Origin of the sequence: Bradyrhizobium sp. HKCCYLS20291, from assembly GCF_051167715.1 — a bacterium.
Classification (GTDB): Bacteria; Pseudomonadota; Alphaproteobacteria; order Rhizobiales; family Xanthobacteraceae; genus Bradyrhizobium.
In genome coordinates this window covers 169,768-258,478 of sequence record NZ_JBNPTO010000010.1, presented here as the reverse complement: position 1 = coordinate 258,478, position 88,711 = coordinate 169,768, and the positions used below count along the sequence as shown (strand labels likewise).

Here is an 88,711-nt window from a genome sequence, read left to right as displayed (position 1 = left end):
GATTCACACATCTCGAAAACCGACTCTTCCTCAACGGGTTAGCCGAACACTTGCTTTGGGCCGTCCGACATTGTCACAATCAAAGCAAGCGTCTCTGATGACTCACATTTTTCGTCAAACCGACTGGGAAGCTCGAATCGAATGTGTGAATCCGATAGCCCTCTTGCGGGGAGGGGAGCGCACTGCGCGCGGGGTAAGAGGCGGCGTCTCTCTCGGTAGAGCAAGAGCTAGTCACGCCGTCTCAGAACGACGTGCCGCCGCCGAACCTGAATTCCTGCACGACGTCGTATTTGCCCTTGGACAGCGGCACGGCGTAGTCGAAGCGCAGCGGGCCGAAGGGGGAGGCCCAGATCAGGCCGACGCCGACCGAGGACCGCACCACCTTGCTGTCGTCGTATTGCAGGGCGCATTTGCAGGCGGCGGAGTTGACCTCGCCGGTGGCGGCCCAGGAGGTCGGGCCCTGGTAGCCCCACAGCGAGCCGGCGTCGGCATAGACCGAACCTTTCAGCCCGACCTCCTTGGGCAGGAACCAGAACGGCATCTGCAGCTCGGCCGAGGCGCCCCAGTATTTCGTGCCGCCGAGCGCATCGCCGGTCGCGCCGAAGCTGCGATAGGTGATGTCGCGCGGACCGATGCCGTTGGAGGCGAAGCCGCGCACAAGGTTCGAACCCATCTGATAGTGGTCGAGCATGCGCAGATCCTTGTCGCCGATCTTGTTGAGGACGCCGCCCTGCAAATGGATGACGCCGACGATCTCGGAGACGAGCGGGGTGAAGTATTTCGCATCCACCGCCGACTTCAGGTAGCTGACATTGCCGCCGACGCCAGCGAAATCCTGGCGCCAGTCGACCAGCAGGCCGTCGGTCGGGTTCTTGGTGTTGTCGAGCGTGTTGTAGTTCAGCGTATAGCCGAGCGCCGAGGTCAGCGCGGCGCCGTCGTTGAGCTCCTTGCGGACCGGCAGCGACGCTTCGCCGTCGCCATAGCAGCCATAGCCGTAGACGCCCGAGGTGGTCGCATTGGTCGGGTCGACGCCGCCGAGCACGCTGGCGACATAGGCCGGGGTCGGATTGAAGGCGAGCAGGCCGTTGGCGGCGTTGTTGTTGCAGTTCGCCAGGTAGGACGGCAGCGTGATCTCCTGCCGGTAAAGCGAATAGCGCAATTGCAGCGAGAGGTCCTCGCGCAGCTGGAAGCCGAGCCGCGGGCTGAAGCCGACCGTGCGGGTGCCATAGCTGGTGGTGCTGTTGGCGAGCTGCTGGCGATAGGAGACGTCGAGGCCGAGCGCGACGCGGTAGTCGAGCAGATACGGCTCGACGAAGGACAGCGACACGCCGCGCGTATACTGGCCATAGGTCACCGCGGCCTTCGCGAACAGGCCTCGCCCTAGGAAATTGCGCTCGGAGATCGAGACTTCGGCAAGCGCACCGTCGGTGGTCGAATAGCCGCCGGAGATCGAGAAATCACCGGTCGACTTCTCCTCGAGGCTGACGATCAGGATCACGCGATCGCTCGACGAGCCGGGCTCGGCGGTGATCTTCACGTCCTTGAAGAAGTCGAGGTTCTTGAGCCTGCGCTCGGCGCGGTCGACCAGCGCGCGGTTGTAGGCATCGCCCTCGGAGAGGTCGAACTCGCGGCGAATCACGTAGTCGCGCGTCCGCGTGTTGCCGCGCAGCGTGATGCGCTCGATATAGGTGCGCGGACCCTCGTCGACGGTGAACACGATGGCGACCGTATGCGCCTCCATGTTGCGATCGCCGCGCGGACGCACGATCGCGAAGGAGAAGCCGCGGCGCGAGGCCTCGATCTGCATCTCCTCGACCGACTTTTCGAGCTGCTCGACGTTGTAGAGCGCGCCGGCATTGACGCGTGAATAGCCGCGCAAGGCGTTGCCGTCGAAGCCGGCGACGCTCGACTGGAACTGCACCGAGCTGACACGGTATTGCTGGCCTTCGTCGATCTGGAACGTGACCAGGAAGCCCTTCTGATCCGGATCATACTCGGTCAGCGCCGCGACCACCTGGACGTCGGCATAGCCGTTCTTCAGGTAGAAGCGGCGGATCAGGTCGCGGTCAGCCTCGACACGGTCGGGATCGTAGATGTCGTTGCTGGCGAGGAAGCTCAGCCAATTCGTCTGGTGCGTCTTGATGACGTCGCGCAGGCGCGCGGCGGAATAGGAATTGTTGCCGACGAAGCTGATCGACTTCACACTGGTCTTGACGCCCTCGACGACGGTGAACACGAGATCGACCCGGTTGTTGGGCTGCTCGATGATCTCGGGCGTGACGCGCACGTCATAGCGTCCCGAGCGGCGGTAGATCTCGGCGATGCGCTGCGCGTCGGACTGCACCATCGGCCGCGACAGCGTGCCGCGCGGCTTCGACTGCACCTCGGCCTGCAGCTGCTCGTCCTTGACCTTCTTGTTACCCTCGAAGGCGACACGGCCGATGACGGGATTCTCGACCACGCGCACGATCAGCCGGCCGCCCTGGCGCTCGATCTTCACGTCGGCGAACAGGCCGGTCGCGATCAGGGCCTTGAGGCCGTCGTCGATCTGGCCGGCATCGAGCGCGCCGGACGGCCCCGTCTTGAAGTAGGAGCGGACGGTATCGGCTTCGATGCGCCGGTTGCCCTCGACGGTGATCGAGGTCGCGGCCACGGCAGGTGCCGCCAGTGCCGTGCGGGGCAGCGTTGTCACCGGCAGGGCCAACAGCATCAGGGCGAGCATGCCCGGCAGTCTCAGACGCATCATCGACGCTCTTCCGATCATCAGAGTCCTCGGCGCGCCAATGATGGTCGGCACGCCCCATGGAATCGCTGATGCCCGTCAAAGATGGTCGCGATGCGCCAATCTCGTTTCGCGAATTGTCGATTGATACGCAGCGTGGCTGGATGTTTCCGAATGGAAATGTTGCGCAAGTGATGCCGCCGCGAGGCACCGGTGACGACTAATAAGTGTACCGTCCGCACTGGGATCGGAAAGCCACGCGGTCCCCGGACATCTCCGTTAAGAAATCAGCCGGCGGCAGCGGCGTTCGGCGTGTTCCGACATCAAATTCTACAAAATAGCTGATACCGGCAATACGCCGGAAAAACGACCGTGCTACATGCTGGGCGTCCGAGCTAAGCCCCAAGTAGTTCGGCCAAGGCCCGGTGCGCGCAGATTCCCATTCTTATTCCAGCGCACCGGGCCACCCGATTTTTGACTCTTCGACCGTGCCAGTAACTGCGCCCTCTCCCCTTGTGGGAGAGGGCATGTAGGACAGTGCAGTAGACTCGGTTGGGTGAGGGGTATGCTTCCGCGAGTACGACTCGCCGAGAGAGACCCCTCACCCAACCGCATACGCTGATGGGCCGTACATGCCCTCTCCCACAAGGGGCGAGGGCGCTGTATTTCGCAGCGTACCGGCGGCTTCTTTCGCCTATCTTGCGTTGACGGTTCCCTCCCCCCCGCCCCGAATCACCACAATCTCCGTCGCTGTTGCGAAATTGCCTCTGGATCGGGCTTTGAAAAACGATCAAAACGGACGCCAGCGCCGATGGTTAATCGCGTCTTAACCTCGCCCCCTCTATGGTGACCGCAAAGGCACCGGTTCATGGGCGATCGGCGGCTTCAACTGGTTTGGCGCGCGTTTTACGTATGGCAATGACCGCTTCATCCCCCGCGCCCGCTGGCGCCAGCCATTCGGAGAGCGAACGCTCGCCGTTTGCGCGGCTGAACGAGCTGCTCGCGCCCCATTCTCCCGGCAAGCCGATGATCACGCTCGCCGTCGGCGAGCCGCAGCATCCCGTTCCGGGCTTCGTCGGCCCGGTGCTGGCGCAGCACATCGCCGATTTCGGCCGCTACCCGGCGGCGAAGGGCATCGAGCCATTCCGCAAGGCCGCGAGCGCCTGGCTGTCTCGCCGATTCGCGCTGCCGCGCGCTGTTGATCCCGAGCATGAGATCCTGGTGCTGAACGGCAGCCGCGAAGGCCTGTTCTTCGCCGCGCATGCCGCGCTCCGCCATGTCGGCCCGCGCCGCGGCAGGCCTGCGATCCTGATGCCGAACCCGTTCTATCCGGTGTATGGCGTCGGCGCCCGCACCGCCGGCTGCGATTCAATTTATCTGCCGACCACGCGCGACAACGGCTTCCTGCCCGACCTCGAGAGAATCGACGAGGCGACCTTGGCGCGCACGATCGCGTTCTACATCGCCACGCCGGCCAATCCGCAGGGATCGGTGGCCTCGGCGGACTACATGCGCAAGCTGGTTGGCCTCGCGAACCGCTTCGGCTTCCTGATCTTCAGCGACGAATGCTATTCGGAGATCTACACGCGGAAAGCGCCGGGCAGCATGCTGGAGCATGCCGGGCCCGACTACACCAACGTCGTCGCGTTCCAGTCGCTGTCGAAGCGCTCCAACGTGCCGGGCATGCGCATCGGCTTCGCCGCCGGTGACCGCAAATTTCTCGCCGCCTTCCACGAGTTGCGCAACGTCGCGGCGCCGCAGGTGCCGGTGCCGCTGCAGCACGTTGCGGTGGCCGCCTATGCCGACGAGGCGCATGTCGAGGAGAACCGGCGGCTGTACCGCGCCAAGTTCGATCTCGCCGACCAGATCATCGGCAACCGCTATGGCTACCAGCGGCCCGACGGCGGCTTCTGCGTCTGGCTCGACGTCGCCGATCGCGGCGGCGACGAGGCGGTGACGACCAGGCTGTTCCGCGACGCCGGCGTGCGCGTCGTGCCCGGCAGCTATCTGGCGCGGCCGCAGGCCGACGGTTTCAATCCGGGCCTGGGCTACATCCGGCTGGCGCTGGTGGCCGACGCGGACCAGACCGGCGAGGCGCTGCACCGGCTGGTCGAGACGCTCGGGTAATCGCGGGGCGGATGCGGATGCCGGCGATCGAGCGAGTCATTCCCCTGGTCAACCACCTGCCGACGTCGCTGCGCGACGCGCTGGTGAAGCGGCTGCGCGAGCTCGCCGGCCTCTGCCTGATCGCGCTGTGCGGCGTCGCCGCCGCGGCGCTGATGACGTGGTCGGTGCAGGACCCGAGCCTGAGCCACGCGACCTCGCGCGCGATCCGCAACATCGTCGGCTATCCCGGCGCGATCAGCGCCGACCTCTTGATGCAGATTCTCGGCCTTGGCTCGATCATGGCGATCCTGCCGCTCGCCATCCGTGGCTGGCGGATGATGACGCACCGGCCGTTCGACCGCGAGGCGCTGCGGTTCGGCGCCTGGGTGCTCGGCGCCGCCATCGCCGCCGGCTTCGCCAGCTGCTGGCCGCGCTCGCATGCCTGGCCGCTGCCGACCGGCCTCGGCGGTGTCGTCGGCGACGCACTGGTGCGCGCGCCGGCCGTGGTGTTCGGTCCGCCCGGGGCGATCTATCGGCTGGTGCTCGGCAGCCTGCTCCTCATTGCCATGATCGGCTGCCTGCTGGTCGCCGGCGGCATGGGCGCCAAGGAAGCCGATCCGAGCCTGCTTGCGGACGACGAGGACGATACGCCGCTCGCCGATCCCGAGGACGACGACGACCGCAAGGCGATCCGGCTCGGCTGGGTGTTCCACGCCATCATGAGCGCCAAGGCGCAGGTCGCCTGGTTCCTCTCGACCGCCTATCGCGCGCTGGTCTCCTCCGGCCCGCAGCCGCGAACGGCCTCCGGCCGCCAGGAGCCGAGCCTGAGCGGCGCCCGCTCCAAGCCGACGCTCGCTCCCGAGATGGAGGATGACGGCGACGAGGAGGAAGCCGGCGAGGACGAGGAGGAAGAGGAGGAGGAGCCCGCTCCGCGCGCCCGCAAGAAGCCGGCCGCGAAGGCGCCGCCCAAGAGGTCCAACGACAAATACGACCTGCCGTCAGTGTCGATGCTGGCCGCGCCGAAAGCCGCCGACCGCCAGCCGCTGTCGAAGAGCGAGCTGGAGGCCAATTCGCGCGCGCTCGAAGGCGTGCTGCAGGATTTCGGCGTGCGCGGCGAGATCGTCAAAGCCAATCCGGGCCCGGTCGTCACTCTGTACGAGCTGGAGCCCGCGCCCGGCATCAAGTCGTCGCGCGTGATCGGCCTGGCCGACGACATCGCCCGCTCGATGAGCGCGCTGTCGGCGCGCGTCGCCGTCGTGCCCGGCCGCAACGCCATCGGCATCGAGCTGCCGAATGCGCATCGCGAGAAGGTCTATCTGCGCGAGCTGCTGGTCGCCAAGGAGGCGACCGAGAGCGTCGCCAAGCTGCCGCTTTGCCTCGGCAAGAACATCGGCGGCGAGTCGATCATCATCGATCTCGCCCGCACCCCGCACATGCTGATCGCCGGCACCACCGGCTCGGGCAAGTCGGTCGCGATCAACACCATGATCCTCAGCCTGGTCTACCGCCTCCGGCCCGACCAGTGCCGCCTGATCATGGTCGACCCGAAGATGCTCGAACTCTCCGTCTATGACGGCATCCCGCATCTCCTCACGCCCGTCGTGACCGACCCGAAGAAGGCCGTCGTCGCGCTGAAATGGGCGGTGCGCGAGATGGAGGAGCGCTACAAGAAGATGGCCAAGCTCGGTGTGCGCAACATCGACGGCTACAACGCCCGCGTCGCGGAAGCCCGCAACAAGGGCGAGGAGCTGACGCGCACCGTCCATACCGGCTTCGACAAGGAGAGCGGCAAGGCGATCTACGAGGAGGAGAAGCTCGACCTCGATCCCCTGCCCTACATCGTCATCATCGTCGACGAGATGGCCGACCTGATGATGGTCGCCGGCAAGGACATCGAAGGCACCGTGCAGCGCCTCGCCCAGATGGCGCGCGCCGCCGGCCTGCACGTCATCCTGGCGACGCAGCGTCCGTCGGTCGACGTCATCACCGGCACCATCAAAGCCAACTTCCCGACCCGCATCTCCTTCCAGGTGACGTCGAAGATCGACAGCCGCACCATCCTCGGCGAGATGGGCGCCGAGCAGCTGCTCGGCCAGGGCGACATGCTGTACATGGCCGGCGGCGGCCGCATCAGCCGCGTGCACGGCCCGTTCTGCTCCGACGAGGAAGTCGAGAAGGTGGTACGCCACCTCAAGACGCAAGGCTCGCCGGAATATCTCGAGGCGGTCACCGCCGAGGAGCCGAGCGAGGAGGACGGCGCCGTGTTCGACGCCACCGGCATGGGTGGTGGCGGCGGCGGCGACGACCTGTTCTCCCAGGCGGTCGCCGTGGTCAAACGCGACCGCAAGGCCTCCACCAGCTACATTCAACGGCGGCTGCAGATCGGCTATAACAAGGCCGCCTCGTTGATGGAGCGGATGGAACAGGAAGGCATCGTCGGCCAAGCCAACCATGCCGGCAAGCGCGAGATCCTGGTGCCCGAGGAGGAAGGCGGGTTCTGATCCCCGCCCGCTTTGGTCCCAGATCCGCCGTTTCCAGGTCGTAACTTCACGCAATTACGATCACGCTGACCGACAGAACCAGGATAGAAACGCGTAAGACATCAGGACGCCGTTTTGCAAAGCCCCTTCTCGACCAGCTCATTTTCAGTCCCCGAACCGCCGCGCGGACGTCGCATGTCCGCCTGGATGGTAGCCTTCGCCGTGACCGCATGTGCCATCGCCGGCTCGGCCGGCCATGCCACCGCCCAGGGCACAACGGCTCCCAAGCCGGGCGCGAAGCCGGGCTCCCAGCTCTCCGCCTCCGAGCAGCAGCGCGGCGGCCAGGCAGCCATCCAGACCACGCCGCCCAACCCGATCATTCCCGATCCCCGGCGCAACGTTCCGGCGAGCATCTTCACCTCATTCGACGCCAACCAGAAGGCACAGGCGGCCAAGGTCAGTGCCTATCTGTCGTCGCTGCAGACGCTGGTCGGAAACTTCGTCCAGGTCGGCCCCGACGGCAGCAAGACCAAGGGCGATTTCTACATTCAGAAGCCCGGGCGATTGCGGTTCGAATACGAGCCGCCGAGCCCGATCGACCTCATTGCCGACGGCTCGGCCGTCGTGGTGCGCGACCGTAAGCTGGCGACGCAGGACGTCTATCCGCTGTCGCAGACGCCGCTGCGCTACCTGTTGTCCGATCGCATCGACCTGCTCAAGGACACCAACGTCATCGCGATTGCGGCCGACGATCTCTACGTCACGATCACGATCGAGGAGAAGCAGGCGCTGGTCGGCACCAGCCGGCTGATGCTGATGCTCGGCGCCAAGGACGGCCAGCTCAAGCAGTGGACCGTGACCGATCCGCAGGGCTACGACACGACGATCGCCGTCTACAATCTCGACACCACCAAGAAGCTCGATCCGGCGATGTTCAAGATCGACTTCACCAACTACGCGACGCCGCCCGGCTGACGGCCGGGCGCCTCACGGGCGCCCCTTGGCGATCAGCGGGTTTCGAGCCCGCGGACCTTCCACTGCGCCTCGGACAGCACCAGCTTCTCGAAACGCTTGCGCGCCTCCTCGACATCGTCGGCCGGCATCTCGCTGCCGCCGGGGCGGGCGCGCAGGATCATCGAGGTCGTGGCCCAGCTCAGCCGCGCCGCCTTGCACGCCAGCAGCAGATCGGTGAGACGGTCGTCCTCCAGCAGCGATTCGATCGTCTCGATGGAGACGACGCAGAGCAGCGCCAGCGACGCGATGACCGCCGGAATGTCGCTGGTGACGCAGAACCGGTTGACGGCGGAATCGCCGAGCTTGCCGGTGCGGTTGAGCGCCGACACCTCGGCCTTGACCTGGTCATAGTCCCACATCGCGCGCATCGCCGCTCCGGCGGACCGGGTCGGGGCAGCCTGCAGGGTCGCGCGGGTGGCCGGCGGCGCCGCCTTGATGAAACGGGCGCGGGCGCCCTCGCTGGCGGCGGCGACGAAGGCCCGCGACAGCTTGGCCGGCAGGTCGGTGCGCAGCGCCAGCTTCTCGGCAAGGTCCTCGTCGCGCTCGGCGATCTTGAACAGGCTGCGATAGCCGTCCTCGGACAGCCGCGCCGCGAGATTCTGCGCCAGCGCCATGCGCACCGGCGGGAAGCCGCGCGCGATCAGCTGGCTGGTGATGGTGTCGCCGATGCCGCGGCGGCTGGCCAGCGCGACCAGATGCGCCGGGCTCAGGGTCCTGATGAACTCGGCGAGGTCGCGCTCGGTCAGCACCGGCGCCTTCGCCAGCATCGGCCCGGCGACGCGCAGGTCGGGATGCACGGCGAGCAGCCGCGCAGTCGCATAAGGCGCGCGCTCGACGCCGGCCAGCGCCATGCTCAGTTCGGCGAGCACGTCGATTGCGACCTGCGGCATCAGCCGCGCGAACATCTGGTCGTAGAGATCGAGCTGCTCGGTGGGCGCCGGTCGCGGTCCGGCGAGAAACAGGCCGGTGGTCCGGCGCAGCATGTCGGTGGCGAGCTCGGGGACCGTCCTCACCTCACCGGCTTGCGGTTTGACGGAGGCAGCTGCTGCCGGAGGCGCTGGGGGCATCGCAGGTCGCTTTCTGGTGGCGCCCGTCCGGCTGTGCCGAGGGCGCGCATCGCTCATCAATTTGCAACAGAATGCGAACGCCCAACTAAAGGGGCGTTAAGCCCGATGCCGGGAATAGGGTGGTCGCCGTCCCGTCGTTAATGGATTGCACCACACCGGCTCATCCATGTTCCTGTATTGTTCTTGCGCAGGGGTCCGGCTTCCGTTAGCCTCCGAAATGGGAGGGGCACCATGGTCCAGCGCGTTTCAACGGTTGCGTTCGAGGGGATCGAGGCCCGCGCGGTCGACGTCCAGGTCCAGGTCGCGCCGGGACTTAGGGTGAAAGATTCTTACAATTAAGGCTAGGGTAACTGCGGCGCGGAATCCAACGCTCCGTCATAGATGGATCCGCCTCCTTTCGCATCAAAGCGCAACTCCCTCATAGACAGGTGGAGTCGGTTTGATCGAAACTCAAACAGGCAGTAGGCGTTGCGCTCGTTTCCGGGTAGCCGTTTCCCGCCAGCACTTCCATTTGAAACTACATAGATTCCTTGCGCTACTTTTCCATCCCTAAGAGGAATAGTTTGATATTTTGCTATACGCGGCAGGTGCTCGTGCCCATGAAGCGCGACGTGCGCACCGGCGTTCTGCGCTTCATCTAGTAGATCAGAAGCGTCTAGAGATAGCGTCACGCCTTTGGAATTTGGCGCTTCTACGCCCGCAACCGGCAGTAAATGATGATGAAGCGCGATAAATTTGTAAGTTGGTCGAACTATTGATTCGTTGCCAAGGGCCTTAATGGCATCGATACCGCTCGTTCCGACGAAACCATATTCAGTCCACTCAGTTGCGGTTATGGTGCAGGAATTGAGTAAACAGAGTATTAGGTCTGCCTCCTTGAGATGCATCCGGTGCACGTAGTTCAATGATTTTTGCCAATTTCGGTTTATCAGCTCATCGACAAACGTTCGAAATTCACGCTCGTGTTGGTAAGTTGTTTGGTTGTTTAAAATCATCGCCGCGATATCGATTGGCTTATCCTTCGGATATCGAACGATGTCGTGATTCCCGGGCACGACGACAATTTGCTCCGGCTGCAGGCCTAGGGCGCCCCGCATAGCCTTAAACTCTTGAAGTACGGCATCTCGCGTCTCGTCTCTCCAATCTCCCCCTGTTGTGAAATCACCCGTGACCAGAACGGCGGCAATATCGTCGAGTTTTCCAATGCGCTTAAGATCCGCGGACAGACACTCAGTTAGCGTCTTTCGATAGTCTCCAATCGAAAGCTTTTCTCTCTGAGTAGCAAATGCGTAATCGCCGCCAAAGTGCAGGTCTGAAAGATGTAGTATGCAGGATTTTCCAGTGGCGATCGTATCTGGCGCGACTTTTTCGGATCGATTATCTTCCGTGAACTCCAGAGAGATAAGGGTGTGGTCCCCGAATCTCGCTGCAAGCTCGCCATCAAATGTAACGTCTTCTATCGAAGATAGCTGGAACCACGCAAACACCTTCTTCTCAAACTCAAGATAATAACTCGGCACAATCTGCAACTCGTCTTTTTTCAGTGAACCGACACGCAGAGCCAATACGCCGGCTCGGAACATCCTCTTTGTTGAGCGATCAACGATATAGGCAACAAACGGGCCAACCGATTGCAGGTTTCGTAGCAAGCTCTCGTGATCAGACTCAAAATCTTTCTTCCACCAGCCCCACCATACGCAACCATCTTTGGCCAGAACCGCACGGTGTGCGGCAATACTATCTATATTTGAGACCGTATCTCGGAAGCGAAGCGCTATTGCTGGTGTTGCCATTCAAGTAGTCTCTGATACGGGGGTCGGGGAATACCGAAATTTTTAAGCTGGCGAAATGGTCCGAGTTTCTCACAAAACGAAGCAGAATCTGACGAGTGGAACGCGAGACGAAGCTGCTGTAGGGCTTTAAAAGGGTCTTTGATAAGAGCAACCTCATTTCGCGAAGTCCAAAGACTGATCAGGTCTCGTTTAGGCGCACGCCTACTAACATACGGCCACGTCCAGTCTTTTCCGAGTGGGTGCCTGTTCATTTCATCAGGTAGCGAATGATCCCCTCGGAGACGCAATGCTAGTTGATAGTCGTTCAAAACAAATCTAACCCAAGTTTCTCGGTCTGCTGGGTAGCCGAGAAGACTAGGCAGCCGCTTTAAGCGAAGGCTCACCAATCGACCGAATCTAGGACTTGGAAGCGCTAGGTTCTCGCTCGCTTCGACTGCCGCAAATTCGAAGGGGGGCATAACGTATCTAGGAACTATGTTCAGTACTTCGAACTCAGCCCACTCGCTTGCCCACGCCCTTAACTCATCAAATTCTCTTGCCGCAGTCGGACGGGTAATATCTGGCCACAGTGAGACTAAGATTTCACCGTTCGGCACTAGGCCGTGAGCCGACCAAGCTATCCAGATCCTTGCTTCCTCCGGATACCAAGGTGGATCAAGTATCGCGATCGTCCTTTTCTCAAAGTCCGGCTTAATGATTCCCGGTTCGATCTGCACATGGTTTCTAACCGCGTGAAAGGGTTGACGGTCGACAAGCAAAACATCGCGACCCAGAGACTCCAAATATCTTGCGAGAGATGGCGCGCCGATTGCGAGTACCGAATCGGACGGACGGACGAGCCTCAGAAGAGACCGCACCGTCTCATCCGTATATCGCCAGTCAAAGTCTAGGACATGAGGCTCAGGCAACTCATGTGGAGCTTCTTTCATTAGATGGAACGTTTCTCGCTGCGGATTTTGTTATCATGTTCTCATAGCCCTCCAATTTCGCAATAGGTCATGATCACCTATGTCGGCCCTTAGGCGGTGCGAAAACATTCAAAGCATCGGACGCATCTGCGTTCCCTGAGCCAAGAAAGACTGGCCTTACCTGCTAATCTCGTGAGACCACCCTCTAAGCGCCTTCTCCCAATGGCACGGGTCGAGCCGTCGTACTCTTGCTAAATGCCGGCCACATCTGGCAGCAGTGCGATGTTCATGTATTGTTCTTGCGGCCACGCGCGGTTTCCGTTAGCCTCCTGCATGGGAGGGGCACCATGGTCCAGCGGGTTTCCACCGTCGCCTTCGAGGGGATCGAGGCCCGCGCGGTCGACGTGCAGGTCCAGGTCGCGCCGGGTCTGCCGGCGTTCGCGATCGTCGGCCTGCCGGACAAGGCGGTGTCGGAGGCGCGCGAGCGGGTGCGCTCGGCGCTGATCGCCTCGGGGCTGGCGCTGCCGGCGCGGCGCATCACCGTCAACCTCGCGCCGGCCGACGTGCCCAAGGAAGGCAGCCATTATGACCTGCCGATCGCGCTCGGCCTGATGGCGGCGATCGGTGCGATTCCGCCGGATGCGCTCAGTGGATTCACCGTGCTGGGCGAGCTCGGGCTCGACGGCTCGATTGCCCCGGTGGCCGGCGTGCTGCCGGCCGCGATCGGCGCCAATGCGCGCGAGGAGGGCCTGATCTGCCCGGCGGCCTGCGGCGCGGAAGCGGCGTGGGCCAGCCCGGACCTCGAGATCATCGCGGCGACGTCGCTGATCCAGATCGCCAACCATTTCAAGGGCACGCAGGTGCTGTCGCGGCCGCAGCCGAAGATCCAGGAGGCTCCGGCGAGCCTGCTCGACCTGCGCGATATCAAGGGCCAGGAGAGCGGCAAGCGCGCGCTCGAGATCGCCGCCGCCGGCGGACATCATCTGTTGATGATCGGCTCGCCCGGCGCCGGCAAGTCGATGTTGGCGGCGCGGCTGCCGTCGATCCTGCCGCCGCTGTCGCCGGCCGAGCTGCTGGAGGTGTCGATGATCGCCTCCGTCGCCGGCGAGATCGAAGGCGGCGCGCTGACCAACCGGCGGCCGTTCCGCAGCCCGCATCATTCCGCCAGCATGGCGGCGCTGACCGGCGGCGGCCTGCGCGCCCGTCCCGGCGAGATCTCGCTGGCACATCAGGGCGTGCTGTTTCTCGACGAGCTGCCGGAGTTCGATCCGCGCGTGCTGGATTCGCTGCGCCAGCCGCTGGAGAATGGCGAGGTCTCGATCTCGCGCGCCAACCACCGCGTCACCTACCCGGCCCGCTTCATGCTGGTCGCGGCGATGAATCCGTGCCGCTGCGGCAAGGCGTTCGAGCCCGGCTATGCCTGCAAGCGCGGCCGCATCGACCGCTGCACGTCCGACTACCAGATGCGCATCTCCGGCCCGCTGATGGACCGCATCGATCTGCGCATCGAGGTGCCCGCCGTCACCGCCGCCGACCTGATCCTGCCGCCGGCCAAGGAAGGCTCCGCGGAGGTCGCCGCTCGCGTCGCCGCCGCGCGCGAGCTGCAGCGCGCCCGCTACGCCAAGGCCGGCCTGCCGCACATCCGGACCAACGCCGAGGCCCCGGCCGCCGTGCTCGACGACATCGCCAAGCTCGATGCCCCGGGCCAGAAGCTGCTGCGCGAAGCCGCCGAAACGATGCGGCTCTCGGCGCGCGGCTATCACCGCGTGCTGCGCGTCGCGCGGACCTTGGCCGATCTCGACCATGTCGAGACCATAGGCCGGCTGCACCTCGCCGAGGCACTGTCGTATCGCGCGCTGGCGGAAGACAATCGTCACGCGGCGTGACGACGCCCTCTCCTCAACACTCTGGTAACGACTTCTCTTTACGCTCCGACAACCATAAGGCCCGCGTTTGCGTCATCAGGCCTGTTGTGTCGGTGCGTGTCATGTTGCGTTTCAAGGTGCTCGTTTCGGCCGTGCCGCTGATCGCGGCTGCGGTCGCCGCCAGGCTCGAGCTGGCGCCCTCCCCGCGGCCGTGCATTGCCGCCGGTTCAGACATCGTCTCACTCGGCTCCGCCGCGTCCCACGCCGCCTTCAACGTCGACTTCACCGATGATCCCGCGCTCGCCACGGTGCGCGTGGCGCTGGTCGATGATCCCGAAATAGCCGATTTCGTCGTGATCGACGATGCGCCCGTCCGCGAGGATCAGGGCTGCGGTCTGGGCGGGCCGTCCCGGGTCGTCGCGATCGCCGCCGATCCCGCTGCGCCGCGGATCTATCTCAGCAGTGATCGCGCCGGGGATGACCTTGCCGACTACCGCATCTACGTCCGCTCCAGCCGCACGTCGGTCAGAGAGGCCGCCGCGCTGATCGTCGCCGCCCGCGGCCGCGCCTCATCACTACTTCATCCGGTGCTGTGAGCCGGGCTAACGCCCGGTTCACCATCTCTGCACCGCAGGCGCGCGCGGGCAGACGCTTCAAAGTCTCAGCAATACCGGCCGGCGCATGGTGCGGGCCGGCGATGACACGGGATCGACGACATCAGGGGTGACGGAATGGGACCGATTTTTCGCATCAGGCTGCGCCTGCGCCGGTTCACGCGCCGTCATCAGCTGATCTTCACGATCCTGCGCGCGATGATGATCTTCTCCGCCGGCTTCGGCGGCGCCTATGGCTTCATCAAGGCCAGCCTCTCCGAGAACTCCGGCTACAATCCGCATGCCTTCGCGATCGGCGCCAGCTTCCTGTTCGCACTCGCCTGCGTCGGCCTGGCGACGCTCAGCATGCGGCTGCGCTTCGTCAAGAAGAAGCTGCACAAGATCGCGCTTCACAACGAGGTGCTGGCGGACCGGAACTGGGAGCTGCAGGAGGCCGAGCAGCGCGCGCGCAGCCTGTTCGAGCAGCAGGGCGACCTCATCGTCATGCGCGAGCAGGACGGCACGATCGTGTTCGTCAACGACGCCTATTGCCAGATGGCCGGGCTCGATCGCGAGAACCTCGTCGGCAGCCAATTCGCCTTCGACCTGATCGAACAGGGCGACAGCGCGCTGGAGCCGAGCGGCACGCGCGTCCATGACCAGTGCATCGGCAGCGCCATCGGGCCGCGCTGGATCGCCTGGCGCGAGGCGCTGGTGCGCTCCGATGCGGGACAGCCGGCCGTGCTGCAATGTGTCGGCCGCGACGTCACCGACCGCACCGAGACCGAGCGCGCGCTGGCGGATGCGCGCGACCAGGCCAATGCCGCCAACCGCGCCAAGTCGCGCTTCCTGGCGATGGCCAGCCACGAGATCCGCACGCCGCTGAACGGCATTCTCGGCATGAGCGGTCTGCTGCTGGAGACGCAGCTGACGCCGGAGCAGACGACCTACGCCAAGGCGGTGCGCACGTCCGGTGACGCGCTGATGTCGCTGATCAACGAGCTGCTCGACTATTCCAAGATCGAGGCCGGCAAGCTGGCGCTGGAGGCGCAGCCGTTCTCGCTGACGGCGCTGATCGAGGAGATCACCGAATTGCTGGCGCCTCGCGCCCAAGCCAAGCAGCTGGAGATGGCCGCCTACATGGACGAGCGGTTGCCGACATGGGTGACGGGCGACGCCGCGCGGCTGCGCCAGGTGCTGCTCAACCTTGCCGGCAATGCGATCAAGTTCACCGCGTCCGGCGGCGTGGCGCTGATCGCCGAGCCCGGCATCTGGCCGAACGAGATCAGCTTCCAGGTGCGCGACACCGGGATCGGCATCGCCGCCGATGCCCAGGAGCGCATCTTCCGCGAATTCGAGCAGGCCGACGACAGCGTCGCGCGCAGTTTTGGCGGCACCGGCCTGGGGCTCGCGATCTCCGACCGGATCGTCAAGCGGATGGGCGGACGGATCAATCTGCAGAGCGCGCCCGGTGCCGGCTCGACGTTCGAAGTTTCCGTGCCGCTGCCGGCCGCGCTGGAGCGCGGCGAGCAGAACAGCTTCCGCGGACCGGACCTGACCGGACAGTCAGTGATGCTGATAGCGCCGCCCGGGCTGCAGGCCGAGTTGATCGAGCGCCGGCTGCAGAACTGGGGCGCGCAGACCTGCCTGGTCGCCGATGCCGAGGTCGCCGCGGCGCTGCTGCCGGAGCGCGCGTGGCATGCCGTGCTGATCGATGATGCTGTTGGCAGCGACGTGGCGCTCGGCCTGGGCGCAACGGCGCAGCGACATACGACGCGGCTGATCGTGCTGGTGACGCCGGTGAGCCGCCACGAGCAGATGCCGGCGGCGCCGTTCAACGGCTACCTCGTCAAGCCGCTGCGCGCCGCCTCACTCGCCGCCCGCGTCGGCTTCGACGTCGATGGCACCGCGTCGACCGACATCGACGAGCCCGTCCCGATGGTCGCTCCGCCGATCGCGGCCCGCGCGGGCAGCGGACTGTCGATCCTGGTGGCCGAGGACAACGACATCAACGCGCTGCTGATGCGCTCGCTGCTGACCAAGCTCGGCCATCACGCCGATATCGCCGTGCATGGCGAGGCCGCGCTCGATTCCTGGCTCGCCGCCCGCGCGGCCGGCGCGCCCTACGACCTGATCCTGATGGACGTGCAGATGCCCCGGCTCGACGGCATCGCCGCCGCCAAGCGCATCCGCGCAATGGAGGCCAGCGAGCCCGGCCGCCGCACGCCGATCCTCGCCTTGACGGCCAACGCCCTGGTCGAGGACCGCTACGCCTGCTTCGAAGCCGGCATGGACGGCTTTCTCGTCAAGCCGCTCGACCGCGACAAGCTCGACGAAGCGCTGGCCAATCTGGCAGCGGCCCGGCAGGTGGCCGCTTAGTTGTTCATTAGTTAGGTACGAACGGTCTCACTGCCCCCTCTCCCCGTTCTTCACGGGGAGAGGGTTGGGGTGAGGGGCAGCCACACGGAAAGTGCTGCTTTGTCGGGACGATAATCTTTGTCGACCTATTAGCATGCGCTCGGAGCCGCCGTGCTCGTCCGATAGACTGCTATCCCGGCAGCTTATGTGCCATGCCCCTCACCCGGATTGCTACGCAATCCGACCTCTCCCCGCAAGGGCGGGGAGAGGTTTCAGCGACAGCGCGCAAGATGCGCCGGGCGGCAGAGTGGAGCTGATGAGTAGCGGCACGGGCGGTGCGCCCCCTCTCCCCGTTCTTCACGGGGAGAGGGTCGGGGTGAGGGGCAGCCACACGGGAAGTGCTGCTTTGTCGGGACGGTGATCTTGTCGACCTGTTAGCATGCGCTTGGAGACGCAGTGCCCGTCTGCCCGTCCAATAGACTGCGATCGGGGCCCCTTATGTGCCATGCCCCTCACCCGGATTGCTGCGCAATCCGACCTCTCCCCGCAAAGGGCGGGGAGAGGTTAGAGCTGCGCGAGCAGCGATAGCCGGACAACTCACTACATATGAGAGGCTGCCTCTCTCGCCCCGCGTCATTCCGGGGCATTCGCGCGCAAAATGGCGAAGCCATTTTGAAGCCGCGCGAATGAGCCCGGAATCCATAGCCACCGGCCGTTGCTAGTTGAAGAGGAGCGCTACTGACGTCTCGATCCACATCCGCTGTCGTGGCTATGGATTCCGGGCTCGCGCTTCGCGCGCCCCGGAATGACGGAGAGACCATTCATCCAGCAAAACGGGACGAGAATTCTCTCAGCTCAACGGCCGAGCTCACAACCGTCGCAGCGCCACCGTTTCGATCTCGTGGTCGGCGCCCTTCTTCAGGATCAGGGTTGCGCGCGGGCGGGTCGGCAGGATGTTGTCCTCGAGATTGGCGAGGTTGGTGCGCTCCCAGATCGCGATCGCGGTGGCGACGGCTTCGTCGTCGGAGAGCAGCGCGTAGCGGTTGAAGTAGGACCGCGGATCCTGGAAGGCGGTATCGCGCAGCGACAGGAAGCGCTTCACGTACCATTTGCGCAGCACCGCCTCCTCGGCGTCGATGTAGACCGAGAAGTCGAAGAAGTCGGAGACAACGGGAACAGCCTTGCCGTCACGCGGCAGCGGTCCGGTCTGCAGCACGTTGACGCCCTCGACGATCAGGATGTCCGGCTGATCGACCACGGCCCACTGGTTGGGGACGATGTCGTAGCTGAGATGCGAGTACACGGGCGCACGCACCTGATGGCGGCCGGCCTTGATGTCGGAGAGAAAGCCGAGCAGGCGTGCCTTGTCGTAGCTCTCCGGAAAGCCCTTCTTCTGCATCAGGCCTTGACGTTCGAGCACGGCGTTCGGAAACAGAAAACCGTCGGTGGTGATGAGATCGACCTTCGGCCGTGGCGACCAGCGCGTCAGCAGCGCCTGCAGCACGCGCGCGGTGGTCGACTTGCCGACCGACACCGAGCCGGCGACGCCGATGATGTAGGGCATCTTGCGGTCGCGGATGCCGAGGAATTGGCGCTGCGCGTAGTACAGCCGCTGCGCCGCATCGACATACATCGACAGCAACCGCGACAGCGGCAGATAGATGTCCTCGACCTCCTGCAAGTCGAGACGGTCGTGCATCGAGCGCAGCTTGGAGAACTCGCCGGGCTCGAGCGTCATCGGCGTGTCGTTGCGCAGCTCGGACCATTGCTGGCGGGTGAAGACGCGGTACGGATTATATTGCTGTTCGCTGGTGCGCATATCCATGACGCTGCCCTTCGTTTCCCCCGCCGACGCGCCCTACTCCGTCTTGCGCGACGCCTTTTCTTCCAGACCCGATTGACCGGTCCGCTTGCCGAGCGCCGCCTCGACCTCGTCGAGCCGGATGTCCCGGGACTTCAACAGCACCAACAGATGAAACAGCAGATCGGCACTTTCCGAGATCAGATGCGCGCGGTCGGTGCCGACGGCGGCGATGACGGTTTCGACCGCCTCCTCGCCCATTTTCTTGGCGCATTGCGCCGGACCCTTGTCGAGCAGCTTGCGCGTATACGACGCCTCGCCGCCCGCCGCGGCACGCGCGTCGATGATGGCAGCGAGATCGTGGATCGTGAAGCGGGACATCAGCCAGTTCTCGGAACGCAGGTCCGCCCCGGGGAGGCCGGACCAGCGTTCATCTAACATTTTTGCGGCGCAATGTCGTCAGGGATCGAGCCGCATCGGCAGCCCCTGGCGCACCATGTACTCCTTGGCCTCCCGGATGGTAAATTCCCCGAAATGGAAGATCGAGGCCGCCAGGACCGCGGTCGCCCGGCCCTGCCGGATGCCCTCGACCAGGTGGTCCAAATTACCGACGCCGCCGGAGGCGATCACCGGGACCGGCACGCTGTCGGCCACGGCACGGGTCAGCGGCAGGTCGAAACCCTGGCGTGTGCCGTCGCGGTCCATCGAGGTCAGCAGGATCTCGCCGGCGCCGAGCGCGACGACCTCCTGGGCGTATTCCAGGGCATCGATGCCGGTCGACTTGCGGCCGCCATGGGTGAAGATCTCCCAGCGCGAGCCGCCGCCGGGACGGGCGACCGACTTGGCGTCGATCGCCACCACGATGCACTGCTCGCCGAACTTCTCGGCCGCTTCCTTGACGAACTCGCGTCGGCTCACTGCGGCCGAATTGATCGAGACCTTATCGGCGCCCGAGCGCAGCAGCGTCTTGATGTCATCGATGGTGCGCACGCCGCCGCCGACCGTGACCGGCATAAAGCAGGCCTCCGCCGTGCGCCGGACGACATCGAGCATGATGCCGCGGTTCTCATGGGTCGCGGTGATGTCGAGGAAGCAGAGCTCGTCGGCGCCTGCGGCGTCGTAGGCGATCGCGGCTTCGACGGGATCACCGGCGTCGCGCAAATTGACGAAGTTGACGCCCTTGACGACCCGTCCGTCCTTGACGTCGAGGCAGGGAATGACGCGGACCTTGAACATCGTGTTCTCTCCCCTACCCGCGCGCCGCGCGGATCAGCGCCAAGGCTTCGACCGGATCGAGCCGCCCGTCATAGAGCGCGCGGCCGGCGATGGCGCCTTCGAGCTTCTTCGCCCGCGGAGTCAGCATCGCCTTCACGTCATCGATCGAAGCGAGCCCGCCGGAGGCGATGACGGGAATCGAGATCGCATCGCCGAGCGCGATCGTGGCATCGAGATTGAGGCCCTTGAGCAGGCCGTCGCGGGCGATGTCCGTGAAGATGATCGCGGCGACGCCGGCGTCCTCGAACCGCTTGGCGATGTCGAGCGCGGTGACTTCCGACGTTTCCGCCCAGCCTTCGACGGCGACCTTGCCGTCGCGGGCATCGAGGCCGACGGCGACGCGGCCGGGAAACGCTTTCGCGGCAGTCTTCACCAGCCCGGGATCACGCACCGCGGCGGTGCCGATGATGACACGGGTGATGCCCTTGTTGAGCCAGGCCTCGACCGTCGCGAGATCGCGGATGCCGCCACCGAGCTGCACCGGCATCTTGACGACTTTCAGCATCGCTTCGACGGCGTCAGCATTCATCGGCTTGCCGGCGAAGGCGCCATCGAGATCGACGACGTGGAGATACTCAAAGCCCTGGTCGGCGAAGCTCTTGGCCTGGGCGGCGGGATCCAGGTTGAACACGGTGGCGCGGGCCATGTCGCCCTGCTCCAGACGTACGCATTGGCCGTTCTTCAGATCGATGGCGGGAAACAGGATCATATCAGTTGTCTTTCAAGAGCGCGCCCTGCCCGCCTCTGCCGGCGAACAGGACGATGGCGCTCACGGCTTCCACTTCAGGAAGTTGGAGATCAAGGCGAGACCGAACCGCTGGCTCTTCTCGGGATGGAATTGCGTGCCGATGGCGGTGTCCTTGCCGACGATGGCGGTGATCGGCCCGCCGTAGTCGGCGCGCGCCAGCACCTCGTTCTCGTTGACCGCGTTCAAGTGATAGGAGTGCACGAAATAGGCGTGCAGACCCTTCGGCCCGAGCGGCAGCTTCTCCAGCACCGGATGCTCCTGGAGAACATCGAGCGTGTTCCAGCCCATGTGCGGGATCTTCAGGCTGTCGTCGCGGGGCGTGATCTTCTCGACATCACCGGAGACCCAGTCGAAGCCGTCGGTCGTGACATGCTCCTTGCCGCGCGTTGCCATCAGCTGCATGCCGACGCAGATGCCGAAGAACGGCCGCGCCTTGTGGCGCACGGCTTCGGTCATTGCTTCCAGCATGCCGTCGACGGCATCGAGCCCCCGGCGGCAATCGGCGAAGGCGCCGACACCCGGCAGCACGATGCGGTCGGCGCGATACACCGTGTCGGGATCGCGCGTGACCAATACCTTCTGCGGATCCTCCATGCCGCGCGCGGCACGCTCGAAGGCTTTCGCGGCGGAATGCAGATTGCCGGAGCCGTAATCGATGATGGCAACGCTCATCGTCCACCTCCGGGTTCAGGGAACAAGCCAATGATGCTGGCGTGGGGCAAAGGCGGCGGCCGCTGGCCATCGCCATTGTCACGGGTCGGCGGCGCGGCGCCGCGATCGACGGTGTTGTTGTCGTAGCCGAGATCGCTGCGCCTCGCCGCCCAGCGCTCGAAGAAGCGGCGCTCGGCGGCGTCGAGATCGTCGGCGACGACGACGTCGAGCTGGCGCCAATTGCCGCGCGAATAGCTCCAGCGCTTGAGGCTGGAGGCTTCCAATCCGAGCAGGATCGCAAGCAGCAGATCGACGCCGGTGATCGCGCCGCCGCTGACGCCGACGCGCACCAGAATCACGTCGAGCGCGATCATCAGAACGATCCAGCCGAGCATCGCCAGCCACAGCCGGTGCCAGGCCAGCCAGACCGCGCCGAGAATGGCTGCCCAGAGATGGAAGCCGTCGCGGATGAACACGAAGCGATCCGTCGAACGCAGATCGGCCCCGGCGGCGAGGGGAGCGTGAACGGTATAGACGGGCATGTCGAATATCCCTTGAACTAGGGAGTTTGGAGGAGAGAGGTCAGCCGCCGAGCTGCCCCTTGGTGGATGGCACCTCGCCCTTGTTGCGCGGATCGATCGCGAGCGCAGCGCGCAACGCCCGCGCCAGACCCTTGAAGCAGGATTCAGCGATATGATGGGCGTTCTCGCCGTACAGCGTCTCGACGTGCAGGGTGATGCCGGCGTTCATGGCGAACGCATTGAACCATTCGCGCACCAGCTCGGTGTCGAACTCGCCGATCTTGTCGCGGGCAAACGTCGTGCGGAACACCAGCATCGGCCGGCCGGACACGTCGATGACCACGCGCGTCAGCGTCTCGTCCATCGGCATGTGGATCGAGGCGTAGCGGGTGATGCCGGCCATGTCGCCGAGCGCCTGGCGCACGGCCTGGCCGAGCGCGATGCCGACGTCCTCGGTGGTGTGGTGGAAGTCGATATGCAGGTCGCCGACCGCCTTGACGGTCATGTCGATGCGGGAATGCCGGGCGAGCAGATCCAGCATGTGATCGAAGAAGCCGATACCGGTCGCGATGTTGACGACGCCGGTGCCGTCGAGGTTGACGGACACCTCGATGTCGGTCTCTTTGGTCTTGCGCTTGATGGTCGCGCTACGCATGGGGTCAGCTTCCCTTGAAAACGCGGCCCTTTTATCAGGCGGATGACACCTTAGCTACTGCGGGATGACGCCCTCGGGGCCTGATCTCGGGCCATGGTGAGCAGATTTCAAGGCCCGGAGGGGCAGGGCAGGGACCTGGTAATTGTTTCCCCCGGCCCGAGCGCCTAAATGAGGCCGACAACCAGGGACCACCCATGCACGCATCCTCGCACGAGCCCACCGTCTGGCACGGCACCACGATCCTGACCGTCCGCAAGGGGGGCAGGGTGGTCGTGGGCGGCGACGGCCAGGTCTCGATCGGCCAGACCGTGATCAAGTCGAACGCCCGCAAGGTGCGCAAGCTCGGCAAGGGCGACGTGATCGGCGGCTTCGCCGGCGCCACGGCGGATGCCTTCACCCTGTTCGAGCGGCTGGAGAGCAAGCTGGAGCAGTATCCGGGGCAGCTGACCCGGGCGGCCGTCGAGCTCGCCAAGGACTGGCGCACCGACCGCTATCTGCGCCGGCTCGAGGCGATGATGATCGTCGCCGACAAGGAGGTCTCGCTGGTGCTGACCGGCACCGGTGACGTGCTGGAGCCGGAGGCGGGCGTGATGGCGATCGGCTCGGGCGGCAATTATGCGCTGGCCGCGGCGCGCGCCCTGATCGACACCGACAAGGACGCCGAGAGCATCGTGCGCAAGTCGCTCGATATCGCCGCCGACATCTGCGTCTACACCAACCGCAACATCACCATCGAAGCGCTGTCGGCCGAGTAGACGATGGCGGCGAGCGAGATCGGCGTCCCGTCCCGACGATCGTCCGGGCTTTGGCTCGGGCTGGCGCTCGCGCTGCTGGCGTCGCAGGCTGCGATCCTGTTCGGCATGGGCCGGCTGCCGATCTGCGCCTGCGGCACCGTCAAGCTGTGGCATGGCGTGGTGCAGAGTTCGGAGAACTCGCAGCATCTCACCGACTGGTACACGTTCTCGCACATCATCCACGGCTTCCTGTTCTATGCGCTGACGGCGCTGCTGGTGCCGCGGCTGCCGTGGCAGGGGCGGCTGATCATCGCGATGCTGATCGAGGGCGCCTGGGAGCTGGTCGAGAATTCCAGCTTCATCATCGAGCGCTACCGCGCCGCGACGATCTCGCTCGACTATTTCGGCGACAGCATCGTCAACTCGGTCGGCGACACCGCGGCGATGATGACCGGCTTCCTGCTGGCGCGGGTGCTGCCGGTGTGGCTGACCGTGCTGATCGCGGTCGTGTTCGAGATCGGGGTGGGCCTGCACATCCGCGACAACCTGACCCTCAACATCCTGATGCTGGTCTATCCGACCGAGGCGATCCGGCACTGGCAGGCCGGGCCGCCGCTGCTGTGAGGGCAGGGGCCGGATGATCATCGGCTTTCGTCTCATGACCGAAGGCGACCTGCCCGCGATCCGCGACTGGCTGAGCCAGCCCCATGTTCGCGAATGGTGGGGCGATCCGAACGAGCAATATGCGCTGATCGACGGCGACCGCGACGAGCCGGCGATGGACCAGTATATCATTCTGATCGACAACGAGCCGTCCGGCTATCTGCAGTGCTACGCCCTGACCGCATGGAACGAGGGTTTTGGTCCGCAGCCGGAGGGCACCCGCGGGATCGACTTGCTCGTCGCGGGAGAGGACCACGTGGGACGCGACTATGGCCCGCGCGCGATCACTGCGTTTTGTGATCTGATGTTTCAGCGCGGCGTCCCGCGCATGGTTACCGATCCGTCGCCGGCCAATGTCCGCGCCATCGGCGCCTACGAAAAGGCGGGATTCAGGCGGGAGCGGCCGATCGAGACACCGGACGGCCGTGCGCTCCTGATGTCCTGTGCGCCCGGCGACTTGCCTCGCCGCCCATCCGAGCCTAGCTAGAGCCCATGACCGACTTTTCCCCCCGCGAAATCGTCTCCGAACTCGACCGCTTCATCGTCGGCCAGGCTGACGCCAAGCGCGCCGTCTCCATCGCGCTCCGCAATCGCTGGCGCCGGCTGCAACTCGACGCCGGCCTGCGTGAGGAGGTGCTGCCGAAGAACATCCTGATGATCGGTCCGACCGGCGTCGGTAAGACCGAGATCGCGCGGCGGCTGGCCAAGCTCGCGGGCGCGCCGTTCCTCAAAGTGGAGGCGACCAAGTTCACCGAGGTCGGCTATGTCGGCCGCGACGTCGAGCAGATCATCCGCGACCTCGTCGAGGTCGCGATTCACCAGGTGCGCGAGCGCAAGCGCAAGGACGTCGCCGCGCGCGCCCAGCTCGCCGCCGAGGAGCGCGTGCTCGATGCGCTGGTCGGCGCCAACTCCAGCGCCGCGACCCGCGACTCGTTCCGCCGCAAGCTGCGCGCCGGCGAGCTGAACGACAAGGAAATCGAGATCGAGACGCAGTCGTCCGGTGGCGGCATGCCGATGTTCGAGATCCCGGGCATGCCGGGCGCGCAGATGGGCGCGATCTCGATTGGCGACATCTTTGGCAAGCTGGGCGGCCGCACCAAGACGCGACGCGTCACGGTGGAAGCCTCGCACGACCTCTTGATTGCCGAGGAATCCGACAAGCTGCTCGATAGCGACCAGCTGGTGCTTGAGGCGATCAGCGTCGTCGAGAACAACGGCATCGTGTTCCTCGACGAGATCGACAAGATCTGCGTGCGCGAGAACCGCGCTGGCGGCGACGTGTCGCGCGAGGGCGTGCAGCGCGACCTCTTGCCATTGATCGAAGGCACGACGGTCTCGACCAAGCACGGCGCCGTCAAGACCGACCACATTCTCTTCATCGCGTCCGGCGCGTTCCACATCGCCAAGCCATCGGACCTCCTGCCGGAGCTGCAGGGACGTCTGCCGATCCGCGTCGAGCTGCAGGCGCTGACGCGCGACGACATGCGCCGCATCCTGACCGAGCCGGAGGCGTCGCTGATCAAGCAATATGTCGCGCTGATGCAGACCGAGGGCGTGACGCTCGACATCACCGACGACGCGATCGATGCGCTCGCCGACATCGCCGTGGCGGTGAACTCCACGGTCGAAAACATCGGCGCGCGCCGGCTGCAGACGGTGATGGAGCGCGTGCTCGACGACATCTCTTTCAACGCCTCCGACCGCTCCGGCGAAACCATGCGCGTCGACGCCGCCTACGTGCAACAGCACATCGGCGACCTTGCCAAGAACGCGGATCTGAGCCGGTTCATTTTGTAGCTGCTCGACGTATCGACAAGCGCTCGGGTTAACCACCGCTCAAGCGACTTATTCCGCTGTCGTCCCCGCGAACGCGGGGACCCATAACCACCAACGCTGATTGTAGTTGAAGATGGCGGCTCCAGCCTTGCCTCACCACGAACGGCGGTGGCTATGGGTCCCGGCTCAAGGCCGGGACGACACTGGTGGGTTTGGCGAGGACCTCGTATCTCCCTGCCACTGCTCGGCTTTAGCATGACCGGCGTGTCCAGCAGGCACTGGCGCCTGATGCTCGCCGTCAACGCCGCCGTGATGCTCGGCGTGTTCGCGTACAAGCTCACTCTGCCGCCTTACATCCCCTACATCCACCTGCTGGTCGATTATCATTTCGGCTTCATCAAGCGGGCGCTGATCGGGGCGATGGTCGGGCTGTTCGCGGCGAAGGTGCCGGTGTGGCTGGTGTTCGCGCTCGCCGGCAGCGTCTGGCTGATCACCTTCGTCCTGTTCCTACAGCTGTTCCGCCGAACCTTCGGCCTCGACCGTACGCAGCTGCCGCTGCTCGTCTTCACCGCCGGCTCGCCGTTCGTGTTCAAGAACTTCCTGTTCACGCTTGGCCATTTCGACATCTATGGCTGCCTCGGCGCGATCATCCTGCTGCTGGTGCCGGCCGGCTCAATCGCCTACGTCCTGCTCGCGGCGCTCATCTCGGCCGTGCTGGTGCTGATCCACCACATCCATCTCTTGATGTACGTGCCGACCATCGCCGCCATCGTCGTGCTGCGCTACTACTTGCCACGCTCGACCACGCGCCTGGATATCACGGTCGGCGCCAGCGCGCTGCTCGGCCTCGGCGTGCTGTTCCTCGCCGCGCAGTTCCTCGGCACCATGCCGTTGCCGGAGGCTGACTTCGTGTCCTACTTGCGCACGCGCATGGTCGATCCGGCCCGCACCGAGCTGCTGCAGTTCGCCTATGTCTGGTACCAGCCGCTGGCGAAGGAGGTGCAGGACACCTGGGCTCGATTGCCGTCGAACCTGCTCGGCGTCCCGGTCTATGCCTTGCTGCTCTGGCTGCATGCGCCGCTGTGGCGCACGTTCCGGGATCTCATCGCCGCGCTCGAGCCGCGTCATCGTCACATCTTCATCGCCGCGCTGCTCGTGATCAGCCTCGCCTATCTCATCATGTTCGCGATGGTGTTCGACTATTCCCGGTGGATGTCGAGCTGGGTGGTCTGCATGGTGCTGATGCTGCACGCGGTGAAGACGCTGCCGGCAACGAAGGTCACGGCCGCGATCGATGGCGACGATCGCAAGACCACGATCCTGGCCTGGATCGTCACGGTCATTCCGCGCGTCGGCATCATCCGCCCGTTCTGATGCTCAGCCGCGTGGCCGCCGGATCCGGACATAGAGCGCGCCGGCGCCGCCATGGCCGACATTGGCCTCCTCGAAGCCTACGATCAGCGCGCGGAATTCCGGCAGGCTCAGCCAATGCGGCACCTGCCGCCGGAGCACGCCGCGTTCGGGATCGGCGCCGACGGTGCCCTTGCCGGTGATGACCAGCACGAAGGTCAGGCCGTCATGCTGGGCGCGATGCAGGAAGTGATGCAGCGCCTGATGCGCCCGGCTCTGGGTCATGCCGTGCAGATCGAGCCGGGCGTCGATCTCGCTGCGGCCGCGCGACAATCTCGAGCGCTCCTTACGGCCGAGCGAGACCAACGGTGGGATCGCCGGCTTGGGAACGACGAGTGGCGCGACCGGACGCGGCGTCGTCATCGGCTTGTCCGGCTGCGGCTCCGCGGTCACCATCGGCGGATGCGGCCGAACCGGGCGCGGCATCTTGCGCAACGGCTTGATCTGGCGCGCGACCGTCTCCCACAGCGTACGCTCGTCCTCGGACAGGCCGCGCTTGCGACGGCCGCGCGGCGGTTCAGGATCTTCAGACATGATCTTCAGGCATGGAGACGGCTTGTCATCAGCGGTGACGGGTGCGTCTGCCATAACGCAATCGGCGCAGATTGCGATCACTTTCGAGCCGCGGCCGCGCTTCGGGCAGTGGCACGGGGGGCGCCACCACGTTCTGCGCCACCGTGGTCGCGGCGCTCGTACCGGTGGTCGGGGCAGGGGCCTTCGTGTCCTTGGCAGCAACGGCCGCAGCGGTGCTGGCCTGGTCCTGAGCTTTGGGTAGATCCTTGACGGCGTCCTTCGCAGCGTCCGTCGGCGGCAGCTGCGGAAACAGCTTTGCGATCTTTTCTGACGGACGCGCGTCCGGCAGCGGCATCTTGCGGCCGCGTGCGACCGGGTCGAGGCTGCGCGGCACCAGCATCACGAACTGGATGCTGTGCTTGAGCCGGCCGGACACCTTGCCCGCCTCGTGGCCTGCACCGAAATAGAGATCGGCGCGGGCAGGGCCGACGATGGCCGATCCCGTGTCCTGGGCGATCATCAGCCGGTGAAACGGATTCTTGGTCTTTTCCGAGTCGATCGGCAACTCGCCGGTGATGAAGAACGGCGTGCCGTAGACGTGCAGCGACTTGTCGACCGCGATCGAGCGGCCAGGAGTCAGCGGAATGCCCTGGGCGCCGACCGCCTCGTCCTTCTCCGACAGCTGCACCTCGCGGAAGAAGATGTAGGAGCGGTTCATCCGGCGCAGGTCGTCGGCGCCATTCGGATTCTGCTCCATCCACTCGCGGATGCGCTGCATCGACATCTGCTCGCGCGGGATGATGCCGCGCTCGATCAGGATGCGGCCGACCGGCGTATAGGGATGGCCGTTGTAGGCATCGTAGTTGATCCGCACCGTGGAGCCGTCGTCGAGGCTGATGCGCGCCGAGCCCTGGATCTGCGCAAACAGCAAGTCGGTCTGATTTCTCAGCCACGCGATCTCCAGCCCGCGGCCCTCAATGGCACCATCCTCGATCTCGGCGCGGTCGTAGTAGGGCACCAGCTTGCGCCGGCCGATCTTGCGATACACCGGACCCTTGTTGGGCAGGCTCGTCGCGTCCTGCTTGAAGCCGCGGACGAACAGGTTCGAGGGACGGCGGTAGACCGGAACGTTGTAGACCTCGTTCTGCGTCCGCGACCCTTCGATGATAGGCTCGTAGTAGCCGGTGACGAAGCCGTCGGCATCGCCGAGCTTGGAGATCTTGAGCGGCTCGAAATGCCGTTCGAAGAACGTGCGCGCCGCCGCATTGTCGGCGAGATCGGCAGCGCGCGCATCGCGGCAGGGATCGCGCAGAGAATCGCCGAGCGCCTTGTCCTCGGCGGCGCCGTCGGGCTTCGCCGCGATCGGCTTGCAGCTCGCGCGGAACGTCCTGTAGGCCGCAAGCTGATCGTCATCGTTCCAGCCGGGCACCTCGCTCCACTGCAGCGGCGCATATTGGCTGTTGGCGATTTCGAGCGGCCAGTCGAGCTGAGGGTAGGGCAGGTGGCGCACCGGCGCGGCTGATGTGGGCGAGCGATGGCGGGCCCGCACGGCCTCGGCCGCATAAGGCGCGAGCGCCACGGCCGCGACGCTCAGGGCGAGCGCCGGCGTCCAGTATCTGAGGCTACGGGCGGTGAATCCCCGCTTCCAGATTTCGCGAACCATGCCTGCGCACCATCAAAGGACCAATCAACGCGAAGCTCGGAAAAAACAGGACTAAACAATCGCCGCCGCGTCGGTCTCCCCTCAGTCAGGTCCGTTGACGTGCCGATCGCAATTGTTGCGATCATTCGACACCGACATCGCCGGTGTCATTCCAGCTCAGTGGCTGCCGGTTCCCACAAGCTTCCAGTTCGGATCGCGCGAACCGGTCTCGCGCGCGAAGGTCCAGATGTCGGTGATATCGGCGACCTTGTCCGGATTGCCGTCGACGATGTTGCCCATCTTGTCGCGGGTCACGGAGATCATCTGCGAGACGAACCGCACCGTCAGTTGCGCCGTGCGATCGCGCACATCGGCGCCGACCAGCTCGGCGGTATCGATCGAGACGAACCGCGTCTCGGTCTTCTGCTCGTTCTTCTCGCGATCCTTGATGACGGACTCGAAGCTGTCATAGACCTCGGACGAGAGCAGGTCGCGCAAGGCGCGGCGATCGCCATTGGCGAAGGCCAGCACGATCATCTCATAGGCGCTGCGGGCGCCGGTCAGGAAATGGCGCGGGTCGAACGAGGAATCCTGCCCCACGACCGCGTCGAGTCCACGCGCCAGCGGCGTGCCCGGCTCGGCCAGGCCCCGCCAGCGATCACTCGTAACGCCGATGTCGGTGCCCCCGCCGGGCCCTCCTGCATCCACCGACGCTCCGGGAACCGGCATCACGCGGTTGTCGGGAGCCCCTTGCACCGTGTTGCGGGCGGCCCGATCGAACGGGGTCCTCTCGTCGCCCGTCCGTTGCCCGAGCACGGCGCGCAGGCGCACGAAGATGAAGACCGCCAATGCCAGGAAGATGATGGTATAAATATCAAACACGTCGTTTCGCTTTCTGACTTCGTCGGGCCGGCTGGCGGCTGGACCCGTCCTGCGGACGCCCGTGTTACAGGATCCTGGTTAAGACCCGTGAACGCTGGCTTTGACCGGATGTAGTCATCGAATTGGGCCCGGCCAATGGCACATTGTGGCACAGCGATCCTAACCCGTTTCCCTGCCAAGGGGAAATCGGATCGCCGGTGTTTCGATCCCTGCCAACGCCAGACCGAGCTGCCGAACGCTTCATGCGACAAATGGTGGCACAGCAGGCCGGGACAAGCTTGATTGGCGGCCAATAAGGCCCGCTGGCGGCTCGTCCTTGTGGAACAAGCCGGCCCTATGGTAGCCACGCGCCGCAACGACCCGCTTTTTGTGCCAGGAGAACACTTCGATGACCAACGGTAACGGCGCCAATCCCGAGGCGGCCCCTCCTCCCCAGCTGAACGTACTGGCGCAATACATCAAGGATCTCTCGTTTGAGAATCCGAATGCTCCGCAGTCTCTCGCGCCGCAAGGTCAGCCGCCGCAGATCAACATACAGATCAATGTCGGCGCCAACGCCCTGGCGGAGACTGAATATGAGGTGACGCTGACGATCGAGGGCAAGGCTGAGAGCGGCAGCCAGGTCATGTTCAGCTTCGATCTGGTCTATGGCGGCGTGTTCCGGCTGGTCAACGTTCCCCAGGAGCACCTGTCGCCGATGCTGCTGATCGAGTGCCCGCGGCTGTTGTTCCCGTTTGCCCGCGAGATCGTTGCCAATTCGGTCCGCGATGGCGGCTTCCCGCCCCTGATGCTCGACCCGGTCGACTTCGTCAGCCTGTACCGCCAGAACATGGAGCGTCAGGCCGCGCAAGCCGGTCAGATCCGGCCGAGCTGATTCCGTTCAGTTTTCATTAGCCATGATTGACGGTCGTGGTCCGCAGCCTCGAAGCGCGGATCACGTGCCGGCCAGGAATTCCATCCAGATCGGCTTGTCGCCCAAGGTGGCGATGAAGGCGCGATGCGCCTCCCGTTCCGCCTCGGTGACGCGCGGGGCCAAGGGAACATCGCGCTGGCGGCGCGGCGTGTCGCCAGCCCCGCCAATGCGGATCTCCTGCGTGTCCTGGGTCAGGATCAGCTGCGACTGGCGGGCACCGACCAGGTCGACATAGACCTCGGCCAGGAGTTCGGCGTCGAGCAGCGCGCCGTGCTTGGTCCGGCGCGAATTGTCGATCGCATAGCGCGAGCAGAGATCGTCGAGCCTGTTCGACACACCCGGATGTTTCCGGCGCGCCAGCAGCAGCGTATCAACCAGACGATCGCGCGGGATAGCCGCCCGCTTGACGCGGTCGAGCTCGGCATTGATGAAGCCGATGTCGAACGAGGCGTTGTGGATCACCAGCGGCGCATCGCCGATGAACGCCATGAAGTCCTCGACCACCTCGTGGAACAGCGGCTTGTCGGCGAGGAATTCTGACGACAGGCCGTGGACCGCGAATGCCTCGGCGGGCATGTCGCGTTCTGGATTGATGTAGCGGTGAAAGACTTGGCCGGTCGGCATGCGGTTGATGATCTCGACGCAACCGATCTCGACCAGGCGATCGCCCCGGAGGGCGTCGAGGCCGGTGGTTTCGGTGTCGAGCACGATCTCACGCATGGGTCCGTCCGCAGGTCCTGCCGCGCCGTCGAATCAGGCGCGACGCCGCGGCATCTTAACGACCTCGTCCAGAATGTCGCGGATGCGGGCGCGCACCGGGTCAAGCCCGTGCGAGGTATCCACGATGAAATCCGCTCGCGCGCGTTTTTCGGCGTCGGGCATCTGCCGCGCCAGCAGCGCATCCAGCGCCTCTTCCGTCATCGTGCCGCGCGCCAGGATGCGCTGACGCTGGATCTCGGGCGAGGTCGAGACGACAACGACCGCATCGACGCGCTTGTCACCACCGGTCTCGAACAGCAGCGGGACGTCGACGACGGCGACCGGCACGCCGGACTGCTCGGCATCGTCGAGAAACTTCTGATGATAGGAGCGCAGCATCGGATGGACGATCGCTTCGAGACGACGGATCGCCGCGGGATCCCCGACCACCTTCGCCGACAGTTTGGGGCGGTCGACCTTGCCGTCGACAGTGGTTCCTGGGAACGCGGCTTCGATGGCCGGAGCCGCCTCACCACTATAGACGTGATGGACCGTGGCGTCGGCATCGTAGACGGGGACGCCAGCTTCGGCGAACAGCTTCGCCGTCGTCGACTTTCCCATTCCCATCGAGCCGGTCAGCCCCAGCACTCTCATCCGCGTTCGCTCCCCAGTGATCCCGACGCGGTCCTAGAACCTGAGCAGCCGTGCTTCACGCAAATAGGCCAGCAGCGGAAGCAAGGGCAGGCCGAGTATTGTGAAATGATCGCCATCGATGCGGTCGAACAGATGCACGCCGAGGCCTTCGAGCTGATAGGCACCGACGCTCGACATCACCGCCGGGCCGGCCGTGTCGAGATAGCAGGCAACGTCGCTCTCGGTGAGCGTCCGCATCGTCATCCAGGCCACGGCGACATGCGAAAACAGCACCTCGCCGTTGCGCACCACTGCAATCGCCGAATGCAGCGCATGGGTCCGCCCGGCCAGGGCCAACAGCTGGTGCATGGCCTGCTGACGCCCCGCCGGCTTGTTGAACATGCGTTCGCCGAGCGCCAGCGTCTGGTCCGCGCCGATCACGTAGGAGCCAGGCTTGACCGCCGAGACCGCCTGCGCCTTGGCCGTGGCCAGATGCAGCGCAATCTCATAGGGAGCAACCAGTCCTGCCTCGGCTTGAATCGCCCGCTCGTCGATATCGGCCGCGAGGGCCTCGCAAGCGAGGCCGGCATTCTCGAGCAGCATGCGCCGGGCTCGACTCTGCGAGGCCAGAACCAGCGGCTCGTCACCACACCATAAGGTCATCGTCGTCAACTCATTCCGGCAGGCGCTGCCGCTGCCGGTCGGTATAAAGTTTCAGGATCGCGGCCGCGGTCTCTTCGATCGAGCGGCGCGTCACGTCGAGCATCACCCAGTTGAACCTGGCGCTGAGCTTGCGCGCATACGCCACTTCGTCGGTGACCGACTGCTTGTCGATATAGTTCTCGTTGCCGCTTTCGGCACCCATGCTCAGCAGGCGATTCTGCCGCACCTGGATCAAACGTTCCGGCGTCGCGTGCAGGCTGACCACGAGCGGCTTCTTCAGCGTCTCCAGCTGATGCGGAATCGGAATGCCCGGCACCAGCGGCACGTTGGCGGTGCGGACGCCGCGGTTGGCGAGATAGATCGAGGTCGGCGTCTTCGAGGTCCTGGAGACGCCGACCAGCACGACGTCCGCTTCCTCGAGACCGTCGACCATCTGGCCGTCGTCGTGCAACATCGTGTAGTTCAGCGCGTCGATGCGCGCGAAATATTCGGCATTCAGCACGTGCTGCGCGCCGACGCGCCCCGCGGTTGCCGCGCCGAGATACGCCTCGAACAATTGCATCACCGGGCCGATGATCGACAGGCTCGGGATGTTGATCTGCTGGCACTTGGCCTCGAGCCGGCTCACCAGATCCTTCTCGAGCAGGGTGAACAGCACGATGCCCGGCGCCTCCTCGATCTCGTCGAGCACGCGATCGAGCTGCTTCTGGCTGCGGACCAGCGGATAGACATGCTCCACCGGCGTCACATTGGCGTATTGCGCGGCGACAGCTCGCGCGACCGTGATCAGGGTTTCGCCGGTTGAGTCGGAAACCAGATGCAGGTGAAAGTAATTGCCGGTGGTGGGCATCAAATCCTTAACGATCTGTGAATCCCTGTGAAGGATGGGGCCAAAAAGCAGCGCTGATGGGCCCCCTTTGTATAACCCCGATTCTTCTGCACATGGTCGCCGTCCGGGAAAACGCCAGGCAACGTTGCGATGATATCGGGGCGAGGCTGCTTTGTCTCTGGATAAGCTGTCGAAGCTTTTCGGCAAGCATTTGAATCACTTCGGACTCGCATGACAGCCGGTGCTCGATCGGTGCCTGTTGAGGGATGTGAACAAGCTGCGGGAAATTTGCTGACAGGATTGCATGAGTCCAATCCACCGCTACCTAGACTCAAACCCTAAGATTCTAAAATTATTTGGTTTGGAAGGGATCGAGCGAGCGGATATGTCTCGCCTCCCAACGTGATGGCCAGCCGGCCAAGAGGATCGCCCAGCCGATGTACGAGTGGATCAAGGCGCTGCACGTCATTGCGGTCATCGCGTGGATGGCCGGCATGCTGTATCTGCCGCGCCTGTTCGTCTATCACTGCGACGCTGAGATCGGCTCGAAGCAGTCCGAGACGTTCAAGATCATGGAGCGTCGCCTGCTCAAGGCGATCATCAATCCGGCGATCACGGTGACCTGGCTTGCCGGGCTTTACTTGGCGTGGGCCGATCACTGGTATACCAGCGGCTGGTTTCATGCGAAATTCCTGCTGGTTCTGATCATGTCGGGCGTCCATGGCCTGTTCACCCGCTGGGTGCGGGAATTCGGCAACGATCAGAATACGCGTAGCCAGAAATTCTACCGCATTATCAACGAGGTACCAACGGTATTGATGATCGGTATCGTGATTCTCGTGATCGTCAAGCCGTTCTGATCTGTTTCACGAGAATACCGCTCCGCCGCAGATGCCTTGCGAACGGCGGCGCAATTTTCTATATTGGGGATATCCCACCCCACGCAGGCGGATGTGGTTGCGTTCCGGTTTGACCGGCCGCCGCATCAGGTCTGGTGCCTCATAGGCGCCAACCTTGCTCAGACCTGCGGACCTCATTTTCGTCCGCCTTCCCACAGCCACCTCGCATCCCTCCCAAGTCGCTTCCACAGGACCACCCCCAATGCGGGAAATGAAACTACAGGACCTCAAGTCAAAGACGCCGGCCGAGCTCGTCTCCTTCGCGGAGGAAAGCGGGGTCGAGAACGCCAGCACGATGCGCAAGCAGGAGCTGATGTTCGCCATCCTCAAGCAACTCGCCATCCAGGAGACGGACATCATCGGCGAAGGCGTCGTCGAGGTTCTCTCCGACGGCTTCGGCTTCCTCCGTTCGCCCGACGCCAACTACCTGCCCGGCCCCGACGACATCTACGTCTCGCCGTCGCAGATCCGCCGCTTCGGCCTGCGCACCGGTGACACCATCGAGGGTCACATCCGCAGCCCGAAAGAGGGCGAGCGTTACTTCGCGCTGCTCAAGGTCAACACGCTGAACTTCGAGGATCCCGAGAAGTCCAAGCACAAGGTCAATTTCGACAACCTGACGCCGCTGTTCCCGGACGAGCGCTTCCGGCTCGAGATCGAGGACGCAACGCGCAAGGATCTGTCATCGCGGGTCATCGACATCGTGGCCCCGATCGGCAAGGGCCAGCGCGCCCTGATCGTCGCGCCGCCGCGCACCGGCAAGACAGTGTTGATGCAGAACATCGCGCACTCGATCACCGCCAATCATCCCGAGTGCTACCTCATCGTTCTCCTCATCGACGAGCGTCCGGAAGAAGTCACGGACATGCAGCGTTCGGTGAAGGGCGAGGTCGTGTCGTCGACCTTCGACGAGCCGGCGGTGCGCCACGTGCAGGTCGCAGAAATGGTGATCGAGAAGGCCAAGCGCCTGGTCGAGCACGGCCGCGATGTCGTCATCCTGCTGGACTCGATCACCCGCCTCGGCCGCGCCTACAACACCGTGGTGCCATCCTCGGGCAAGGTGCTGACCGGCGGTGTCGACGCCAACGCGCTGCAGCGGCCGAAGCGCTTCTTCGGTGCCGCCCGCAACATCGAAGAGGGCGGCTCGCTGACGATCATCGCCACTGCGCTGGTCGACACCGGCAGCCGCATGGACGAGGTCATCTTCGAAGAGTTCAAGGGCACCGGCAACTCCGAGCTCATCCTCGACCGCAAGGTCGCCGACAAGCGGACCTTCCCGGCGATCGACATCGCCCGCTCCGGCACCCGCAAAGAGGAGCTCATCACCGAGTCGCAGAACCTCAAGAAGATGTACGTGCTCCGCCGCATCCTCAATCCGATGGGCACGATGGACGCGATCGACTTCCTGCTCGATAAGCTCCGCAGCACCAAGAGCAATTCGGAGTTCTTCGAGTCGATGAACACCTGATCGGGATCCGATCGCAGAGTTTGGAAAGGGCGCTCTTCGGAGCGCCCTTTTTGTTTGGGCATCACGCTGCCGCTGTTGGCCATGCCAAGGCTTGATCCGGCGAGCAACGCCAGCACGTCTGCAGCAATGAGTCGGTCATTTCCGGCTCGAGGGTCACGGGCCGCATCCTTCGAGACGCTGCTGCGCAGCTCCTCAGGACGAGGGGGCAGGTTCGTCTGGAAGACATTGGCAATCGGCGTAAAGCATGCCGCTCTAAACTGATTGTCTTTCCGCACGGCGAAGCCCAACTGAGCACCATGCATCCGCACGACCAGACCATCTACGCGCTGTCCTCCGGACGTTTGCCGAGCGCAATCGCGATCGTCAGACTGTCTGGGTCGCAGGCGGGGGCCGCGCTCCGGATGCTTGCGGGCAAGCTGCCCGCTCCACGGCTGGCGACACGGGTACTGCTTCGAGATGCTAGCCACGAGCCGATCGACGATGCCGTCGTGCTGTGGTTTCCTGCTCCGGCCAGTGCGACCGGCGAAGACGTTGCCGAGCTGCACGTTCACGGCAGCCGCGCGGTCATCGCGATGCTGTTCGCGGTGCTGTCGGGCATGCCGCAGATGCGCGCCGCCGAGCCCGGGGAGTTCACCCGGCGCGCGTTCGAGAACGGCAAGATCGATCTGACCGAGGCCGAAGGCCTCGACGATCTGATCCATGCCGATACGGATCGCCAGCGACGCCAGGCGCTACGGCAGCTGAAAGGTTTGCTGGGGGACAAGGCACGCAGCTGGCGCGACCAGATCATCCAGGCGTCGGCGCTGATCGAGGCCGGGATCGACTTCGCGGACGAGGGCGATGTGCCGGCCGAGCTGATGGCGCCGGCGCTGACCCGGATCACCCAGCTTCTCACCGAGATCGACAGCGTCCTCTCGGCGCAGGGCCGGGCAGAGCAGTTGCGCGATGGGCTGACCGTGGTCATTGCCGGACCGCCAAATGCCGGCAAGTCGACCCTGATGAACCAGCTGGCGCGTCGCGAGGTCGCGATCGTCTCGCCGCATGCCGGCACGACCCGCGACCTGATCGAGGTGCAGCTCGACCTCGATGGCTATCCGGTGACGGTGATCGACACCGCCGGCATCCGGGAGACCGACGATCCGGTGGAGCAGGAGGGTGTCCGTCGCGCCCGGGACCGCGCCGCGCAGGCAGATCTCGTATTGTGGCTCGCCGAGGACGACCTCGCAGAAGCCGAGCAGCAAGGAGAGGTGCCGGTCTGGCGGATCCGCAACAAGGTCGATCTGGAGTCGTCTGAGCGGGTGACGAAAATTGCTTCCGAAGGCGACGGCCGGTCGTTCCGCATCTCGGCACAAAGCGGGCAGGGGCTGTCCGGCCTGCTGGAGGCGCTGGTCGGATTTGCGCGCGACTATTTTGGCTCGATCGAGAGCGGTCTGATCACGCGGGAGCGGCAACGGACACTGCTGAACGACACCGCTGCCGCGCTCCGCCGGAGCATCGCAGCAGTTGATCTCGGCGAAGAGCTGGCCGCGGAGGAGCTGCGGATCGCGGCGCTTGCCCTGGGACGCCTTCTCGGCCGGGTAGATGTCGAGGATCTGCTCGATGTCATCTTCCGCGAGTTCTGCATCGGGAAATAGGCCACTCCGCTACGAGCGGAATATGCCTAACGAAGTCTTGCTTGGTTAATCGAACGTCAACGTGTTTCACGTGAAACAGAGAGTCGGGCACAGCGGGTGTCTCACGTGAAACATCCGCATGAAGGCCGTCAGAATGTTTCACGTGAAACACTCAGCCGTTCCGCGTCAATGTTTCACGTGAAACGACTTCCAGGCCCGATCTGCGAGCGCTAGATATCCGCCATGAATGAGCATCTGACCTCATACGACGTCATCGTGATCGGCGGCGGCCACGCCGGTTGTGAGTCGGCCGCGGCTTCGGCGCGCATGGGCGCCCGCACCGCCTTGGTCACCCACCGGTTCGCGACCATCGGGGCCATGTCGTGCAATCCCGCCATCGGCGGGCTGGGCAAGGGCCATCTCGTGCGGGAGGTAGATGCCCTGGATGGCCTCATGGGCCGCGTCGCCGATGCCGGCGGGATCCAGTTTCGCGTTCTGAACCGCCGCAAGGGACCCGCCGTTCGCGGTCCACGTGCCCAGGCCGACCGCAAGCTCTATGCTGCAGCGATGCAGGCGGCGATCTCGGCGATCCCCAATCTGGCTGTGATCGAAGGCGAAGCCGACGAACTGCTCATCGCCGATGGACGTATCACCGGTCTTACACTGGCCGACGGTCGAACCTTCACCAGCGGCGCGGTGGTGATCACCACCGGCACCTTTCTCCGCGGCCTCATCCATCTGGGCGAGAGGACCTGGCCGGCCGGTCGGGTCGACGAAGCGTCGGCCCTGGGGTTGTCGGGATCGCTGGAGGCGATCGGTTTCAAGCTCGGCCGCCTCAAGACCGGGACGCCGCCGCGCCTCGACGGCACGACCATCGACTGGGCCGCCATCGAGATGCAGCCGGGCGATGATCCGGCCGAGCCGTTCTCTGTCCTGACCAAAGAGATCACCACACCTCAGATCCAGTGCGGCATCACCCGGACGACAACCGCGACCCACGATGTGATCCGCGCCAACGTGCATCGCTCGCCGATGTACTCCGGCCAGATCAAGTCGACCGGTCCGCGCTACTGCCCCTCGGTCGAGGACAAGATCGTTCGCTTCGGCGATCGCGACGGCCACCAGATCTTTCTGGAGCCGGAAGGGCTCGACGATACGACCGTCTATCCCAACGGCATCTCGACCTCGCTGCCGGAGGAGGTTCAGCTCGCGCTGCTGCCGACCATCCCGGGCCTGGAGCGGGTCCGGATGATCCGGCCGGGCTATGCGATCGAATATGACCACGTCGATCCGCGCGAGCTCGAGCCGACGCTGCAGACCAAGCGGACGAAGGGACTGTTCCTCGCGGGCCAGATCAACGGCACGACCGGATATGAGGAGGCGGCCGCGCAGGGCCTCGTCGCCGGGCTCAACGCCGCGCTGGCGGCGGGAGGCGGGGAGCCGATCGTGTTCGACCGGGCTGATGGTTATCTCGGCGTGATGATCGACGATCTCGTGACCCGCGGGATCACCGAGCCGTATCGGATGTTCACCTCGCGCGCCGAGTATCGTCTGACGCTCCGAGCGGACAACGCCGATCAGCGGCTGACCGGCAAGGGCATTGCCCTGGGCTGCGTCGGGGGCGAGCGCTCGCGGTTTCACCGAGCCAAGATGGAAGCGCTTGACTCCGCCCGCGCCGTGGCGAAGTCACTGACGATCACGCCCAACGAGGCGGCCAAGCATGGGCTGACGCTCAACCGCGACGGCCAGCGGCGCTCGGCGTTCGAGCTGATGGCCTATCCGGAGATCGGCTTCGCCGAGGTGCGGGCGATCTGGCCCGAGCTCGGCGCGATCGACCTGGGCATCGCCACCCATCTTGAGATCGATGCGAAATATGATGTCTATGTCCGCCGCCAGAGCGAGGACGTCGAGGCCTTCCGCCGCGACGAGGGCTTGGTGCTCGGCGAGATCGATTACGCTGATGTCCCGGGCCTCTCGAACGAGGCGCGCGCCAAGCTCACGGCGGCGAAGCCGTGGACGATCGGGCAGGCGGGTCGGATCGACGGGATGACGCCGGCCGCGCTTGGAATTCTGGCGGCTTATCTCCGCCGTGAAGCGCGCAACAGGATCGCGGGCTGAGGGCGTTTCACGTGAAACGAACATCGTCAGCATTGGCGGCCAATGACCTCAGCGCCGACAGGGCCGAGGCACTCGCGCTTGTTCCTGTTTCACGTGAAACGGAGCAGCGCCTCGACCGCTATGTCGCGCTCCTGCTCGAGTGGCAGGCTAAGACCAACCTCGTCGCGCCATCGACTCTTCCGCATCTCTGGACGCGCCACATCGCGGACTCACTGCAGCTCCTCGACCTCGCACCCGACGCAAAAATCTGGGTCGACCTTGGCAGTGGCGGTGGCTTCCCTGGCGTAGTGCTGGCCTGCGCCTTGGCCGAGCGACCCGGCGCCCAGGTCCACCTCGTCGAGCGCATCGGCAAGAAGGCGGCGTTCTTGCGCGAAGCAATTCGCGTTACCGGCGCTCCGGGGATCGTGCATTTATCTGAGATCGGGGATATCGTGGAGAAGTGGAGCGGGCGAGTCGATTGCGTCACTGCGCGCGCGCTGGCTCCGCTACATCAACTCATCGGCTTTGCGGAGCCCCTGGTGAAAAAAGGCGCGAAAGCGCTGTTTCTCAAGGGTCAAGATGTAGAAGCGGAATTGACCGAATCTACTAAGTATTGGAAAATTGAGCCGAAACTTCACTCCAGCCGGACGGGCGGGCAGGGCTGGATCGTCGCAATCGATTGCATCGAGCGACAGAGCTGAATACCGCTGATACAACCAATGGCGATCGCGCATGGCCGTAATTGATGAAGTTTATCAAGAAGATAGAGCCCCTCATCCGGAAGGGCATCCGCGCATCCTGGCGCTCGCCAACCAGAAGGGCGGGGTCGGCAAGACCACGACCGCGATCAACCTGGGCACTGCGCTGGCCGCAATCGGCGAGCGCGTGCTGATCGTCGATCTCGATCCGCAGGGCAACGCCTCGACCGGTCTCGGCATCGACCGCGGCAGCCGCAACTGCTCGACCTACGACGTGCTGATCGGCGAGGCATCGCTGCGCGACGCTGTCGTGGCGACCGCCGTACCCCGGCTGCACATCGCCTCCTCGACGATGGACCTCTCGGGTCTCGAGCTCGAGCTCGGCGCCAGCGCCAACCGCGCTTTCCGCCTGCGCGATGCGATCGCCGGCCTCAACAACAACGTCTCGCCGGAGGGCGACTACACCTACGTGCTGGTCGACTGCCCGCCGTCGCTGAACCTGCTGACGGTCAATGCGATGGCCGCCTCCGACGCGATCCTGGTGCCGCTGCAATGTGAGTTCTTCGCGCTCGAAGGTCTGTCGCAGCTGCTGCAGACCGTCGAGCAGGTGCGCTCGACGTTGAACCCGAACCTGTCGATCCACGGCATCGTGCTGACGATGTTCGACTCGCGCAACAACCTGTCCAACCAGGTCGTCGCCGACGTCCGCCAGTTCATGGGATCGAAGGTCTACAACACCATGATCCCGCGCAACGTGCGCATCTCCGAGGCACCGTCCTACGGCAAGCCGGTGCTGGTCTATGACCTGAAGTGCGTCGGCAGCGAGGCCTATCTGAAGCTCGCGACCGAGGTCATCCAGCGCGAGCGCGATCTGCGCGCGAACTAATCGTTTCCACGTCGCCGGCGGACCTCGTGTCAGCCGGGCCTCGACCGAGGATGACGGCGGATTCCGGCAGCGGAATTCGCAACCCCTTTTCATTGCGCCGACGCCGCGGTTCGGCAGCAGACGCAAGCGGAGCGTGACGTGAATCCAAAGGAGAAGGCGATGGCGGACGAGTCGCGATCGCGATTGGGCCGGGGCCTTGCAAGTCTGATCGGTGACGTGAACCGCGAGGCGGGTGCTCCTGCGGAGCGGCCGCGCAATCAGCGCAAGGTGCCGATCGAGTTTCTCAAACCGAACCCGCGCAACCCGCGCAAGACGTTTTCCGACGCCGAGCTCGCCGAGCTCTCGGCCTCGATCAAGCAGCACGGCGTGATCCAGCCGATCGTGGTGCGCCCGATCAAGGGCCAGCAGGACCGCTTCGAAATCATCGCCGGCGAGCGCCGCTGGCGCGCCTCGCAGGCCGCCGGCCTGCACGAGGTTCCGATCGTCCCCGTCGATGTCAGCGACAGCGATGCGCTGGAGCTCGCGATCATCGAGAACGTGCAGCGCGAGGATCTCAATCCGATGGAGGAGGCGCAGGGCTATCATGCGCTGGCCAACGAATTCAAACGCAACCAGGAAGACATCGCCAAGATCGTCGGCAAGAGCCGCAGCCACGTCGCCAACATGATGCGGCTCACCAAGCTGCCGGCCGAGGTGCAGGGCTTCATCGCGACTAGCCAGATCTCGGCCGGCCACGCCCGTGCGCTGATCAACCTGCCGGACCCGCTGACGGCGGCGAAGAAGATCATCGCCGAAGGCCTCAACGTCCGCCAGACCGAGGCGCTCGCGCATGACGAGGGCGTGCCCGAGCGCAAGCCGCAAAAGCCGCGCAGCTCCGGCGGCAGCGCCGCGCCCGAGAAGAAGGATGCGGATACGCTCGCGCTGGAGAAGCGCGTCGGCGACGCGCTGGGTCTCACTCTGTCGATCAGCCACCGCGATCCCGGCGGCACCGTGCAGATCACCTATCGCAGCCTTGAGCAGCTCGACGAGGTGATGCGCCGGTTGGAGCAGGGTTAGGTGTCAGCCGGCGGCGCTGACTGCGCCATCGCACGATGAGCTCGCTCTTACTTCCTTGAATTGGTTTAGACACTCTCTCCATCGTCATGGCCGGGCTTGACCCGGCCATCCATCTTTTGGACGACTTGGCTCGAAGAGGATGGACGCCCGGAGTCAAGCCCGAGCATGACGAGCTACTAACGAGGTACCAACGAACGACGCGAGAGTGGTGTGCATGCGTCCTCGTTGCTTCTGCTGATCTCGGCTCTCTCCCCTGTCATTCCGGGGCGCGCGTAGCGCGAGCCCGAAATCCATTTCACCGCGGATGATGCGGCCCGATGGATTCCGGGCTCGCGCTACGGGCGCCCCGGAATGACGGTGGAGAGTGGGGCGCGGTCTCGGGTCAAGTTGGGCTGAGTTGTTCGTCATGATCCCTGATGCCACCGACGTCTCGCCGGCGCATCAACCCTTCCGTCGCGCGTTCAGCGCGATCGACAGCAAGGTGCGTTGCGCGATCGCTGCGGCGAGGCCGGGCTGCTTGCGCATGTCGAGCGCGGCGGTGGCGAGCTGGTCGATGATCGGCAGCAGCCGGGCCGGGGAGAAGTTGCGCAGCGCTGTTTCCGCGCTCGGCTTGCGCGAGAAGTGCAGCCGCGGAAAGCCGCCTTCGAGAATGCTCGACACCGGCGTGCCCGAGGCGACGGCGAGCGCCGATTTGTGCAGCCACGCGGCATGCCGCTGCGCCGCCGAGATGATCACGCCGGGATAGGTGCCGGCGATCATCGCCTTGCCGAACTCGGTCTCGACCACGTCAGGCTTGCCGCCGAAGGCGCCGTCGACGATCGGGTCGAGCTTCATCTCGGAGGCGTCGGCGACCACCGCCATCACGTGATCGAGCGTCACCTCGCCCTCGCCATGCGCGAACAGGGTCAGCTTGCGGACCTCGTTGCGCGAGGCCTGGCGGTCGCCGCCGAGCAGCGCCATCAGCGAGGCGCGGGCGTCCGGCGCAATCCGCAGGTTGGCGATGCGCAGCTCGTCGTCGATCAGCTTGGCGAGATCGCGCTCGGTGTCGGGATAGCAGGCGATCGCCACTGCGGTCGCGGCCTTTTCGCAGATCTTGCGGAGCGGCGAGTCGGGCCGGATATCGCCGGCCTCGATCACGATGCGGCAATCGCGCACGGTCATCTGGCTGAGCGTCTCGACACCGCTGGCGAACGTGCGCGAGCCCGCGCGCACGCGGATCGCGCGGCGGCCGCCGAACAGCGGCACGGTCATCGCTTCGTCGACCAGCCGCGACGGTTCGGCGGCGAGATCGTCGCCATCGAGCCGCACCACGGAAAACGGATCGTCGGGATTGTCGACCGCGGACGCGATCAGCGCCTCGGCGCGTTCGCGGACGAGGCCGGCATCCGGGCCATACAGCAGGATGAGCGGACGGGCCGCGTCCGGTCTGGCCAGGAAGGCGTCGATGTCTCGTCCGCGTAGCGCGACCACGGCCGTGTCAGCCGCGCGTCAGGTGCCCGCGGTGAAGAACGCCGCGAGCCGGGTCTTGATCTTCTCGGCGACCTCTTCGGCGGCGCGATCCTCGGCTTCGTTGAACGCGCGCTGACGGGCGAAGCGCTGATACGATCCCGGAATGTCGTAGGAGGTCCGCGCGAAGGTCGTTCCGGTCATGACCGATTTGTTGGTGGCCAAGTCGACCAGATTGTACTGCGCGTCGATGCTGACATTCTCGGTGGTCGGCAGGCCCGTGGCCTGCGAGATGATCAGCGACGACCGACCTGCCTGGAACCTCAGCACCAGCTTGTGCGTGGGCGCCGAGCCGGTCGCGGTGCCGTAGAGCTTGAAGGCGAGCGCATTGCGGATGCCGACGCCGATGCGCGCCTCCGGGGAGGCGTTTGGCTTGTCGACCGGCGGCAGCTCGATACCCGCCAGCTTGTCGCGCAGCGCCGGGGTGCCGTCGGAATGCTCGGCATACATCGGCTGGAAGCAGCCAGCCGTCAGCCCGGCCAGAGCGGCCACGGCGACCAGGCGTGCAGCGATCCGAAACCTAACCGACGACATTCACGATCCTCTTGGGAACGATGATCACCTTGCGGACGGGCTTGCCGTCGAGTGCCAGTTTTACTGCATCGAGCGCCAAAACGGCAGACTCAATTTCCGGATTCTGCGCGTTGCTGGCGACTGTGACTTCCCCGCGCTTCTTGCCGTTGACCTGGACGACCAAGGTCATGGTGTCCTCAACCAGCAAATCTCGTTCGATTTGCGGCCAGGGCGCCTCCGAGATCAGCCCCGAATGGCCCAGCACCTGCCAGCATTCCTCGGCCAGATGCGGCATCATCGGCGAGAACAGCTGCACCAGCATGCCGGCCGCCTCGCGAATGGCCCAGGCCAGGTCCGGTGCCGGCTTGGCCGGCTTCGCCAGCACGTCGGTCAGCGCATTGGCGAATTCACGGATATGCGCCAGGCAGACGTTGAAGTGCAGCCGCTCGATGCCGCCGGTGACCTTGTCCAGCGCGCCGTGCGCGGCCTTGCGCAGCGCCAGCGCGTCGGCGCCGAAGGTGGCGGGACGGGAGGAGGGGGCCTCGGCTGACGCCGCGACCGATTCGTTGACCAGCCGCCACAGGCGCTGGACGAAGCGCGCCGCGCCCTGCACCCGCTCGTCGCTCCAGATCACGTCGCGATCCGGCGGCGAGTCCGACAGCATGAACCAGCGGGCGACGTCGGCGCCGTAGCTCTCGATGATGTCGTCGGGGTCGACGGTGTTCTTCTTCGACTTCGACATCTTCTCGATCGGGCCGATATTGATGTCCTCGCCGGTCGCGGTCAGCACCGCGCGGCGGCCGTTGCCGCCGATCTCGATCTTGACCTCGGCCGGATTGACGTAGGTGCCGTCGGCCTTCTGGTAGGTCTCGTGGACCACCATGCCCTGCGTGAACATGCCGGCGAACGGCTCGTCCATGGCGACGTGGCCGGTCGCCTTCATCGCCCGGGTGAAGAAACGGCTGTACAGCAGATGCAGGATCGCGTGCTCGACGCCGCCGATATACTGGTCGACCGGCATCATCCGGTTGGCGACATCAGGCGTCGTCGGCGCGGTCTCATTCCACGGATCGGTGAAGCGCGCGAAGTACCAGGACGAATCGACGAAGGTGTCCATGGTGTCGGTTTCACGCGTCGCCTTGGCCCCGCACTTCGGACAGGTGACGTGCTTCCAGCTCGGATGGTGATCGAGCGCGTTGCCCGGCTTGTCGAAGCTGACGTCATCCGGCAGCACCACCGGCAGGTCCTTGGCCGGCACCGGCACCACGTCGCAATTGGCGCAGTGGATGACCGGGATCGGGCAGCCCCAATAGCGCTGGCGCGAGATGCCCCAGTCGCGCAGGCGGAAATTGACCTGGCGCTCGCCGACGGCAGCGCCGCCGCGCTGCTCGGTCTCGAGACGCTTCGCGACCTCCTCCTTGGCCTGCGCGATCGTCGTGCCGTCGAGGAAGCGCGAATTGATCATCCGCCCGTCGCCGTCGAACGCAGTGTCGGTGATGACGAAGCTCGCCGGGTCCTGTCCCTCGGGGCAGACCACGGGCGTGTTGCCGAGGCCGTATTTGTTGACGAAGTCGAGGTCGCGCTGGTCATGCGCCGGGCAGCCGAAGATGGCGCCGGTGCCGTACTCCATCAGCACGAAGTTCGCGACATAGACCGGCAAGCTCCAGCTCGGGTCGAACGGATGCACGGCGCGGATGCCGGTGTCGAAGCCCTGCTTCTCGGCGGTGTCGATCGCCTCCTGCGCGGTTCCGATGCGCTTGATCTCGGCGATGAACGCGGCGAGCTCGGGGTTCTTGGCAGCCGCAGCCTGCGCCAGCGGATGGTCGGCGGAGATCGCCATGAACTTGGCGCCGAACAGCGTGTCCGGCCGCGTGGTGAAGATCTTCAGCTCGGTCTCAGCGGCGGGCGTGGTCTTGGGATCCAGCGCGAAGCGGATCAGCAGGCCTTCGGAGCGGCCGATCCAGTTGCGCTGCATCAGCCGCACCTTGTCCGGCCAGCGGTCCAGGCCGTCGAGCGCGTCCAGCAATTCCTGCGAGTACTTCGTGATCTTGAACACCCACTGGTTCATCTCACGTTGTTCGACCACCGCACCGGAGCGCCAGCCGCGGCCGTCGATGACCTGCTCGTTGGCGAGCACGGTCATGTCGACCGGATCCCAGTTCACCTTGCGCTTCTCGCGCTCCACCAGCCCCGACTGCATGAAGTCGAGAAACATCTTCTGCTGGTGCTTGTAGTAGGACGGGTCGCAGGTGGCGAACTCGCGGGCCCAATCGAGCGACAGGCCGATCGAGCGCAGCTGCTTCTTCATCGCCGCGATGTTGTCGTAGGTCCACGCCTTCGGCGCCACCTTGCGCTCGATCGCGGCGTTCTCTGCCGGCAGGCCGAACGCATCCCAGCCCATCGGGTGCAGCACGTTGAAGCCCTTGGCGCGCATGAACCGCGCCAATACGTCGCCGAGCGTATAATTACGGACATGGCCGATATGGATGCGTCCCGACGGATAGGGAAACATCTCGAGTACGTAGTATTTCGGACGCGGATCGTCGTTCTTGGTGGCGAAGATCGCCTTGTCGTCCCACTGGCGCTGCCAGCGCGGCTCGGCTTCACGGGCGTTGTAGCGTTCGGATGTCATGGAATCGCTTATAATTTTCGAGGATTCGCGTCGTTTTTCGACGGCGGACTAGGCCACAAAAGCAGCACGTCGGTCAATGGGGCGGCAGATGATGATACCATTTCGTGCACCTGCTAAGCGCTGGTAATCGCGAGTATTTTTTGCACGATGCGGCCGGGGTGTCGGAGGTCGGGTTGAGGCACGGTTAAGACTTGAATGGGAGACTGAGTGCATACATCGAGGCATCAGCCCGCATCTGGGATCGCTCCACATCGTGTCCGGCGCTACGTTCGACGAGCTTGACTTCGAGTACGCGACGACTGTCGCGGAACAGGCCATGAAATCCATGGCTCAGCAGCGCGTTCCACCGACGCCGAACAACTTCCATCTGTGGTTCAAGTACTCGCTGGGCTCGGCGTCGGACCTGAAGCGCGCCGTCGACATCCTCGTCAGCAACAAGCGCAAGTTCGACAAGACCACGAACCAGGCGCTGTTCGACACCTATATCGGCCAGCAGGGAACGGAAGCAGCCGTCGTCCATAAAGTCTCGCAACAGTTGCATGGCGTGATGGACTCGGCCAAAAGTTATCTGACGGCCGCGATTGCCGACAACCGCACGCACATGGCCGCGATCGACGACGTCGCCGAGCGCAGCGAGCAGGGCGTCGATCCGAAGATCCTGATCGAGAACCTCGTCAGCGAGCTCGCCCAGGCGACCGCGCGCGCGGCGAAGCTCGAAGCAAGCTTTGCCGAGAAGTCGCGCGAGCTCGACACCATCCGCGATTCCCTCAACAAGTCGGAGCAGCGCGCGCGCACCGATACGCTGACGGGACTGCCGAACCGCCGCGCGCTCGAAGAGTTCTTCCGTCACGCCCAGGTCGAGGCGATGGAGCGTGACGAGCCGTTCAGCATCCTCCTGATCGACGTCGATCACTTCAAGAAGTTCAACGACAATTACGGTCATGGCGTCGGCGATCAGGTGCTGCGCCTGGTGGCCAAGGCGCTGCGCGAGCGGGTGCGCGAGAAGGATCTGCCGGCGCGCTATGGCGGCGAGGAGCTGATCGCGGTGCTGCCACAGACCGACCTCGAGGGCTGCACCGTCATCGCCGAGCGCATCCGCCGCACCATTGCCGACTGTCAGTTCACGCGGCGCTCGACCGGCGAGGTGCTGCCGCAGATCACGGTGTCGATCGGCGTCGGCCAGTTTCAGTTCGGCGAGGCTATGGCCGACCTGATCGATCGCTGCGACCAGGCGCTGTATCTGGCCAAGAAGCTCGGCCGCAACCGCGTCGTCACCGAGCTCGAGCTCGACCGCAAGCTCGCAGTCGGTTGATCATCGGCAGGCGCCGCGTCTCAGCCCACGCGCGCCACGCCGCTCCAATCGTCGGCACCATCTCCGAAGCCATGCGCGACCACCGTATTGCGGCCTTGCCGCTTGGCGGCATAGAGCGCCGCGTCGGCGGCCTCGATCAGATCGGCCGGCGACAGCGCCTCCTGCGGCCGCGCCGAGGCGACGCCCACGCTCACGGTGACGCAGCGATGCGCCGAGGTCGTATGCGGCAGCCCCATGTCGAGCACGGCATAACGCACCTGCTCGCCGATGACGAACGCCTGCTGCGCGCTGATGCCGGGCACCAGCAGACAGAATTCCTCGCCGCCATAGCGCCCGGCAAAGGCGTCGGTCACGGCTGCGATCTGCGACAGCGTCTCGCCGAGCCGGGACAGGCAGGCGTCGCCTTCCGGATGACCATAGGTGTCGTTGTAGAGCTTGAAATGATCGACATCGATCATCAGCAGAGACAGCTCGCTGCCGGCCTGCTCGGCGCGCGTCCACTCCACGTCGATGTGATTCTGGAAGCCGCGGCGGTTGGCGAGGCCCGAGAGCATGTCGATCGACGCCATCACCGTGAGGCGGTCATTGGCGGCGATCAGCTCGCGCTCGCGCTGTCCGAGCTTGGCGGCCATCGCATTGAACGATTTCGCCAGCGGCACGAATTCCGACGGCAGGTTCTTGGTGACGACGCGCGCCGACCACTGGCCATGCCCGAAGCGCTTGGCGGTGGCCGCCAGCATGCTGACGGGCCGCACGATCAGCTTCTCGGCCGCGATGAGCGCGCCGAGCAGCACGATCAGGCAGACCAGCCCGGCCTGCAGATAGGCGGTTCGGATGTCGCGGTCGATCGCGGCCGTCACCCGCGTCTCGTCGATGCTGACGATCAGGCGTGATCCCGTGTCGGCGATGCGCGTGAAGGTGATCGCACGCTTCGACCCGTCGGCAGCCCTGAACGAGACCGTATCGGTCGGCTTGTCCGAGCTCATCGCGGTCTCGGCGACGGCCGAGAGCAGCGGCACGCTGTCGAGCGGCCGGCCGATCAGCTCGGTGCTGCCCGCCGGCGCCGCCAGCACGGTTCCCTCGCTGTCGATCAGCACCGCCGTGATGCCCGGGCGGCCGCCAAGATTGCTCATGATCTTGGACATCCATTCCAGGTTCACGCTCGCCAGCATCACCGCGTCCGGCTCGCCGGTGATGGCACCGACCGGATACGCCGCCATCACGATCGGCATCTGTGCCGGCTTGGACAGCAGGTAGTCGCTGAACACGAAGTCGCGCGCTTCCTGCGCGCCGCGGAAATACGGCCGCTCGCTGAAATCGAGGCCGACATATTGATTGTTGGTGGAACACTGGATGCGGCCGTCGCGGCCGGCGATCATCAAAGTGCGAATCCAGGGCAGCGTGGCCGGCAAGCTGGCGCGCAGCATGTCGCAGCTGCGGCTGACGCCGGTCGCGGAGGCCCGGACATAGGCGGTGGATTTCAGCACCGTCTCGACCGACATGATGACCTCGCGCTGCATGTCGGCGCTCTGTCGGGCGATGTTGAAGAATTCCTCGGAGGCCAGCGCAATCTGCCGCGTCCTGGCACTTTCGAGCGACCTGGCGCGTTCCAGCATCAGCGGCGCCACCAGGATCACAGCCAGCAATGCCAGACGCGCACGGATCCCCAACAGCCGGTTCAGCTTCACTCTATTGCGGTTGAAGCGGATGCTTGGCATTTCTTCCCCCTACCCCGTCGCGCAAGGTAGGGAGAAGGGTTCAAGAACCCTTTCTCGAACTCCGTAAAATTGCAGCCAACCCCGTAAATCTACCGCCGGATATCCTCGTGACCGATGCCCCCGCCGTAACCCCGCCTTCACCATCCGCGCTTGCCGCCGTCGAGCAGGAGATCTTGCGCGCCTGCCACGATGCCGAGCGGGAACGCTCGTCCGTGACGCTGATCGCGGTGTCGAAGACCTTTGCGGCCGAGGCGATCGAACCGGTCATCACGGCGGGACAGCGCGTGTTCGGCGAGAACCGGGTGCAGGAGGCCAAGGGCAAATGGCCGGCGCTGATGGCCGCGCATCCGGGGCTGTCGCTGCACCTGATCGGGCCGCTGCAGTCCAACAAGGCCAAGGAGGCGGTGGCGCTGTTCGACGCCATCCATTCGGTGGATCGTGCCAGCCTGTGCGCGGCGCTGGCGAAGGAGATCGCCGCCCAGGGCCGGCATCCGCAGCTATTCGTCCAGATCAACACCGGCGAGGAACCGCAGAAGGCCGGGATCGCGCCCGGCGAAGCCGACGCCTTCCTTGCGGCCTGCCGCAAGGATCATGGGCTCGAGATCTCGGGCCTGATGTGCATTCCGCCGGTCGACGAGGCGCCGGGGCCGCATTTTGCGCTGACCGCGAAGATCGCGGCCCGTAACGGGCTTGCCAACCTGTCGATGGGCATGAGCGCCGATTTCGCTACCGCGATCCAGTTCGGCGCCACCCATGTCCGCGTGGGATCGGCGATCTTCGGCCACCGCTGACGGCGCTCTTACTCTCCGAAGCGCACCGAGACCCGTCCGAGGTCGCCGAAATCGGCGAGCATGTCATCGCCCGCGTCGATCGGCAGCGGCGGATGACATGTGCCTGTCGTCACCACCTGCCCCGCCCGCACCGGTACGCCGAGTGCGCTGACCTCGTTGACCAGCCAGGCGAGCGCGACGCGGGGATCGCCCAGCACGTTGCGGCCATGGCCGATGAAGTCGCGGCCGCTGACGGTGATGCGCGGCCGCTCCTCGACCAGGTCGCGGCTGCGCCAGTCCGCGGTCGTCGGCGCGCCCAGCACGAACAGATGCGCGCAGGCATTGTCGGCGATCAGCTGCGCCTCGCCGGCGCTGACGAAATCGGCGAACCGCGAGTCCGGGATCTCGATCGCCGGATGCAGCGTCGCGACCGCGGCGAGCACCTCGGCGACATCATAAGGTGCCGCGCGCGGCGGCAGGTCCGCGCCGAACCGGAAGGCGAATTCCGGCTCGGCGACGCGCATCGCATTGCCGGCCATCGACGCGATGCCACCGTCCGGCAGCACGGTTTCGGCGAGGATGCGACCGGCGAGCGGTCCGGCGACATTGATGTGCCGCTGTCCGGCTTCGCTGGTCGCGGCGATCTTCCAGCCGTACAACGGCGCCTTGGAATGCTGCTCGAGCACGGCTTGCACCGCGTAGCCTTCGGCGCGGTCGCGCGGCCTGAGATCGGCGGGCAGTTCGGCGAGCTTGCGGCCATCGCGCCAGTGCCCGCGCAGGATCTCCGAAGCCGCCGCGGTCTGATCCGGCGTGCGCATGCTGTCCTCCCCTCGATCTCTTTATTCGATGATGATCCTGGTGCGCGGGCCGATCCTTTGCAACAGCCGCAGCATCGCCGGGCGGGTCATCGCGACGCAGCCGGCCGTCGGACCGAAATTCGGCCGCGCCAGATGCAGGAACACGGCGCTGCCGCGACCGGCGATGCGCGGCCGGGTGTTGTGGTCGATCTCGATGATGAAGTCGTAGAGATGGTCGCCGCGCGCCAGCCGGTCGCCGGGCTGGTCGCCACGCAGCCGGAACGGCCGGTTGTAGCGGCGGTCGGCCGGGTCCTCGCACCAGGCGTCTTCGGGCCCGATCGGCCGGATAGCGAGGCGCGTTGTCGGGCGTGGGTGACGGTCGGCCCGCCACCACAACTGGCGCGGGTGGAAGGTGCCGCGCGGCGTGCCGCCATCGCCTTCGCGCTTGTTTGCGAGGATGCCGCCGCGGCCGAGGGCGACCGGGATGATTCGCCCCGAGACATCGAGCCAGCCACGCTGCCGATTCCCGGCGGCGGTGCGGATCCGAATGACCGTCGCGGCCCTGTCGGTTGGACCACCACCATAACGATTTGAAATAACGTGCCTTTTCATTGCCATGCATTGCCCGTCAATTGCCTTAATGTCGGCAAATGGTCCGTGGCGGGAGCGGGAGGAGACATTCATCTCAATCCCTCCCGAAATGTGGAGTAGAGTGTCAGGCGCTTGTGAATCGGTAACAGCCCCCTACTTCAAGACGAAACAAGGCTTATTGAGCCTGTTTTGCCCACCGTCGAAGGCGCCATCATCCGATCCCGCCGGCGCCAGCAAGAGGATTTGTACCAATGGCCAATGCCCGCAAGATCCTGATCGTTGATGACGACACCGATCTGCGCGACACACTGATGGAGCAGCTGTCGTTGCACGACGAGTTCGAGGCTCAGGCGGTGGACACCGGCGCCAAGGGCGCCAGCGCGGCAAAGGCGAACTCTCCCGACCTGGTGCTGATGGATGTCGGCCTCCCCGACACCGACGGCCGCGAGGTGGTGCGGTCGTTGCGCAAGGGCGGCTTCAAGGCGCCGATCATCATGCTGACCGGACACGACACCGATTCCGATACGATTCTCGGCCTCGAATCCGGCGCCAATGACTACGTCGCCAAGCCGTTCCGCTTTGCCGTGCTGCTGGCGCGCATCCGCGCCCAGCTGCGTCAGCACGAGGCCAGCGAGGACGCGGTGTTCTCGGTGGGTCCCTACAGCTTCCGTCCGGGTTCGAAGATGCTGACCGGCGCCAATGCGCGCAAGGTCAGGCTCACGGAAAAGGAAACGGCGATCCTGCGTTTCCTGTACCGGGCCGGCCAGCAGCCGGTGTCGCGCGAGACCTTGCTGCAGGAGGTGTGGGGCTACAATTCCGGCGTCACCACCCATACGTTGGAGACGCATATTTACCGTCTGCGGCAGAAAATCGAGAAAGATGCCGCTAATCCAGAGATTCTGGTGACGGAGGCCGGTGGCTACAAGCTGGTGCCGTGATACGTTCGGGGATTGGCGGTTTGCCGTCTATAATATTGGTTCCATTCCGCCTTCCCCGGGCTCTCGATGTCGATCGAAGACGATATTGCGCTGTTGGAGCGCGTCCCGACCCTGCGCCTGTTGGGAAGCGATTCGCTGCGCATGATCGCGATCGGGTCCGAGCAACGCAACATCCAGAGCGGCGAAGCGCTGTTCCGCGAGGGTGACACCGCCGATTGCGGCTATGTCGTCCAGCGCGGCTCGCTGCGGATCAGCGACGAGGTCGGCGCCGAGGTCGTCGCCAAGCCGGGCATGCTGATCGGCGAGCTCGCGCTGCTGGTCGAGATGCGCCGGCCGGCGACCGCGACGGCGCTGGAATATTCCACCGTGGTGCGGGTCTCTCGCAGCCTGTTCCAGCGTGTGCTGGAGAGCGACGCCCTTGCCGCGCGGCGGCTGCGCGACGAGTTCGCCAATCGGGCGACGCGGCTGGCCGGCGACATTCTGAAGGCCGGCGCCAAGCTGACGTCGTGATGGCGGGCCTCGGCTAGACGTCGAGCGTCACCGTGACCGGCACGTGATCGGACGGGCGCTCCCAGCTTCGCGCGTCGCGCAGGATCCGGAAGTCGGAAATCCCGTCCTTCAGTGCGCGCGACACCCAGATGTGGTCGAGCCGGCGGCCGCGATCGCCCACCGTCCAGTCCGCGGCGCGATAGCTCCACCAGGTGTAGACCTTCTCGGACATCGGAATACGTTCGCGCGCGACGTCGATCCATTCGCCGTGATTCTGCGCCGCGAGCAGCTTCTCGGTCTCGATCGGCGTGTGCGACACCACCTTCAACAGCTGCTTGTGCGACCAGACGTCGTGCTCATGCGGCGCGACGTTGAGGTCGCCGACCAGGATGTGGCGGTCGTCGCCGCGCGGATGCAGCGGCTCGCAGGCCTTCATCTCGTCGAGGAATTGCAGCTTGTGCTCGAACTTCGGATTGAGCGCGGGATCGGCAATGTCGCCGCCCGCCGGCACGTAGAAATTATGCAGCACCAGTGGCCGCGCCAGCTGCGCCTTCTCGCCGAACGCGACGGTGATGTGGCGCGAATCCACCTTGTCGCAGAAGGTGCGGACATTGGTGCTCTCGAACGGCCAGCGCGAGATCACGGCGACGCCGTGATAGCCCTTCTGCCCATTCAGCGCGACGTGCTCATAACCGAGCCGCTTGAAGCGCTTCAGCGGGAAGGCATCGTCGATGCACTTGGTTTCCTGCAGGCACAGCACATCCGGCCGCACCTGCTTGATGAACTTGGCGACGAGGTCGATGCGCAGGCGCACCGAATTGATGTTCCAGGTGGTGAGGACGAGACGCATGAGGACGGCGTCATAACATGGAATGCGCTGGCGTCAGCCGTGACGCCCCGCCACCGCCGCTTCGCAACGATCGCATCTATCGGGTTTATCCCCAGTTATGTCGCGGCCCGCTCAGCGCCGCTTGGCTTCGATCACATCCCACACGCGCGCGGCGATGTCCGGGCCGCCGAGGCGGGAGATCGCGCGGATGCCGGTCGGCGAGGTCACGTTGATTTCGGTGAGATTGCCGTCGATCACGTCGATGCCGACCAGCAGCAGGCCGCGCGCGCGCAATTCCGGGCCGAGCGTGTCGCAGATCTCGCGCTCGCGGGCACTGAGGTCGGTCGCCTGGGCCGCGCCGCCGCGCACCATGTTGGAGCGCAGGTCGTCGGCGGCCGGCACGCGATTGACGGCGCCGGCGAACTCGCCGTCGACCAGAATGATGCGCTTGTCGCCATGCTTCACTTCGGGAAGGAAGCGCTGGATCACCCAGGGCTCCTTGAATGTCACCGAGAACATGTCGAACAGCGAGCCGAAATTCATGTCCTGCGGCATGACGCGGAACACCGCCGCGCCGCCGTGGCCGTGCAGCGGCTTCATCACGACCGCGCCATGCTGATCGCGGAACGCGTTGATCTCGTCGAGATCGCGCGAGATCAAGGTCGGCGGCATCAGCTGCGGGAAGTTCATCACGAACAGCTTTTCCGGCGCATTGCGCACGCTGGCGGGATCGTTGACCACCAGCGTCTTCGGATGAATGCGTTCGAGGAAATGCGTCGAGGTAATGTAGGCGAGGTCGAACGGCGGATCCTGCCGCAGCAGCACGACATCGAACGAGGTCAACGCCGTCGGCTTCGGCTCGCCCAGCGTGAAATGGTCGCCGACCTGGTCGCGCACGGTCAGGGCCTGCACCGGCGCGTACAGCTCCTCGCCACGCAATGAGAGCTTGTCCGGCGTGTAGTAGCTGAGGCCGTGACCGCGCCGCTGCGCCTCGAGCAGCATCGCAAACGTCGAGTCGCCGCGGATGTTGATGCGCGCGATGGGGTCCATCTGGACGGCGACGTTGAGTTTCATGGGCGGGTCCCGGTCTGTCTGCAGTGGATCGTGTCAGGGGCTGGCATCGAAGGCAGCCATGAGATGGCGTGGCAGGCTGCGCGGCGCAACCAGAATCGCGTCGAAGCGAAGCTCGAATTCGGCATGGTCGGGATGCGCCATCAGCCAGGCTTGCGCGGCATCGATGATGCGCTGCTGCTGGCGTGGCGTCACCGCATAGGCCGCGTCGTCGAGCGAGGCGCGTGCCTTGACCTCGACAAAGGCGACGAGGCCGCGCTTGCGCGCGATGATGTCGATCTCGCCGTGCGGCGTGCGGAAACGCTTGGCGAGGATGCGGTAGCCCTTGGCGATCAGCAGCGCGGCCGCACGCGCCTCTGCCGACAGCCCGGTCCGGAAGGCGGCGATACGCTCGGGCGAAGCGGTTTTCGTTTCCTTGTTGGGCTTCGCAGCCTTGGCGGGCTTGTCAGTGGCGTGCTCAGTCTTCGCCATCGCCCTCTCCCGCGCGCAATTCCTTGGCGAGCACCAGTGCACGCGCATAGACCTCGCGCCGCGGCCGGCGCGACAGCTCGACGGCATGCATCACGGCGTCCTTGACGCTCGATCGCCGCAGCAGATCGGTGAGCAGCGCGTCGAGCGCGCCATCGGTCATGATCTTAGCGTCGCGCGGCGGCGGTCCGATCACCAGCACGAACTCGCCGCGCGTCTCCAGCCCGCTCGCCTCCGCCGCGAGCTCGGTGATCGGTCCGCGCAGGACCTCCTCGTGCAGCTTGGTGAGCTCGCGGCAGATCGCGGCTTGTCGTCCCGCCATCGCGTCGGCGAGATCCGCCAGCGTCTCCTGCACGCGGCTGCCGGCTTCGAACAGCACGAGCGTCGCTTCGACACGCGCCAGCTCGCCGAGCCGCGTGCGCCGCGCCTGTTGCTTGGCCGGCAGGAAACCCTCGAAGAAGAAGCGATCCGTCGGCAGCGCGGCGACGCTCAGCGCGGCCAGCACGGCCGATGGCCCCGGCAGCGCGGTGACGGCGAGACCGGCCTCGCAGGCGGCGCGCACCAGCTTGTAGCCGGGATCGGAGATCAGCGGCGTGCCGGCGTCGGATACCAGCGCGATTGCGGCGCCCTCCGCCAGGCGCTGCAGGATCTTCGGCCGGACGGCCTCGGCATTGTGCTCGTGATAGGCGGCGAGTTCCGCACCCAGGCCGTAGCGTTCGGTCAGCCGGCGCGTGATCCGGGTGTCCTCGCAGAAGATGATGTCGGCACCTGCCAGCGTTTCCAGCGCGCGCAAGGTGATGTCACCGAGATTACCGATCGGCGTGGCCACGAGATACAGGCCCGGCCGCGTCCTCGGCGCCGCGACGCGTTGTCCCGCCACCAGATAGGTCGAATTGGTGGAAGATTTGCCGTCGTCCGGCGGTATGTTCGGGATTGCCTTGGCGCCCATCGCGGTAATTTAAAGGGGCGGACGCGGGAATGCCACCAATGAACGATCGTGCGCCGAAATTGAAGTTTCGGGCGGGTCCGGGGTTTCACCGTTCATCGGGGATTCAAGGACGAAGCGGCACTCATTAGGGTGGTCGTGAGCAGGGGATAGAGCGTGCAAAACGTCGATTTGATCGCGGGTGTGGCCCAGACAGCCTTTTGTTTTGCTTAACTATTCGTCGACAATATGAATCATTCGCACGGCCCTCGGGGGGTGTGCGATCGGGGAACTTCTGGCCGGTCTCGGCCGAGCGAAGAGATGCCATGACTGGCCCGCGTCATCCCAACTCTCATGCCAAGCCGGGAGCCCCTGTGGTTGCCCGGCGGACGGCGCTTGGGCTGATCGTCGGCGCGCCGCTGCTGTCGGCCTGCTCCAACGTGCAGCAGAGCATGGGTCAGTTTCCCAACCCGTTCGAGCAGCCCACGGCCCCCGCCGGACCGCCGCAGCAGCCGGCCGTCGCCGGTAACGGTCAGGTCAGGGTCGGGCTGATTTTGCCGCTGTCGGCCTCGGGCAATGCCGGCATCGCCGCGCAATCGATGAAGAACGCCGCCGAGATGGCGCTCGCCGAATTCCAGAACCCGAATATCCAGCTGCTGATCAAGGACGACGCCGGCAGCCCGCAAGGCGCGCAGCAAGGCGCACAGCAGGCTTCCGACGAAGGCGCAGAGATCATCCTCGGGCCGCTGTTCGCGGGATCAGTACCGGCGGTGGCGCAGGTGGCGCGCACCCGCAACATCTCCGTGATCGCCTTCTCGACCGATTCGAGCGTGGCCGGGCGCGGCGTCTATCTGCTGAGCTTCCTGCCGGAGTCCGATGCCACGCGCATCGTCGACTACTCCGCAAGTGTCGGCAAACGCTCGTTCGCGGCGCTGCTGCCGGACAATGCCTATGGCACGGTGGTCGAAGGCGCGTTCAAGACCGCGGTCAGCCGGCGCGGCGGACGGATCGTGGCCTTCGAGAAATACTCGGGCGATCGCACCATGCAGGCGCGCGCGGTCGCGCAGGCGCTCGGTGGCGCCGATGCGCTGCTGCTGGCGGATGATGGCGAGTCCGTCGTCGCCACGGCGGATGCGTTGACGACAGCGGGCGCAAACTTGCGCAACATCCAGATGCTCGGCACCGGGCTGTGGGACAATCCGCGGGTCTATGGCAGCGCCAGCCTGCAAGGCGGCCTGTATGCCGCGCCGGATCCCGCCGGCTTCCGCGCCTTCGCCGGCCGCTACCGCACGCGATTCGGCGGCGATCCCGTGCGCACGGCCACGCTCGCTTATGACGCGGTGGCGCTGGTTGCCGCGCTGGCGCGCACCCAGGGCACGCAGCGCTTTGCGCCGGACGTGCTCACCAACGCCTCCGGCTTCGCCGGCATCGATGGCCTGTTCCGGTTTCGCAGCGACGGCACCAACGAGCGCGGACTCGCAGTGATGCGAGTCGGCTCCGGCGGCGGCCAAGCCGTCGCGGGCGCGCCGAAGAGCTTCAGCGCGACCTGACGCGATCGATCACGCGGCGAGATCGGCGACCACGGCGTCGAGGATCGGAAAGCCCTCCTGCGTCACGCGTAGCCGGCCATCGGCATCGACGATGATGGCGCCCTCCTCGCGCAGCAGCGCGATGCGGCGCGGATCGAGCGCACGTCCGGAGATCGCGGCGTAGCGCTTGGGATCGATGCCCTCCCGCAGACGCAGCCCCATCAGCAGGAATTCGTCGCCGCGCTCCTCGGTGTTGAGGAGGTCGTCGGTCATGACGCCGTGGCCGTTGGATTCGACCCGCATCAGCCAGGCTTCCGGCCGCTTGTCGGTGGCGGTGGCGTGCCGGATGCCGTCGATGTCGAGCCGGCCATGGGCGCCGGGGCCGATGCCGGCATATTCCTGGCCGCGCCAGTAGACAAGGTTGTGCCGGCACTCGGCGCCGGGACGGGCATGATTGGAGATCTCGTAGGCCAGCAATCCGTGACGGCCGCAGACCTCCTGCGTGACGTCGTAGAGCGTGCGCGCCAGGCCCTCATCGGGCGTCTTCAGCTTGCCGGCGGCGTGCAGCCCGAAGAACGGCGTGCCCTCCTCGATCGTCAGCTGATACAGCGACAGATGCTCGGCCGCCTCGCCGATCGCGCGCGTTAGCTCTTCCGTCCACATCGCCGGTGTCTGGTCGGGCCGCGCATAGATCAGGTCGAACGAATAGCGATCGAACGCACCCCGCGCGATCGCGACCGCTTTCATCGCCTCCTCAGCCGTGTGCAGGCGCCCCAGCATCTTCAGCGAGGCGTCATCCATCGCCTGGACGCCGAGCGAGACGCGGTTGACGCCGGCCGCGCGATAGCCCGCAAACCGCGTCGCCTCGACGCTGGTCGGATTGGCCTCCAGCGACACCTCGACATCACGAGCGACGTGCCAGTGCTTGCCAATCGCATCGAGGATCGCGCCGACCGTCTGCGGCTGCATCAGCGACGGCGTGCCGCCGCCCAGAAAGATCGAGCTGACGGTGCGCGGCCCGGTGCGTGCGGCGGTGCTCGCGATCTCCTGGGCGAACGCGCGCGCGAAGCGGTCCTGGTCGATGGCTGTGTGCCGGACGTGGCTGTTGAAGTCGCAATACGGACATTTCGACAGGCAGAACGGCCAGTGCACATAGACGCCGAACGCTTCGCTGTCAGCGCTGCTCAAGACAGATCTCCGCGAGCTTCACGAAGGCACGGGCGCGATGCGACAGGCCGAGGCCGAGCGGCGGCAGGCCATGCTTCTCGATGCTCGTCATCTCGCCGAAGGTGCGGTCATGTCCGTCGGGGAGGAACATGGGATCGTAGCCGAACCCGGCGTTGCCGCGCGGCGGCCAGACCAGCGTCCCGTCGACGCGCGCCTCGACCTCCTCGACATGACCATCCGGCCAGGCCACGCACAGTGCCGAGACGAAATGCGCAGTGCGCTTGTCGGCGCTGACAGCCCCGCGCTCCTGCAGCAGGCGCTCGATCTGGGCCATCGCCGCGCCGAAATCCTTGGACGGACCGGCCCAACGCGCCGAATAGATTCCCGGCGCGCCATCGAGCGCGTGGACGACGATCCCGGAATCATCGGCAAAGGCCGGCAGCTGCGCCGCTTCCGCGGCCGCTACTGCCTTGATGCGCGCATTGGCCTGGAACGTGTCGCCGGTCTCGTCCGGCTCGCCGAGCCCGAGCTCGCCCGCCGAGACCGCCTCGACGCCATGCGGCGCCAGCAGCTCGCGCATCTCGGCGAGCTTGCCGGCATTGTGGGTCGCGATCACGATGCGACCGGTGAGCTTGCGGTGGGTCCGGCTCACGCGATCGCCATCTTCTGCAGATCGACCAGCCGCGCCACGCCCTTGCGGGCCAGCGCCATCAGCGCCAGGAACTCGGCCTCGGTGAACGGCGTCTTCTCGGCCGTGCCCTGCACCTCGATGATGCGGCCGTCGCCGGTCATGACGAAATTGGCGTCGGTCTCGGCCTCGGAATCCTCGGCGTAGTCCAGGTCCAGCACCGGCGTGCCGTTGTAGATGCCGCAGGAGATCGCGGCGACATTGGCGCGCAGCACCTCTGTCTTGATCATGTTGCGCGTCTTCATCCACCGGATGCAGTCGGCCAGCGCCACCCAGGCGCCGGTGATTGAGGCCGTGCGGGTGCCGCCGTCGGCCTGCAGCACGTCGCAGTCGACCGTGATCTGGCGCTCGCCGAGCGCCTCCAGGTCGATCGCGGTCCGCAGCGAGCGGCCGATCAGGCGCTGGATCTCGACCGTGCGACCGGTCTGCTTGCCGGCGGAGGCCTCGCGCCGGGTCCGCTCCAGGGTGGCGCGCGGCAGCATGCCGTATTCGGCGGTGATCCAGCCGCGGCCCTGCCCCTTGAGCCAGGGCGGCAGCCGGTCTTCCAGCGTGGCGGTCACCAGCACGTGGGTGTCGCCGAATTTCACCAGGCAGGAGCCCTCGGCGTATTTGACGACGCCGCGTTCCAGGCTCACGGGGCGCAATTCATCCGGTGCACGGCGGCTCGGCCGCATGATTCTCTCCGTGAATGGGCAAAAAGACGGGTTTGACGGCCTTTTAGGAGCCGGGACCGGCAGCGGCAAGGGGCTTATCAGGGGCTTGTCACGCGGGAACGCGGCTCAAGACCGACTTGCCACCGAGCCGCCGCATGGCCAAATTATACGCAACTGGGGAGGAGAGTCTCTGGTGGCCCACCACGATCCGATCAACCTGATGACACCACCTGCCGGCCTGGCGCAGCTCAACGAGCGGTCGCGCGAGATCTTCCGCCAGATCGTCGAGAGCTATCTCGCGACCGGCGAGCCGGTCGGCTCGCGCAACATCGCGCGCCTGATCGCGGTTCCCTTGTCGCCGGCCTCGGTGCGCAACGTGATGGCCGATCTGGAGCAGCTCGGGCTGATCTATGCACCCCACACCTCGGCCGGCCGGTTGCCGACCGAAGCGGGGTTGCGGTTCTTCGTCGACGCCCTGATGCAGGTCGGCGACATGACCGAAGCCGAGCGGCAGTCGATCCAGAGCCAGCTCGCCTCCGTCGGCCGGGCGCAGTCGGTCGAGGCCGCGCTGGACGAGGCGCTGACGCGGCTGTCCGGACTGACCCGCGCGGCGGCCGTGGTGCTGACCGCGAAATCCAATACAAGGCTGAAGCACATCGAGTTCGTGCGTCTCGAGCCCGAGCGCGCGCTGGTCGTGCTGGTCGGTGAGGATGGACAGGTCGAGAACCGGGTTCTGACCTTGCCGCCGGGCGTGCCGTCCTCGGCGCTCACCGAGGCATCGAATTTTCTCAATGCGCGGATCCGCGGGCGAACGCTGGCCGAGGCGCGGCTCGAGCTCGAAACCGCACTCGCGAGCGATCGCGCCGAACTCGATCAGCTGACGCAGAAGGTGATCGCGGCGGGTGTCGCGAGCTGGTCCGGCGGTGACAGTGACGAGCGTCAGCTGATCGTGCGCGGCCATGCCAATCTGCTCGAGGATCTGCACGCGCTCGATGATCTCGAACGCGTCCGTCGGCTGTTCGACGATCTCGAAACCAAGCGCGGTGTCGTCGATCTGCTCGGACGTGCCGAGAATGCCGAGGGCGTCCGCATCTTCATCGGCTCCGAGAACAAGCTGTTCTCGCTGTCGGGATCGTCCACCATCGTGTCGCCGTATTCCGACGCCACCGGCCGCATCGTCGGCGTGCTCGGCGTCATCGGTCCGACCCGGCTCAACTATGCCCGGGTGATTCCGACCGTCGACTATGCCGCGCGCCTGCTCAGCCGCCTGATGGGTGGCTGATACGAACCATGGTTAATTCGAAGGAAGCGCCCCTGCGAGGCTGCGCTTGATTTTCGCTGCTCAAAGCACGATATCCCGCCCGACATCCCCAGAACCGCCGAACTTGCGAGAAGTCTGTCCATGACCGATCCCGACCTGCATGAGAACGATCCGGAAAACCCGGCGCAGGCCAGCGACCCCGTCGTCTCAAAGCCGTACATCATGCCTGACGACCCCGAGCCCGGCTCAGTTGAGGTTTTGGCCAAGGAAGCCGCGGATGCGCGCGACAAGATGCTGCGCACGCTGGCGGAGATGGAGAACCTGCGCAAGCGCACCGCGCGCGAAGTTGCCGATGCGCGCATGTACGCGATCACCGGCTTTGCCCGCGACGTGCTCGACATCGCCGACAATCTGCAGCGTGCGCTCGACGCCGTGCCGGCGGAAACGCGTGACAATGCCGATGCCGGCCTCAAATCGCTGATCGAGGGCGTCGAGCTCACCGAGCGCTCGCTGCTCAACACGCTCGAAAAGAACGGCGTCAAGAAGTTCGATCCGACGGGCCAGAAGTTCGACCCCAATTTCCAGCAGGCGATGTACGAGGTCCCCGATCCCTCGGTGCCGTCGGGCACGGTGGTGCAGGTCGTGCAGGCCGGCTTCATGATCGGCGAGCGCGTGCTGCGTCCGGCCCTGGTCGGTGTCTCCAAGGGTGGCGCGAAAGCCGCTCCGGCCGCCGGTAATGACGCGGCCTGATCGGCTCAACCGCAGAATCAAAAACAGCCACGGGTCCCGCCCGTGGCTGTTTTATTTTCGGCGCGAGAACGTCTGCTGGACTATGCCGCGATGTCGGCGGAGCTGATCCGTTTGACGCCGGCGGCCGCCATGTCGGTCCACGCCTTGGCCAGCGAGCCCTGGGTGTCGATGCCGCGGCAGGCATCTTCGACCACGAACGTGTCGAGGCCGGCCTTGCGCGCATCGAGCGCGGTCCAGGCGACGCAGAAATCGGTCGCCAATCCGGCGACGTACACCGTACTGATGTCGCGCGCCTTCAGATAGGCGGCAAGCCCGGTCGTGGTCTTGCCGTCGGCCTCGGTGAAGGCCGAGTAGCTGTCGACGTCCTTGTGGAAGCCCTTGCGGATGATGAGCTCGGCTTGCGGGATCGAAAGATCCTTGGACAGCCCGGCGCCGTCGGTGCCCTGTACGCAATGATCCGGCCAAAGCACCTGCTTGCCGTAGGAGAGGTCGACCAGCTCGAACGGCTTCTTGCCGGCATGGCTCGACGCGAACGAGACGTGCTCCGGCGTGTGCCAGTCCTGCGTGAGCACGACATTGCTGAAGGCCTTTGCGATCTTGTTGATCACCGGCACGACCTGCTCGCCCTCCTTCACGGCGAGGCTGCCGCCGGGCAGAAAGCAGTTCTGGACGTCGATCACCAGCAGCGCCGACTTGTCGTCCGGCTTGATCGGCGCGGCCAGCGCGCGGGTCGTATCGGCCACCACGGCCGCAAAGGCGGAGCTGCCGAGCAGCCGCAGGATTCGACGTCGGTTCATGTCAATTTTCCCCCGATCGAGACATCTCAGTACCAAGACACCTCAGTACGGTGACCAAATGGCCCGGCTCTCCCAGGTTACCGCCTGACGCCCGGGATCATAGACCCAGGATCGACGTGAGCGGAAGCAGCAATCCATTAACGGTGCCCGAATATGGTCCGTAATCCTACGGAGCCGGACCATGAGCTTGAATGTCGATGCGGATGGCGGCCTCACGCTACCGTCGCTGAAGGTGGCTGGCCGATGGTCCGGCCTTTCGGCGGCGACGCTGCTCCTGATCCTGTTCGCAACCGCCATCCTGATGCGTCATCTGGTGGCCGCGAACACCGATGTCAGCTGGCTCCTGATCGCCGCGGAGCGCTGGCTCGACGGGCAGCGGCTGTACTCCGAGATCCTCGAGACCAACCCGCCGATGGCCGTGCTGGTCTATGTCCCGGCCATCGTGATCGCGCGCGGCGTCGACTTTCCCGCTGAGGTCGTCCTGGACGGCCTGTTGTTCATGGCCATCGCGCCGTCGGTCGCGGTGAGCATGCTCATCCTCCGCGATTCAGCTGCGCTGGGACAGCGCCAGAAATGGCCGCTGGCGATCGCCGCAGTCGTCGTGCTCGGCGTGCTGCCGGCGCAGTGCTTCGGGCAGCGCGAGCATATCGCCGTCATCGAGCTGATGCCGGTGTTCGCCGTGCTGGCGCTGCGCATCAATCGCGAGGCGCCGCCGCTGTGGGCGAGCGCTGTTGCCGGCGCAGGGCTAGGGCTCGCGCTGTGCTTCAAGCCGCATTTCGCGCTGGCGATGCTCTGCGTCCTCGGCATCGTCGCGGCGCAATTGAGATCGGCGCGCGTGCTGCTCGCGCCAGAGAATGTCATCGCAGCGCTGCTGCTGTCGGCCTACAGCCTTGGCACGGTGCTGCTGTTCCCCGAGTTCTTCAGCGCGATGTGGCCGCTGATCCGCGACGTCTACGCCTTCGGCTTGCCATTCCCGATGATGGTGATGAAGCCGGGCGTGGTGCTGTGCGTGCTCACCCTGATCGCCGCGCTGGTGCTGAGGCGCAGCAGCACCGTGACGCCGACGCTATTGCTGCTGCTGAGCGCGTCGGCGGCGTTCCTGATGATCTATCTTCTGCAGCGCAAGGGCTGGCCGTATCATTCCTATCCGATGCTGGCCTTTGCCGGGCTCGGCTTCGTCACCGCCGTGACGGCGTCCGCGCCGAAGCCAGACGGCGCGGCGGCGAGGTCGAGTGTTGCAATCGCGGCGGTAGGAGCTGGCCTGCTCGTCACGGCGCTGTGGTGGTTCAACGCCGCCCTCGACGGGCGTTTCCTGCAGCCGGCGATCCAGCGCACCGGGATCGTTTATCCGAGCATCCTGGTGATCTCCGGCAATGCCGGCCTTGCCCATCCGCTGACGCGCGCCGTCGGTGGCGTATGGACCTCGCGCGAGCAGAGCCTGCTGGTCGCGACCTATCAGGAGTTTGCCCGCGAGATGGGTGCCGACGATCAGGCGCTGGCCCGGATCGAGCCCTATGCGCAGCGCGAGCGCGGTTGGCTGGCCGACGACATCAGGCGGTTCGCGCCGTCGATCCTGCTGGTCGACAACATGACCAGCGAATGGGGCCAATGGCTGCACGCCACGCCGGAGCTCGACCGCCTGATGGGCGACTATCGCCTCGCCGAGACGGTGCAGAACGTCGACGTCTATGTCCGGCGCGCGAACTGAGCCGCCGCGGCGCTAGCCTTTCGGCTGGATGCCGTCCCTGACCGCGCGGAAACGCGGAAAGGCGGTCGACCATTGGTCGCGCGGCGCGCTGCCGATGATCCGCAGCGTGTTCGGGCCGCCAAAGCGCAGCCATTGCACCACCGTCACAGGCGTATTGTCCTTGCCGCTGATCGCCTCGATCCGGCTCTCATAGGCGGGCTGGCCCTCGATCCGGATCGGCTCGGACATGGTGATGCGGGCGTCGCGAACGCCGGGAATGGTGGTGACCGCCTGCTGCGCGACCCGCGCCCGGTCGGCGGCCTCCGGCGCCACCCCGGCGACCAGTCCGATCACCACGAACGGCGCCGCCTCGAATCCCTTCTCCTCGTCGTTGTCGGCGAGAATCAGCGCGCCGGGTCCGAGCGTGCGAATGGTCTTGAAGCCGGAGAGATCGGTGACATTGAACGGCATGATGGACAATTGCTCGTCCACCGGGACCTCCTTGCGGACCACGGCGGTGGCGAACATCTGGCGCACGGCATCGTCGGTGTAGATCTTGCTCGCACTTTCCGGAATCTGCACCGCCACGTAACCGGAGAAGCCGGCGCCGGGCACGATCATCGAGTAGCGCCGCACCGGCGCGGCGCCGTCACGGCCGTTCTCGACGGTGTAGTAGGCCGTTCCCGCCGGCGTTTCGATGCTTTCCGGCTTGACGTTCCCCATGCCGCCGGGGTTGGCGGTGAAGGCGGTCTTGACCTCGCCATAGGCCTTGGCCGGCAGCTCCGTCAGCAGCACCTTGACGCTGTGATCCTCGGTTTCGAAGCCGGTGAAGGTCTTGGCCTGGCTCAGGCCGACCAGTGGGGCGAGCCCGATCCGGACGCCGGTCGGGAAGATCGCATCGGCCGCCAATGCCGGGCTCAGCAGGGACATCGACACGATCGCCGTGGCGAGAAGTCGGGATAACGTCATGACGGAGCAGCCTCGTTCGCTAACCTGTGCATCCGGCCGGCCGTCGTCCCCACGCAGCCGATCGAAGCCACGCCTTTTAACGGGTTTGCCGCGCCGGCAACAGACCGATCGGGTGCGGCGAGAGGTTCCGGCGGCGGAGCCGGCACGGATCGATTATGGCTTCGCTAAGCATGATTCGTTTTGGCGGCTGCGCGGTGCGATGGCGGCGACAATACGGCCTCGGCGCGGACCAGATGGGCACATGAACGAGGCCAGCCGATGTCTTGGCGGTACCGTCGTCAAGCCGTTGCGCGGTCCGGGCCTGCTGTTTCACGATGTCAGGAAAAATCCGCGGCTTTTCCGCGTGCCCGGGTCTGGTCCGGTCCTTGCGGGTCACTCCCCCCCTCCTATATGACGCTCATCGTCGCAATATCGCGAGCATTTGATCTGAGGGGGTTTTGGATGGGGGCGCCGTCAGGGCCCCACCCAACCTGCCGCAAAAAGAAGGATATGAGACCATGGGAAAGGTCATCGGGATCGATCTCGGCACCACGAATTCGTGCGTGGCCGTCATGGACGGCAAGACGTCGAAAGTCATCGAGAATGCCGAGGGCATGCGCACCACGCCGTCGATCGTCGCGTTCAGTGACGATGGCGAACGTCTGGTCGGCCAGCCCGCCAAGCGCCAGGCCGTCACGAACCCCGAGCGCACTTTCTTCGCAGTGAAGCGCCTGATCGGCCGCCGCTACGACGACCCGATGGTCGAGAAGGACAAGAAGCTCGTCCCCTACAAGATCGTCAAGGGCGGCAATGGTGACGCCTGGGTCGAGGCCGACGGCAAGTCCTATTCGCCCTCGCAGGTCTCCGCCTTCATCCTGCAGAAGATGAAGGAGACCGCGGAAGCCCATCTCGGCCAGAAGGTCGACCAGGCCGTCATCACGGTCCCTGCCTATTTCAACGACGCCCAGCGCCAGGCCACCAAGGACGCCGGCAAGATCGCCGGCCTCGAGGTGCTGCGCATCATCAACGAGCCGACCGCGGCTGCGCTTGCCTACGGCCTCGACAAGACCAAGGCCGGCACGATCGCCGTCTACGACCTCGGCGGCGGCACCTTCGACGTCTCGATCCTGGAGATCGGCGACGGCGTGTTTGAGGTGAAGTCGACCAACGGCGACACCTTCCTCGGCGGTGAAGACTTCGACATGCGTCTGGTCAGCTACCTCGCCGACGAATTCCAGAAGGAGCAGGGCATCAACCTGCGCAACGACAAGCTCGCTCTGCAGCGCCTCAAGGAAGCTGCCGAGAAGGCCAAGATCGAGCTGTCGTCGACCACCCAGACCGAAATCAACCTGCCCTTCATCACCGCGGACCAGTCCGGTCCGAAGCATCTGACGATGAAGCTGACCCGCGCCAAGTTCGAGGCGCTGGTGGCCGATCTGGTCGAGAAGACCATCGAGCCGTGCCGCAAGGCGCTGAAGGATGCCGGCCTGACCGCCGGCGAGATCGGCGAAGTGGTGCTCGTCGGCGGCATGACTCGCATGCCGAAGATCCAGGAGATGGTGAAGCAGTTCTTCGGCAAGGAGCCGCACAAGGGCGTCAACCCGGACGAGGTGGTGGCGATCGGTGCGGCGATTCAGGCCGGCGTGCTGCAGGGCGACGTCAAGGACGTGCTGCTGCTCGACGTGACCCCGCTGTCGCTGGGCATCGAGACGCTGGGCGGCGTGTTCACCCGCATCATCGACCGCAACACCACGATCCCGACCAAGAAGAGCCAGGTGTTCTCGACCGCCGAGGACAATCAGAACGCGGTCACCATCCGGGTCTTCCAGGGTGAGCGCGAGATGGCGGCCGACAACAAGATGCTCGGCCAGTTCGACCTGATGGGCATTCCGCCGTCGCCGCGCGGCATGCCGCAGATCGAGGTGACGTTCGACATCGACGCCAACGGCATCGTGAACGTGTCCGCCAAGGACAAGGCGACCGGCAAGGAGCAGCAGATCCGCATCCAGGCCTCGGGTGGCCTGTCGGAGGCCGACATCGACAAGATGGTCAAGGACGCCGAGGCCAACGCCGCGGCGGACAAGAAGCGCCGCGAGGCGGTCGATGCCAAGAACCATGGCGATGCGCTGATCCACTCGACCGAGAAGGCGCTGACCGAGCATGGCTCGAAGGTCGCCGAGACCGAGCGCCGCGCCATCGAGGACGCGCTCAGCGACCTCAAGGAAGCTCTGAAGGGCGACGACGCCGAGGCGATCAAGACCAAGACGAACACCTTGGCGCAGGCGTCGATGAAGCTCGGCGAGGCCATGTACAAGCAGCAGGCCGAGAGCGACGCGGCCCGCGACGCTGCCAAGGATGACGTCGTCGACGCGGAGTTCACCGAGGTCGACGACGACAAGAAGAAATCTGCTTAAGCGACGGTAGAGGCTGATAGCCATGACCCCCATGCCAAAGAGCGCTGCCAGCGTCTCGTTGGATGGGGGTCATTTTCATTGAACTGGCGCGCGGGATGCGCGCGAGCCGTTCAGGTCTGACGATGTTCGGGCGGGTTTGATTGATGTCCACCAAGCGCTGCTATTACGAGACCCTGGAAGTCGAGCGCGACGCCGACGAGGGCAAGCTGAAGACGGCGTTCCGCAAGCTCGCCATGAAATGGCACCCGGACAAGAATCCGGGCGATGCCTCCAGCGAAGTGAAGTTCAAGGAAATCAACGAAGCCTATGAGGTGCTGCGCGACGCCGACAAGCGCGCCGCCTATGACCGCTATGGCCATGCCGCGTTCGAGCAGGGCGCTGGCGGCGGTCCGCATGGCTTCGGCGCCGGCTTCGCCTCGTCGTTCTCCGACATCTTCGAAGACCTGTTCGGCATGGCCGGACAGCGGCGCGGCGGCACGGGGCGCGAGCGCGGCGCCGACCTGCGCTACAACATGGAGATCACGCTGGAGGAAGCCTTCCAGGGCAAGACCGCGCAGATCGAGATCCCGGTCTCGGTGACCTGCGAGCCCTGCTCCGGCACCGGCGCCAAGGCCGGCACCAAGCCGAAGACCTGCGCGATGTGCGGCGGCGCCGGCCGGGTGCGCCAGGCCCAGGGCTTCTTCACCCTGGAGCGGACCTGCCCGGGCTGTCACGGCCGCGGCCAGATGATCGAGGATCCGTGCCCGTCCTGCTCCGGCTCCGGCCGTGTCACGCGCGACCGCACGCTGTCGGTCAACATCCCCCAGGGCGTCGAGGACGGCACCCGCATCCGTCTTGCGGGCGAAGGCGAGGCTGGCCTGCGTGGCGGCCCGCCGGGCGATCTCTACATCTTCCTGTCGTTGACCGCGCACGAGTTCTTCCAGCGCGACGGCGCCGACCTGCATTGCCGCGTACCGATCTCGATGGTCACGGCCGCACTCGGCGGCGAGTTCGAGGTGCCGACGATCGACAAGGCCAAGACCAAGGTCAAGATTCCCGCTGGTGCGCAGTCGGGCCGGCGGTTCAGGATCGCTGCCAAGGGCATGCCGGTGCTGCGTTCGCGCCAGACCGGCGACATGTATGTCCAGGTCGTGGTCGAAACGCCGCAGAACCTGACCAAGAAGCAGCAGGAGCTGCTGGCCGAGTTCGAGAAGCTGTCGTCCGGCGCCACCCAGCCCGAAGCGGCCGGCTTCTTCACCAAGGTCAAGGACTTCTTCGGCAAGGCGGCAAGCTGAGCGGTGCCGCGCCCTCCGAAGGAGTCTGTCATTGCGACCAGAAGTTGTACCGCAGCGCGCGCTTTGCTGCTCTGCACATGCAAAAAATTATCAAGTTCAACTGTAAGGACGCGGACCCGGCAGCCTTAATCGTGAGTTACGGTTCGGCTTGACCGTCCCGCCCGCGACCTATACGTCTTTGTGACTCTTTTCTGACATCGCCGTGAAAACGGTCCCGTCTGGTACTGAGATGCCCCTGCAAACGTCCGTGCGTGCGTCGAAAAAGCCTCTTCGTCTTGACGACGAGGTGCGCTTCCTCCGCTCATGGATCGAGAAGCCGCTGCATATGGGCGCCGTCATGCCGTCGGGACGGCTGCTGGCGCGCACCATGGCACAGTATGTCGATCCGCACGGCACCGGCCCGGTGATCGAGCTCGGGCCCGGCACCGGTGCGATCACGGCCGCGCTCGTCGAGCACGGCATCGACCAGAAGCGGCTGGTGCTGGTCGAGTACAATCCGAGCTTCTGCGCCCTGCTGCGCGACCGCTATCCGCAGGCCAAGGTCGTCCAGGGCGACGCCTATCGCCTCCGCGACACGCTGTGGAACGTGCTGGGCGCCCCGGCCTCCGCCGTCGTCTCCGGCCTGCCGCTGGTCACCAAGCCGATGCTGACCCGCATGAAGCTGGTGCGCGATGCGTTCGCCGCCATGGCGCCCAACGCGCCGTTCGTGCAGTTCACCTATTCGGTCGTCCCGCCGATTCCGAAATCGCTACCCGGTGTCAAGACCGAAGCCTCCGAGCGGATCTGGATGAACCTTCCGCCGGCGCGCGTCTGGGTGTATCGCAAGCCCTGACCGGCAGCCGCGGCTCGTCGTGGCGGGTCGTTTCCCGGCCGCACGATGTCCGTCCTGAAGATCCTCATCATCCCCGGCTCGACGCGGGCCGGCTCGCACAACACCAAGCTCGCCGCCGCCGCCGCCTATCAGTTCGTGCAGGCCGGTGTCGACATCACGCGCATCTCGCTCGCCGACTTTCCGCTGCCGATCTATGACGCCGACCTCGAGGCCCGCTCCGGCGTGCCGCGCGACGCGGTCAACCTGAAGCGGATGATGTCAGCGCATCACGGCGTCCTGCTGGTCACGCCCGAATACAACGCCGCGGTGCCGCCGTTGCTCGGCAACGCGCTGGCCTGGTTGTCGCGCGTGGATGAGCCGCCGGAAGGGCGCGGCCATGTGTTTCGCAGCCGTCCCTTTGCGATCGCCGCAGCCTCCGAGAACCGCTTCGGCGGCGTCCGCGCGCTCGCCGCGCTGCGGCTGATGCTGACGGCGTGCAACGCCACTGTGATCCCGAGCCAGCTGGCGCTGGCCTTCGCCGACAAGGCGTATAACGACATGGATCGGCTCAGGCTGCCGGCCGATACAGCCGCGCTCGATGCTCTGGTGCGGCAGCTGATCGATTTTGCGCAACCCACAGTGTGAGGTGACATGCCGACCGAGATTGCTCCGCGCGACCGACTGATCGTGGCGCTCGACCTGCCCGGCGTGGCCGAGGCCGAGGCGATGATCGCACGGCTCGGCGATGCCGTGACGTTCTACAAGATCGGCATGGAGCTGACCTATGCCGGCGGCCTCGGCCTCGCCGAGCGTCTCGCGGCCGAGGGCAAGCACGTCTTCATGGACCTCAAGCTGCACGACATCCCGACCACCGTCGAGCGCGCCACCCGCCAGATCGCCAGGCTCGGCGCCCGCTTCCTCACCGTGCACGGCTTCTCGCAGAGCATGAAGGCCGCGCTGGCAGGGGCCGCGGGCTCCAGCCTCGAGCTGCTCGCCGTCACCGTGATGACCTCCTATGACGATTCCGATCTCGCCGCCGCCGGCTACGCCATGGGCGTCAAGGATCTCGTGGCGAAGCGCGCCGTGCAGGCCAAGGAGATCGGCATCCACGGCCTGATCCTGTCGCCCGAGGAGACCCAGCTGGTCCGCCCGCTGGTCGGCCCTGACATGCAGCTCGTCACCCCCGGGATCCGCCCAGTGGGATCGGACGTTGCCGATCAGAAGCGCATCATGACCCCGCGGCTTGCGATCGCCGGCGGCGCCGACCGCCTCGTCGTCGGCCGTCCGGTCACCGGCGCCGCGGACCCCGCCGCCGCCGCCGAGAGCATCGTCGCGGACATCGCCGGCGCCGTCGCGCTGGTCGGCAAGACCAACCGAGCTTAAGCAAGAGCCAGAACAAGGAGACGACAGGGATGCCCAAGGCCTATTGGATCGCCCGCATCGACGTGCACAACATGGACGGCTACAAGGAGTACGTCGCGCAGAACGGCGCCGTGTTCCATCAGTACGGCGCCAGGTTCCTGGTGCGCGGCGGCCAGTACCAGACCAAGGAAGGCTCATCGCGCTCGCGCAACGTCGTGATCGAGTTCAAGGACTACGAGACCGCGCTCGCCTGCTACAATTCCGCCGAATACCAGCGCCTGGTCGCGATGCGCTCGCCGCACTCGGAAGGCGACCTGGTCATCATCGAGGGCTATGACGGCCCGCAGCCCTGAGCTGGGCGGCGCCTTGCGTCGCAGCGGCCTTGGTTGCCGCCGCCGCCTGCCCCGGCTATAGCCCTTGACGGGGCGGAGGAACGCGACATGTCCAGGATGCGCTTGATCGTTGCAGGAGCCGGCGGCCGCATGGGCCGCGCCTTGGTGCGGGCCATCGCCGAAAGCGAGGGCGCGGTGCTGGCCGGGGCGCTGGAAGCGCCAACCTCGGAGCTGATCGGCAAGGATTCCGGCGTGCTCGCCGGGCTGCCAGCCAACGGCATCAAGCTGTCGGCGGACCTCTGGGCGATGTCGGCCGAGGCCGACGGCATTCTCGATTTCACCGTGCCGGCCGCGACCATCGCCAACGTCGCCATCGCCGCCGAGCGCGGCATCGTCCACGTCGTCGGCACCACTGGCCTGTCGTCGTCCGACGACGCCGTCATCAAGAGCGTCACCAAGCGCGCCATCGTCGTGCAGTCCGGCAATATGAGCCTCGGCGTCAATTTGCTGGCGGCGCTGGTCAGGCAGGTGGCGAAGTCGCTCGATGCGAATTTCGACATCGAGATCCTCGAGCTGCACCACAAGCACAAGGTCGACGCGCCCTCGGGCACGGCCCTGATGCTGGGACGCGCGGCGGCCGACGGCCGCGGCATCTCGCTCGATCAGCATTCCGCGCGCGGCCGCGACGGCATCACCGGCGCGCGCCGCAGCGGCGACATCGGCTTCGCCTCGCTGCGCGGCGGCACCGCGGCCGGCGATCACAGCGTCATCTTCGCCGGTCCGTCGGAGCGCCTCGTGCTGTCGCACCAGGCCGAGGACCGCATGATCTTCGCGCATGGCGCGCTCAAGGCGGCGCTGTGGGCGCATGGCAAGCCGCCGGGCCATTACACGATGGACGATGTGCTCGGCCTCAAGGACCTGTTCTAATCAAACCAAGTGGATCAGTTAGCAATGAGCGAACGTCTCCTGGTGCTGGTGCGCCACGGCCAGAGCGAGTGGAACCTGAAGAACCTGTTCACCGGCTGGAAGGATCCTGACCTCACCGAGCAGGGCGTCAGCGAAGCCAAGGACGCCGGCCGCAAGCTGAAGGCGCAGGGCCTGACCTTCGACGTCGCCTTCACCTCGGATCTGACGCGCGCCCAGCACACGCTGAAGCTGATCCTCGACGAGCTCGGCCAGCCCGGCCTGCCGACCTCGAAGAATCTCGCGCTCAACGAGCGCGACTATGGCGACCTCTCTGGCCTCAACAAGGACGACGCCCGCGCCAGATGGGGCGAGGAGCAGGTCCACGTCTGGCGCCGCTCCTACGACGTCCCGCCGCCCGGCGGCGAAAGCCTCAAGGACACCCTCGCCCGCGCGCTGCCCTACTACGTGCAAGAGATTTTGCCCGGCGTCCTCCGCGGCCAACGCACACTCGTCGCCGCCCACGGCAACTCGCTGCGCGCCCTGATCATGGTGCTGGAGAAGCTGACCCCCGAAGGCATTTTGAAGCGCGAACTGGCGACCGGCGTGCCGATCATCTACCGCCTGAACGCGGACTCGACCGTGGAGTCGAAGCTGGACCTGGCTGGTTGATCGAGCGCGCCGGCAAGCGAGTTTCATCAGCTCGTCATGCCCGGGCTTGACCCGGGCATCCATCCCCTCGATGGACGTCTTTCAAGAAGCTGGATGGCCGGGTCAAGCCCGGCCATGACGGTCTGAGTGACCTAACGACGACTGCGCAGTGAGATCGCGCAGTTCACGGACACGCCTGTACGCGCCGCGCGCGGACCGCCTGTTCTCCCGATTCACATCTCAAACAGCTCCGGACACGCCTCCGCGATCTCGCGGCCTACCTCGCCCGAGTCCTGCAGCGACCATGTCCCTCCGAAACATGAGAGGGCGCAGGGAATGCCGGGTGAACGCCTCACCCATGGCCCGCCTGCGTAAAAAATGCAGGCGGCAGGTACCACAGGTGCTGCCGATCATCCGGCATTCCCTGCGCGACGGTCTTAACGCTTATACGCAGTCTCCCTGGTGCGCCGGGCTTGTTGGCCACCATACCGCGACAATGCGCTGACGCGCATTGCGCGGGTGACACCAGCGTCGGGGTGTCAGGACCCTGCGACTTCACGTCCACGCCCCACCGTTCGTCGGCGCGCCCGAAGACACGCTGCGGCAGACCGCGGCCATCGCCTCCCCACCTCGCGTGTCGTGACGATCGCGCGCAACGCCCCTCTCGTTGAGGCGGGATGCGGGGATACAATCATGATTTCCGAAAATACGCAAGAGAATAATATTTATCCGAAGTCGCTCGAAGGTGTGTGAGGTAGACGATTCGCCTGCCGACCGCGCTCGACCGACGAAACGCCCTCCGCGTTCTGTATCTATCGGCATACTCGCTTCTCTCCTCGTCATTCCGGGGCGCCCACCGGGCGATCAGCGAAGCTGATGGCCCGGTGAGCGAGCCCGGAATCCATCCCTGCCCCGGGGGCTGAATTCCAACCACGGGCCAAGCGCGAGCCATCAGGGGTTGTGCTGCCTACGCCGGAGCGACTAGTTTGCCTCCCATGGGGGAATCGACAACCACCGACGCCATAGACAAGTTCATCGCACGCTGGCTCGGCCGCGAGGGCGGGCAGGAGCGGGCGAACTATGCCTCGTTCCTCAACGAGCTGATCACGCTGCTCGGCCTGCCGCTGCCGGATCCGGCCGACGCCACCCACGAGCACAACGATTATGTGTTCGAGCGCGCCGTGATGCGGCACAAGGATGATGGTGATTCCTATGGCCGCATCGATCTCTACAAGCGCAACAGCTTCGTGCTGGAAGCCAAGCAGAGCCGGCTGAAGGGCGCCAAGAAGGTTGCCGGTCAGAACGACCTGTTCACGACCGAGCTGCCGGCCGACGCGCGCGGCCGCCGCAGCGCCAACCGGGCTTGGGACGTGCTGATGCTGAACGCCAAGCGCCAGGCCGAGGAATATGCCCGCGCGCTGCCGACCGCCCATGGCTGGCCGCCCTTCATTCTCGTCTGTGACGTCGGCCACTGCATCGAGGTCTATGCAGACTTCTCCGGCCAGGGCAAGAACTACACACAGTTTCCGGACCGCCAGGGCTTCCGCATCTATCTCGAAGACCTGCGCAAGCCAGAGGTCCGCGATCTCTTGCGCAAGATCTGGCTCGAGCCGAAGTCGCTCGATCCGTCGCAGAAATCGGCAAAGGTTACGCGCGACATCGCCAAGCGGCTGGCGCAGGTGTCGCTGGCGCTTGAGAAGCAGAACTACGCGGCGGAAAACGTCGCCATGTTCCTGATGCGCTGCCTGTTCACGATGTTCGCCGAGGACGTCGGGCTGTTGCCGGAGAAATCCTTCAAGGAGGTGCTGGAGGCGTGTGAGAAGACGCCGGAAGCCTTCAGGCACGATGTCGGCCAGCTCTGGGAGGCGATGGACCTTGGCACGTGGGCGCACGTCCTCAAGACCAAGGTCAAAAGGTTCAACGGAGAGTTCTTCCGCAGCCGCGCCGCTCTGCCGCTAGGACGCGAGGAGATCGGTGAGCTGCGGCAGGCCGCAAGCTATTCGTGGAAGGAGGTCGATCCGTCGATCTTCGGCACCTTGTTGGAGCAGGCGCTGGACCCGACCGAGCGCAAGCGCCTCGGCGCGCACTATACGCCCCGCGCCTATGTCGAGCGTCTGGTGGTGGCGACCGTGATCGAACCCTTGCGCGAGGACTGGCGCAACGTCCAGGCCACCGCCGAGACAAAGCGCTCGCTGGGCGACCTCAAGGGTGCGGCGGCGGAAGTGCAGGCGTTTCATGACAGGCTATGCGAGACGCGCGTGCTCGATCCGGCCTGCGGCACGGGCAACTTCCTCTACGTGTCGCTGGAGCTGATGAAGCGTCTGGAAGGCGAGGTGCTGGAGGCACTGCTCGACCTCGGCGGCCAGGAATCGCTGCGCGGCCTCGGCTCGCACAGCGTCGATCCGCATCAGTTCTTAGGACTCGAGATCAATCCGCGCGCCGCCGCGATCGCGGAGCTTGTGCTGTGGATTGGCTATCTGCAATGGCATTTCCGCACTAAGGGCGGCCCGCCGGAAGAGCCGATCCTGCGCGCGTTCAAGAACATCCAGGTCAAGAACGCTGTCTTGACCTGGGACGGCGATCCGATCCCGAAGATCGTCGACGGCAAGGAGACCTATCCGCAGCCGCGGCGCCCGGAATGGCCCGCGGCTGAATTCATCGTCGGCAATCCGCCGTTCATCGGCGGCAAGGACATCCGGTCGCGGCTAGATTACGCGGAGGCGCTGTGGCGCGCTCATCCGCACGTCAACGAGTCGGCGGACTTCGTGATGTACTGGTGGGACCGCTCCGCCGAGTTGCTGACGCACAAGGGCACCGTGCTGCGTCGGTTCGGTTTCGTGACGACCAATTCGATCTCGCAAGTCTTTCAGCGCCGGGTGATGGAGCGCTATCTCAAGGCCAAGAAGCCGGTGTCGCTGGTGATGGCCATCCCTGACCATCCGTGGACGAAAGTCACTCCTGATGCCGCGGCAGTCAGGATTGCGATGACCGTGGCAGAATTGGGAAAGCGCGATGGAGTTTTACGCGACATCAAGAGTGAGGCGGAGCTCAATACCGATACACCTCGCATCGAATTCGACGAGTTCTTTGGACCGATCAATTCTGATCTGACGATTGGAGTCGACGTTACTGCTGCAAAGATGCTCCGGGCCAATGAGGGCATCTGTTCACCTGGAGTCAAGCTCCACGGAAAGGGCTTCATAGTAACTCCTCAACAGGCGAAACACCTTGGATTAGGTAAGCGCAATGGCGCCGAGACTTACATTCGAGAGTACCGAAATGGACGCGACCTTACCGGTAAGTCAAGGGACGCAATGGTTATCGACCTATTTGGACTATTGGAGGAAGAAGTCCGCCTTAGATTCCCTGAGATATATCAGCATATCGCTTCCACAGTTCGGCCGGTACGCGTGGAAGAAGCGGCGCGATCCGGTAGTAAAGACTCGCAAGATTACGCAAATGAGTGGTGGCTGTTTGGGAAGCCGCGGCCAGAAATTCGTCCAGCATTGGTTGATCTCCGAAGATTCGTTGTCACTGTAGAAACGATGAAGCATCGTATCTTTCAGTTCCTCGATGGCTCGGTTGTTCCAGACAACAAACTAATCGTCATTGCCATCGAAGATGCCGCGTATTTGGGTATTCTATCATCACAAATTCACATCGTTTGGGCTTTACGAGCGGGAGGCGCGCTAGGCGTAGGGAACGATCCAGTATACGTCAAATCACGCTGCTTCGATCCCTTTCCGTTCCCAAACGCCAGCGACATCACCAAAAGCCAGATCAGGACGACGGCGCAGGAGCTCGACGCGCATCGTAAAACGGTATTGGCTGAGCATCCCCACCTAACTCTGACCGGCCTCTACAACGTGCTCGAAAAGTTGCGGGCCGGGACGTCTCCGGCCGCGCTCGATGAGGATGATCGCAAGACCTTCGACGATGGTCTCGTGCTGATCCTCAAGGAGCTGCACGACAGGCTCGATCTCGCCGTCTCCGAGGCCTATGGCTGGCCGGCCGATCTCTCCGATGAGGACATCCTGGCCCGGCTGGTCGCGCTCAACAAACAGCGGGCTGCGGAGGAGAAGCGCGGCCAGGTGCGCTGGCTCCGGCCCGACTACCAGATCCCGCGCTTTGCCAAGGGCGTCGACAAGCAGGCGGCCGCGGAAGAGGGCGCGCAGGCGGCAGTCGAGCTCATTCCCGCCGTCGAGCAGAAGCCGAGCTTTCCGAGCGGCGCCGTGGAGCAGACCGCAGCAGTGTTCGCCGCACTCACCGCCGCCAGCGGTCCGCTCGACGCGACGACGCTCGCGGCGCAGTTCAAGCGTACGAGGACCACCGAGAAGAAGGTCGGCGAGGTCCTGGCCTCACTGGCGCGGCTTGGCTACGTAACGACGGCGGATGGCAAGACGTTCGCTTTGCGCAAGGCGGCGTGAGTGAGGGGATATTGATCTATAGCGGGGAGGAGAACAGGTGAATATTGAAATTGAATGGCAGCAACCAATTGAAATCACGCGCCAGAGAAAGTTGTTGTTCGATGCCAACAGCATTCCTGCAGAGATTGAAGCGAGGCCGGGCGTTTATTTCTTCTCACGCGTTTTTGGCAACATTGTTGAACCGTTCTATATCGGCCAATCAACCAATATTCGAAAGCGTCTCAAGGAAAATCTTCAGTCTGCAAAAATACGGGAAGCCATTCGCGAAACAGAAGTAGTTCAATCAGTTAGGAAAGGCGTTCGCTGGTTTAGCTATGGCTATCTGCTTCCATCCAAGGGGCCTCGCAATACTGAGGCCGTATTGCTCCTTGTAGAGCGCTATCTGATCCGTCAAGCGTTGGCTGATGGACACGGACTGATCAATCATAGAGGCACAAAGTTCAAGACCCACAACATCACTTTCATCGGTTCAAGCGAAGAACGGCGCGTGTTTGGAAAGTCGGCAGAGATACCGGTTGAATAGTCTCAGACATTCTGGAGTAGAAATGTCTGAATATGGTCGCGTGCGACCGGAACGGGGTGTTTCGCTTTGCAAAAGCCCGCTGTGATGCTCGCGACAGCGGGGCCGTATTCCGAGACGGGTGTGAGGTTCGCGAGGTCGTTGATTACTGGATCGTCCGCTTTCGCGTACGATGATATCGGGGGCGGTGGTGGCACCGTGTTCGTCGAAGGCGTGTCGATGTTTCGGCGTCCTACCCCATCCCCACCTGCCCAGCCTCCCACCCGATCATCGCCTGCTTGCGGGTCAGTCCCCAATGATACCCCGTCAGCGCCCCCGTCTTGCCCAGCGCGCGATGGCACGGGACGACGAACGAGATCGGGTTCTTGCCCACCGCCGCGCCCACCGCGCGCGAGGCCTTCGGCGACTCCAGCCTCGTCGCGATGTCGGAGTAGCAAACCGCCCGCCCCATGGGGATCTTGAGCAGGGTTTCCCAGACGCGGACTTCGAAGTCGGTGCCGATCAGGACGACGCGCAAGGGCTGGTCGGGGCGCCACAGGGTCTTGTCGAAGATGCGCTGGGCGAGGCCGGCGGTGCCGGGGACGTCCTCGACGTAGGATGCGCGCGGCCAGCGGCTCTTCATGTCTGATAGTGCGGAGGCCTCTTCGCCGGGGTCGGCGAAGGCGAGGCCGGCGAGGCCGCGCGGGGTGGCCATGACCAGTGCGAGGCCGAACGGGCAGGGGTGGAAGCCGTAGCGGAGCGTGGTGCCGGCGCCGCCGGTCTTCCATTCGCCGGGGGACATCGCCTCGTGGGTGACGAACAGGTCGTGCAGGCGCCCGGGGCCCGATAGCCCCGAGTCGAGCGCGGCGTCGAGCACGCTGGCCGAGCCTTTCAAGAGGCCCTTGGCGTGGTCGAGCGTCAGCGCCTGCATGAAGGCTTTGGGTGTCAGGCCGGCCCAGCGGCGGAACAGGTGGTGCAGTTCGTCCGGGGTGAGGCTCGCGGCATCGGCCATGTCCTCGATGGCCGGCTGGCGGCGCCAGTGCTCCGAGATGAACGCGATCGCGCGGCGCACGGCGTCGTAGTCGCGCAAATCGGCGGATTGTTGCGGGCCCGGCTTGGCCAGGGCGGAATCGTGAATGGCGAGGGTCATCATGAGTCCGGATGTAGGGCGGCCGGGGAGGGGACTCCACCCGATTTCTGATTGGGGGGCTAGGGGTCGTGCGATCGGTTTGGCCTGAACCGGGACTTTCCCGGCTTGCTCCGTCATTCCGGGGCATCGCGCAGCGATGAGCCCGGAATCCATAACCACAGACAGACGTGTGAGGCGAGATGCCCACGCCTCGCGTGCCGCACACCACGTCCTGTGGGTATGGGTTCCGGGCTCGCGCTGCGCGCGCCCCGGAACGACGCTGGAGGTGATGGCGGGGGCTTCCGCCTGGATAACAGCTCGCCGAGCAGTCCAGCCGGCCCGCTGGACCGCTACAGCGGATTATACACCGGCCCGCGCTTCGCGGCCTGCAGCCCTGCCGTCAGCGCCCTGGCAAAGCTCGCCTTCTCCTCCGGGCCCAAAAAACTCGCGATGGCCACGCGGTGGCCGCGGGCGACGAGGTAGAGGTTTTCGATGCCGAATTCCTCGTGGCTGACCATGTCGAGCTTCACCCAGAGCGGGTTGAAGCGCCATTCCATGACGTGGCCCTTGTGGCTGACGCGGCGCAGGCGCAGCTCGGTCAGGGTGACCGAGACGTCCTCATAGGCGTTGGCGCGGCGGAAGTTGACCTTGAAGGCCCAGTAGATCGCGAGCGCGTCGAGGCCGAAGAAGCCGAGCACCGGCCAGGCGCCCATCAGCAGCGAGGCGAGGCCGCCGATGAAGCTGATGGCGCAGACCACGGCCATCAGCACCAGGAAGCCGGTCCGGCCGAGCGAGCGGTGCGGCGTCAGCCGGGCTGCGAACAGCTCGGGATCAGCGGCGGCGGTGCCGGTCTCCTGATACGCAAAAGCATTGCCTGGCGTCATGGGGCCTCAGTATACCCGGATCATGGCCAAAATCACCCGCCCCCAACGCGCCAAGCCAACCCCGGTTCGCACGCCCGCCAAAAAGGCTGCCAAGGCTGCTCCCAAAGCGGCGTCCAAGATGGCGTCAAAGACCGCTGCGAAAACGGCCGTCAAGGCGCTGAAAAAGCCGTCCAGCAAGGCGGCGAAGGCCGCTCCGGCCGCGCCGGCCAAGACAGCGTTGAAGGCCACAAAACCCTGGACCCCGGCCGAGATCCGCGAGGCCTTCAGCCGATTCGCCGCGTCGAATCCGGAGCCCAGAGGCGAGCTCGAACATCTCAACCCGTACACGCTGCTGGTCGCCGTGGTGCTGTCGGCGCAGGCGACCGACGCCGGCGTCAACAAGGCAACGCGGCCGCTGTTTGCAATTGCCGACACGCCGCAGAAGATGATCGCGCTCGGCGAGGATCAGCTGCGCGAGTACATCAAGACCATCGGCCTCTATCGCACCAAGGCCAAGAACGTCATCGCGCTCTCGGAGAAGCTGATCGCCGAGTTCGGCGGCGAGGTGCCGCGCACGCGCGCGGAGCTGGAATCGCTGCCGGGCGCGGGACGCAAGACCGCGAATGTCGTGCTCAACATGGCGTTCGGCGAGCACACCATGGCGGTCGACACCCACGTGTTCCGCGTCGGCAACCGCACGGGATTGGCGCCGGGCAAGACGCCGCTTGAGGTCGAGCTCGGGCTCGAGAAGGTGATCCCGGCCGAGTTCATGCTGCACGCCCATCACTGGTTGATCCTGCACGGCCGCTACACCTGTCTCGCGCGCAAGCCACGCTGCGAGCTGTGCCTGATCAAGGATCTCTGCCGCTGGCCCCAGAAGACCGCCTGAGGCGGAGAAGGCCGCCTGAGTACGTTGAGCGCGACGTAAGGTTGCAAATTGAGAACGCGTTTGACAGTCACTTAAGCGTCACGCCGCGACGCCGTCTCACCATCGCCGGGCCACACCGCCGCCCGCTTTGGCCATAAGATGAAACAGGTAATCCGGGCGATGTGAGTGGCGCGTGACAATTTCCGCGTTCTCGGACTGTTTGCGCCGGGACGTGGAAGGATCGATCGCATGGACCATACCGCCGCCCTCGTGTCGCTCGCGACCGCTGTGCCCCCGCATCAGTTTCGCCAGAACGAGGTGATGGAAGCCGCGCGCGTGGTGTTGTCGCCGCGCTTTCCGCAGTTCGACACGATGGCCAGCCTGTTCGCCAACACCGGCATCCGCCAGCGCTACGGCGTCAAGCCGATCGAATGGTACATGGAGCGGCGCGGCTGGCCGGAGCGCACCGAGGCCTATCTCGAAGGCGCCGAGGCGCTGTTCATCGACGCTGCCAACAAGGTGCTGGCGCAGGCCGATCTCACCGCTGCCGAGATCGACACCATCGTCACCGTGAGCTCGACCGGCATCGCGACGCCGACGCTCGAAGCGCGCGTTGCCGGCCGCATGGGCTTTCGCTCCGACGTTTCGCGCGTGCCGGTGTTCGGCCTCGGCTGCGCCGGCGGCGTCTCCGGGCTGTCGATCGCCGCGCGGCTGGCGCAGGCGCGGCCCGGCACCCACGTGCTGATGGTGACGTTCGAGCTGTGCACGCTCGCCGTTCGCCATGACGAGTTGAGCAAAGCCAACATCGTCGCGCTCAGCCTGTTCGGCGACGGTGCCGCGGCCGCGATCCTGCGCGCCGGTGATGGTGGGACTACGCGCGTCGAGGCGACCGGCGAGAAGCTGTGGCCGGATACGCTGGATATCATGGGCTGGAGCGTCGATCCCGAAGGCTTCGGCGTGATCTTCCAGCGCACCATTCCCGATTTCGTCACCGAGAACATGGGCCCCGCGGTCCACGAGATCCTCGGCAACATGAAGCTGCAGGCCACTGACGTCGACCGCTTCGTCTGCCATCCCGGCGGCGCCAAGGTGATCACGGCGCTGGAGCGCGCGCTGTCGCTCGGGCAGGGCACGCTCGATCATGAGCGCGAGATCATCGCCGATTACGGCAACATGTCCGCACCGACGGTGCTGTTCGTGCTGGAGCGCGCCCGCGCGCGCGGTCTGCCGCCGCGCTCGGTGCTGACGGCGCTCGGTCCCGGTTTCACCGCAAGCTGCGTTTCATTGAGGCACGCCGCATGACCTTCGCCGCCTTCGTCCTCGCCCTCGTCACCATGCAGCGGCTCGGCGAGCTCGTGCTCGCCCGCCACAACACCAAGCGCCTGCGCGCCATGGGCGCGGTCGAGATCGGTGCGGATCACTATCCCCTGATGATCTCGATGCATGCGGCCTGGCTGGTGTCGCTGTGGCTGCTCGGCACCGACCAGGAGGTCGATCCCTGGCTGCTCTCGGGCTTCGTGCTGCTGCAGGGTCTGCGCTGGTGGGTGCTGCAGACGCTCGGGCCGCGCTGGACCACGCGCATCATCATCCTGCCGGGTGCGCCGCTGGTGACCGATGGTCCTTATCGCTACATCTCGCATCCGAACTACCTGGTGGTGACGGCGGAGATCGCGCTGCTGCCGCTGGCGCTGCATCTGCCGCTGATCGCGCTGATCTTCTCCGGCCTCAATGCCGCCGTGCTGTTCATCCGCATCCGCGCGGAATCCGAGGCGCTCTCCGGCATTGCTGGCGGCGGCGTCGGTGGCGGCCAGACGGCATGAGCGCACCCGTCGCGCGGGAGGACCGTCCGAGCATCGCGACCTGGCTCGGATTCATCCTGATGTGCGTCGGCATGTTCATGGCCATCCTGGACATCCAGGTGGTGGCGACGTCGCTGCCGACCATCCAGGAGGCGCTCGGCATCACGCCGGACGCGATGAGCTGGATCCAGACGGCGTATCTGATCGCCGAGATCATCGCGATTCCGCTGACCGGCCTGCTCACCCGCGTATTCACCCTGCGCTGGCTGTTTGTCGGCGCGGTGAGCGTATTTACGGCAGCCTCGCTCGGCTGCGCGCTGAGCGGCAGCTTTCACATGCTGCTGGCGTTCCGCGTGCTGCAGGGCTTCTTCGGCGGCCTGCTGATCCCCGTGGTGTTCTCGGCCGTGTTCCTGCTGTTTCCGGCGCGGCTGCATGCTGTGGCGACGACGATCGGCGGCGTCGTCGCGGTGCTCGCGCCGACGATCGGTCCCGTGGTCGGCGGCTTCATCACCAACACCTGGTCGTGGCCGTGGCTGTTCCTGATCAACATCGCGCCCGGCATTCTCGCCGCGACGGTGACGCCGGCGCTGCTGCCGGACGAGCGCCCGCAGCTCGGCGAGCTCGACAAGCTCGATCTTCTGGCGCTGCTGCTGCTCGCGGTGTCGCTGGCGAGCCTCGAGCTTGGATTGAAGGAAGCGCCGAAAGGCGGCTGGCTGTCGTCGAACTGCATCGCGCTGCTGGTGCTCAGCGCATCGTGTCTCACGCTGCTGATCCAGCGCCTGCTGGCCGCGGCACATCCGATCCTCAGGCTCGGCAGCTTCCAGCGCCGCTCGTTCACGCTCGGCTGCATCTCCAGCTTCTGCCTCGGCATCGGCCTGTTCGGCTCGGTCTATCTGATGCCGGTGTTCCTCGCCTTCGTGCGCGGCCACGACGCGTTCGAGATCGGCAAGATCATGCTGGTGACCGGCGTGGCGCAGCTGATCGCGGCCCCCGTCGTGACCGCGCTCGACGGCAAGGTCGATGCGCGGCTGCTGACCGCGTTCGGCTTCCTGCTGTTCAGCGCCGGCCTTGCCGCCAGCGCCTTCCAGCCGGGAACGGCTGATTACGACGAGATGTTCTGGCCGCAGGTGGTGCGCGGCGTCGGCATCATGTTCTGCCTGCTGCCGCCGACGCGGATCGCGCTCGGTGACCTGCCGCAGGCCGAGGTCGCCGATGCCAGCGGGCTGTTCAACCTGATGCGCAATCTCGGCGGCGCCATCGGCATCGCCCTGATCGACACCATCATCTACGGCCGCGTCACCCTGCATGCCCAGGCGTTCCGCGACCGGCTGATGGCCGGCGACAGCGCGGCGGCCAAGGCGATCGGCCTCGCGCCTGAGCTGCTGCGCAACCGGCCGCGCGGCGTCTCGGAGGAGCAGGCCATCGCCTACGTCCGGCCGCTGGTCGAGAAGGCCTCGCTGGCGCTGTGCGTCAACGAGGCCTGGGCGCTGCTCGCCGCGGTCGCGCTGCTCGGCTTCGTGCTGATTCCGTTCGCGGGCAAGGCGGCGAACGCGTCGCCGCGCGCGATGGCGCTAGAGGCTGCGCAGCCGGCGCTCCGGCGACGGCTCGATCAGCTCGGGCCGCGGTCCGGATAGCCGCTTGTGCAGGTGGACCATGAAGGCCATGCCGAACAGCGGCGTCGCCAGGTTCACGATCGGAATGGTGACGAAGGCGGCGATGAACAGCCCCGCGGTGAACACCGTCACTGCATTGTCGCGCCGCATCGCCTTGGCCTCCGCAGGCGAGCGGAAGCGCATCGCGGCGAGCTCGAAATATTCGCGGCCGAGCAGCCAGGCGGTGGCAATGAAGAAGATCACGAGGCCGGCGCCGGCGAGGAACACGAACGGCAGGGCGACCAGATAGACCAGGATGGTGAGCCCCGCCGCCTTCAGGCCTTCGACCATGGCGATGCCGACCGGCAGCGCAGACCCAGGGCGCTCGGCCGGATAGTGCTCGCGCTCGACCAGATCGGCGACGTCGTCGACGAACAGGCTCGCGATCAGCGAGGTGATCGCCGGCATCAGCATGATGCCGCCGAACACGACGCCGAAGCCGGCCGCGATCGAGATGATCCAGGTCAGCACCTCCAAGGTGCCGTGCGAGTTCGGCCCGAGCATCGCCTCGGCCCAGCCTTCGCCAGCGGTGGCGAGCCAGCTCAGCAGCCGCTGCAGCCCGATCGCCAGCACCGTGATCAGCACCAGCGACAGCCCGATCGAGCGCCACAGGATCGAGCGCATCGGCGGCGACAACATCTGCGAAAGCGCCTTGATGGCGGCGTCGATCATGGGTGTGGAACCTCTCTGCTGGACACGCGAAAGCAGGTAGACATGCGGGCGGGGTTCGGCAAGCCCGTCCTCCCCACCGCACGCAAATGCGCCCAGACTGCTTCCTCCGTCATTGCGAGCGCAGCGAAGCAATCCAGGGTGGTGTGCGGGACTCTGGATTGCTTCGTCGCTTCGCTCCTCGCAATGACGGAGGATAGGCCTTCCGTCACCTCACAGACTCGTCGCCCGCAGCCGCAGCGCATTCCCGACCACGCTCACCGACGACAGCGACATCGCCGCCGCCGCGATGATCGGCGACAGCAGGATGCCGAACACCGGATAGAGAATGCCCGCCGCGATCGGGATGCCGGCCGCGTTGTAGATGAACGCGAAGAACAGGTTCTGGCGGATGTTGCGCATCACGGCCGCCGACAGCCTGCGCGCCCTCGCGATGCCGCCGAGATCGCCCTGCAAGAGCGTGACGCCGGCGCTCTCCATCGCCACATCCGTGCCGGTGCCCATGGCGATGCCGACATCGGCGGCCGCCAGCGCCGGCGCGTCGTTGACGCCGTCGCCGGCCATCGCGACCACCTTGCCGCTGGCGCGTAGACGCGCGACGACGGCGCTCTTCTGCTCCGGCAGCACCTCGGCCTCGACCTCGGTGATGCCGATTTTTCGAGCGACCGCGGTGGCTGTGGTGCGGTTGTCGCCGGTCAGCATGATCACCTTGATGCCGTCGGCCGCGAGCGCCTTCAGCGCGTCCTGTGTCGACGCCTTCACCGGATCGGCAATCGCGAACAACGCGGCGGGCTTGCCATCGACAGCCATCGTGATCACGGTCGCGCCCTCGCTGCGCAACCGTTTGCTCTCGACGCCGAGCGTATCGGTGATGATGCCGAGCGAGGCCAGATAGGTGGCATTGCCGAGCACGATCGTCTTGCCGTCGACCTCGCCGCGCGCGCCCTTGCCGGTCGGCGCGTCGAAGTTCTTCACGTCGGCCAGCTTGAGCTTGCGCTCGCTGGCGTGACGCACGATCGCCTCGGCCAGCGGATGCTCGCTGGCGCGCTCGACGCTGGCGGCGAGCCTGAGCGCCTCGGCCTCGTCGAAACCCTGAGCGGTGACGATGCTTGTTACTTTCGGCTTGCCTTCGGTCAGCGTGCCGGTCTTGTCGACCACCAGCGTATCGACCTTCTCCATCCGCTCCAGCGCCTCGGCGCTCTTGATCAGCACGCCGGCCTGGGCACCGCGGCCGACGCCGACCATGATCGACATCGGCGTCGCCAGCCCCAGCGCGCAGGGGCAGGCGATGATCAGCACGCTCACCGCGGCCACGAGGCCGAAGGCGAAGCGTGGCTCTGGGCCGAACGCGTACCACGCGACGAACGCGGTGATGGCGGCGGCGATCACCGTCGGCACGAACCAGCCGGCGACCTGGTCGGCGAGCCGCTGGATCGGCGCGCGCGAGCGCTGCGCGTCGGCGACCATCTGCACGATCTGCGACAGCAAGGTTTCGCGCCCGACCTTGTCGGCGCGCATCACGAAGCTGCCGGTCTGGTTCAAGGTGCCGGCGATGACGCGCTCGCCTTCGTCCTTGGTCACCGGCATCGATTCGCCAGTGACGAGCGATTCGTCGAGCGAGGAGCGGCCTTCGAGGATGGTGCCGTCGACCGGCACCTTCTCGCCGGGCCGCACGCGCAACTGGTCGCCGACGGCGAGATCGGCGATCTCCACCTCGTGGTCATTGCCGTCGGCATCGAGCCGGCGCGCGGTCTTCGGCGCGAGCTGCAACAGCGCCTTGATCGCGCCCGAGGTCGCCTCGCGCGCGCGCAGCTCCAGCACTTGGCCGAGCAGCACGAGGATGGTGATGACCGAGGCCGCCTCGAAATACACCGACACTGCGCCGCCATGGCCGCGGAACGCCGGCGGAAACGCCTGCGGCGCCAGCGTCGCGATCACGCTGTAGACATAGGCCACGCCCGTGCCCATCGCGATCAAGGTGAACATGTTGAGATTACGGGTCTGGATCGATTGCCAGCCGCGCACGAAGAACGGCCAGCCGGCCCACAGCACCACCGGCGTCGCCAGCGCGAACTGGATCCAGTTCGACAGCACCGGATCGATCAGGCCGTGGCCGCCGACGATGTGCCCGCCCATCTCCAGCACCACCACGGGTGCTGCGAGCACCGCACCGATCCAGAACCGCCGCGTCATGTCGGCGAGCTCGGGATTGGGCGCATCGTCGAGGCTGATGACATCGGGCTCCAGCGCCATGCCGCAGATCGGGCAGGTGCCCGGGCCTTCCTGCCGGATCTCCGGATGCATAGGGCAGGTGTAGATCGTGCCCGCCGGCATCTCCGGCGGCGGCTCGCGCTCGCCGAGATATTTGTCGGGATCGGCCGCGAACTT

77 protein-coding genes (1 of these 77 cut by a window edge) are annotated in these 88,711 nt (G+C 65.4%); 41 read left to right on the top strand and 36 right to left on the bottom strand.

The features are described from left to right. Nucleotides 1-241: 241 nt before the first annotated feature. On the bottom strand, nt 242-2,746 hold the full coding sequence (gene bamA, locus ACQR07_RS22830) for an outer membrane protein assembly factor BamA (protein ID WP_434904386.1): 2,505 nt from the start codon (nt 2,744-2,746) through the stop codon (nt 242-244). Nucleotides 2,747-3,634: 888 nt separating this feature from the next. Between bamA and ACQR07_RS22825 the strand changes: the two genes are divergently transcribed. From ACQR07_RS22825 to ACQR07_RS22815, 3 genes are all read left to right on the top strand, one after another. Continuing rightward, nucleotides 3,635-4,849 carry an aminotransferase class I/II-fold pyridoxal phosphate-dependent enzyme gene (locus tag ACQR07_RS22825; RefSeq protein WP_434904385.1) on the top strand — a complete coding sequence of 405 codons (1,215 nt, stop codon included), beginning with the start codon at nt 3,635-3,637 and terminating at the stop codon, nt 4,847-4,849. Between the two features lie 11 nt (nt 4,850-4,860). Next, complete coding sequence (locus ACQR07_RS22820) at nt 4,861-7,329, top strand: DNA translocase FtsK (RefSeq protein ID WP_434904384.1); 2,469 nt, start codon at nt 4,861-4,863, stop codon at nt 7,327-7,329. A gap of 174 nt (nt 7,330-7,503) precedes the next feature. Continuing rightward, nucleotides 7,504-8,283 (top strand): outer membrane lipoprotein carrier protein LolA, encoded by a 780-nt coding sequence (locus tag ACQR07_RS22815; protein ID WP_434866599.1) that lies wholly within the window; start codon nt 7,504-7,506, stop codon nt 8,281-8,283. Between the two features lie 32 nt (nt 8,284-8,315). Here the strand turns inward: ACQR07_RS22815 and ACQR07_RS22810 are convergent, their stop codons facing one another. Together ACQR07_RS22810 and ACQR07_RS22805 are read right to left on the bottom strand one after the other, a co-directional pair. Beyond that, the gene (locus ACQR07_RS22810; protein WP_434904383.1) at nt 8,316-9,389 is read right to left on the bottom strand and encodes a DUF2336 domain-containing protein; all 1,074 of its coding nucleotides are present in this window, start codon (nt 9,387-9,389) and stop codon (nt 8,316-8,318) included. Between the two features lie 341 nt (nt 9,390-9,730). Further along, nucleotides 9,731-11,182, bottom strand: a complete 1,452-nt coding sequence (locus tag ACQR07_RS22805; RefSeq protein ID WP_434904382.1) for a metallophosphoesterase family protein — start codon at nt 11,180-11,182, stop codon at nt 9,731-9,733. Nucleotides 11,183-12,437: 1,255 nt separating this feature from the next. Between ACQR07_RS22805 and ACQR07_RS22800 the strand changes: the two genes are divergently transcribed. From ACQR07_RS22800 to ACQR07_RS22790, 3 genes are all read left to right on the top strand, one after another. After that, complete coding sequence (locus ACQR07_RS22800) at nt 12,438-13,976, top strand: YifB family Mg chelatase-like AAA ATPase (protein WP_434904381.1); 1,539 nt, start codon at nt 12,438-12,440, stop codon at nt 13,974-13,976. 101 nt (nt 13,977-14,077) lie between these two features. Further along, the gene (locus ACQR07_RS22795; protein WP_434904380.1) at nt 14,078-14,551 is read left to right on the top strand and encodes a hypothetical protein; all 474 of its coding nucleotides are present in this window, start codon (nt 14,078-14,080) and stop codon (nt 14,549-14,551) included. 135 nt (nt 14,552-14,686) lie between these two features. After that, nucleotides 14,687-16,927, top strand: coding sequence for an ATP-binding protein (locus tag ACQR07_RS22790; protein ID WP_434904379.1), 2,241 nt, complete (start codon nt 14,687-14,689; stop codon nt 16,925-16,927). An 847-nt stretch (nt 16,928-17,774) separates the two neighbouring features. Here ACQR07_RS22790 and coaA read toward each other — a convergent pair. The 7 genes from coaA to hisB form a co-directional block, all read right to left on the bottom strand. After that, a complete protein-coding gene (gene coaA, locus ACQR07_RS22785) occupies nt 17,775-18,731 on the bottom strand; it encodes a type I pantothenate kinase (protein ID WP_434904378.1) in 957 nt (318 codons plus the stop codon). 33 nt (nt 18,732-18,764) lie between these two features. Next, nucleotides 18,765-19,088, bottom strand: a complete 324-nt coding sequence (locus ACQR07_RS22780) for a phosphoribosyl-ATP diphosphatase (RefSeq protein WP_434904377.1) — start codon at nt 19,086-19,088, stop codon at nt 18,765-18,767. 78 nt (nt 19,089-19,166) lie between these two features. Next, on the bottom strand, nt 19,167-19,943 hold the full coding sequence (gene hisF / locus ACQR07_RS22775) for an imidazole glycerol phosphate synthase subunit HisF (protein ID WP_434904376.1): 777 nt from the start codon (nt 19,941-19,943) through the stop codon (nt 19,167-19,169). 13 nt (nt 19,944-19,956) lie between these two features. Beyond that, a complete protein-coding gene (gene hisA / locus ACQR07_RS22770) occupies nt 19,957-20,691 on the bottom strand; it encodes a 1-(5-phosphoribosyl)-5-[(5-phosphoribosylamino)methylideneamino]imidazole-4-carboxamide isomerase (protein ID WP_434904375.1) in 735 nt (244 codons plus the stop codon). 60 nt (nt 20,692-20,751) lie between these two features. After that, nucleotides 20,752-21,402: an imidazole glycerol phosphate synthase subunit HisH gene (gene hisH, locus ACQR07_RS22765; RefSeq protein WP_434904374.1), complete on the bottom strand. Its 651-nt coding sequence runs from the start codon at nt 21,400-21,402 to the stop codon at nt 20,752-20,754. Next, nucleotides 21,399-21,923 carry a DUF2628 domain-containing protein gene (locus ACQR07_RS22760; RefSeq protein WP_434904373.1) on the bottom strand — a complete coding sequence of 175 codons (525 nt, stop codon included), beginning with the start codon at nt 21,921-21,923 and terminating at the stop codon, nt 21,399-21,401. The genes hisH and ACQR07_RS22760 overlap by 4 nt, the downstream gene beginning before the upstream one ends. A 40-nt stretch (nt 21,924-21,963) precedes the next feature. Then, nucleotides 21,964-22,557, bottom strand: a complete 594-nt coding sequence (gene hisB / locus ACQR07_RS22755; protein ID WP_434904372.1) for an imidazoleglycerol-phosphate dehydratase HisB — start codon at nt 22,555-22,557, stop codon at nt 21,964-21,966. A gap of 194 nt (nt 22,558-22,751) precedes the next feature. Here hisB and hslV point away from each other — a divergent pair, with 194 nt between their 5' ends. The 5 genes from hslV (at nt 22,752) to ACQR07_RS22730 (ending at nt 27,104) form a co-directional block, all read left to right on the top strand. Further along, complete coding sequence (hslV, locus tag ACQR07_RS22750; RefSeq protein ID WP_006612664.1) at nt 22,752-23,312, top strand: ATP-dependent protease subunit HslV; 561 nt, start codon at nt 22,752-22,754, stop codon at nt 23,310-23,312. Between the two features lie 3 nt (nt 23,313-23,315). Then, nucleotides 23,316-23,915: a DUF2585 domain-containing protein gene (locus ACQR07_RS22745; RefSeq protein WP_434904371.1), complete on the top strand. Its 600-nt coding sequence runs from the start codon at nt 23,316-23,318 to the stop codon at nt 23,913-23,915. A 13-nt stretch (nt 23,916-23,928) separates the two neighbouring features. Next, nucleotides 23,929-24,441, top strand: a complete 513-nt coding sequence (locus ACQR07_RS22740; protein WP_434904370.1) for a GNAT family N-acetyltransferase — start codon at nt 23,929-23,931, stop codon at nt 24,439-24,441. A gap of 5 nt (nt 24,442-24,446) precedes the next feature. Next, nucleotides 24,447-25,751, top strand: coding sequence for an ATP-dependent protease ATPase subunit HslU (gene hslU, locus ACQR07_RS22735; RefSeq protein WP_434904369.1), 1,305 nt, complete (start codon nt 24,447-24,449; stop codon nt 25,749-25,751). A gap of 234 nt (nt 25,752-25,985) precedes the next feature. Continuing rightward, nucleotides 25,986-27,104 carry a hypothetical protein gene (locus tag ACQR07_RS22730; RefSeq protein ID WP_434904368.1) on the top strand — a complete coding sequence of 373 codons (1,119 nt, stop codon included), beginning with the start codon at nt 25,986-25,988 and terminating at the stop codon, nt 27,102-27,104. A 3-nt stretch (nt 27,105-27,107) separates the two neighbouring features. Here the strand turns inward: ACQR07_RS22730 and ACQR07_RS22725 are convergent, their stop codons facing one another. From ACQR07_RS22725 to ACQR07_RS22715, 3 genes are all read right to left on the bottom strand, one after another. Continuing rightward, nucleotides 27,108-27,674 (bottom strand): Smr/MutS family protein, encoded by a 567-nt coding sequence (locus ACQR07_RS22725; RefSeq protein WP_434904367.1) that lies wholly within the window; start codon nt 27,672-27,674, stop codon nt 27,108-27,110. Between the two features lie 28 nt (nt 27,675-27,702). Next, a complete protein-coding gene (mltA, locus tag ACQR07_RS22720) occupies nt 27,703-29,316 on the bottom strand; it encodes a murein transglycosylase A (protein WP_434904366.1) in 1,614 nt (537 codons plus the stop codon). A gap of 156 nt (nt 29,317-29,472) precedes the next feature. Continuing rightward, on the bottom strand, nt 29,473-30,177 hold the full coding sequence (locus ACQR07_RS22715; protein WP_434904365.1) for a Tim44/TimA family putative adaptor protein: 705 nt from the start codon (nt 30,175-30,177) through the stop codon (nt 29,473-29,475). Nucleotides 30,178-30,565: 388 nt separating this feature from the next. Here ACQR07_RS22715 and secB point away from each other — a divergent pair, with 388 nt between their 5' ends. Continuing rightward, nucleotides 30,566-31,051, top strand: coding sequence for a protein-export chaperone SecB (secB, locus tag ACQR07_RS22710; RefSeq protein WP_434904364.1), 486 nt, complete (start codon nt 30,566-30,568; stop codon nt 31,049-31,051). A gap of 60 nt (nt 31,052-31,111) precedes the next feature. Here the strand turns inward: secB and dnaQ are convergent, their stop codons facing one another. The 4 genes from dnaQ to ACQR07_RS22690 are packed head-to-tail and all read right to left on the bottom strand — an operon-like array spanning nt 31,112 to nt 33,935. Next, on the bottom strand, nt 31,112-31,810 hold the full coding sequence (dnaQ, locus tag ACQR07_RS22705; RefSeq protein ID WP_434904363.1) for a DNA polymerase III subunit epsilon: 699 nt from the start codon (nt 31,808-31,810) through the stop codon (nt 31,112-31,114). Between the two features lie 33 nt (nt 31,811-31,843). Further along, complete coding sequence (gene coaE, locus ACQR07_RS22700) at nt 31,844-32,443, bottom strand: dephospho-CoA kinase (RefSeq protein WP_434904362.1); 600 nt, start codon at nt 32,441-32,443, stop codon at nt 31,844-31,846. A gap of 33 nt (nt 32,444-32,476) precedes the next feature. Continuing rightward, nucleotides 32,477-33,085, bottom strand: a complete 609-nt coding sequence (locus ACQR07_RS22695) for a Maf family protein (protein ID WP_434904361.1) — start codon at nt 33,083-33,085, stop codon at nt 32,477-32,479. Between the two features lie 10 nt (nt 33,086-33,095). Beyond that, nucleotides 33,096-33,935, bottom strand: a complete 840-nt coding sequence (locus tag ACQR07_RS22690) for a pyruvate, water dikinase regulatory protein (RefSeq protein WP_434869770.1) — start codon at nt 33,933-33,935, stop codon at nt 33,096-33,098. Between the two features lie 416 nt (nt 33,936-34,351). On the opposite strand from ACQR07_RS22690, the gene hemJ reads away from it, so the two are divergent. From hemJ to ACQR07_RS22655, 7 genes are all read left to right on the top strand, one after another. Further along, on the top strand, nt 34,352-34,774 hold the full coding sequence (hemJ, locus tag ACQR07_RS22685; RefSeq protein WP_434904360.1) for a protoporphyrinogen oxidase HemJ: 423 nt from the start codon (nt 34,352-34,354) through the stop codon (nt 34,772-34,774). A gap of 241 nt (nt 34,775-35,015) precedes the next feature. Then, nucleotides 35,016-36,281 carry a transcription termination factor Rho gene (rho, locus tag ACQR07_RS22680; RefSeq protein WP_434904359.1) on the top strand — a complete coding sequence of 422 codons (1,266 nt, stop codon included), beginning with the start codon at nt 35,016-35,018 and terminating at the stop codon, nt 36,279-36,281. Between the two features lie 296 nt (nt 36,282-36,577). Continuing rightward, nucleotides 36,578-37,915 carry a tRNA uridine-5-carboxymethylaminomethyl(34) synthesis GTPase MnmE gene (mnmE, locus tag ACQR07_RS22675; protein ID WP_434904358.1) on the top strand — a complete coding sequence of 446 codons (1,338 nt, stop codon included), beginning with the start codon at nt 36,578-36,580 and terminating at the stop codon, nt 37,913-37,915. A gap of 222 nt (nt 37,916-38,137) precedes the next feature. Further along, complete coding sequence (gene mnmG, locus ACQR07_RS22670) at nt 38,138-40,012, top strand: tRNA uridine-5-carboxymethylaminomethyl(34) synthesis enzyme MnmG (RefSeq protein WP_434904357.1); 1,875 nt, start codon at nt 38,138-38,140, stop codon at nt 40,010-40,012. Between the two features lie 11 nt (nt 40,013-40,023). Next, nucleotides 40,024-40,692, top strand: coding sequence for a 16S rRNA (guanine(527)-N(7))-methyltransferase RsmG (gene rsmG / locus ACQR07_RS22665; protein WP_434904356.1), 669 nt, complete (start codon nt 40,024-40,026; stop codon nt 40,690-40,692). Between the two features lie 31 nt (nt 40,693-40,723). Further along, a complete protein-coding gene (locus ACQR07_RS22660) occupies nt 40,724-41,575 on the top strand; it encodes a ParA family protein (RefSeq protein ID WP_434869589.1) in 852 nt (283 codons plus the stop codon). A gap of 159 nt (nt 41,576-41,734) precedes the next feature. Further along, complete coding sequence (locus ACQR07_RS22655) at nt 41,735-42,631, top strand: ParB/RepB/Spo0J family partition protein (protein WP_434904355.1); 897 nt, start codon at nt 41,735-41,737, stop codon at nt 42,629-42,631. A gap of 441 nt (nt 42,632-43,072) precedes the next feature. Here the strand turns inward: ACQR07_RS22655 and holA are convergent, their stop codons facing one another. From holA to leuS, 3 genes are read right to left on the bottom strand one after another with little or no spacing between them, the layout of a single operon-like run. Then, a complete protein-coding gene (gene holA, locus ACQR07_RS22650; RefSeq protein WP_434904354.1) occupies nt 43,073-44,101 on the bottom strand; it encodes a DNA polymerase III subunit delta in 1,029 nt (342 codons plus the stop codon). A gap of 18 nt (nt 44,102-44,119) precedes the next feature. Continuing rightward, nucleotides 44,120-44,671 carry an LPS assembly lipoprotein LptE gene (lptE, locus tag ACQR07_RS22645; RefSeq protein WP_434904353.1) on the bottom strand — a complete coding sequence of 184 codons (552 nt, stop codon included), beginning with the start codon at nt 44,669-44,671 and terminating at the stop codon, nt 44,120-44,122. Then, nucleotides 44,658-47,282 (bottom strand): leucine--tRNA ligase, encoded by a 2,625-nt coding sequence (leuS, locus tag ACQR07_RS22640; RefSeq protein ID WP_434904352.1) that lies wholly within the window; start codon nt 47,280-47,282, stop codon nt 44,658-44,660. Before leuS ends, lptE begins: the two co-directional genes overlap by 14 nt. Nucleotides 47,283-47,607: 325 nt before the next feature. Here leuS and ACQR07_RS22635 point away from each other — a divergent pair, with 325 nt between their 5' ends. After that, nucleotides 47,608-48,594 carry a GGDEF domain-containing protein gene (locus tag ACQR07_RS22635; protein ID WP_434904393.1) on the top strand — a complete coding sequence of 329 codons (987 nt, stop codon included), beginning with the start codon at nt 47,608-47,610 and terminating at the stop codon, nt 48,592-48,594. A gap of 20 nt (nt 48,595-48,614) precedes the next feature. Here the strand turns inward: ACQR07_RS22635 and ACQR07_RS22630 are convergent, their stop codons facing one another. Continuing rightward, nucleotides 48,615-50,312 carry a sensor domain-containing diguanylate cyclase gene (locus ACQR07_RS22630; protein WP_434904351.1) on the bottom strand — a complete coding sequence of 566 codons (1,698 nt, stop codon included), beginning with the start codon at nt 50,310-50,312 and terminating at the stop codon, nt 48,615-48,617. Between the two features lie 107 nt (nt 50,313-50,419). Here ACQR07_RS22630 and ACQR07_RS22625 point away from each other — a divergent pair, with 107 nt between their 5' ends. Beyond that, the gene (locus ACQR07_RS22625) at nt 50,420-51,103 is read left to right on the top strand and encodes a YggS family pyridoxal phosphate-dependent enzyme (protein ID WP_434904350.1); all 684 of its coding nucleotides are present in this window, start codon (nt 50,420-50,422) and stop codon (nt 51,101-51,103) included. 8 nt (nt 51,104-51,111) lie between these two features. Here ACQR07_RS22625 and ACQR07_RS22620 read toward each other — a convergent pair whose 3' ends face one another. Next, the gene (locus tag ACQR07_RS22620) at nt 51,112-51,900 is read right to left on the bottom strand and encodes a 2-keto-4-pentenoate hydratase (RefSeq protein ID WP_434904349.1); all 789 of its coding nucleotides are present in this window, start codon (nt 51,898-51,900) and stop codon (nt 51,112-51,114) included. 21 nt (nt 51,901-51,921) lie between these two features. Beyond that, nucleotides 51,922-52,491 carry a L,D-transpeptidase family protein gene (locus ACQR07_RS22615; protein WP_434904348.1) on the bottom strand — a complete coding sequence of 190 codons (570 nt, stop codon included), beginning with the start codon at nt 52,489-52,491 and terminating at the stop codon, nt 51,922-51,924. A 230-nt stretch (nt 52,492-52,721) separates the two neighbouring features. Here ACQR07_RS22615 and ACQR07_RS22610 point away from each other — a divergent pair, with 230 nt between their 5' ends. Together ACQR07_RS22610 and ACQR07_RS22605 are read left to right on the top strand one after the other, a co-directional pair. Continuing rightward, the gene (locus ACQR07_RS22610; protein ID WP_006612692.1) at nt 52,722-53,408 is read left to right on the top strand and encodes a response regulator transcription factor; all 687 of its coding nucleotides are present in this window, start codon (nt 52,722-52,724) and stop codon (nt 53,406-53,408) included. A gap of 66 nt (nt 53,409-53,474) precedes the next feature. Continuing rightward, nucleotides 53,475-53,918, top strand: a complete 444-nt coding sequence (locus ACQR07_RS22605; RefSeq protein ID WP_434904347.1) for a cyclic nucleotide-binding domain-containing protein — start codon at nt 53,475-53,477, stop codon at nt 53,916-53,918. A 13-nt stretch (nt 53,919-53,931) separates the two neighbouring features. Here ACQR07_RS22605 and ACQR07_RS22600 read toward each other — a convergent pair whose 3' ends face one another. The 4 genes from ACQR07_RS22600 to rsmI all read right to left on the bottom strand — a co-directional run bounded on the left by ACQR07_RS22600 (nt 53,932) and on the right by rsmI (nt 57,214). Next, complete coding sequence (locus ACQR07_RS22600; protein ID WP_434904346.1) at nt 53,932-54,747, bottom strand: exodeoxyribonuclease III; 816 nt, start codon at nt 54,745-54,747, stop codon at nt 53,932-53,934. 111 nt (nt 54,748-54,858) lie between these two features. Next, entirely contained in the window at nt 54,859-55,800 is a 942-nt protein-coding gene (gene gshB, locus ACQR07_RS22595) for a glutathione synthase (protein ID WP_434904345.1), read from the bottom strand. Between the two features lie 33 nt (nt 55,801-55,833). Then, nucleotides 55,834-56,268, bottom strand: a complete 435-nt coding sequence (locus ACQR07_RS22590; protein ID WP_434904344.1) for a YraN family protein — start codon at nt 56,266-56,268, stop codon at nt 55,834-55,836. Then, on the bottom strand, nt 56,255-57,214 hold the full coding sequence (rsmI, locus tag ACQR07_RS22585; protein WP_434904343.1) for a 16S rRNA (cytidine(1402)-2'-O)-methyltransferase: 960 nt from the start codon (nt 57,212-57,214) through the stop codon (nt 56,255-56,257). The genes ACQR07_RS22590 and rsmI overlap by 14 nt, the downstream gene beginning before the upstream one ends. Nucleotides 57,215-57,516: 302 nt before the next feature. Here rsmI and ACQR07_RS22580 point away from each other — a divergent pair, with 302 nt between their 5' ends. Continuing rightward, on the top strand, nt 57,517-58,740 hold the full coding sequence (locus ACQR07_RS22580; RefSeq protein ID WP_434904342.1) for a penicillin-binding protein activator: 1,224 nt from the start codon (nt 57,517-57,519) through the stop codon (nt 58,738-58,740). A gap of 9 nt (nt 58,741-58,749) precedes the next feature. Here ACQR07_RS22580 and hemW read toward each other — a convergent pair whose 3' ends face one another. The 3 genes from hemW to rph are packed head-to-tail and all read right to left on the bottom strand — an operon-like array spanning nt 58,750 to nt 61,248. After that, a complete protein-coding gene (gene hemW, locus ACQR07_RS22575) occupies nt 58,750-59,907 on the bottom strand; it encodes a radical SAM family heme chaperone HemW (protein ID WP_434904341.1) in 1,158 nt (385 codons plus the stop codon). After that, nucleotides 59,894-60,538, bottom strand: a complete 645-nt coding sequence (gene rdgB, locus ACQR07_RS22570) for an RdgB/HAM1 family non-canonical purine NTP pyrophosphatase (protein ID WP_434904340.1) — start codon at nt 60,536-60,538, stop codon at nt 59,894-59,896. The genes hemW and rdgB overlap by 14 nt, the downstream gene beginning before the upstream one ends. Beyond that, nucleotides 60,535-61,248, bottom strand: a complete 714-nt coding sequence (gene rph, locus ACQR07_RS22565; protein ID WP_434869605.1) for a ribonuclease PH — start codon at nt 61,246-61,248, stop codon at nt 60,535-60,537. The genes rdgB and rph overlap by 4 nt, the downstream gene beginning before the upstream one ends. 172 nt (nt 61,249-61,420) lie before the next feature. Between rph and hrcA the strand changes: the two genes are divergently transcribed. Together hrcA and grpE are read left to right on the top strand one after the other, a co-directional pair. Continuing rightward, nucleotides 61,421-62,509 (top strand): heat-inducible transcriptional repressor HrcA, encoded by a 1,089-nt coding sequence (hrcA, locus tag ACQR07_RS22560; protein ID WP_434869606.1) that lies wholly within the window; start codon nt 61,421-61,423, stop codon nt 62,507-62,509. A gap of 120 nt (nt 62,510-62,629) precedes the next feature. Then, a complete protein-coding gene (grpE, locus tag ACQR07_RS22555) occupies nt 62,630-63,238 on the top strand; it encodes a nucleotide exchange factor GrpE (protein WP_434904339.1) in 609 nt (202 codons plus the stop codon). An 80-nt stretch (nt 63,239-63,318) separates the two neighbouring features. On the opposite strand, the gene pncA is transcribed toward grpE, so the two are convergent. Then, nucleotides 63,319-64,035 carry a bifunctional nicotinamidase/pyrazinamidase gene (pncA, locus tag ACQR07_RS22550; RefSeq protein WP_434904338.1) on the bottom strand — a complete coding sequence of 239 codons (717 nt, stop codon included), beginning with the start codon at nt 64,033-64,035 and terminating at the stop codon, nt 63,319-63,321. A 181-nt stretch (nt 64,036-64,216) separates the two neighbouring features. Here pncA and ACQR07_RS22545 point away from each other — a divergent pair, with 181 nt between their 5' ends. Next, complete coding sequence (locus ACQR07_RS22545; RefSeq protein WP_434904337.1) at nt 64,217-65,743, top strand: hypothetical protein; 1,527 nt, start codon at nt 64,217-64,219, stop codon at nt 65,741-65,743. A 12-nt stretch (nt 65,744-65,755) separates the two neighbouring features. Here ACQR07_RS22545 and ACQR07_RS22540 read toward each other — a convergent pair whose 3' ends face one another. Further along, nucleotides 65,756-66,691, bottom strand: a complete 936-nt coding sequence (locus tag ACQR07_RS22540; RefSeq protein ID WP_434904336.1) for a hypothetical protein — start codon at nt 66,689-66,691, stop codon at nt 65,756-65,758. Nucleotides 66,692-67,188: 497 nt separating this feature from the next. Between ACQR07_RS22540 and dnaK the strand changes: the two genes are divergently transcribed. The 10 genes from dnaK (at nt 67,189) to ACQR07_RS22490 (ending at nt 79,367) form a co-directional block, all read left to right on the top strand. Next, complete coding sequence (gene dnaK, locus ACQR07_RS22535; protein WP_434869611.1) at nt 67,189-69,084, top strand: molecular chaperone DnaK; 1,896 nt, start codon at nt 67,189-67,191, stop codon at nt 69,082-69,084. Nucleotides 69,085-69,227: 143 nt separating this feature from the next. Continuing rightward, a complete protein-coding gene (gene dnaJ, locus ACQR07_RS22530) occupies nt 69,228-70,358 on the top strand; it encodes a molecular chaperone DnaJ (RefSeq protein WP_434904335.1) in 1,131 nt (376 codons plus the stop codon). Between the two features lie 229 nt (nt 70,359-70,587). Then, nucleotides 70,588-71,190, top strand: coding sequence for a class I SAM-dependent methyltransferase (locus ACQR07_RS22525; protein WP_434869613.1), 603 nt, complete (start codon nt 70,588-70,590; stop codon nt 71,188-71,190). 45 nt (nt 71,191-71,235) lie between these two features. After that, nucleotides 71,236-71,814: an NADPH-dependent FMN reductase gene (locus ACQR07_RS22520; RefSeq protein WP_434904334.1), complete on the top strand. Its 579-nt coding sequence runs from the start codon at nt 71,236-71,238 to the stop codon at nt 71,812-71,814. A 6-nt stretch (nt 71,815-71,820) separates the two neighbouring features. Beyond that, nucleotides 71,821-72,552: an orotidine-5'-phosphate decarboxylase gene (gene pyrF / locus ACQR07_RS22515; RefSeq protein ID WP_434904333.1), complete on the top strand. Its 732-nt coding sequence runs from the start codon at nt 71,821-71,823 to the stop codon at nt 72,550-72,552. Between the two features lie 29 nt (nt 72,553-72,581). After that, the gene (locus ACQR07_RS22510) at nt 72,582-72,884 is read left to right on the top strand and encodes a DUF1330 domain-containing protein (protein ID WP_434904332.1); all 303 of its coding nucleotides are present in this window, start codon (nt 72,582-72,584) and stop codon (nt 72,882-72,884) included. Nucleotides 72,885-72,971: 87 nt separating this feature from the next. Then, nucleotides 72,972-73,790: a 4-hydroxy-tetrahydrodipicolinate reductase gene (dapB, locus tag ACQR07_RS22505; protein WP_434869617.1), complete on the top strand. Its 819-nt coding sequence runs from the start codon at nt 72,972-72,974 to the stop codon at nt 73,788-73,790. Between the two features lie 24 nt (nt 73,791-73,814). Then, entirely contained in the window at nt 73,815-74,438 is a 624-nt protein-coding gene (locus ACQR07_RS22500) for a 2,3-bisphosphoglycerate-dependent phosphoglycerate mutase (RefSeq protein ID WP_434904331.1), read from the top strand. A gap of 974 nt (nt 74,439-75,412) precedes the next feature. Continuing rightward, nucleotides 75,413-78,844 carry a class I SAM-dependent DNA methyltransferase gene (locus tag ACQR07_RS22495; RefSeq protein WP_434904330.1) on the top strand — a complete coding sequence of 1,144 codons (3,432 nt, stop codon included), beginning with the start codon at nt 75,413-75,415 and terminating at the stop codon, nt 78,842-78,844. Nucleotides 78,845-78,881: 37 nt separating this feature from the next. Next, nucleotides 78,882-79,367 (top strand): hypothetical protein, encoded by a 486-nt coding sequence (locus ACQR07_RS22490; protein ID WP_434904329.1) that lies wholly within the window; start codon nt 78,882-78,884, stop codon nt 79,365-79,367. Nucleotides 79,368-79,596: 229 nt separating this feature from the next. Here ACQR07_RS22490 and ACQR07_RS22485 read toward each other — a convergent pair whose 3' ends face one another. Then, entirely contained in the window at nt 79,597-80,496 is a 900-nt protein-coding gene (locus ACQR07_RS22485) for a methylated-DNA--[protein]-cysteine S-methyltransferase (RefSeq protein ID WP_434904328.1), read from the bottom strand. Between the two features lie 326 nt (nt 80,497-80,822). Then, nucleotides 80,823-81,356: a DUF2244 domain-containing protein gene (locus ACQR07_RS22480; protein WP_434904327.1), complete on the bottom strand. Its 534-nt coding sequence runs from the start codon at nt 81,354-81,356 to the stop codon at nt 80,823-80,825. Nucleotides 81,357-81,378: 22 nt separating this feature from the next. Between ACQR07_RS22480 and nth the strand changes: the two genes are divergently transcribed. From nth to ACQR07_RS22460, 4 genes are all read left to right on the top strand, one after another. Next, nucleotides 81,379-82,224, top strand: a complete 846-nt coding sequence (gene nth / locus ACQR07_RS22475; RefSeq protein ID WP_434904326.1) for an endonuclease III — start codon at nt 81,379-81,381, stop codon at nt 82,222-82,224. 228 nt (nt 82,225-82,452) lie between these two features. Beyond that, nucleotides 82,453-83,505 carry a type III polyketide synthase gene (locus ACQR07_RS22470; RefSeq protein ID WP_434904325.1) on the top strand — a complete coding sequence of 351 codons (1,053 nt, stop codon included), beginning with the start codon at nt 82,453-82,455 and terminating at the stop codon, nt 83,503-83,505. Continuing rightward, nucleotides 83,502-84,023, top strand: a complete 522-nt coding sequence (locus ACQR07_RS22465; protein WP_434869625.1) for an isoprenylcysteine carboxyl methyltransferase family protein — start codon at nt 83,502-83,504, stop codon at nt 84,021-84,023. The genes ACQR07_RS22470 and ACQR07_RS22465 overlap by 4 nt, the downstream gene beginning before the upstream one ends. Beyond that, nucleotides 84,020-85,636, top strand: coding sequence for a DHA2 family efflux MFS transporter permease subunit (locus ACQR07_RS22460; protein ID WP_434904324.1), 1,617 nt, complete (start codon nt 84,020-84,022; stop codon nt 85,634-85,636). The genes ACQR07_RS22465 and ACQR07_RS22460 overlap by 4 nt, the downstream gene beginning before the upstream one ends. Here ACQR07_RS22460 and ACQR07_RS22455 read toward each other — a convergent pair. Together ACQR07_RS22455 and ACQR07_RS22450 are read right to left on the bottom strand one after the other, a co-directional pair. After that, a complete protein-coding gene (locus ACQR07_RS22455) occupies nt 85,574-86,326 on the bottom strand; it encodes a sulfate transporter family protein (protein WP_434904323.1) in 753 nt (250 codons plus the stop codon). The two genes, ACQR07_RS22460 and ACQR07_RS22455, sit on opposite strands and share 63 nt — an antisense overlap. Before the next feature lie 210 nt (nt 86,327-86,536). Next, nucleotides 86,537-88,711: the 3' portion of a heavy metal translocating P-type ATPase gene (locus ACQR07_RS22450; protein WP_434904322.1), read on the bottom strand. It continues 315 nt past the right edge of the window; 2,175 of the gene's 2,490 nt are visible here — the last part of the coding sequence; its start codon lies beyond the right edge, outside the window — the gene reads right to left on this strand; its stop codon occupies nt 86,537-86,539.

Bases quoted from the DNA above. Each gene is read 5' to 3' on its own strand.
- bamA (WP_434904386.1), bottom strand. From the start codon at position 2,746: ATGATGCGTCTGAGACTGCCGGGCATGCTCGCCCTGATGCTGTTGGCC.
- ACQR07_RS22825 (WP_434904385.1), top strand. From the start codon at position 3,635: ATGGCAATGACCGCTTCATCCCCCGCGCCCGCTGGCGCCAGCCATTCG.
- ACQR07_RS22820 (WP_434904384.1), top strand. From the start codon at position 4,861: ATGCGGATGCCGGCGATCGAGCGAGTCATTCCCCTGGTCAACCACCTG.
- ACQR07_RS22815 (WP_434866599.1), top strand. From the start codon at position 7,504: ATGTCCGCCTGGATGGTAGCCTTCGCCGTGACCGCATGTGCCATCGCC.
- ACQR07_RS22810 (WP_434904383.1), bottom strand. From the start codon at position 9,389: ATGCCCCCAGCGCCTCCGGCAGCAGCTGCCTCCGTCAAACCGCAAGCC.
- ACQR07_RS22805 (WP_434904382.1), bottom strand. From the start codon at position 11,182: ATGGCAACACCAGCAATAGCGCTTCGCTTCCGAGATACGGTCTCAAAT.
- ACQR07_RS22800 (WP_434904381.1), top strand. From the start codon at position 12,438: ATGGTCCAGCGGGTTTCCACCGTCGCCTTCGAGGGGATCGAGGCCCGC.
- ACQR07_RS22795 (WP_434904380.1), top strand. From the start codon at position 14,078: ATGTTGCGTTTCAAGGTGCTCGTTTCGGCCGTGCCGCTGATCGCGGCT.
- ACQR07_RS22790 (WP_434904379.1), top strand. From the start codon at position 14,687: ATGGGACCGATTTTTCGCATCAGGCTGCGCCTGCGCCGGTTCACGCGC.
- coaA (WP_434904378.1), bottom strand. From the start codon at position 18,731: ATGGATATGCGCACCAGCGAACAGCAATATAATCCGTACCGCGTCTTC.
- ACQR07_RS22780 (WP_434904377.1), bottom strand. From the start codon at position 19,088: ATGTCCCGCTTCACGATCCACGATCTCGCTGCCATCATCGACGCGCGT.
- hisF (WP_434904376.1), bottom strand. From the start codon at position 19,943: ATGTTCAAGGTCCGCGTCATTCCCTGCCTCGACGTCAAGGACGGACGG.
- hisA (WP_434904375.1), bottom strand. From the start codon at position 20,691: ATGATCCTGTTTCCCGCCATCGATCTGAAGAACGGCCAATGCGTACGT.
- hisH (WP_434904374.1), bottom strand. From the start codon at position 21,402: ATGAGCGTTGCCATCATCGATTACGGCTCCGGCAATCTGCATTCCGCC.
- ACQR07_RS22760 (WP_434904373.1), bottom strand. From the start codon at position 21,923: ATGCCCGTCTATACCGTTCACGCTCCCCTCGCCGCCGGGGCCGATCTG.
- hisB (WP_434904372.1), bottom strand. From the start codon at position 22,557: ATGCGTAGCGCGACCATCAAGCGCAAGACCAAAGAGACCGACATCGAG.
- hslV (WP_006612664.1), top strand. From the start codon at position 22,752: ATGCACGCATCCTCGCACGAGCCCACCGTCTGGCACGGCACCACGATC.
- ACQR07_RS22745 (WP_434904371.1), top strand. From the start codon at position 23,316: ATGGCGGCGAGCGAGATCGGCGTCCCGTCCCGACGATCGTCCGGGCTT.
- ACQR07_RS22740 (WP_434904370.1), top strand. From the start codon at position 23,929: ATGATCATCGGCTTTCGTCTCATGACCGAAGGCGACCTGCCCGCGATC.
- hslU (WP_434904369.1), top strand. From the start codon at position 24,447: ATGACCGACTTTTCCCCCCGCGAAATCGTCTCCGAACTCGACCGCTTC.
- ACQR07_RS22730 (WP_434904368.1), top strand. From the start codon at position 25,986: ATGACCGGCGTGTCCAGCAGGCACTGGCGCCTGATGCTCGCCGTCAAC.
- ACQR07_RS22725 (WP_434904367.1), bottom strand. From the start codon at position 27,674: ATGTCTGAAGATCCTGAACCGCCGCGCGGCCGTCGCAAGCGCGGCCTG.
- mltA (WP_434904366.1), bottom strand. From the start codon at position 29,316: ATGGTTCGCGAAATCTGGAAGCGGGGATTCACCGCCCGTAGCCTCAGA.
- secB (WP_434904364.1), top strand. From the start codon at position 30,566: ATGACCAACGGTAACGGCGCCAATCCCGAGGCGGCCCCTCCTCCCCAG.
- dnaQ (WP_434904363.1), bottom strand. From the start codon at position 31,810: ATGCGTGAGATCGTGCTCGACACCGAAACCACCGGCCTCGACGCCCTC.
- coaE (WP_434904362.1), bottom strand. From the start codon at position 32,443: ATGAGAGTGCTGGGGCTGACCGGCTCGATGGGAATGGGAAAGTCGACG.
- ACQR07_RS22695 (WP_434904361.1), bottom strand. From the start codon at position 33,085: ATGACCTTATGGTGTGGTGACGAGCCGCTGGTTCTGGCCTCGCAGAGT.
- ACQR07_RS22690 (WP_434869770.1), bottom strand. From the start codon at position 33,935: ATGCCCACCACCGGCAATTACTTTCACCTGCATCTGGTTTCCGACTCA.
- hemJ (WP_434904360.1), top strand. From the start codon at position 34,352: ATGTACGAGTGGATCAAGGCGCTGCACGTCATTGCGGTCATCGCGTGG.
- rho (WP_434904359.1), top strand. From the start codon at position 35,016: ATGCGGGAAATGAAACTACAGGACCTCAAGTCAAAGACGCCGGCCGAG.
- mnmE (WP_434904358.1), top strand. From the start codon at position 36,578: ATGCATCCGCACGACCAGACCATCTACGCGCTGTCCTCCGGACGTTTG.
- mnmG (WP_434904357.1), top strand. From the start codon at position 38,138: ATGAATGAGCATCTGACCTCATACGACGTCATCGTGATCGGCGGCGGC.
- ACQR07_RS22660 (WP_434869589.1), top strand. From the start codon at position 40,724: ATGGCCGTAATTGATGAAGTTTATCAAGAAGATAGAGCCCCTCATCCG.
- ACQR07_RS22655 (WP_434904355.1), top strand. From the start codon at position 41,735: ATGGCGGACGAGTCGCGATCGCGATTGGGCCGGGGCCTTGCAAGTCTG.
- lptE (WP_434904353.1), bottom strand. From the start codon at position 44,671: ATGTCGTCGGTTAGGTTTCGGATCGCTGCACGCCTGGTCGCCGTGGCC.
- leuS (WP_434904352.1), bottom strand. From the start codon at position 47,282: ATGACATCCGAACGCTACAACGCCCGTGAAGCCGAGCCGCGCTGGCAG.
- ACQR07_RS22635 (WP_434904393.1), top strand. From the start codon at position 47,608: ATGGCTCAGCAGCGCGTTCCACCGACGCCGAACAACTTCCATCTGTGG.
- ACQR07_RS22630 (WP_434904351.1), bottom strand. From the start codon at position 50,312: ATGCCAAGCATCCGCTTCAACCGCAATAGAGTGAAGCTGAACCGGCTG.
- ACQR07_RS22620 (WP_434904349.1), bottom strand. From the start codon at position 51,900: ATGCGCACGCCGGATCAGACCGCGGCGGCTTCGGAGATCCTGCGCGGG.
- ACQR07_RS22615 (WP_434904348.1), bottom strand. From the start codon at position 52,491: ATGAAAAGGCACGTTATTTCAAATCGTTATGGTGGTGGTCCAACCGAC.
- ACQR07_RS22610 (WP_006612692.1), top strand. From the start codon at position 52,722: ATGGCCAATGCCCGCAAGATCCTGATCGTTGATGACGACACCGATCTG.
- ACQR07_RS22605 (WP_434904347.1), top strand. From the start codon at position 53,475: ATGTCGATCGAAGACGATATTGCGCTGTTGGAGCGCGTCCCGACCCTG.
- ACQR07_RS22600 (WP_434904346.1), bottom strand. From the start codon at position 54,747: ATGCGTCTCGTCCTCACCACCTGGAACATCAATTCGGTGCGCCTGCGC.
- gshB (WP_434904345.1), bottom strand. From the start codon at position 55,800: ATGAAACTCAACGTCGCCGTCCAGATGGACCCCATCGCGCGCATCAAC.
- ACQR07_RS22590 (WP_434904344.1), bottom strand. From the start codon at position 56,268: ATGGCGAAGACTGAGCACGCCACTGACAAGCCCGCCAAGGCTGCGAAG.
- rsmI (WP_434904343.1), bottom strand. From the start codon at position 57,214: ATGGGCGCCAAGGCAATCCCGAACATACCGCCGGACGACGGCAAATCT.
- ACQR07_RS22580 (WP_434904342.1), top strand. From the start codon at position 57,517: ATGACTGGCCCGCGTCATCCCAACTCTCATGCCAAGCCGGGAGCCCCT.
- rph (WP_434869605.1), bottom strand. From the start codon at position 61,248: ATGCGGCCGAGCCGCCGTGCACCGGATGAATTGCGCCCCGTGAGCCTG.
- grpE (WP_434904339.1), top strand. From the start codon at position 62,630: ATGACCGATCCCGACCTGCATGAGAACGATCCGGAAAACCCGGCGCAG.
- pncA (WP_434904338.1), bottom strand. From the start codon at position 64,035: ATGAACCGACGTCGAATCCTGCGGCTGCTCGGCAGCTCCGCCTTTGCG.
- ACQR07_RS22545 (WP_434904337.1), top strand. From the start codon at position 64,217: ATGAGCTTGAATGTCGATGCGGATGGCGGCCTCACGCTACCGTCGCTG.
- ACQR07_RS22540 (WP_434904336.1), bottom strand. From the start codon at position 66,691: ATGACGTTATCCCGACTTCTCGCCACGGCGATCGTGTCGATGTCCCTG.
- dnaK (WP_434869611.1), top strand. From the start codon at position 67,189: ATGGGAAAGGTCATCGGGATCGATCTCGGCACCACGAATTCGTGCGTG.
- dnaJ (WP_434904335.1), top strand. From the start codon at position 69,228: ATGTCCACCAAGCGCTGCTATTACGAGACCCTGGAAGTCGAGCGCGAC.
- ACQR07_RS22525 (WP_434869613.1), top strand. From the start codon at position 70,588: ATGCCCCTGCAAACGTCCGTGCGTGCGTCGAAAAAGCCTCTTCGTCTT.
- ACQR07_RS22520 (WP_434904334.1), top strand. From the start codon at position 71,236: ATGTCCGTCCTGAAGATCCTCATCATCCCCGGCTCGACGCGGGCCGGC.
- pyrF (WP_434904333.1), top strand. From the start codon at position 71,821: ATGCCGACCGAGATTGCTCCGCGCGACCGACTGATCGTGGCGCTCGAC.
- ACQR07_RS22510 (WP_434904332.1), top strand. From the start codon at position 72,582: ATGCCCAAGGCCTATTGGATCGCCCGCATCGACGTGCACAACATGGAC.
- dapB (WP_434869617.1), top strand. From the start codon at position 72,972: ATGTCCAGGATGCGCTTGATCGTTGCAGGAGCCGGCGGCCGCATGGGC.
- ACQR07_RS22500 (WP_434904331.1), top strand. From the start codon at position 73,815: ATGAGCGAACGTCTCCTGGTGCTGGTGCGCCACGGCCAGAGCGAGTGG.
- ACQR07_RS22495 (WP_434904330.1), top strand. From the start codon at position 75,413: ATGGGGGAATCGACAACCACCGACGCCATAGACAAGTTCATCGCACGC.
- ACQR07_RS22485 (WP_434904328.1), bottom strand. From the start codon at position 80,496: ATGATGACCCTCGCCATTCACGATTCCGCCCTGGCCAAGCCGGGCCCG.
- ACQR07_RS22480 (WP_434904327.1), bottom strand. From the start codon at position 81,356: ATGACGCCAGGCAATGCTTTTGCGTATCAGGAGACCGGCACCGCCGCC.
- nth (WP_434904326.1), top strand. From the start codon at position 81,379: ATGGCCAAAATCACCCGCCCCCAACGCGCCAAGCCAACCCCGGTTCGC.
- ACQR07_RS22470 (WP_434904325.1), top strand. From the start codon at position 82,453: ATGGACCATACCGCCGCCCTCGTGTCGCTCGCGACCGCTGTGCCCCCG.
- ACQR07_RS22465 (WP_434869625.1), top strand. From the start codon at position 83,502: ATGACCTTCGCCGCCTTCGTCCTCGCCCTCGTCACCATGCAGCGGCTC.
- ACQR07_RS22460 (WP_434904324.1), top strand. From the start codon at position 84,020: ATGAGCGCACCCGTCGCGCGGGAGGACCGTCCGAGCATCGCGACCTGG.
- ACQR07_RS22455 (WP_434904323.1), bottom strand. From the start codon at position 86,326: ATGATCGACGCCGCCATCAAGGCGCTTTCGCAGATGTTGTCGCCGCCG.